98 protein-coding genes and 9 pseudogenes (1 of these 107 running past the window's edge) are annotated in these 114,487 nt (G+C 48.7%); 50 read left to right on the top strand and 57 right to left on the bottom strand.

The window, feature by feature from the left end; genetic code table 11:
* Both EZMO1_RS04995 and EZMO1_RS26540 read left to right on the top strand, forming a co-directional pair.
* Positions 1-167, top strand: the 3' portion of a protein-coding gene (locus EZMO1_RS04995) for a sulfatase-like hydrolase/transferase (RefSeq protein ID WP_034875027.1). 1,699 nt of this gene lie to the left of the window's left edge; only the last 167 of its 1,866 coding nucleotides appear in the window; its start codon lies off the left edge, out of view; it ends in the stop codon at positions 165-167.
* Between the two features lie 131 nt (positions 168-298).
* Positions 299-401: pseudogene (locus EZMO1_RS26540) on the top strand (pilin); the annotation flags it as partial.
* A gap of 406 nt (positions 402-807) precedes the next feature.
* Here the strand turns inward: EZMO1_RS26540 and EZMO1_RS05005 are convergent.
* From EZMO1_RS05005 to EZMO1_RS05030, 6 genes are all read right to left on the bottom strand, one after another.
* Entirely contained in the window at positions 808-2,553 is a 1,746-nt protein-coding gene (locus EZMO1_RS05005) for a helix-hairpin-helix domain-containing protein (RefSeq protein WP_082211945.1), read from the bottom strand.
* Positions 2,554-2,586: 33 nt separating this feature from the next.
* Positions 2,587-3,243 carry a hypothetical protein gene (locus tag EZMO1_RS05010; protein ID WP_034875023.1) on the bottom strand — a complete coding sequence of 219 codons (657 nt, stop codon included), beginning with the start codon at positions 3,241-3,243 and terminating at the stop codon, positions 2,587-2,589.
* 126 nt (positions 3,244-3,369) lie between these two features.
* Positions 3,370-4,386, bottom strand: a complete 1,017-nt coding sequence (gene galE, locus EZMO1_RS05015; RefSeq protein ID WP_034875021.1) for a UDP-glucose 4-epimerase GalE — start codon at positions 4,384-4,386, stop codon at positions 3,370-3,372.
* Between the two features lie 85 nt (positions 4,387-4,471).
* The gene (nadC, locus tag EZMO1_RS05020) at positions 4,472-5,332 is read right to left on the bottom strand and encodes a carboxylating nicotinate-nucleotide diphosphorylase (RefSeq protein ID WP_034875019.1); all 861 of its coding nucleotides are present in this window, start codon (positions 5,330-5,332) and stop codon (positions 4,472-4,474) included.
* A gap of 52 nt (positions 5,333-5,384) precedes the next feature.
* Positions 5,385-7,139: a HAMP domain-containing sensor histidine kinase gene (locus EZMO1_RS05025; RefSeq protein ID WP_051789824.1), complete on the bottom strand. Its 1,755-nt coding sequence runs from the start codon at positions 7,137-7,139 to the stop codon at positions 5,385-5,387.
* 69 nt (positions 7,140-7,208) lie between these two features.
* Positions 7,209-8,147, bottom strand: coding sequence for a ketopantoate reductase family protein (locus tag EZMO1_RS05030; RefSeq protein WP_082211942.1), 939 nt, complete (start codon positions 8,145-8,147; stop codon positions 7,209-7,211).
* 153 nt (positions 8,148-8,300) lie between these two features.
* On the opposite strand from EZMO1_RS05030, the gene EZMO1_RS05035 reads away from it, so the two are divergent.
* A complete protein-coding gene (locus tag EZMO1_RS05035; RefSeq protein ID WP_244886729.1) occupies positions 8,301-8,513 on the top strand; it encodes a dodecin in 213 nt (70 codons plus the stop codon).
* A gap of 103 nt (positions 8,514-8,616) precedes the next feature.
* Positions 8,617-9,102, top strand: coding sequence for a YajQ family cyclic di-GMP-binding protein (locus EZMO1_RS05040; RefSeq protein WP_034875013.1), 486 nt, complete (start codon positions 8,617-8,619; stop codon positions 9,100-9,102).
* A gap of 58 nt (positions 9,103-9,160) precedes the next feature.
* Here EZMO1_RS05040 and EZMO1_RS05045 read toward each other — a convergent pair whose 3' ends face one another.
* The 5 genes from EZMO1_RS05045 to EZMO1_RS05065 all read right to left on the bottom strand — a co-directional run bounded on the left by EZMO1_RS05045 (position 9,161) and on the right by EZMO1_RS05065 (position 13,752).
* Positions 9,161-9,937 (bottom strand): hypothetical protein, encoded by a 777-nt coding sequence (locus tag EZMO1_RS05045; protein ID WP_222842194.1) that lies wholly within the window; start codon positions 9,935-9,937, stop codon positions 9,161-9,163.
* 65 nt (positions 9,938-10,002) lie between these two features.
* Positions 10,003-11,379, bottom strand: a complete 1,377-nt coding sequence (locus EZMO1_RS05050; RefSeq protein WP_061509272.1) for an AmpG family muropeptide MFS transporter — start codon at positions 11,377-11,379, stop codon at positions 10,003-10,005.
* 430 nt (positions 11,380-11,809) lie between these two features.
* The gene (locus tag EZMO1_RS05055; protein WP_034875007.1) at positions 11,810-13,201 is read right to left on the bottom strand and encodes an AmpG family muropeptide MFS transporter; all 1,392 of its coding nucleotides are present in this window, start codon (positions 13,199-13,201) and stop codon (positions 11,810-11,812) included.
* A gap of 42 nt (positions 13,202-13,243) precedes the next feature.
* A complete protein-coding gene (locus tag EZMO1_RS05060) occupies positions 13,244-13,435 on the bottom strand; it encodes a DUF2496 domain-containing protein (protein WP_034875005.1) in 192 nt (63 codons plus the stop codon).
* A 2-nt stretch (positions 13,436-13,437) separates the two neighbouring features.
* Positions 13,438-13,752: an MGMT family protein gene (locus tag EZMO1_RS05065; protein WP_034875002.1), complete on the bottom strand. Its 315-nt coding sequence runs from the start codon at positions 13,750-13,752 to the stop codon at positions 13,438-13,440.
* 232 nt (positions 13,753-13,984) lie between these two features.
* On the opposite strand from EZMO1_RS05065, the gene EZMO1_RS05070 reads away from it, so the two are divergent.
* From EZMO1_RS05070 to EZMO1_RS05125, 12 genes are all read left to right on the top strand, one after another.
* A complete protein-coding gene (locus EZMO1_RS05070; RefSeq protein ID WP_145912475.1) occupies positions 13,985-15,061 on the top strand; it encodes a DUF481 domain-containing protein in 1,077 nt (358 codons plus the stop codon).
* Between the two features lie 80 nt (positions 15,062-15,141).
* The gene (locus tag EZMO1_RS05075) at positions 15,142-15,852 is read left to right on the top strand and encodes a HugZ family pyridoxamine 5'-phosphate oxidase (protein ID WP_034874998.1); all 711 of its coding nucleotides are present in this window, start codon (positions 15,142-15,144) and stop codon (positions 15,850-15,852) included.
* 91 nt (positions 15,853-15,943) lie between these two features.
* On the top strand, positions 15,944-16,888 hold the full coding sequence (locus EZMO1_RS05080) for an aldose epimerase family protein (protein WP_051789821.1): 945 nt from the start codon (positions 15,944-15,946) through the stop codon (positions 16,886-16,888).
* A 102-nt stretch (positions 16,889-16,990) separates the two neighbouring features.
* The gene (locus EZMO1_RS05085; RefSeq protein ID WP_034874996.1) at positions 16,991-17,242 is read left to right on the top strand and encodes a DUF2789 family protein; all 252 of its coding nucleotides are present in this window, start codon (positions 16,991-16,993) and stop codon (positions 17,240-17,242) included.
* Positions 17,243-17,368: 126 nt separating this feature from the next.
* Positions 17,369-17,839: an FxsA family protein gene (locus EZMO1_RS05090; protein ID WP_034874994.1), complete on the top strand. Its 471-nt coding sequence runs from the start codon at positions 17,369-17,371 to the stop codon at positions 17,837-17,839.
* 150 nt (positions 17,840-17,989) lie between these two features.
* Positions 17,990-18,283 carry a co-chaperone GroES gene (locus EZMO1_RS05095; RefSeq protein WP_034874992.1) on the top strand — a complete coding sequence of 98 codons (294 nt, stop codon included), beginning with the start codon at positions 17,990-17,992 and terminating at the stop codon, positions 18,281-18,283.
* A 62-nt stretch (positions 18,284-18,345) separates the two neighbouring features.
* Positions 18,346-19,992, top strand: coding sequence for a chaperonin GroEL (gene groL / locus EZMO1_RS05100; protein ID WP_034874990.1), 1,647 nt, complete (start codon positions 18,346-18,348; stop codon positions 19,990-19,992).
* 176 nt (positions 19,993-20,168) lie between these two features.
* The gene (locus tag EZMO1_RS05105; protein WP_034874988.1) at positions 20,169-21,149 is read left to right on the top strand and encodes a hypothetical protein; all 981 of its coding nucleotides are present in this window, start codon (positions 20,169-20,171) and stop codon (positions 21,147-21,149) included.
* Positions 21,115-21,870, top strand: a complete 756-nt coding sequence (locus EZMO1_RS05110) for a hypothetical protein (RefSeq protein WP_034874986.1) — start codon at positions 21,115-21,117, stop codon at positions 21,868-21,870. The genes EZMO1_RS05105 and EZMO1_RS05110 overlap by 35 nt, the downstream gene beginning before the upstream one ends.
* Positions 21,871-22,284: 414 nt before the next feature.
* A complete protein-coding gene (locus tag EZMO1_RS05115; protein ID WP_034874984.1) occupies positions 22,285-22,545 on the top strand; it encodes a hypothetical protein in 261 nt (86 codons plus the stop codon).
* Between the two features lie 143 nt (positions 22,546-22,688).
* Positions 22,689-23,222 (top strand): phosphatase PAP2 family protein, encoded by a 534-nt coding sequence (locus tag EZMO1_RS05120; protein WP_222842195.1) that lies wholly within the window; start codon positions 22,689-22,691, stop codon positions 23,220-23,222.
* 304 nt (positions 23,223-23,526) lie between these two features.
* Entirely contained in the window at positions 23,527-24,114 is a 588-nt protein-coding gene (locus EZMO1_RS05125) for a phosphatase PAP2 family protein (RefSeq protein WP_160174042.1), read from the top strand.
* A gap of 4 nt (positions 24,115-24,118) precedes the next feature.
* Here EZMO1_RS05125 and astB read toward each other — a convergent pair whose 3' ends face one another.
* From astB to EZMO1_RS27540, 10 genes and pseudogenes are all read right to left on the bottom strand, one after another.
* The gene (gene astB / locus EZMO1_RS05130; RefSeq protein ID WP_034874982.1) at positions 24,119-25,456 is read right to left on the bottom strand and encodes an N-succinylarginine dihydrolase; all 1,338 of its coding nucleotides are present in this window, start codon (positions 25,454-25,456) and stop codon (positions 24,119-24,121) included.
* A gap of 2 nt (positions 25,457-25,458) precedes the next feature.
* Positions 25,459-26,922, bottom strand: a complete 1,464-nt coding sequence (gene astD, locus EZMO1_RS05135; protein WP_034874979.1) for a succinylglutamate-semialdehyde dehydrogenase — start codon at positions 26,920-26,922, stop codon at positions 25,459-25,461.
* A 13-nt stretch (positions 26,923-26,935) separates the two neighbouring features.
* Positions 26,936-27,964: an arginine N-succinyltransferase gene (astA, locus tag EZMO1_RS05140; protein WP_034874977.1), complete on the bottom strand. Its 1,029-nt coding sequence runs from the start codon at positions 27,962-27,964 to the stop codon at positions 26,936-26,938.
* A gap of 19 nt (positions 27,965-27,983) precedes the next feature.
* Positions 27,984-28,793, bottom strand: a complete 810-nt coding sequence (locus EZMO1_RS05145) for a DUF1338 domain-containing protein (protein ID WP_034874975.1) — start codon at positions 28,791-28,793, stop codon at positions 27,984-27,986.
* Positions 28,794-28,905: 112 nt separating this feature from the next.
* Entirely contained in the window at positions 28,906-30,150 is a 1,245-nt protein-coding gene (locus EZMO1_RS05150) for a hydrolase (protein WP_034874973.1), read from the bottom strand.
* Positions 30,151-30,309: 159 nt separating this feature from the next.
* Complete coding sequence (locus EZMO1_RS05155; RefSeq protein WP_034874971.1) at positions 30,310-31,524, bottom strand: aspartate aminotransferase family protein; 1,215 nt, start codon at positions 31,522-31,524, stop codon at positions 30,310-30,312.
* Between the two features lie 307 nt (positions 31,525-31,831).
* Complete coding sequence (locus EZMO1_RS05160) at positions 31,832-33,034, bottom strand: IS91 family transposase (protein WP_145912476.1); 1,203 nt, start codon at positions 33,032-33,034, stop codon at positions 31,832-31,834.
* A 44-nt stretch (positions 33,035-33,078) separates the two neighbouring features.
* Complete coding sequence (locus EZMO1_RS05170; protein WP_061509275.1) at positions 33,079-34,509, bottom strand: C2H2-type zinc finger protein; 1,431 nt, start codon at positions 34,507-34,509, stop codon at positions 33,079-33,081.
* Between the two features lie 164 nt (positions 34,510-34,673).
* Positions 34,674-35,198 (bottom strand): IS630 family transposase, encoded by a 525-nt coding sequence (locus tag EZMO1_RS05175; RefSeq protein WP_420809938.1) that lies wholly within the window; start codon positions 35,196-35,198, stop codon positions 34,674-34,676.
* Positions 35,199-35,373: 175 nt separating this feature from the next.
* A pseudogene (locus EZMO1_RS27540) lies at positions 35,374-35,543 on the bottom strand (helix-turn-helix domain-containing protein); the annotation flags it as partial.
* A gap of 170 nt (positions 35,544-35,713) precedes the next feature.
* Here EZMO1_RS27540 and EZMO1_RS05185 point away from each other — a divergent pair.
* Complete coding sequence (locus EZMO1_RS05185; RefSeq protein WP_145912478.1) at positions 35,714-36,547, top strand: transposase; 834 nt, start codon at positions 35,714-35,716, stop codon at positions 36,545-36,547.
* 29 nt (positions 36,548-36,576) lie between these two features.
* Entirely contained in the window at positions 36,577-37,140 is a 564-nt protein-coding gene (locus EZMO1_RS05190) for a transposase (protein ID WP_051789638.1), read from the top strand.
* Here EZMO1_RS05190 and EZMO1_RS05195 read toward each other — a convergent pair.
* The 10 genes and pseudogenes from EZMO1_RS05195 to EZMO1_RS26545 form a co-directional block, all read right to left on the bottom strand.
* Entirely contained in the window at positions 37,137-37,541 is a 405-nt protein-coding gene (locus EZMO1_RS05195; RefSeq protein ID WP_061509279.1) for a helix-turn-helix domain-containing protein, read from the bottom strand. The two genes, EZMO1_RS05190 and EZMO1_RS05195, sit on opposite strands and share 4 nt — an antisense overlap.
* Before the next feature lie 93 nt (positions 37,542-37,634).
* Positions 37,635-38,837: pseudogene (locus EZMO1_RS27545) on the bottom strand (IS91 family transposase).
* A gap of 44 nt (positions 38,838-38,881) precedes the next feature.
* Positions 38,882-40,312 (bottom strand): C2H2-type zinc finger protein, encoded by a 1,431-nt coding sequence (locus tag EZMO1_RS05205; RefSeq protein WP_061509280.1) that lies wholly within the window; start codon positions 40,310-40,312, stop codon positions 38,882-38,884.
* 164 nt (positions 40,313-40,476) lie between these two features.
* A pseudogene (locus tag EZMO1_RS05210) lies at positions 40,477-41,407 on the bottom strand (IS630 family transposase).
* Between the two features lie 192 nt (positions 41,408-41,599).
* A pseudogene (locus EZMO1_RS05215) lies at positions 41,600-42,803 on the bottom strand (IS91 family transposase).
* A gap of 44 nt (positions 42,804-42,847) precedes the next feature.
* Entirely contained in the window at positions 42,848-44,278 is a 1,431-nt protein-coding gene (locus EZMO1_RS05220; RefSeq protein ID WP_061509282.1) for a C2H2-type zinc finger protein, read from the bottom strand.
* A gap of 164 nt (positions 44,279-44,442) precedes the next feature.
* A pseudogene (locus tag EZMO1_RS05225) lies at positions 44,443-45,473 on the bottom strand (IS630 family transposase).
* 93 nt (positions 45,474-45,566) lie between these two features.
* Positions 45,567-46,770 (bottom strand): annotated as a pseudogene (locus tag EZMO1_RS05230) (IS91 family transposase).
* Positions 46,771-46,859: 89 nt separating this feature from the next.
* Positions 46,860-48,260: a C2H2-type zinc finger protein gene (locus EZMO1_RS05240; protein WP_061509285.1), complete on the bottom strand. Its 1,401-nt coding sequence runs from the start codon at positions 48,258-48,260 to the stop codon at positions 46,860-46,862.
* 266 nt (positions 48,261-48,526) lie between these two features.
* Positions 48,527-48,697, bottom strand: a complete 171-nt coding sequence (locus EZMO1_RS26545; RefSeq protein ID WP_160174041.1) for a hypothetical protein — start codon at positions 48,695-48,697, stop codon at positions 48,527-48,529.
* A 486-nt stretch (positions 48,698-49,183) separates the two neighbouring features.
* Here EZMO1_RS26545 and EZMO1_RS05245 point away from each other — a divergent pair, with 486 nt between their 5' ends.
* The 3 genes from EZMO1_RS05245 (at position 49,184) to EZMO1_RS05255 (ending at position 51,705) form a co-directional block, all read left to right on the top strand.
* A complete protein-coding gene (locus EZMO1_RS05245; protein ID WP_034874966.1) occupies positions 49,184-50,218 on the top strand; it encodes a histone deacetylase family protein in 1,035 nt (344 codons plus the stop codon).
* Positions 50,219-50,375: 157 nt separating this feature from the next.
* A complete protein-coding gene (locus EZMO1_RS05250; protein WP_034874965.1) occupies positions 50,376-50,603 on the top strand; it encodes a hypothetical protein in 228 nt (75 codons plus the stop codon).
* 118 nt (positions 50,604-50,721) lie between these two features.
* Positions 50,722-51,705: a DUF6976 family protein gene (locus tag EZMO1_RS05255; RefSeq protein WP_034874963.1), complete on the top strand. Its 984-nt coding sequence runs from the start codon at positions 50,722-50,724 to the stop codon at positions 51,703-51,705.
* Between the two features lie 472 nt (positions 51,706-52,177).
* Here the strand turns inward: EZMO1_RS05255 and EZMO1_RS05265 are convergent, their stop codons facing one another.
* The gene (locus tag EZMO1_RS05265; RefSeq protein ID WP_034874959.1) at positions 52,178-55,219 is read right to left on the bottom strand and encodes an efflux RND transporter permease subunit; all 3,042 of its coding nucleotides are present in this window, start codon (positions 55,217-55,219) and stop codon (positions 52,178-52,180) included.
* 5 nt (positions 55,220-55,224) lie between these two features.
* Entirely contained in the window at positions 55,225-56,337 is a 1,113-nt protein-coding gene (locus EZMO1_RS05270; protein ID WP_051789811.1) for an efflux RND transporter periplasmic adaptor subunit, read from the bottom strand.
* Between the two features lie 132 nt (positions 56,338-56,469).
* Here EZMO1_RS05270 and EZMO1_RS05275 point away from each other — a divergent pair, with 132 nt between their 5' ends.
* From EZMO1_RS05275 to EZMO1_RS05295, 5 genes are all read left to right on the top strand, one after another.
* Positions 56,470-57,057, top strand: a complete 588-nt coding sequence (locus EZMO1_RS05275; RefSeq protein WP_051789810.1) for a TetR/AcrR family transcriptional regulator — start codon at positions 56,470-56,472, stop codon at positions 57,055-57,057.
* Positions 57,058-57,164: 107 nt separating this feature from the next.
* Positions 57,165-58,595 carry a di-heme oxidoreductase family protein gene (locus EZMO1_RS05280; RefSeq protein WP_034874957.1) on the top strand — a complete coding sequence of 477 codons (1,431 nt, stop codon included), beginning with the start codon at positions 57,165-57,167 and terminating at the stop codon, positions 58,593-58,595.
* Between the two features lie 112 nt (positions 58,596-58,707).
* On the top strand, positions 58,708-59,673 hold the full coding sequence (locus EZMO1_RS05285) for a YeiH family protein (protein ID WP_051789808.1): 966 nt from the start codon (positions 58,708-58,710) through the stop codon (positions 59,671-59,673).
* A gap of 254 nt (positions 59,674-59,927) precedes the next feature.
* On the top strand, positions 59,928-60,845 hold the full coding sequence (locus EZMO1_RS05290) for a TAXI family TRAP transporter solute-binding subunit (RefSeq protein WP_034874955.1): 918 nt from the start codon (positions 59,928-59,930) through the stop codon (positions 60,843-60,845).
* 45 nt (positions 60,846-60,890) lie between these two features.
* Positions 60,891-62,765, top strand: coding sequence for a TRAP transporter permease (locus tag EZMO1_RS05295; RefSeq protein WP_034874953.1), 1,875 nt, complete (start codon positions 60,891-60,893; stop codon positions 62,763-62,765).
* Positions 62,766-62,768: 3 nt separating this feature from the next.
* Here the strand turns inward: EZMO1_RS05295 and EZMO1_RS05300 are convergent, their stop codons facing one another.
* A complete protein-coding gene (locus tag EZMO1_RS05300; protein WP_034874951.1) occupies positions 62,769-63,632 on the bottom strand; it encodes a 6-pyruvoyl trahydropterin synthase family protein in 864 nt (287 codons plus the stop codon).
* 184 nt (positions 63,633-63,816) lie between these two features.
* On the opposite strand from EZMO1_RS05300, the gene bioA reads away from it, so the two are divergent.
* Both bioA and EZMO1_RS05310 read left to right on the top strand, forming a co-directional pair.
* A complete protein-coding gene (gene bioA / locus EZMO1_RS05305) occupies positions 63,817-65,100 on the top strand; it encodes an adenosylmethionine--8-amino-7-oxononanoate transaminase (RefSeq protein WP_034874949.1) in 1,284 nt (427 codons plus the stop codon).
* 113 nt (positions 65,101-65,213) lie between these two features.
* Positions 65,214-65,618 carry a CBS domain-containing protein gene (locus EZMO1_RS05310; RefSeq protein WP_034874947.1) on the top strand — a complete coding sequence of 135 codons (405 nt, stop codon included), beginning with the start codon at positions 65,214-65,216 and terminating at the stop codon, positions 65,616-65,618.
* A 57-nt stretch (positions 65,619-65,675) separates the two neighbouring features.
* On the opposite strand, the gene EZMO1_RS05315 is transcribed toward EZMO1_RS05310, so the two are convergent.
* A complete protein-coding gene (locus tag EZMO1_RS05315; protein WP_051789807.1) occupies positions 65,676-66,917 on the bottom strand; it encodes a dicarboxylate/amino acid:cation symporter in 1,242 nt (413 codons plus the stop codon).
* A 359-nt stretch (positions 66,918-67,276) separates the two neighbouring features.
* On the opposite strand from EZMO1_RS05315, the gene EZMO1_RS05320 reads away from it, so the two are divergent.
* The 4 genes from EZMO1_RS05320 (at position 67,277) to EZMO1_RS05335 (ending at position 69,571) form a co-directional block, all read left to right on the top strand.
* Positions 67,277-67,525 carry a hypothetical protein gene (locus EZMO1_RS05320; RefSeq protein WP_034874945.1) on the top strand — a complete coding sequence of 83 codons (249 nt, stop codon included), beginning with the start codon at positions 67,277-67,279 and terminating at the stop codon, positions 67,523-67,525.
* Positions 67,526-67,565: 40 nt separating this feature from the next.
* A complete protein-coding gene (locus EZMO1_RS05325) occupies positions 67,566-68,144 on the top strand; it encodes a histidine phosphatase family protein (protein WP_034874943.1) in 579 nt (192 codons plus the stop codon).
* An 87-nt stretch (positions 68,145-68,231) separates the two neighbouring features.
* Entirely contained in the window at positions 68,232-68,873 is a 642-nt protein-coding gene (locus EZMO1_RS05330) for an MBL fold metallo-hydrolase (RefSeq protein ID WP_034874941.1), read from the top strand.
* 35 nt (positions 68,874-68,908) lie between these two features.
* Entirely contained in the window at positions 68,909-69,571 is a 663-nt protein-coding gene (locus tag EZMO1_RS05335; protein WP_051789806.1) for a YiaD family glycine zipper/OmpA-like lipoprotein, read from the top strand.
* Positions 69,572-70,499: 928 nt separating this feature from the next.
* Here EZMO1_RS05335 and EZMO1_RS05345 read toward each other — a convergent pair.
* The 9 genes and pseudogenes from EZMO1_RS05345 to EZMO1_RS05385 all read right to left on the bottom strand — a co-directional run bounded on the left by EZMO1_RS05345 (position 70,500) and on the right by EZMO1_RS05385 (position 83,827).
* The gene (locus EZMO1_RS05345) at positions 70,500-73,826 is read right to left on the bottom strand and encodes a hypothetical protein (protein WP_145912479.1); all 3,327 of its coding nucleotides are present in this window, start codon (positions 73,824-73,826) and stop codon (positions 70,500-70,502) included.
* A 182-nt stretch (positions 73,827-74,008) separates the two neighbouring features.
* Positions 74,009-74,283, bottom strand: a pseudogene (locus tag EZMO1_RS28000) (IS1634 family transposase); the annotation flags it as partial.
* 61 nt (positions 74,284-74,344) lie between these two features.
* Complete coding sequence (locus EZMO1_RS05355; RefSeq protein WP_082211931.1) at positions 74,345-75,487, bottom strand: cupredoxin domain-containing protein; 1,143 nt, start codon at positions 75,485-75,487, stop codon at positions 74,345-74,347.
* 973 nt (positions 75,488-76,460) lie between these two features.
* Positions 76,461-76,733 carry a GDCCVxC domain-containing (seleno)protein gene (locus EZMO1_RS05360; RefSeq protein WP_236631998.1) on the bottom strand — a complete coding sequence of 91 codons (273 nt, stop codon included), beginning with the start codon at positions 76,731-76,733 and terminating at the stop codon, positions 76,461-76,463.
* Positions 76,734-76,947: 214 nt separating this feature from the next.
* A complete protein-coding gene (gene pta / locus EZMO1_RS05365; protein ID WP_034874933.1) occupies positions 76,948-79,044 on the bottom strand; it encodes a phosphate acetyltransferase in 2,097 nt (698 codons plus the stop codon).
* A gap of 118 nt (positions 79,045-79,162) precedes the next feature.
* Positions 79,163-80,350 (bottom strand): acetate kinase, encoded by a 1,188-nt coding sequence (locus EZMO1_RS05370; RefSeq protein WP_034874931.1) that lies wholly within the window; start codon positions 80,348-80,350, stop codon positions 79,163-79,165.
* A 398-nt stretch (positions 80,351-80,748) separates the two neighbouring features.
* A complete protein-coding gene (locus EZMO1_RS05375; RefSeq protein ID WP_160174040.1) occupies positions 80,749-81,615 on the bottom strand; it encodes a DUF805 domain-containing protein in 867 nt (288 codons plus the stop codon).
* A gap of 89 nt (positions 81,616-81,704) precedes the next feature.
* Positions 81,705-82,127: a protoporphyrinogen oxidase HemJ gene (gene hemJ, locus EZMO1_RS05380; protein WP_034874927.1), complete on the bottom strand. Its 423-nt coding sequence runs from the start codon at positions 82,125-82,127 to the stop codon at positions 81,705-81,707.
* Positions 82,128-82,264: 137 nt separating this feature from the next.
* Positions 82,265-83,827, bottom strand: a complete 1,563-nt coding sequence (locus EZMO1_RS05385; protein WP_051789803.1) for a chloride channel protein — start codon at positions 83,825-83,827, stop codon at positions 82,265-82,267.
* A gap of 157 nt (positions 83,828-83,984) precedes the next feature.
* Here EZMO1_RS05385 and EZMO1_RS05390 point away from each other — a divergent pair, with 157 nt between their 5' ends.
* The 4 genes from EZMO1_RS05390 to argC all read left to right on the top strand — a co-directional run bounded on the left by EZMO1_RS05390 (position 83,985) and on the right by argC (position 86,554).
* The gene (locus tag EZMO1_RS05390; RefSeq protein ID WP_034874926.1) at positions 83,985-84,335 is read left to right on the top strand and encodes a CidA/LrgA family protein; all 351 of its coding nucleotides are present in this window, start codon (positions 83,985-83,987) and stop codon (positions 84,333-84,335) included.
* A complete protein-coding gene (locus EZMO1_RS05395) occupies positions 84,332-85,048 on the top strand; it encodes an LrgB family protein (protein WP_034874923.1) in 717 nt (238 codons plus the stop codon). Before EZMO1_RS05390 ends, EZMO1_RS05395 begins: the two co-directional genes overlap by 4 nt.
* A 15-nt stretch (positions 85,049-85,063) precedes the next feature.
* Positions 85,064-85,279 (top strand): DUF3820 family protein, encoded by a 216-nt coding sequence (locus tag EZMO1_RS05400; protein WP_034874921.1) that lies wholly within the window; start codon positions 85,064-85,066, stop codon positions 85,277-85,279.
* Positions 85,280-85,522: 243 nt separating this feature from the next.
* Positions 85,523-86,554 (top strand): N-acetyl-gamma-glutamyl-phosphate reductase, encoded by a 1,032-nt coding sequence (argC, locus tag EZMO1_RS05405; RefSeq protein WP_034874918.1) that lies wholly within the window; start codon positions 85,523-85,525, stop codon positions 86,552-86,554.
* 58 nt (positions 86,555-86,612) lie between these two features.
* Here argC and EZMO1_RS05410 read toward each other — a convergent pair whose 3' ends face one another.
* Both EZMO1_RS05410 and EZMO1_RS26550 read right to left on the bottom strand, forming a co-directional pair.
* The gene (locus EZMO1_RS05410; protein ID WP_034874916.1) at positions 86,613-87,113 is read right to left on the bottom strand and encodes an SDR family NAD(P)-dependent oxidoreductase; all 501 of its coding nucleotides are present in this window, start codon (positions 87,111-87,113) and stop codon (positions 86,613-86,615) included.
* A 144-nt stretch (positions 87,114-87,257) separates the two neighbouring features.
* Positions 87,258-87,431, bottom strand: coding sequence for a hypothetical protein (locus tag EZMO1_RS26550; protein ID WP_169740816.1), 174 nt, complete (start codon positions 87,429-87,431; stop codon positions 87,258-87,260).
* A 117-nt stretch (positions 87,432-87,548) separates the two neighbouring features.
* On the opposite strand from EZMO1_RS26550, the gene EZMO1_RS05415 reads away from it, so the two are divergent.
* The 5 genes from EZMO1_RS05415 to EZMO1_RS05435 all read left to right on the top strand — a co-directional run bounded on the left by EZMO1_RS05415 (position 87,549) and on the right by EZMO1_RS05435 (position 91,379).
* On the top strand, positions 87,549-88,583 hold the full coding sequence (locus EZMO1_RS05415; RefSeq protein WP_034874914.1) for a hypothetical protein: 1,035 nt from the start codon (positions 87,549-87,551) through the stop codon (positions 88,581-88,583).
* Positions 88,584-88,722: 139 nt separating this feature from the next.
* The gene (locus EZMO1_RS05420) at positions 88,723-89,502 is read left to right on the top strand and encodes a DUF6776 family protein (RefSeq protein WP_034874912.1); all 780 of its coding nucleotides are present in this window, start codon (positions 88,723-88,725) and stop codon (positions 89,500-89,502) included.
* A complete protein-coding gene (locus tag EZMO1_RS05425) occupies positions 89,486-89,911 on the top strand; it encodes a bactofilin family protein (RefSeq protein WP_034874910.1) in 426 nt (141 codons plus the stop codon). Before EZMO1_RS05420 ends, EZMO1_RS05425 begins: the two co-directional genes overlap by 17 nt.
* Before the next feature lie 123 nt (positions 89,912-90,034).
* Positions 90,035-90,391, top strand: a complete 357-nt coding sequence (gene erpA, locus EZMO1_RS05430; RefSeq protein ID WP_034874908.1) for an iron-sulfur cluster insertion protein ErpA — start codon at positions 90,035-90,037, stop codon at positions 90,389-90,391.
* Between the two features lie 151 nt (positions 90,392-90,542).
* The gene (locus EZMO1_RS05435; RefSeq protein WP_461781985.1) at positions 90,543-91,379 is read left to right on the top strand and encodes a mechanosensitive ion channel family protein; all 837 of its coding nucleotides are present in this window, start codon (positions 90,543-90,545) and stop codon (positions 91,377-91,379) included.
* Position 91,380: 1 nt separating this feature from the next.
* Here EZMO1_RS05435 and EZMO1_RS05440 read toward each other — a convergent pair whose 3' ends face one another.
* From EZMO1_RS05440 to EZMO1_RS05450, 3 genes are all read right to left on the bottom strand, one after another.
* Complete coding sequence (locus tag EZMO1_RS05440; protein ID WP_086936392.1) at positions 91,381-92,331, bottom strand: L-lactate dehydrogenase; 951 nt, start codon at positions 92,329-92,331, stop codon at positions 91,381-91,383.
* Positions 92,332-92,590: 259 nt separating this feature from the next.
* Positions 92,591-93,685 (bottom strand): anhydro-N-acetylmuramic acid kinase, encoded by a 1,095-nt coding sequence (locus EZMO1_RS05445; RefSeq protein ID WP_034874906.1) that lies wholly within the window; start codon positions 93,683-93,685, stop codon positions 92,591-92,593.
* Between the two features lie 43 nt (positions 93,686-93,728).
* On the bottom strand, positions 93,729-95,189 hold the full coding sequence (locus EZMO1_RS05450) for an OapA family protein (protein WP_051789801.1): 1,461 nt from the start codon (positions 95,187-95,189) through the stop codon (positions 93,729-93,731).
* A 271-nt stretch (positions 95,190-95,460) separates the two neighbouring features.
* Between EZMO1_RS05450 and tyrS the strand changes: the two genes are divergently transcribed.
* Positions 95,461-96,768: a tyrosine--tRNA ligase gene (tyrS, locus tag EZMO1_RS05455; protein WP_034874904.1), complete on the top strand. Its 1,308-nt coding sequence runs from the start codon at positions 95,461-95,463 to the stop codon at positions 96,766-96,768.
* A gap of 98 nt (positions 96,769-96,866) precedes the next feature.
* Here tyrS and amrA read toward each other — a convergent pair whose 3' ends face one another.
* Positions 96,867-97,430 carry an AmmeMemoRadiSam system protein A gene (gene amrA, locus EZMO1_RS05460; RefSeq protein WP_034874902.1) on the bottom strand — a complete coding sequence of 188 codons (564 nt, stop codon included), beginning with the start codon at positions 97,428-97,430 and terminating at the stop codon, positions 96,867-96,869.
* A gap of 54 nt (positions 97,431-97,484) precedes the next feature.
* Positions 97,485-98,264, bottom strand: coding sequence for an AmmeMemoRadiSam system protein B (gene amrB / locus EZMO1_RS05465; protein WP_034875646.1), 780 nt, complete (start codon positions 98,262-98,264; stop codon positions 97,485-97,487).
* A gap of 439 nt (positions 98,265-98,703) precedes the next feature.
* On the opposite strand from amrB, the gene amrS reads away from it, so the two are divergent.
* On the top strand, positions 98,704-99,798 hold the full coding sequence (gene amrS / locus EZMO1_RS05470) for an AmmeMemoRadiSam system radical SAM enzyme (protein WP_034875644.1): 1,095 nt from the start codon (positions 98,704-98,706) through the stop codon (positions 99,796-99,798).
* 179 nt (positions 99,799-99,977) lie between these two features.
* Positions 99,978-101,396: an autotransporter outer membrane beta-barrel domain-containing protein gene (locus EZMO1_RS05475; protein WP_145912481.1), complete on the top strand. Its 1,419-nt coding sequence runs from the start codon at positions 99,978-99,980 to the stop codon at positions 101,394-101,396.
* 61 nt (positions 101,397-101,457) lie between these two features.
* Here the strand turns inward: EZMO1_RS05475 and EZMO1_RS05480 are convergent, their stop codons facing one another.
* Positions 101,458-103,836, bottom strand: coding sequence for a Lon protease family protein (locus EZMO1_RS05480; protein ID WP_034874897.1), 2,379 nt, complete (start codon positions 103,834-103,836; stop codon positions 101,458-101,460).
* Between the two features lie 394 nt (positions 103,837-104,230).
* On the opposite strand from EZMO1_RS05480, the gene dacB reads away from it, so the two are divergent.
* The 5 genes from dacB (at position 104,231) to EZMO1_RS05505 (ending at position 110,617) form a co-directional block, all read left to right on the top strand.
* On the top strand, positions 104,231-105,613 hold the full coding sequence (dacB, locus tag EZMO1_RS05485) for a D-alanyl-D-alanine carboxypeptidase/D-alanyl-D-alanine endopeptidase (protein ID WP_034874894.1): 1,383 nt from the start codon (positions 104,231-104,233) through the stop codon (positions 105,611-105,613).
* A 308-nt stretch (positions 105,614-105,921) separates the two neighbouring features.
* Positions 105,922-106,866: an ABC transporter ATP-binding protein gene (locus EZMO1_RS05490; protein ID WP_034874892.1), complete on the top strand. Its 945-nt coding sequence runs from the start codon at positions 105,922-105,924 to the stop codon at positions 106,864-106,866.
* Entirely contained in the window at positions 106,863-107,597 is a 735-nt protein-coding gene (locus EZMO1_RS05495) for an ABC transporter permease subunit (protein WP_034874890.1), read from the top strand. Before EZMO1_RS05490 ends, EZMO1_RS05495 begins: the two co-directional genes overlap by 4 nt.
* Positions 107,598-107,607: 10 nt before the next feature.
* On the top strand, positions 107,608-109,599 hold the full coding sequence (locus tag EZMO1_RS05500) for a GldG family protein (protein ID WP_051789799.1): 1,992 nt from the start codon (positions 107,608-107,610) through the stop codon (positions 109,597-109,599).
* Between the two features lie 61 nt (positions 109,600-109,660).
* On the top strand, positions 109,661-110,617 hold the full coding sequence (locus EZMO1_RS05505) for a hypothetical protein (protein WP_034874887.1): 957 nt from the start codon (positions 109,661-109,663) through the stop codon (positions 110,615-110,617).
* A 22-nt stretch (positions 110,618-110,639) separates the two neighbouring features.
* Here the strand turns inward: EZMO1_RS05505 and EZMO1_RS05510 are convergent, their stop codons facing one another.
* From EZMO1_RS05510 to EZMO1_RS26555, 5 genes and pseudogenes are all read right to left on the bottom strand, one after another.
* Complete coding sequence (locus EZMO1_RS05510) at positions 110,640-111,197, bottom strand: hypothetical protein (protein WP_034874886.1); 558 nt, start codon at positions 111,195-111,197, stop codon at positions 110,640-110,642.
* A gap of 109 nt (positions 111,198-111,306) precedes the next feature.
* A pseudogene (locus EZMO1_RS05515) lies at positions 111,307-111,492 on the bottom strand (IS1 family transposase); the annotation flags it as partial.
* Between the two features lie 83 nt (positions 111,493-111,575).
* Positions 111,576-112,683, bottom strand: a protein-coding gene (locus EZMO1_RS05520) for an IS3 family transposase (RefSeq protein WP_145912483.1) whose coding sequence is annotated in 2 segments (ribosomal slippage) — positions 111,576-112,416 and positions 112,415-112,683 — 1,110 coding nt in all. Because the reading frame shifts where the segments join, the coding sequence is not laid out codon by codon here.
* Positions 112,684-112,729: 46 nt separating this feature from the next.
* Positions 112,730-113,047 carry an IS1 family transposase gene (locus tag EZMO1_RS05530; protein WP_086936394.1) on the bottom strand — a complete coding sequence of 106 codons (318 nt, stop codon included), beginning with the start codon at positions 113,045-113,047 and terminating at the stop codon, positions 112,730-112,732.
* Complete coding sequence (locus EZMO1_RS26555; RefSeq protein ID WP_034872907.1) at positions 113,041-113,199, bottom strand: IS1-like element transposase; 159 nt, start codon at positions 113,197-113,199, stop codon at positions 113,041-113,043. The genes EZMO1_RS05530 and EZMO1_RS26555 overlap by 7 nt, the downstream gene beginning before the upstream one ends.
* Before the next feature lie 279 nt (positions 113,200-113,478).
* Here EZMO1_RS26555 and EZMO1_RS05540 point away from each other — a divergent pair, with 279 nt between their 5' ends.
* Positions 113,479-114,420 carry a sulfurtransferase gene (locus EZMO1_RS05540; RefSeq protein ID WP_034874884.1) on the top strand — a complete coding sequence of 314 codons (942 nt, stop codon included), beginning with the start codon at positions 113,479-113,481 and terminating at the stop codon, positions 114,418-114,420.
* Positions 114,421-114,487 lie beyond the last annotated feature (67 nt).

Here is a 114,487-nt window from a genome sequence, read left to right on the forward strand (position 1 = left end):
GCGGACGTTTGCAGGTTAGACCTGATTCCACCAGAAGCCTGATTCTGAACAAGTCTTTCGGGGTTTTGAAAGACGGTTTGTTAAAAGTGACCGGCGGTGTGCATGAAGTGGGAGACACCTTGAATATTGATACGGGCGAGGTGTTTTTCTCCAATCCGACTGAATAATGCAAAAACTAACTGGCTGTCTACCCTTAACTAAAGGTCGTGTTACTAACGCCGAAACATTCAACAGGCACTTGCTCACAGCAGCTGGCTGGTGATACTCAATGATCGAGGATGAGAACATGAAGACAAGGATGTCTGCTAACAAGGGTTTTACCCTTATCGAATTGATGATCGTTGTTGCGATCATCGGTATTCTGGCTGCTGTGGCGATTCCGCAATATCAGAACTACACCCGTAATGCGACAGTGAATGCTGCCATACAGGAAGCTAGTGCTTACAAAACAGCTATTTCAATTTGTTTGCAGTCGCGCTCGCTGGCAAACTGCGATCTTGGTGAAGGAGGAGTACCAGCGGCTCAAACTGCTCCAACAGGTTCAATCCAGAATCCGATTATTACAGACGGTGTCGATGGTGAAGCTTCATTCAGAATCACTCCCGGAGGCCCATTTGATAACCAGTCAATGTTGATGAAGCCAAACGCTACAGGAAATAGATGGGTTTTAAGTTGTGATCAAGGTAATGGCGCAGGTGATGGTACAGATTTATGTCAAAATGACTCAGTCGTATCTTTTCTGGCCCAGTTCAGCTCTTGATGACCTGACCCTGAAACCAATAAAAAAGGCTGGTTATCCAGCCTTTTTTATTGCCTGTGATTTAGCTGTTTCAGGGTTTTAATGAGTGCCTGATTTTCCGGAGTCTGTAAAAACTGCCTGAGTGGTAGAATGGTCCATTCCGCCACACCGGCGGATGCCTGAAGCTCTTTGTCTTTTGCCTGCAGCAGACTGTCCCAGTCAGAAAAAGCTTTGCCCAGTTTTGCCGACCGGGCTTTGCCAATGTAAGGAATACTCAGTGCCCGAATTTGTTGCCCCATAGGTTGTGAGCCGGTCAGTGCAATGGCCGACCGATAATAGCCCGCCTGTTCACGACTACTGCCCGCTTCCTGTAGTTGTTCTTTGCTGAGTGTTAACACGTCTTTAAGGCTTTGCAGCTGCCTGTTGCTGACCAGTTTGCGAATAATGGGTTCATCCAGCCCGAGCAGTTCCAGCCGCCTCACCAGCCAGAGAATTCGGGCAATAAACTGTTCTTCACAGCCCGGAGCGAGTGACAGGCAGGTGAACGAGTTGTATTGCTCTGGTTCAGGCTGTTTTGGATGCTTTCTTTGAGGGTTTCTGAAAACAACTTTGCTGAATACCGGATTTGCAGAGCCTTTAAGGGCAATGGCTACCTGATCACCTATGGCAATGTCTTTGCTTTTAAGATTGTCGAGGCTACCCAGAGAAACACTGGTGATGTTCTGTTTATTGAGTTCAACGGGCTTCAGAGCCAGAACCGGCGTGATGTTTCCGGTTCGTCCCACCTTGAAATCGATGTCCTGAACGCTGGTGACTGCGGTCTCGGGTGGGAACTTCCATGCCAGTGCCCAGTATGGGTATTGGATTGAAGTCCGCATCGCCAGTTGTTGGGCTGCACTGTTTACTTTCAGTACGATGCCGTCCATCAGAAAGGGCAAACGGTCGGCCTGTTTTTGCAGCAGGTCGCGTTTCTTTATGACGTCTTCAAGGCTGGTGACCGGCTCGGTAAACTGGGTGGGCAGGGGAAAGCCCAATGTGTAAAGTTCGTTGACGTTTTCGGACAACGATTTGGCTGGTGTCCCTGTCCAGAATGTCCAGGGGAAAAAATCCAGAACTTCCAGTGCGCTGATTTCCGGTGTTTTGCTATGAATAACACCTGCAACAAAGTGTCGGGCGCTGCTGTAATTATCTTTGATATTACCCTTGTTATCCCAGAGATCAAGGCGCACAAACAGTTCGCCATGCAGAACGATTTTTGAGTAGAGAGCGTTTATTTCGTGGGGAATGGTAGGGATAGCTTTTACTTTTGCCAGAATATTATTGCCTTTAATGCCATCGCCACGGGTTGAGGCAGTGGTCAGCTTGCCCTCTTCGTAAACAAGCTCGACGGCAATACCGTCTATTTTGGGCTGCAGCATTACGCCGGAATGGTAGCTGGCACTGAACACCTGTTTCAGAAACTCGCTGATATCCTGCTCTGATTCTGCTTTGCGAAGGCTGCTCATGTATAAAGCGTGCTGGATTTTCCGGTTGCCGTTGCTGTCGGGTTCTAGTCGTTGTGGCGTGCCTTCGCTGAGTTGAATCGTTGGGAAGCAGTCTGACAAAACCTGCAGCTGTTTGGCGAGGGCATCGTATTCGTGGTCAGAGAGTACGGGTTTTTGTTGCACAAAATAGAGCTGGTTATGATGCTGGATTTGCTGGTTGAGTTGTTCGAGCTGTTGCTGAGCCTCGTTGTCTGACCAATTCGGGCAACTGGCTTGTGCAGCCAGTTGTCCCATGAATGGAATGAGCAATAGTCCTGAAAATCGTTGCATTTTGGTGATATCTCCACCGAGGCTGCTGTTGTGTTATCCGCCTGCCATTAACTGCTTTAATTCTCGTTCAGCCTGCAGGTTTTCGGCTGCGTGAAGCCGATCAATAGCTATTTGCATGGTTTCCATGATCTTGTCGTGCATTGCAAGATTCAGTTTGGCGGTTTTCCCTTCATTGACCGCCCTGGCAAAATTGTTTTTTGCTCTGGCCAGTTTGGGTAACTTTAATGCCTGTTCCCGGGGCAAGCCTGTTTTTTTAATTGCTGCATTGAGCTGAATACCGAGTTCTTTCTTTTCAGTCGTTTTTTCTACAACTTTGCTATACAGGGTGTTCCAACGGTCTTGCATGTCCATCAGCTCCATCTGGGCTTCATGCATGGCTTCATGCAGGGGGTCGATTTCCAACAGTGGCAGCGTTAGTGTTTTTGCTGGCGAAGAGGTGCTGGGTGAGTCAGGCACTCGTATTGAAGGCAGTTCTGATGATCTGGTGTGTTGAACTTTTCTTTTCTGGACAGGGGTTGTTTCGGGTTTATTGGCGTTATCAAACCGAGCCACTTTTATATGGCTTTTACCTGAGGTTTTGCTGACTTTGCCAAAGTGTAAAAAGCCTTTCAGGGATTCTTTGGCTTTATTGTAAGTCTGTTTAAGCCAGTTTCCGGAGACGGGTCCATTACCATTGATGCTGTCAGTCATCGAAAGCTTCCTTTCAGTCGTAGAAATCTGCCGTATGACTTTTAGTTTAGGATGCGGATTGAAGCAATGAGGTGGAAAGGGAAAGACTTCAGTGACGAATGCACCGAAGCCTTTTTCAGACGTTAATCAGGAAGGGTAACCATCCGGATTTTGTGACTGCCAGCGCCAGGCGTCGCTGACCATGTCTTCCAGTACTTTTTCAGCCTGCCAGCCCAGCTCGTTCCGGGCTTTATCCGGATTGGCGTAACAGGCGGCAATATCACCGGAGCGACGCTCGGCAATAATATAAGGTACGTCTTTGCCGGAGGCTTTTTCAAACGCTGCCACCATATCCAGCACACTGTAGCCTTTGCCTACGCCCAGGTTCCAGGCATTGGCTCCCTTGGTGGTGCGCAGCTTTTCAATGGCCCGGACATGTCCGAGGGACAGATCCACCACATGAATGTAATCACGTACACCGGTGCCGTCGTGAGTCGGGTAATCGTTACCAAAGACTCTCAGCTTTTCCAGCTTGCCAATAGCGACCTGCGTTACGTAAGGCATCAGGTTATTGGGGATATCGTTGGGGTCTTCACCAATCATACCGGACGGATGGGCACCTACCGGATTGAAATAACGCAGCAGGGCAATGCTCCAGTCGTTATCTGACAGGTACAGGTCACGCAGAATGTCTTCCACCATGAGTTTCGAACGACCATAAGGGTTGGTGGCAGACAGTGGGAAGTCTTCCATAATCGGCAGGCTGGCGGGATCGCCATAAACCGTGGCGGAAGAACTGAAGACAATGCGTTTGACGCCAGCTGCTTTCATGGCTTCGCAGAGAACCACGGTGCCGTAAACGTTGTTGTCGTAATAATCCAGAGGAATTACGCAGGACTCGCCAACGGCTTTTAGTCCGGCAAAATGGATCACGGCTTCAAAGTCATGTTCGCTGAACAGTTGAGTCAGCAGGGTGCGGTCGCGGATGTCGCCCTGAACGAAGGTCAGGCTTTTGCCGGTGATGTCCTGAACGCGCCGCAGGGATTCTTCACTGCTGTTGCTGAGGTTGTCCAGCACGACGATGTCGTAGTTGTCGTTCAGCAGCTCAAGACAGGTGTGACTGCCGATATAGCCAGCCCCGCCTGTTACCAGAATTTTGCTCATTTATTTATCACTCCCGAAGGTGGTGGTCATGGCAAGCATTAAGTACTCAACCATTGTTCTGACATATCCCTGTCTATAAATGTAGTCAGTCAGCTGTTTCAGTCAGTCGCATGGACAGGTCAACGGCGCCACAATGCTTGGTCAGGGCACCAATGGATACATAATCGACGCCGGTCGCTGCAATATCCGGCAATGTTGTTTCAGTCACGTTGCCTGAAGCTTCCAGCTCCGGGCGATGACCCGGCAGGGTTTTGTTCAGCTCGACGGTTTCTTTCAGCAGGGTGAGAGAAAAGTTATCGAGCATAATGCGGTCAGCACCGGCATCCCGAGCCTGGTGGAACTCGTCGAGGCTTTCAACTTCTATTTCCACGGGTTTTCCGGGTGCCATGGCTTTGGCGGTTTCAACGGCCTGAAGAATGCCACCACAGGCGGCAATATGGTTTTCCTTAATCAGAAACGCATCAAACAGACCCACACGGTGGTTGTGGCAACCGCCTTGGGCAACGGCGTATTTTTGTGCCAGACGCAGACCGGGCAGGGTCTTTCGGGTGTCCAGCAGTTTAACGGATGTGCCTTTAACCAGATCCAGATACTGCTGGCAGCGGGTGGCTGTGCCGGACAGGGTTTGCAGGAAGTTCATGGCGGCACGTTCGCCAGTCAGCAGGCTTCGGGCAGAGCCTTTAAGGGTCACCAGCAGCTGATCAGGCTTAACCCGTTCGCCTTCTTCTATATGCCACTCAAGGGTGACCGTCGGGTCGATCTGCCTGAACACTTCATCAAACCATGGGCGACCACAGATGATAGCCTGCTCACGACAGATTAAACGGGCAATGGCCTGCTGCTGTTCGGGAATCAGTGCGGCGGTAATATCGCCGGAGCCTATGTCTTCACTCAGGGCGTGCTGGACATTGATGTTTATGGTGTCGTTCAGTTCAGGCGTTTTCATCTTGATCGCTTTTGGATCTTCCTAAAAAAGTGCGCAGCATTATAAGGCAATATTATCCAATGGACACCTCGTTCTTACTGACAGTTGAGGGTAATGCCTGCCGTTGCGGTGGTAAATGAATGATAAAACGACTCCCCTGTTCCGGCGTTGATTCAACCGTCATGGTGCCCTGATGGTGAGTGGTGATTATAAAATAAGAGACAGACAAGCCTAACCCTGTGCCGACGCCAATGTCTTTGGTGGTGTAAAAGGGTTCAAAGATGCGTTTTCTGACACGGTCGCTCATGCCGCAGCCATTGTCTGACAGTGAAATCATGACCTGCTCGTTTTCATACCGGGTTGTGATACGAATCCGGCCCAGTTCGGTTTTGTCCTGACGCTGGTTAATGGCATGTGCGGCGTTCTTCAGCAAATTAAGCAAAACCTGCTGCAACTCGCTGGCAATGCAGGGAACCTCGGTCAGATCCGGGTCGAGATCGTAATCCACCCGGATGCGCATAAAGTCAAACTCCGACTGCCAATTCAGGTCTGAGGCGGCGATATCAACGGTTTTTTTCAGGAGCTCATGCAGGTTGGCGGATGACAGAACAGGCTCTGAGTGACGGCTGAACTTCAGCATATTCCGGACGATTTCCGAAGCTCTTAGACCTGCGCTTTGAATGTTGTCCAGAAAACGGTTTATGCCCCGGTCTTCGAGGTAGGCATTCAGCTGTTGCAGATCAACATCATGCTGGTGGGCGGTGTGTTCGTTTGCGGGCAGGTCAACAGAAATTCTTCGTCGTATATTCTGAGTGCCCTGTATGATAGCCCCCAGCGGATTGTTGATTTCATGTGCCATGCCAGCAGCCAAGCCGCCGACAGTCATCATCTTTTCTGTTTGTACCATCACTTCTTCGAGCTTGAGTCGCTGGGTGATGTCGTCAATGCGGATAACCGCTTCCGGATGCTCTTCGCCCGACTTTTCGCTCGACTCTTCGCCTGACAATGGATAGATAATTAAATCCAGATAACTGTCGTTGCCATCAATAATGACAGGAAGTTTTTCTATTCTCTGGATACTCTGCTCCCGGAAGGTAGTTTCTATCCGGGTCTGGCAATGTTCAAGAAAGGGAAAGGCTCTGGTCATGGTCTGGCCAACCACTTTCTTGCAGATAATCTTCATGCCATCCGTGTCTGAGTGCTCTGTAGCAGCAAGACGTGCCGCTTCGGTGTTGCATTGCTGAATGGTTTGCTGATCATCAACCGTAATCAGCGCCGAAGGCATGGAGTTGATAATGTTGTTGAGGTATTCCTGAAACTGCTTCAGCTTTCGTTCGGCTTTCTGGCGCACCAGAATTTCATGTTCCAGCTCACGGTTGTTTTGCTGCATTCTGGTCAGCAGCTGTCGTTCATATTCTTTTTCTTCCTGAAGTTGCTGATCTCTTGTGGCAATGCGGGACAACATAACATTAAACGTCTGTGACAGAGTGCCTGTCTCGTCCTTGTGAAATACCCGGGCACGAATACGGTAGTCTTCCTGCTTTGACACCTTGCCTGCAATACGAATCAGGTGGAGGATGGGTCTGGTAATAAAATGCCGGACGTATTCAGCCGTTATCAACGTGATGGACAGCAAACTGGCGGCAACAATCAAGCCTGCTGTTGCCAGAACATGCGTTGGATCAAACTGGTGTTTTGAAATCAGCCAGGCGGACGCCATAAAGGTGCTGCTGGCAACCAGCCCTACAGAGAGGGCAATGCCGATTAACAGGTGCAACAGTTTGCTGCTGACGGTTAATTTTGAAAAATAGCGGTAGAGTGTTTGCATGGGCTTTGTCGTATTTTTGGTGGCCCGTGATAAGGTGCAAACTAACGTATTTGTACTTCCGTGACAAATTTACCAGCGTATGCCTTTATGCGAGAGTTTTTCCATCAGCTGCTGGTGAGCAGGTAACTCAAGCCCCTGCTGTGTAGCCATTTTGATCAGATAACCATTGATGTAGGCCAGCTCTGTTTTACGTTGCAGGCGTGCATCCATGCAGGTAGAGGAACGGTTGGCAGCCGTTAAACGGCAAACCTCGTATACCTTCTGATGCACAGATTCGGTTGCAGGGTGCCCCAGTACTTTACTGACCAGAATAAACTCGTTGATCAGTTCATCCATCAGTGGCTTTTTGTCAGCTTCCAGCAGTTGACCGTTCTGACAATCAAACAGTGCTGTTAAACCGTTAATAGCACAGTTAATTGCCAGCTTTTGCCATAAAAGCCGTTCAATATTGTCACAGACTTTGACGGTGAGGGAAAAACGATGAAACTGATCCAGCCATGAAGTGATGGGTTGCTGGTTAAATCGACCAATTGCAGTAACGCCCTGACCGGCATGACAAACATGCAACGGCTTTTTTGTCCACGCCCCGTCGGTGACAGAGCCAACCCAGACGTTCTGTTCCGGAAAGGCTTCGCTAATGAGCTGCTGACTGCCCATGCCGTTCTGTAGAAGCAGTATGTTGCATTGCCTTGCCAGTACCGGACTGACGGACTGCAGAGCGGCCAGTGTGTCGCCTGCCTTGGTGCAGACAATCAGCTGATGAACAGGAACGGTAATTTCATCGGCCGTGATGATCCGGACAGGGTGTTGTGATTCTGTTTTATCCAGATGAGTCAGTGTCAGCAGCGGCTTTTGACTGCTTTTATGATCAAAGCTTTCTCTATCAAAATAATGCTCCCGGTTACGGACAATCATAACAGGAGGCACTCCAAAGGCTTTATGGATATTGGCAGCCCATAGACAACCAATACTTCCGGCTCCGAGAATATACCAGGTGCGTGACGACATCGTTTACTTAATTAAATGATTAGCTGGCAGCAAGACCCTTTAGCCTAACACATTCTGCTTCTACATGGTCTTAAAGTGTTCATTCAAACCGGGGTGGCTGTCATTCCCTGTCTATACTTGCGTGACGTTTGTAATGCGTAAGGAATGAATACTGTGAGTCATGTTTATAAAATTCTTGAAGTGGTCGGCAGTTCAACCCTGAGCAGTGATGATGCGATTCGCAATGCCATCGCAACCGCCAGTGTCAGTGTGAAAAACCTGAACTGGTATGAAGTGGTAGAACATCGGGGGCATATCAATGATGGAGAAATAGGCCACTTTCAGGTGACAGTGCGTATCGGCTTTCGTTTAGATGACAAGGAATGAGTGCCTGCTTGTTAAAACCAGTCCCGGTGTTGCCGGGGCTTGCCTCTGACTAAGTGTTACCGGACAATATGGGGCATTAATTTTTCTTAATGTGGAATTCCTCATGCCTTCATTTGATATTGTTTCTGAAGTGGATCTGCACGAACTGAGCAACGCTGTAGACCAGGCAAATCGTGAACTGACCACCCGTTATGATTTTCGTGGTGTTGATGCCAGTTTTGAACAAAGTGGTGAAACCCAGATTGTTATGACCTCTGATGCAGATTTTCAGCTGGTGCAAATGCTGGAAATGCTGAAAACCAAAATGGTTAAGCGAGGCATCGACATCAAGTGTCTGGAAGCCAAGGATCACTATGGCTCTGGCAAGCAGGTTAAGCAGGAAGTAACTGTACGTCAGGGGCTGGATAAAGAACAGGCCAAAAAAATTGTAAAAATGATCAAGGACGCCAAGCTGAAGGTTCAGGCTGCTATTCAGGGTGAGCAGGTTCGTGTCACCGGCAAGAAGCGTGATGATCTGCAACAGGTGATCACTATGTTGCGGGAGGCGGATACTGAAATGCCGTTGCAATACAATAACTTCCGTGACTGATTCATAATTTTTCCTGCATGAAAAAGGGCTTTTTAAAGCCCTTTTTCATTACTGATCTTCAGAGTTCTGAGTTACTGTTTTTGTATTTACGGTCAATCTGGTGGTTTGTCCCAGTATGTCGATTGATAAATGTTCTGAATGGAGTCATGGGAGTAAAGTAAATAACTCCCATTGTCGTATTTTCAGGATTCTGTACATAACCTAAACCTGTGACCGAAAAACCCTGATCTAATAATACCGACCCCCTTTGGAAATCACGACTTAATACCATTCTTGAATCAGCTGGAATGGAACATATTTTCCAGTCGATCCCCCTGATAAATGGATGGCAGTCTGACTGATCTTTTATTTTAACCGGATTAAATAAAATATCGATTTTTGGGCGACTTAACAAAAAATGGCCTGATTGCTTCAGTCTATTCATGTAAAACACTTTCCATAACGGGTAGCGGTTTTCCAGAGCATCAAACCATGCCTGAGTTTTAAAAGACAAAGGTGCGAACGGTGGTTTCAGTTCAGATTCCAGTTTTAACAGGACGGGGTAAGAGGTATGCTCTGTGCTCGGGCGAATCACTTCGATGACTTTGACCTGATCATAGTTATGATTTGAACCTTCAGAGAAACGAAGCATAATTTCCTGATCTGGCTGCTCAGGGGGAAGCTTTGGAACACAATCGTTGGTGCTTAAAGCCCAGTTTGGGTGTATGACCACTGCATGGCAGCTTTTTGGGTTCTGGTTCCAGTCGCTGGTTTCCAGAAAAGCCAACCAGTGTGTGATGGTATCATCATCAGTGGGAACAGCTTCTGAAACAGAGCTGAGGGTAAGAGAGAGCAAAAACGCAATTATTGTCGCCTTCGCTTTTTTAGAGTTCAGCACAGCTACCTCTCGTGTTTGAAGAACTATTTTTCAGCAGGTGTCATGTTCAGCTTCCACGCCAGCAGAATTAACAACAGTGATGGAATGCCCATCAATGCAGTAGCAGTGAAAAACGAAGGATAGCCCATCGAGTCCACCATGACGCCTGAAAAGCCCGCCAGAAACTTCGGGAATAATGCCATCACCGAGCTGAACAATGCGTACTGTGTCGCCGAGTAACTGACGTTAGTCAGACTTGAGAGATAAGCGATAAAGGCTGCAGTGGCGACTCCGCCTGCCAGATTATCCAGCGAGATCACAACGGTGAGCCAGGTAAGGTCATGGCCGACGCCGGCCAGAAAGGCAAACAGCAGGTTACTCAGAGCCGCCAGCAGACCACCGGCGAACAGGATTTTCATAACACCAAAGCGAACCATCAGCCCGCCACCAATACCGGCACCCACCAGAGTCATAATCACGCCATAGACTTTTGTGATGGCGGCAACTTCCTGTTTGGTGTACCCCAGATCCACATAGAACGGGTTAGCCATGATGCCCATGACCACGTCACAGATACGGTAGGTACTGATTAAACCCAACACCAGAAGCGCGTGCCAGCGGTAACGAATAAGAAAGTCCAGAAACGGACAGATGACGGCGCCGTATACCCAACCCAGAGTGCGAACAATAAAACCGGGCAGGTGAGCGTTATTTGCCATCCACTGTTTGGCTCTTAGTTCCAGCTCCTGTCTGGGTGGCTCTGCCGGTTCGTTGATGACCAGTGTGGTGATAATGCCGACCGCCATGCAGCCCGCCATAATCAGGTAAGCCATTTGCCAGGGATATTGGTCGTAACTGCCTTCGTTCACGGTGAACCATGCCGCAATGGTTAGCACGCCTGCGGTGGCAAGAATCATTGCCAGACGATAGCCCACCATATAAGTCGCCACCAGAGCCGCCTGAAGGTCTTTATCAGCCGATTCAATACGGTAAGCGTCGATCACGATATCCTGAGTCGCAGAACCAAATGCGACCATGACGGCGAACATTGCCATGGTCCACAAATCCAGAGCCGGATCAGTGACCGCCATTCCCACAAGAGAACCGGCAATGAATATCTGGGACAGCAACAGCCATGCCCGACGGCGACCTAGCAGCTTACTCAGTAGAGGCAGAGGCAGTCGGTCAACCAGTGGTGACCAGACCCATTTAAACCCGTAGGCAAGCCCAACCCAGCTGAAAAAACCTATGGTTGAACGACTGACATCGGCTTCCCGCATCCAGAAAGACAGGCTGGAAAAGACCAGCAGAATGGGAAGCCCCGCTGAAAAGCCAAGGAAAAACAGCGTGATGGCCCGACGATGCAGATAGATCGTAAGCGTCTGCCGCCAGTTGCCGGAGAGGGTTTTCAGGTCTGTCATAAAGCGTTCCTGGGTTTCGAGGTTTTATACCAATTCCATCTTCTAGGAGCCTGTCGGACTTAGCCGACCGTAGCGAGAAAAAGACCGGTTTGAGACAGTTTTGACGATCATTTGAGGCGAATAGCGAGCTATTCAACGAAAAGGATCGTCAAAAATGGCCAAATCCGGCTTTTTCGCAGTAGGTCAGTGGTAAGTCCGACAGGCTCCTAGACATGAATTGATATTCTTTGGAAAGAACGTAACTATAGACACCTTTGAATAACCGTAGGTTCAATTATTATTGTTGAAGTATTCTGCTTAAAAAAGAAACTGCTTTTGAAAAATAAAGGGGCTTCTGCCCCTTTGTCGTGTCTGGATGAAAATGGCGTTTCAGGATGAGGAATTATACCAACGCAGAATAACCAGCTGAAAAGGCATACTCATGACGAAGCTAATTATTTTGATTGGTATTAGTTTCCAGAAACCGGTTCGCCATCCAGATCAGAACCAGAACGGGTGCGCCCAGCAAAGCACTGAAGATAAAGAAATAGTTGTAGCCTACCGCGTCCACCATCACGCCGGAAAAGCCTGCTACAAATTTGGGTAGCAGCAACATCATGGAGCTGAACAGTGCGTACTGAGTGGCAGAATACTGGACATTGGTCAGACTCGACATCCAGGCAATAAACGCCGATGTAGCAATACCGGCAGCCAGATTGTCTGCAGAAACCACCAGTGCCAGCCAGTAAACGTTATTACCCACCAGACTCATAATGGCAAACAGGGCATTGGTAATGGCAGCGGCAATGGCACCGGTAAACAGCATTTTCATCACACCAAAACGCATGGTCAGCGTACCACCAAGGGTAACGCCAATCAGTGTCATAATGACGCCAAAGATTTTTGTGACCGTGGCTACCTCGTTTTTGGTGAAACCCAGATCCACATAAAACGGGTTTGCCATAATGCCCATCACAATATCGGAGATACGGTAAGTGCTGATCAGAGCCAGAAGCAGCAGCGCATGCCAGCGGTAGCGGCGGAAAAAATCCGAAAAGGGACAAACGACAGCGCCATAAAACCAGCCTGCCAGTTTTACCAAAGGTGCTGGCAGGTGTGCTTTCTGCGCCATCCACTTAGTGACTCTCTGTTCCTGCTGTGGTGTTTCGAGTTTAACGTCCGGCTCGCTGGTCACTAGTGTGGTAATAATGCCCACTGCCATAAAGCCGCCCATAAACAGGTAGGCGGTCATCCAGGCAGACTGCTGATAGTCAAGTCTGTCACCTGCTGCCCAGGCTGCGATGGCCAGGGTTCCGGCACCTGCGACCATCATGGCGAGGCGGTAGCCAAACATATACGTTGCTGCCAAAGCGGCTTGCAGGCGTTCTTCTGCGGCTTCAATACGAAAGGCATCGATGACAATATCCTGTGTGGCAGAACTGAACGCGACCAGCACTGAAAACAGCGCCATTCTGGTCAGGTTTTGAGTAGGGTCGGTAAAGGCCATGCCCAGCAGGCCTGCGACAATGGTGAGCTGGCTGAGTAGCAGCCATGAACGACGTCGCCCCAGTAGACGACTGAGCAGGGGTAAAGGTAAGCGGTCAACCAGTGGTGACCAGATCCACTTCACACTGTAAGCCAGGCCGATCCAGCTGAAGAAACCAATGGTTGCACGGCTGACGTCGGCTTCCCTTAACCAGAATGACAGGCTGGAAAACAGCAGCATCAGTGGCAGGCCTGCGGAAAAGCCCATGAAAAAAAGCGTGAGCGCGCGGGGGTGGCGATAGACCTTCATGGCATCCCACCATGAAATCAGCCGGGTTCGGGAAGATACAACAGGCATAGAGGCTCGTTTAAACGGGTGATCTGGCTGCAGTGTTCCGGGTTATTGAGACTGATTAAAGCTCCCCAGCAGAAATTGCTGCCATTTTTTTCTGTCAGAGTCTGACAGTTTGTTCAGGGTATCCTGACAGATTATGGTCATCGCCTGAAGTATGGTTTCGGGTGGATAGTCCAGATTTTCCAGCTGACGTATGATTTCAATGGCCAGCGTCATTTCTTCAGGCAGGTTGTCCATGTTTATTCTCCGTTCCATGCATAGTGGGACAGGCTGACTTTGCCGGAGATAAAAATCACACCTTCCTGCTCCAGCAGCTCCTTCTGTTCATTATACTTCACGCTGTCTTCCGGAAAGGAAATACGTCCCTTGCCGTTAATGACACGGTGCCAGGGCAACCCTGAACCTTTTGGCAGCTGCTTCAGAATATTGCCAACCACTCTGGCATAACCCGGTGCTCCGGCCATTCTGGCGAGCTGGCCATAAGTCACCACTTTACCTTCGGGTACCTGACTGAGCACAAGCCAGATATCGGTACGACTGAACGGTGCTTGCAACAGACTTCTCCAATAAAAAGAGCAAAGAATACCCTAAATTGCCAGCGCTCCATAACGCTTATCGGGTAAAGATTAAGAGTTAGCCGCTGGTAAATTGTCTTGAGTATTACCGGGGCTTTATGGAATTCTTACAACGTTTTGAGACAGATAGTAAACAGCCAGAGTGATGGAACCGTAATCACGATAAAACAAAAGGCTGACTGATTCGATCGTTGTAGGGGTCTTGCTAAAGGTGTTCATTAAGCTCCAGCCGTTTCGGGGCTGCTATTCCATTGTCTTTTTCCGGTTTCTGAAGCGCTGCCTCAGGCATTGTGTTTTGCTGTTCCCTGTTCTTGCGAATATGGGCTGGGCAGATACTGTTTGGCTGGAGAATGGCGATGTGCTGTCGGGTGAAGTGGTTGGGCTGGATGCCGGAGTTCTGAAATTGAAGACAGTCTATGCCGGTGAGCTGAGTGTCAACTGGCGGCATGTCCGCTCCGTCAAAACGGATAATCCTTTATGGATCAACCTGATTGGTGAAGACAGGGCTCAGCTCAGAGAATTACACAGTAGCGGTGATGATCTGGTGATCGTTGATGAAGACGGTTATGAGCGACGGTTTTCAGCTGCCTGGCCGGTGGCCAGCATGGCTCAGTCCGAACCTGTGTTTGAAGACAACTGGGAATTTAAAGGGAATGTCGATCTTAACCTTGAAAGCAAAAGCGGTAACGATATTGAATCCCGCTACCGCATGAACGGGCAAATGCACCTGAATGACCAGTGGAATAAAAACCGGCTGAAGTGGCATGTGGATGTAGAGCGCAAGGATGAAGGGATTTGGAAAAAGAATATCTGGGAGATTGAATACGACTACAGTCGTTATTTCACCGAACACTGGTTTGCCAATGCCTCTTCCAAAAAACGCTACCACTCCCGTGAAAACTTGCGCAGTCGTGCGACTGCCGGTGGCTTTGTAGGATACAGGGCCCGTGAAACCTCTTCTGATGCGTTACTGAACAGTCTGGGTCTCAGCCAGATTTGGGAAAGCTATGACCGGGAAGGCCGGCAACAGAATCTGGCTGTGGGCTGGAAACTGTTCCACCGCCGGCAGTTGCTGAGTGATCTGGAGTACTTTTTTGATAGCGGCCTGTATTACCGTATTCAAAGCCAGAAACAATGGATCTGGGATGGTGAGCATGGGGTTCGTTATAAAATGACCGATAACCTGTCGTTCAATGTGACGCAGATGTTCGACTTTGACAGTCAGCCCGGTGAAGATGAGAAGAAGCTCGATACCCAGTTAAAATTTGGTATTGGTTACAACTGGTAGTTGTTGATAATGAATCTCATTTGTATATAATGGCCTGCATCGATAATAATGATAAAAAACAAACAGCTTGAGGTTGAATAATGGATAACAAAGCGGATGCTGCAGAGGCGGCCAGAACACTTCTTCTGAACGAGTATCACGGTATTCTTTCAACACACTCCCATGATGTGCCTGGCTATCCCTTTGGTTCAGTCATGCCGTATTGTCTGGATGAAACCGGACAGCCCGTTATTCTGATCAGTCGCATTGCCCAGCATACCCGCAATATTCAGGAAAACCCCAAGGTTTCCCTGATTATCAGCGAAACCGGTGTTAATGATGTACACAAGGGCGGTCGTCTGACATGGCTGGGAGATGCCGAAAAAGTTGAGAATTTCGAGCAGCTGGCCGAACGTTATTATGCCTTTTTTCCTCAGTCCAGAGATTACCACAAGACCCATGATTTTGATTTTTACCGCATCAATCTGGTGCGTGCCCGTTTCATCGGTGGTTTCGGTAAGATCTTCTGGGTGAAGAATGACCTGATGGTCAAAACCAATCCGTTTTATGGGCAGGCGGAAAGCGGCATGGTGAACCATATGAATGAAGACCATGTGGACGCCATGGTGAAGTACTGCATCAATGCAGGCATTGCTATTCCTGAAGGGGTTTCACCCAGAATGGCGGGTGTAGACAGTGAAGGTATGCACCTTTTGCTGGGTGATAAAGTGGTGCGTATCGCTTTTCCTGCCTCGGTTGAAGAACCTATGGCTGTCAGGAAAACGCTGGTTGAAATGGCGCGGGCAGCCTGATTAAACGATTCTATTGATCCGGGATAAGTCGTCTGATTCGATTTTTTGATAGGTTCCTTGCTGATGACATTAATCAGATCAAGGAAAAGGAATGAAAGTCTCCCGGTTGCTGTGTGGCTGTTTATCTGTAATGAGTATTACCGTATCGGCTGCCAGCTTCCCTGAAGCTCGTCTGGCAAACGATAAGGTTGAAATGGCAGTGTACCTGCCTGATGTTGAAAACGGCTCTTACCGTTCTACACGGTTTGACTGGTCCGGTCTGGTTCACTCCTTCCGGTTTGAGGGCGTTGAGTATTTTGGACGATGGCGTTCAGAGCCTGTGCATGATCCGGACATGCATTTCAGTGTGAATGGGCCAGCCCAGATTTTTGGTAATCTGGGCTATGGCGAATCCGACACTTTTGTCCGCATCGGCATTGGTGTTCTGGAAAAACCGGACAATGACAAACGTTTTGACTTTACCAGGCCCTACCGGATTGTTGACCATGGCGACTGGGAAGTCAGCTCGCAGGATGACCATGTAGAGTTTGTCCAGTCATTACAGGCTGATTCAGGCTATGGTTACCGCTATCGTAAAACCGTTACCCTTAATGAGCAGGGTTTTACCATGGCGCACGAATTGGAAAACACGGGTAAAAAGGCGATTGATACTACCGTGTTTAACCATCACTTTTTTGTCATTGATGACCGGATCGTTGATGAGCAGTATCAGGTCATTTTTCCTTTCACTCCTGCAAAGCGCAATAAAGAATCACGCATCGAGCTGAGTGATGACAGTCTTCAGTTGTTGTCTGCTATTGACGACGATGATCGAATGTTTGTTCCGTTAACAGGTTTCAGCGATACGTCTGACCATCACCAGTTCCGCGTTCATCATAATGAGCTGAACCGGGGTATTGATGTGCAGGTGGACCAGCCTCTCAGTCGTCTAGTGGTCTGGGCAAACGACAAATCACTGTCACCGGAAAACTTTATCGAAGTGAAGGTGCCGGTGGGTGAAAGCTTCAGCTGGACTGCTGATTATCGGGTTTATTGATGATGAGAAAAAGACAGGGCTGAAGCTGGTTTTCAGACTTGCCAACTCTTCAGGGGATATACTGATGTCAATTGATATTGATGCAGTAGTGCGGAGCGTACCATGGAAACCTTCCAGCATAACCTGAAGAGTTTGTTCAGCCAGCTGGGGCTGAACAATACACAGGAATATATTGAACAATTTATTGCCGAGCACAGGCTGACTGAAAAGCAATCCATTTTCGACGCAGACTTCTGGCACCCGGCGCAAAAACAGTTTCTCCGGGAAAGTCATGATCAGGACTCGGACTGGTGCGAAGTGGTCAATGAATTTGACGTGCTGCTCAGAGCGAGAACACTAAGCCCCAGTGAGTAGTCGTTAATGTTATTCCGGATGTTGTTGGTATCGCATGACCTGTCCAAAGCAAAGATTTTGTAATCTTCCCTTGTATTTCTACTATATGCCTCCAGATAGACAGTACTTATAAATCCGGAGTCATCCATGCGATTCCCAGTCTGGTTATTTTTACTGTTCCCCGTTATTGAAATGTTGGTGCTGATTGAAGTGGGCAGCGCCATCGGGGGACTGAATGCAGTTGCGCTTATTATTTTAGGGGCCATTCTCGGTATGGCGGTGTTACGCCAGCAGGGATTCAGTACTATGCTGAGAGCCCGGGAGCGAATGGCTCATGGCGAGATGCCGGCAACAGAAATGGTGGAAGGCTTTCTGATTGCCATTGGTGGCCTGTTTATGATGTTTCCCGGCTTTTTGTCCGACATTTTCGGTATTGCCCTGCTGATTCCACCCGTACGTAAATACCTCATGAAAAGAATGGCAGCCAGTGGTCGCTGGCAGGTACACCAGTCTTCTACCACGTTCGAAGGGCAGTACTATCGGGAAGATATTGACCCTGACCGAGGTCTGAACAACACCATCGACGGGGACTTCAAGCGGGAAGACGAAAAAAAATAGTTTGCCCCCCTTGAAAAAGATTAACCGCATCCCTACTTAGAGTAACACCGCATAACAGGTTCGGTTTGGGTGGGAAAACACTGACCCGTCCAGCCTTAATTGAAAGTTGACTGCTGAATGTTCGGCATAAACAGTTGGAGAGATATATCGATGAAAATCCGTCCGTTGCGTGACCGCGTGGCCGTTCGTCGTGAAGAAGAAGAAACTACCTCTGCTGGTGGCATCGTTCTGCCAGGTTCTGCTACTGAAAAGCCAAACCAGGGTGTTGTAGTAGCTGTAGGTAACGGAACTGTTCTGGACAACGGCGAAGTTCGTCCTCTGAGCGTAAAAATTGGCGATAAAGTGATCTTTGGCAAATACGCCGGTTCTGACACCGTCAAGATCGACGGTGAAGAGCTGATCATTCTGTCCGAAAGCGAAATCTACGCTGTTCTGGAAGACTGATTGTCCACGACTCCACAAGAGTCGATTACAACTGTTTTTACAATTCTTAAAGGATGTCAATCATGGCAGCAAAACAGGTTAAGTTCGGCGACGAAGCTCGCAAGCAAATGCTGGAAGGCGTTAACGTTCTGGCTGACGCCGTTAAAGCCACACTGGGCCCAAAGGGTCGTAACGTACTGCTGGAGAAGTCCTTTGGTGCGCCAACCATCACTAAAGATGGTGTTTCCGTCGCCAAGGAAATCGAGCTGGCTGACAAGTTCCAGAACATGGGTGCCCAGCTGGTTAAGGAAGTGGCTTCCCAGGCTAACGATCAGGCCGGTGACGGTACCACTACTGCAACCGTACTGGCTCAGTCCATTCTGAACGAAGGTCTGAAGTATGTTGCTGCTGGCATGAACCCAATGGATCTGAAGCGCGGCATCGACAAAGCCGTTATCGAAGTGGTTGCCAAGCTGAAAGGCATGGCAACGCCTTGTGAAGACAGCAAGTCCATCGCTCAGGTAGGTACCATCTCTGCCAACTCTGACGAGCTGGTGGGTCAGATCATCGCTGAAGCCATGGAAAAAGTGGGCAAAGAAGGCGTTATCACCGTTGAGGAAGGTTCCGGTCTGGAAAACGAACTGGACGTAGTAGAAGGTATGCAGTTCGACCGTGGCTACCTGTCTCCTTACTTCATCAACAATCAGGAACGCATGTCCTGCGAACTGGAGAACCCGTTCATCCTGCTGGTTGACAAGAAAATCTCCAACATCCGCGACCTGCTGCCCGTTCTGGAAAACGTAGCCAAAGCGGGTAAGCCACTGCTGATCATTGCTGAAGACGTTGAAGGCGAAGCCCTGGCGACTCTGGTTGTGAACAACATGCGCGGTATCGTCAAGGTATCTGCCGTTAAGGCGCCGGGCTTCGGTGATCGTCGTAAGGCTATGCTGCAGGACATCGCTACTCTGACTGGTGCGACCGTTATCTCCGAAGAAATCGGTCTATCTCTGGAAGGTGCTACTCTGGAAGATCTGGGTTCCGCCAAGCGCATCGCGATCACCAAGGAAGACACCACCGTTGTTGACGGTGCTGGCAACCAGGCTGACATCGTTGCCCGTGTTGAGCAGATCCGTGCCGAAATCGAAAACTCTTCTTCCGACTACGACAAAGAGAAGCTGCAAGAGCGCGTAGCCAAGCTGGCTGGCGGTGTTGCCGTGGTTAAGGTAGGCGCTGCTACCGAAGTCGAGATGAAAGAGAAGAAGGCTCGCGTAGAAGATGCTCTGCACGCTACCCGCGCTGCGGTTGAAGAAGGTGTTGTTGCCGGTGGTGGTGTTGCTCTGATCCGTGCTCTGTCTGCTATTGAAGTGGACGCGATCAATCCTGAACAGAAAGCCGGTGTTGAACTGGTTCTGCGTGCTCTGGAAGGCCCGATCCGCCAAATCGCTTCCAACTCCGGTGACGAAGCTTCTGTTGTGGTTGACAAGGTTCGTTCCGGTGAAGGTAACTTCGGTTACAACGCTGCGACTGGCGAATACGGCGACATGATCGAAATGGGTATTCTGGACCCGGCTAAAGTTACCCGTTCTGCTCTGCAGGCGGCTGCTTCTGTTGCTGGTCTGATGATCACTACCGAAGCTATGGTTGCTGACGAACCTGCTGATGCTGCTGCACCTGCCATGCCTGATATGGGCGGCATGGGTGGTATGGGTGGCATGGGCGGCATGATGTGATCAGCCTCCTGACTGTCTGAAGCCTCGCTTCAACCCGCATCCTACCCGATGCAAGCCGCAGCCATTGTGCTGCGGCTTTTTTTTGGCTGAACGATTTTGCTTGTATCGCAATGATATGAAGGGTTGTCGTAACCCGCCGATTAAATATCTGATAATAACCGGTCAGGTAAATATTTATGTCCAGTGGTATAACCCCTGGCTCTGGAGTGCAGCCACCCCCAATAACTTCAACAGGCGGTGCTGGCGCTGCCGGGTCTTTAGCTGCAACAGGGACACACAATGGAAACCTTGTTACTGAAGTTAAAAACCCTGAACGTCATATGGATGCGATTCAACCGAAACAGACTTCAGACCAGAACCTTCATGAACGTTCTGCCAGTTTGCCCAGCACGCCGCCTGCCAAAGAGTTATCAGGTGCTAAAAAAGCCGACCCTGAAGGTAAGACGGATAAGGCTGAAACCCCGAAAGAAAAACATAAACGGGAAGTTGAGGAAGCTCGTGCGGCAAGAGAAAACAGCTCGGTTGAAGAACTGGAAGCCGAGCAGGAAGCGTTAATCAAAGAAGCCGGTGAAAAGTATGAAAAGATTGAAGAGTATACGGTTCTTGGTAAGGCGATGGCAGCCCTGAGGCATCCTGAAGAAGCGGAAAAAGGGGTTAAGGTCATCCTGCATTTGCCCGGTGAGACTAAGCCCATTCGCCTGGTGCCCCCTGACAAGAAAGCACTCAAAGGTCGTGATGTTGAAGCTCTGATCAAACTGGCAGAAGATTTGCTTAAAGAGTACAACAACACGGTGTTTAGTGGTGGTTTTAACAAGGATGAATTTAACCAGCGCATAGACGTTATGCGTGACATGCTCAGCGATATTGTAAGCAAAATAGCTGAAAAGGATAAGAGTAAGTCAGGCAGTAACTGGCAGAAACGTCTGGAGGATATGCAGCAGAAGCGTTCAGTCATTCACGTCAAACAGCCTGAAGCGGTTGATGGTGAAGAGGCTGAGTTGAAGGTAGAAAGGCTGGACGAGAAACAGACTGAGCAGCTTTTGAAAGATTTAGAAATCATTGAGCCGGTTCCCGAGATGTTTTTCCAGAAAGCAGGTTGGGTCTTAAGAAAAGGGGTGATGGATGGATTACCATGGAGAGAGAAGCGCGCGCCCTAACGCTTCGGTAGGGTATGCAGCTCCGGCTGATAAGCCACCGGAGTCGGATTCACCGGCGCAGGCTGATGCCCAACCCAAAATGAAAGGTTTGCAGCCTGACAGGGTACCTAAAAAGCCGTTGAGTGAGAGGGTGGCAAAGTCGAAAGATGGCGTCACTTCAACGGATGGTCTGGGCAAAAAGAATTCCCCTGAAGCTTTGATGAGAAAGAAAGAGGAAGTGCTGTCGTCGATTAATGAGCTGGCTGTTATGAACGGCAAGTTGAAAATGCTGGTTGAAGCGCTGGATGCATTAAAAACGCCCGACACACCGCCAAAAGGTCTGGTCATTAAAGTGCAGATTGATGACCAGATGGTTTCTATTATCCCGCCCGATCAAGATGCTTTGCAGGGGCATGATATACAGCAGCTATTAAAGGATGTTGAAGAGGCTATTAAAGGTGGGTACAGCGAGTGTACACGGGCATTGGGGCCTACGCCTCTACCCACCCGGTTCGGGGCACTTGAACAACAATTTATCAAGATATCCAAAAAGCTTGGAAAAGAGCATGCCAAAGGTGAAGTAATGAGTGAACTCATGAATCAGGCAGTGATGGCGGTGCCTAAGTCTATGAAGGTGGACTATTCAGGAGGCACCGTGCTCCTTCAAAGAGTGGTCGAACAAAAAGAAAAGCCACCCGCCGCGGATCAACCTTCCCCTCCTCCTGCTCAGCATGAGGAATAATACCAATTCCGCTTTTTAAATATGACTATGAGCAAGTCATTCTGGGTTGCGGGACAAGGCGGAACGACGAGTAATACCAATCAAAATAAGTTAGCTTCGTGATGAGCATGCCTTTTCAGCCGGTTAGGCAAGGCGGCGTGAGGAGCCATAGCCATAGCTATGGCGACGAATGCCAACGCAGAATAACCGGCTGAAAAGGCAGCGCAATAGAATAGCTAATTATTGCGATTGGTATAATAGCGAGCTATTGCGAGGAGTTCCAACGCAGCTCCCGTGATTCAGAATGGCTGCACAATTCATGTTTAGAAAGGGGAATTGGTATAAATAGCCTTTTGCGCGGGTAGGGATAGGTGTCAGGCAAGCGAATCCAGAAAAGAGTGCTACATTTCTAGTGCCAACACAGGAGAATAATAGATGAACTGCAGGGGAATATGTCTGGCCGGATTTGTCACTCTGGTCACAGTAACAGGCTGCACACATGTCAATCAGGAAGCATTTAATCAACTGGATGCAGGAATGAGCATTGAAGATGTTGAGGGTATTCTGGGTAAACCTGAATCCTGTAACGATAAACTGGGACGTACGGAATGCATCTGGCGCGACAAAGATCGCGAAATCCGAGTCAGTTATATTGACCAGAAAGTAGTGGTATTCAGCTCGACCGGCCTGCAATAATCCCGCCCAGAACGACCTGACTTTTAGCGACAGGTATGTAGAACTGCTGATTTTATCATGGGCTCATTGGTATAAAATTCTTAACTTTTTACCATGCCATGTTTCAGCACTTAACAATTAATAAAATCGGCTTTCTGGCCCTTTTGCTGGGTCTTGTACTTTCTTCCGGTGCTCAGGCTACCACAACCCGTCAAATGGGGAGCTGGCTGTCGAACAACATGATGTGGATTGCCTCAGCCCACACTCTGTTTAATGAATACGATGCCGAAGAAGACTGGGCATGGGCGAACGGCCTGACCCAGCTTCATGCCGGTGCAGCAGTGAGTCGTGGCTTTGTTATTACCCGTCTAAAACGCAATATCGATAAGACAAGACCTGATGGTGGTGGCCAGTCTTTTCCATCCGGTCATGCGGCAAGATCCTATTACCCTGCGTGGTATATCTACCACCGATATGGTTTCAAGCAGGCTGCACCTTATTTGTTGGCTGCAACCTATTCCGGCTATACAAGGGTTGATGCAAAGCGTCACTACTGGTCGGATATTGCAGCCAGTGCTGCTATCACGTATGCCATCAGCCATTATATGACGTCATCGGCTGACGATCCGGCACAGCCAAAGTTTGGTGTTGGATTTGGTGGTGATGGCGTCTGGTTTAATTATGACTGGCGCTGGTAGATATCAGTCTTTGGACGTTTAAAAGGTGTTTCAGGCATAAGTAACTGACCACACGAAATCATATATTTCTGACTCTATGATGGACCCCATAAACTGGTCACATAGCTTGCTATGCTCCCGCCGTTGCGCCTTGCATAGCACTTGATCAATTAGCCAGCAATATTCGATTCCGAATGATCAGCTACTTACAGCATAATAGACAAAACATAATAGATTGTGTCTGAAACAGTAAATGTAAAGTCGCTGTCTTGGTGTTCTTTTTTTTAATTTATCCTTCTATGATGAAATATTCATGGAGGATATTATGAAAATAATAATCAGCAGCTTCCGACAATCGCCCCTGTTCTCTCTCCTTTTCTTTCTTTACCAGCCCGTTGTTATTGCCTCGGAAAGTGCCACGGAAAAACGTGGTGACTGGATGTCGTACAGTCTGTTATGGGCAGCTACGGTGCATACACTGTATAACGAATACGACTGGGATGATGAAGAGATGGGATGGGCAAACGGACTGGTACAATTACATGCGGGTTCTCTGCTAACCAAGTCTTTTATTGTGACAACAATGAAAGAAAATATAAAAGCCACCCGGCCAGATGGAGATGATAAATCTTTCCCATCCGCTCATGCGGCCAGAGCCTTCTATCCCGCCTGGTATATTCATAAGCGCTATGGTTTCTTGCAGTCGGTGCCTTATCTCGCAGTGGCTACTTACGTTGGTTACACCAGAGTGCATAGTAAACGACACTACTGGGGAGATATTGCGGCCAGTGCCGGTTTGACCTATGTGTTGAATCACTACCTGACTTCTTCGGTAGACGAACCAAACCAGCCGCAGATTGGCGTAGGGTTTGATAAAGGCGATGTCTGGTTTAATGTCAGCTTCAAATGGTAACGATTTACGTTTTCTGGAAAGCGTAAACAGAGCCTAGCCCAAGCATTTGTGTCAGCTGATCCAGAGCTTCTCTTGATTCTGTCAGAAGCGCCGGGTCAGCAAGGTCACAGTCTTTTAACTGATCCCGATAGTGTTTATTAATCCAGTGCGTTAATTGTGAGTAGCGTTCATCAGTCATAAGGCAGTTTTGATTGACCGCTTGCAGTTCCTGTTTGTTTAATACAACCCGCAATCTCAGACAGGCGGGACCGCCACCATTGTTCATGCTTTGGCGAAGATCAAAAGCCACAGTCTGTTCAATCGGATTATCTGCACTGATAAGGTCATTGAGATAGCTGGCAACAACCGAATTATTCTCACACTCTGACGGGACTATCATCAGCATTTTTCCATCGTTACGACAGATTAGCTGACTGTTAAAGAGGTAGGTTTGCACCGCCGTTTTCACAGAGATTCTGTTTTCGGGTACTTCAAGAATCTGCAATTGACCGGCAGTAGCATGTTGCAACTCTTCATAAACATTTGCCTGATTCAAGAATGCTTTTTCATGGCAGAGCAGAAGCTGCTGATTACCCACTGCAATCACATCATTGTGAAATACGCCGCTGTCGATCACATCCGGATTTTGCTGGGCATAAACGACAGATTTCTCGTTTAGCCGGTGCTGCCTTGCAATTGCTTTGGATGCTTCAATGGTTTGTCTTGCCGGAAAACGTTTTGGAGCTGGGCGAGAGGCGTCGAAACCATAGCGACCAAAAACAAAAAACGAAACGCCGGACTGATGGTATTCGCTGCAGAATCGCGTGTGGTTGGCAGCACCTTCGTCGCCCAGTACGCCGACGGCAGGGAGGGCTGGATGATGCTGGAAATAACGTTCATCCCTGAAGATGGCTTTCAGGATACGAGCTGTCGTATCTGGCTCAATGGAACGATGGAATTTACTGACCAGATTGGCTGGCGTGAAATGGACTTTACCGTTCTGAGTGTCAAAACCGGACGACACAGTTGCCGCGTTCGCTGTCCACATACCTGAAGCCGAACAGCAGGACGACAGTAATTCAGGCGCTTCGCTGGCAGCTGTTTTAAGTATTCTGGCATCCGTGCCAGAGAAGCCTAAACGACGCAACGTATCGATATCCGGTCGTAGCTGGGGAGGGATGATGCCCTGAACAAAACCCATGTCGTATAGGGATTTCATTTTTGCAAGTCCCTGCAGCGCCGCCTGTCTGGGGTTGGACGTCTGGTTTTTATGCTGTGTCGAGGCAATATTACCCGCCGACAACCCGGCATAATTATGTGTTGGTCCTACCAGTCCGTCGAAATTGGCTTCTGTTGATTTCATTTTTATTCCAGTGTTAACCCGGGAGCCAGTTTTTCGGGAACGATCAACGAATCTGCTTCAACACTGGCAACAGGGTAAGCGCAGTAATCGGCAGCAAAGTAAGCACTGGGGCGATGATTACCGCTGTCACCCACGCCACCAAACGGAGCAGTGCCTGCTGCACCCGTAATGGGGCGATTCCAGTTGACGATACCGGCTCTGATCTGGCTGAAAAACAATTCATAATCTTCCCGGCGATCGCTGAATAAACCGGCAGACAGGCCATAACGGGTATCATTGGCTTTTACAATGGCATCCTTTAAATACTGATAGCGAATAACTTGCAACAGCGGGCCAAAATACTCTTCATCCGGCAAGGCAGGAACGGCTGTGACATCAATAATTCCCGGGCTGACTAAACCGGTTCCCGGCTTTAGTTGTCTGGCTTCCAACAGAGTATGACCACCAAGGGACTGAAGGTGTTCTTGTGCCTGCACAATGGCTTCTGCGGTGGCTTCCGAGATGACAGCTCCCATAAACGGCTGTGGATCGCTGTTCCAGTCTCCGGCTTTGAGGTTGGCGGCGGTGTTGATCAGCTTTTGCATAAACTGATCGCCCCATTCGCCAGTAGGAACAAACAGGCGTCTGGCGCAGGTGCAGCGTTGCCCTGTGGTGATGAAAGCTGAATGGATGGTGTCGTGTACTGCGGCGGCTGTATCTGCCACTTCGCAGACAATTAATGGATTGTTGCCACCCATTTCAAGAGCCAGAATCTTCCCGGTTTGACCGCCAAACTGCTGGTGAATCAGTTTGCCGGTGCGGGAGCTGCCGGTGAAAAACAAGCCATCGAGTTTAGGGTGGTTGGCAAGATAAATACCGGTTTCCCTTTCACCCTGTATCAGGTTAATAACACCTTTTGGCAATCCGGCCTTTTCCCAGAACTTGACGGCCAGCTCTCCGGTGGCGGGTGTTAACTCACTGGGTTTAAAGACGACGGTGTTACCCGCAAGCAATGCGGGCACTATGTGACCATTAGGCAGATGTCCGGGGAAATTGTAAGGGCCGAATACGGCAACCACACCGTGGGGTTTATGACGAATAAACGTTTTTGCCCCCGCCAGACTGTTTTCTGTGGTGTCGGTTCGTTCGCTATAGGCTTTGATGGATATTTCTATTTTGCCTTTCATGGCTGCGGCTTCGGTGCGGCTTTCCCACAAAGGCTTGCCGGTCTCCCGGGCAATGGTTTCAGCAATGAGTTCGGCGTTGTCTTCAAGCTGAGTGGCAAATTTTCTGATAATGTCAATGCGCTGCTCCAGTGGCATTATCATCCAGCTGCTACCGGCTAACCGCGCTGCATGAATGGCCTCATTGACTTGCTGCTCACCGCTGTTACAGCCAGACCATACGACCTCATTGGTGGATGGGTTGGTCGATTGAAACTCGGAACCGGTGCCTTTCTGCCATTGACCATTAATAAAATCAGTCATTGCCTGTCTCCTGTTATGGACGTCTGCCGGTTAAGGGAACAACACGTAAGGTGTCGTTGGGTTGCAGCTGCAGGGCATTAGCCTGTTCCCGGGTGATATTGACGAACTCAAAGCCTTCAAAAGAGACCTGGCCCAGTATGCAGCGAAACTGGCGGAAGCCTGTGCTGGCCAGTAGCCACTGGGTTTCATCAGTGGTCGTGGATTCGTGAATCTGTACTTTATATTCCCTTGAATCCCTGACCGTTCGGATGTCTTTGACTCTGGCCTCCAGCAAGGGGCCGGCATCAAAAATGTCAATATAATGGGTGTAGTGAAAACCTTCACTTTCCAGTAGTTTGCGGGCGGGCAATGTGTCGTTGTGAGTTTCGCCGATGACGGCCTGAGCACTATCAGGCAACATGTTGGTATAGATAGGGTGCCTGGGCATCAGCTCGGCGATAAAGGTTTTTCCCTTGGCAATTTGCTGGTCGGCAGTCACAAAATCCACATTAAAAAAGTGCCTGCCGATGGCTTCCCAGAAAGGGGATTCTCCATTGTCATCGCAGTAGCCCCGCATTTCTGCAATCACATTTTCATGAAAGTGCGAGGGATGATTGGCCATGAACATCATTCGGGCTTTTGACAACAGTCGTCCATTATTGGAATAGCGGTATTCCGGCAGTAAAAACAAGGTACACAGCTCTGAATAATCAGTGTGGTCACTGCACAGTGTCATGGTGGTCAGGCGGTTATAGACATTGAGCTCTCTGGAAGTGTGTACCTGTGTATTGACTTTGAAGTTATACCACGGGTCTGTCTGGCCAATAGCGGACTCGATGCCGGACACACCGGCAATATTGCCGGTTTTCGCATCTTCCAGTACAAACAGGTACAGAAGATCGTCAAGCGTTGTGGAACCTGAAAACGATTCCAGCGCCCAGTCAAGCTTGTGTCGAACCATGTCCGGCTTTGGCTGCAGGGAAGAAAACCCGACACCGGTGTGTTGGGCAATATGCCAGAGCGCGTCATAGTCACTGCTTTCTATCGGGCGAAAGATCATCATAGGCAACCTTTGCGTCTCATTATTCGGCTTTGGTGTTGGTGCTGGTAAATATCTTATCGGCGGAAGCGGCAACAAATCCCTGATACAGGTTGCCATCGCCAGCAGGGTAGCGTTTGGCAAACTCGTAAAAGCAACCAGGTATCTCCCTCACGCCATCGGTGAAGTCAACGGTGACTTTTTTAGCCATAGTGGAAGACTGTTCCAGCAGAACATCCGGTGAGCCTTTTACCAGTCCACCAGTGTCGTTAAGCACATAACCATGCTTCTGCAACAGGCTGTTCAGGGCCGTAATATTATCGGGTTCGGATAAATGGTTAATGGAGACGGTAAAGTGATTGGCGCGATAGCCAAACGCGGCCACCCAGGCGGCGTATTCACTTTCAGCCAGCAGTTCGTCGTAGGTGTTTGTGTCCAGTTGCCAGGGGCGACCTGAGTAGCAAAACAACGGAGACTGAGTGGCTTCCGGTGGAATCTGGTCGATCAGTGATGATATCTGTTTTTGTGCCTGTTCAGACAGTTCTTCAACCAGCAGTTCACTGATGAAGACTTTGGGCAGTTTGGGGTCAGGGTGTTGAAAGTGTTTGGCAAACAATTTTCGGGCTGGAAACTCATAGTCACCGCCTTCAACATAGCCATAGTCGATGAAAGCGCTGGCGATAACCCCCAGATTAACCCGGGGCAGGTTGTAGGTTCTAAGGGCGATATGGTCATTAACGACCACGCCGTTATTGCTGGCGGCAAACAGGTCGTGAATGCTGCGAGCGTCTGGAGCCAGCTCCAGATAATCTTCCCACATGGCCTGCAGCAGAGTATGGATTGTGTTGTCCATGACAAGCCTCCTGTTCTTGGAAATAATAAAGCTCTGTTTATTTTGATCAAGCAATGCAAGGGTAGCAGTAAGTCAGCTGTCGTTTTTAACAAATGACGTTATGGTTGAGTACTTATCTTAGCCACTCGTTGCCTTTGCCCTGTGCTTCGTTTTTTGCCAGTGTCATCAGAAGGGCTGCACTGAGCTTGGTTCTGGGTACAAGGCTACTGATTTTCATGTATTCCTGATCGCTGTGAATATGACCGCCCTGTACTCCCAAGGTATCAATATTCGGTACACCATAGGAAGCCAGATTGTTGCCGTCACAGCAGCCTCCTGTGGCCTTAACATCAATGGGCATTCCCAATGCAGCACCGCATTCCTTGGCGAGTTGGAAGAATGCCTGATTGGCTGGAGACAGTACTTTGGGCTTACGGCCAAAGCCGCCATGCAATTCCAGTTTGATGCCGTCGCGGCAGCTGATTTCGTTCACCAGCATCTGCAATTGATTCAGGCACCACTGTTCGTCTTCCGGTTTTTCGATGCGAATATTAAAACGGCAAATACAGCGGTCAGGAACAATATTGGTAGGCCCTCCACCGTGCACAAAGCCCGGGTTGAAGGTAACGTTTTCACGCTGAACATTCAGGTCATCCATCGCTGAAACGAAGTCGCTGAGTGCTCGTATGGCATTGCGTCCCAGATGATGTTCTCGTCCCGCATGGGTGGCTTTGCCATAGCAGACGGCCGTAAAATTACCGCTGCCTTTTCGGGCACCCGCCAGTGAACCATCAGGAAAACTGGGTTCATACAGCATGCCTAAATGGGCCGTTTTTGCCGCATCTTCAAACAGATGGGCTGAGCTGAGTGAGCCAATCTCTTCATCCGGGTTAAAGATAACCTGCCAGCCGATATGTTCAGCCCAGGGTGATTGCTCAAGCAGTTGCAAGGCATGCAACATAACGACCAGACCGCCTTTCAGATCGGTAACGCCGGGCCCGTTAATATGATCATCATCAAGAAACTTGATGGTCTGGAATGGGTGATCTGCACCAAATACCGTATCCATATGGCCGCCCAGAACCACCTGTAAAGGAGCCTCTGGTCGCTTGGATAGGGTGAGTGCGTCGCCTAATGGGCTGCGAATGATGTTGCCATCGGTGTTTATGGACTGAAAATCGGCCAGAGGAATAATGCTCTGTTCTGCTTCCAGTGGCTGCGTCATTTTTTGCAGCTCGGACAAAACCCGGTTCACACCTTTCGCATTCAGACTGCCCGAGTTGATTTCTGCGAGGCTGATGGTCTGTTGCAACATGGCGTTTTGGCTGTTGTCCAGCTGACGGAGCAGAGGCAGAAAGGGGTCAATAATACCTGACATGGTACCCACTTTTTGTTGTTATAGACCCTATAAAGTATACGACTATGCAGCAAATAAGCAGGCAAAAAAAGAAATAAAAATGCCGACAACATGGTCGGCATTGTGTTTGGTAACAAGGTTCAGAAAAGAGTGTCTTAAAAAGTGGGTAAGAACAGTTGTTCAGTTCTGTACAATTTTAGCCACGGCTCTTTTCAGAGCAGCCATGCCCTGGCGAATATCATCATCAGGAATGATCAGTGAGGGTGCCATACGCAGAACATTGGGGCCTGCTACCAACATCATTAGTCCTTCTTCGGCAGCAGCAGCCAGAAACTCTTTCCCTTTGCCGTGCCACTCCGGGGTCAGTTCTGCGCCGATCAGCAAACCTTTACCACGAATTTCGGTGAAAACACCAAACTCATCATTGATGCTTTCCAGCTCGCGTCGGAACAGCTGATGTTTGCCCGATACGTTTGCCAGCAATTGATCATCATTGATTAAGGTAATGGCGGCCAGGGCCACCGAACAGGCCAGAGCGTTACCGCCATAGGTGCTGCCATGGCTGCCGAAGCCAAAACTGTTAGCCACTTCAGTGGTCGTCAACATGGCACCCACAGGAAAACCGCCGCCCAGAGATTTGGCGGTTGTCAGGATATCGGGTACAACGCCGGTATTCATGTAGGCATAAAACTCGCCGGTACGACCAACGCCGGTCTGTACTTCGTCGAATACCAGCAGGGCGTTGTGTTGGTCACAGAGCTCTCTGGCGGCTTGCAGGAATTCCGGAGTGGCTGGTATAACGCCGCCTTCCCCCTGAATGGGCTCCAGAACAATGGCACAGGTTTTGTCTGAAATTGCAGCCTTTAACGCCTCAACATCATTAAAAGGCAGGTGAGTCACCCCGGCTGGCACCGGAGCGTAACCTTCACAATATTTGGGTTGTCCGCCCACGGTGACCGCGAACAGGCTGCGCCCGTGAAAAGAACTGTTGAACGAAATGATTTCGTGTTTTTCTGGACCTGTGTGGTCGTAGGCATACTTTCGTACCAGCTTAAAGGCAGCTTCATTCGCCTCGGTGCCGGAATTGCAGAAGAAGACTTTTTCCGCAAAGCAGACTTCAGTGAGAGCCTGCGCCAGAGCCAGTGCAGGTTCGTTGGTGTAAACGTTACTGAGGTGCCAAAGCTTGTCGGCCTGACTTTTCAGGTTTTTAACCAGTTCAGGGTGGCAATGACCAAGGGCGTTAACCGCAATGCCTCCGGCAAAGTCAATGTATTCCTTACCCTCCTGATCCCAGATGCGCGACCCCTTGCCACGGACGGGAACAACTTTCTGGGGTGCATAGTTAGGCACCATTACATCGTCAAAAGTCGCTCTGCTGACAGAATACTCGGTCATAGGTAGCTCTCCCGGAAACTTGTTATCTTTCTTAGGCAGTTAATAAGTCTTATTCACTGGGCAGTTTACATCATCACCGGTTGTATTTGGGGATAAGGCAGGGTTTTATTTTGTCTTGATGCATAGGAATTTCAAAGCACAGATAGGATGCTAACTGTCGTATAGATTAGGTGAATTTATTGGTTAGTGACTTCTGGACATTTTTACCCATACTGCTAATTGGGAATAATGCAGGATAAAGATCAGGTTTTTCGTCTTTATATAGTAATATTAACCGCCACTATTTACTCCAGACGCACCTCTCCTGTTATTGCAAAATAATCGGTCTGTTTAGAGCAAGCCTTTCGTGACACTGGCGCAGTTCTGCCATTGTTTTACCGGTTACGATACCAGTCATCACCATACGCGATTTGCACAGGATACATTCCAGCGGATCAACTCCGAAGCTGCTCTTCATCAGCGCCGGGAAACGGATTGGGATCGCCTTTCTTTCTGGTTGATCCAGAAGGTCATATACCTTTGGCAGCAGCTTTGACCGAACCCGGGTGGCAAGGAAGCCGTAGTAACGAATCATTCGGAAGCCTTTGTCCGGAATGTGCTGTACCAGCCGCTTGATGAAGTCCTCAACGCCACTGGTGAATCGCAAATACTGTTTGGTGGCGTGATTCAGATAGCTGAAAATCACCTCCTTGCCGTCGTAATGCTTCAGTCGGCTCATGGAGAGGGCGGGACGCTTCAAATAGCGACCCAGATATTTGATGTTGCGGTGGTGATTTTTACTGGGCTTGGCAAAGTGGACGATCCACGATTTCTTATAGTGAGTATCGAGCCAGCGGTTAAAGGTCGTTTTGCTGGCACCGGCTTTTTTAAGGGATTTCGGTAATTCCAGCTCACCCCGGATGAATGCCTGTCGAAGCAGGTTGATGACTTCGTACCGCCACATGGGCATCAATACCTGCTTGCTGAAGAAGATTTCCTTCCATGTATTTTTGTCATCGGTTAACCCGCCACAGGTGATGGACAGATGGACGTGAACATTGCACTTCAGGTCACGCCCAAATGTGTGCAGTGCCGTGAAAATGCCGGGTAAAACCCTTTTCTTTCCGGAGAGCTTCATCATAACTTTCGCAGCCAGTGCGCTGGGCTTTCCCAATAAATGACGGTTATAACGGAACAGCTCCCAAAGCTCCGAAGGCATGGTGAAGGTGATGTGTTGCCATTGGGTATCCGGAAGAATGGCTTTCTGTTGCTCTATCCACTGATCCGTGAGCTTCTTGCCGCAGGTAGGGCAAAACCGGCTCTTGCAACTGAAGCAGATTTTCTTCTGGTGAGTGCATTTCGGGTTAATGCACTGGAACACCGCATAGTCGCGAACGGTCAGTCCGCAACTGTGCATTTTGATGACGTTATCGACGATGGCGGGGCGCATTCGATGTTTGTATTTCTGGTAAAAACGCCACCATGAAGCTTTTTTTTGGAACAGCTCCTTGAGGCGGGTTGGAAGTCTAATCGTTTTCTCCTTTCTGTATCACGACTGGCTGCAACCGATCGTCATTAATTCTTGCCATCGTTATCTTTTTCTCCATCAGTACGCTGTCGCTTGGCGGAGGGCTCCCAGGTGTGGGTGCGCCGGTGTCCTTTCAGGCCGCTTTCAAACTGGTATGCCCTGTCGCAGCCTTCGTAGTCGCACTTGAAGAGCTCCCCGGTGTGGATGCGCTGGTGTCCTTTCAGGCTGCCTTCATCCTGGTATGCCCTGTCGCAGCCTTCGTGGTCACACTTGAAGAGCTGCCCGGTGTGGGTGCGCTGGTGTCCTTTCAGGCCTTTTTCACTTTGGAATTGCCTGTCGCAGCCTTCGTAGTCGCACTTGAAGAACTCCCAGAAGTGTTGGATGCGCTGGTGTTTTTTCAGTTCTCTTTCATACTGGTATTCCTTGTCGCAGCCTTCGTAGTTGCACTTGAAGAGCTCCCCGGTGTGGGTGCGCAGGTGTCCTTCCAGGCCAAGTTTACTTCGGAATTGCTTGTCGCAGCCTTCGTGGCCGCATTTGTAACGATTTCGGGAGCCTGAGGTTGCAGGTGGGGATTTTTCTAGCGTTTGGGTCGTACTATCTGCTGCAGATAAAACGGTATCAAATCTGGCAGGGTGCATGTTGTTGAGTGGGTGTGGGTTAGATTTCTGTCCTTCTGTTTGTGGCTCGGCATTTACGCTACAAGCGAAAGAGCCATCCGGGTCAGGACGGCAGTGGGTCATTAAAAGTAAAGGTTGCTCTTGCGAATTGAGGTCATCCGGCGGGTTGACTCTAGGTCGTAGTTCACAAAGACCATTACAGGTCGGACAGCGGACAGTTTCACATCTGCTATGCCAGGGTTCATGGGGTTCATCCCCCTCGCCGTCATTTGTGCCATCTCTGACCCAGGTAGCGGCGGACTGATAATAAAATCCGCTGGGGTACTTCCGGCTGGTTAAGCCGCTACCTGTCACACCGGAAGTTACGCATGTCGTGTTTGAGTCTCCTCCTCCTGCCGGTAGTGTGATGATTTGCAATTCATGATTGGCATGAATCTCCTGTTGATCCAGTTGAGTGAACATTGGGGCTTCCAGGTTCCAGTAAGTTGTGGACAACCAGCCTACGACAATGGTTGCCACCACAGGTATCCATGAAAAGGGTTGGGGTTGATATGAGTCTTCCTGAAATGCCAGAAGCAGTTTGTAGCCTATGACTTCATTGGAGACATAGAGCAGCTCCCATGAAACCGACTTAACAACCTTTTTCGGCCTCTCCCAGTACCCCCTCGGACTATAGGGCTTATCATCAGGTGGCGTGTCTGGGACTGAATAGCTGTTTGTGCTGATAATTTCTGTCGGCTTGCTTTGCAACGACCCCATATCAATCATCTGCATTGCAGGCAGTGTATTCAGCTCAGGCTTTATAGAAAAGTTCTGGCTTGGTGAATCCGCATTCTGTTCAAGCTCAAGCTCAACGATCAAACTGTAAGTCTGCGAATCAGCCAGACAGACGAAAGATACGAAGAGCAGTACGTGGAAAAGTAGACTTTTAATGGCTCTATCCTCTGCTTTTCTGGATATGACAGGTGATAAGGATAGACAAATTGGAGTGTGAAGGATTTCTCAGGTGTTATACCCAAGTGAATTCAAGATGCAGGATTTAGCCTCTGAAAATTATCGTTAATTCTGCTGACTAACGAAGCACCAATTTCAGGTAACGTAACGTCCAGAAAATGATTAATCTTTTCTCGAAATTCTTTAGCCTTGGCAAAGTATTCATTATTCCGAGCATATTCATTCATCACCTTCCATAATCGCTCAATCGGGTTCAGATTTGGGCTGTAAGGTGGTAGGTAATGTAGTTTTATCCCCAATTTTTCCGCCTCCTCTACCACCTCTTTTGAACGATGATAACCAGCACCGTCAAGCACCATATGGATGACTGTCATGGATGCGTAGGATGCCCGAACTGTTCTGAAAAACTTGATAATCGCTTCGCCGTTGACGGTCTTGAACTGATCGAAAACAGCGGCAGATAGATTGTTCAGTTCAATGGCGCCAACAATGTTTAATCGGGTACGGCTCCCCGTCGTGTTGATGATCTTATCAACCCCTTTGCGAATCCATCCTGAGGTGATTTTGGTGGCCTGTGTTGGATGAACTGCATCCATGAACAGCAACACTTCATCCTCTGGTAATGAGCTATCTCTTTAACACAAATCCTGAAACCCTTGCGGCACAAGCTCTGTAGAAATAACGACAAAAGTCGTATAGCGAGTCGGTCGTGTTTTCATAGTCTTCATTTATCAAGGGTTTCAGGACGGTCGCCCCGTCATAAATTGTCAGAAGGTTAAATATTCAATATTTGTGTTAAAGAGATAGGGTAATGAGGCCTTCAGGGCATCATAGTGTTTGACAAATTCAGCTTGTTTGTCCGCATCAGCCTTGTGCGGAACGCCTTTTGGTTTTTTATAGGTAAAGCCTTTCTGATGCAGCCACTTGTTCAGACCTGATACTCGATGCTGCAGTTTTTGATATTTGAGGGAGAGCAGGAAATGGCAGGGTGGCATAAGAGCAGACTACTACTGCAGCTCCGAATTCAAGCCTTGCGAGATTCCATCATAGCCACAGCAGCAGGTTGGAGGTAAGATCTCATAGGAACTTAATAACCGTCAAGTGTCGTATCTTGCTAATTCGCCCATTACCCGTTGTCACTGCCTTTCTGGATGCTTTGAATGATTCGCTCAAGTCCATCAATTCCTCTGCGCAGTTGAGTAGATCCCAGAAAGTGGCACTGGGCGTTTTTATCATTGGAATCGTGGTAACTAAAACTATTAACTGGGCTGCTTTTGAGCGCAGAAGCTTAGGCAGATTCAAAGCGACCCGTCTGTGCTGGATGTTTTATCAAGCAGAAATTGCATGGCAAAGCCTGCTACAGGCCAGCGTCAGAAATATTCTTCTACGCTATGGAATACAAAGTGGAACCCTTGCTATCGACGATACAGGAAAAAAGCGCACTAAAAGGACTTCAAAAATCGACGGTGCCCATAAGATAAAAGACAAATCAACAGGTGGTTATTTTAATGGGCAGGAACTGGTGTTTATGGTGCTCGTTACTGAAGTAGCTACCTTTCCAGTAGGGTTTCGCTTTTATATTCCTGACCCTGAGTTATCTGCATGGAGGAAGAAAGACAAGGCGCTCAGGAAGCAAGGCATTCAGAAAAAAGAACGACCGAACCGTCCTGAGCCAGATCATGTTCGTTACCCCACCATGCAGTCGTTGACGCTGGTTATGCTGCAAGAATTTGTTGATTCGTTTCCCAACATTACGATCAAAGCAATTCTCGCTGATGCACTGTATGGCACAGGAGACTTTATGGATAAGGCTGCGGAAATAACAGGCGGAGCCCAGGTTGTCAGCCAACTGCGCTCGAATCAGAAAGTATCCAACCGAAACACTCGGAAGCGACTCTCAAAGCTTACTTTTCGCGCCAGAAAGGCGCTGAAACTCAACTCATAATACGCGGTGGCAAAGAAGAGCAGGTCACGATGCTGGCTGCTCGGCTGTATGTTAAGGCTCATGGGAAAAGACGTTTTGTTATTGCCCTGAAGTATGAGGGTGAAGAGGATTATCGCTATCTGGTGGCTTCAGATATGTCATGGCGGCATACCGACATAGCCAGGATTTACACCTTGAGGTGGTTGGTCGAGGTTTTCATTCAAGACTGGAAAGCTCATTGTGGCTGGAACAGGTTGAGCAAACAGCAAGGTGCTGACGGATCGCAGCGCGGCGTGATCCTGAGCCTGCTGTGCGAACACATGCTGTTACTGCACCCTGAGCAATTCGTCCTACTGAAAAACAAACAGGCCGGAATGCCCGCAGGCTGTCTGATCGAACGCCTCAATGCAGAAGCCTTGCTTGCTACGGTGAAATCAGTGGTTGAATCGGAAGATCCAGATACCGAGCTTAAGGCTCTGGCCTTAGCCTTAGAGCATACTTTGCCCAAGCGGGAGTCGAGCAGGCATATGGCTGGTAGAGACCTGGGAGAACAAAAGGCAACTGACTCACTCAAAGCACACGCCCGGAAGTTTAAACTTTTAGATGCAGCTTAGAATCGAGATAAATACGTTACTTGTTTAGGTAAAACTGCAGCATCGAGTGATACGGTGTATTTGATGTCCCAGCGATCAGAAATGTAGGCGACGATCTGATGCGTATGAGCATAGGTGTGTTCAGAAATATGCTCGATTAGCTGCCGGGTTTGTTCATCATTCAAATAGCTTTCGCTACCACCGTTGTCAGGCTTGAGTTTTTCCTTTTTCAGATAGTCATCAAGGTGGCGACAAATAGTGAATTCACTTTTTCTCAAGGCTTGTGCGATAGAAGACGGAGTCCAACCTTCAGATCTGAGCAAAACTGCTTTTATACGGTCACACTCTCGGGCATCCTGCGACTTTTTATGGCGGGATTCCAGAGCTGCTTTTTGCTGATCAGTCAGGATGATTTTGGGCATGAGCGAAGAATGTTAAAAAAGTACTGAAAAATCAAGCATCTTCAATGGTCACGGGTATAACCGCCACTATTTACTCCAGACGCACCTCTCCTGTTATTGCAAAATAATCGGTCTGTTTAGAGCAAGCCTTTCGTGACACTGGCGCAGTTCTGCCATCGTTTTACGGGTTACGATGCCAGTCATCACCATACGCGATTTGCACAGGATACATTCCAGCGGATCAACTCCGAAGCTGCTCTTCATCAGCGCCGGGAAACGGATTGGGATCGCCTTTCTTTCTGGTTGATCCAGAAGGTCATATACCTTTGGCAGCAGCTTTGACCGAACCCGGGTGGCAAGGAAGCCGTAGTAACGAATCATTCGGAAGCCTTTGTCCGGAATGTGCTGTACCAGCCGCTTGATGAAGTCCTCAACGCCACTGGTGAATCGCAAATACTGTTTGGTGGCGTGATTCAGATAGCTGAAAATCACCTCCTTGCCGTCGTAATGCTTCAGTCGGCTCATGGAGAGGGCGGGACGCTTCAAATAGCGACCCAGATATTTGATGTTGCGGTGGTGATTTTTACTGGGCTTGGCAAAGTGGACGATCCACGATTTCTTATAGTGAGTATCGAGCTAGCGGTTAAAGGTCGTTTTGCTGGCACCGGCTTTTTTAAGGGATTTCGGTAATTCCAGCTCACCCCGGATGAATGCCTGTCGAAGCAGGTTGATGACTTCGTACCGCCACATGGGCATCAATACCTGCTTGCTGAAGAAGATTTCCTTCCATGTATTTTTGTCATCGGTTAACCCGCCACAGGTGATGGACAGATGGACGTGAACATTCCACTTCAGGTCACGCCCAAATGTGTGCAGTGCCGTGAAAATGCCGGGTAAAACCCTTTTCTTTCCGGAGAGCTTCATCATAACTTTCGCAGCCAGTGCGCTGGGCTTTCCCAATAAATGACGGTTATAACGGAACAGCTCCCAAAGCTCCGAAGGCATGGTGAAGGTGATGTGTTGCCATTGGGTATCCGGAAGAATGGCTTTCTGTTGCTCTATCCACTGGTCCGTGAGCTTCTTGCCGCAGGTAGGGCAAAACCGGCTCTTGCAACTGAAGCAGATTTTCTTCTGGTGAGTGCATTTCGGGTTAATGCACTGGAACACCGCATAGTCGCGAACGGTCAGTCCGCAACTGTGCATTTTGATGACGTTATCGACGATGGCGGGGCACATGCGATGTTTGTATTTCTGGTAAAAACGCCACCATGAAGCTTTTTTTTGGAACAGCTCCTTGAGGCGGGTTGGAAGTCTAATCGTTTTCTCCTTTCTGTATCACGACTGGCTGCAACCGATCGTCATTAATTCTTGCCATCGTTATCTTTTTCTCCATCAGTACGCTGTCGCTTGGCGGAGGGCTCCCCGGTGTGGGTGCGCCGGTGTTCTTTCAGGCCGCTTTTATATTGGTATGCCTTGTCGCAGCCTTCGTGGTCGCACTTGAAGAGCTCCCCGGTGTGGGTGCGCTGGTGTCCTTTCAGGCCTTTTTCACTTTGGAATTGCCTGTTGCAGCCGTCGTGGTCGCACTTGACAAACTCCCCGTTGTGGATGATGCTCTGGTGTTTTTTCAGTTCTATTTCACTCTGGTATTCCTTGTCGCAGCCTTCGTGGTCGCACTTGAAGAGCTCCCCGGTGTGGGTGCGCAGGTGTCCTTTCAGGTCTTTTTCATACTGGTATTCCTTGTCGCAGCCTTCGTGGTCGCACTTGAAGAGCTCCCCGGTGTGGGTGCGCAGGTGTCCTTTCAGGCCAGGTTTACTTCGGAATTGCTTGTTGCAGCCTTCGTGGCCGCATTTGTAACGATTTCGGGAGCCTGAGGTTGCAGGTGGGGATTTTTCTAGCGTTTGGGTCGTACTATCTGCTGCAGATAAAACGGTATCAAATCTGGCAGGGTGCATGTTGTTGAGTGGGTGTGGGTTAGATTTCTGTCCTTCTGTTTGTGGCTCGGCATTTACGCTACAAGCGAAAGAGCCATCCGGGTCAGGACGGCAGTGGGTCATTAAAAGTAAAGGTTGCTCTTGCGAATTGAGGTCATCCGGCGGGTTGACTCTAGGTCGTAGTTCACAAAGACCATTACAGGTCGGACAGCGGACAGTTTCACATCTGCTATGCCAGGGTTCATGGGGTTCATCCCCCTCGCCGTCATTTGTGCCATCTCTGACCCAGGTAGCGGCGGACTGATAATAAAATCTGCTGGGGTACTTCTGGCTGGTTAAGCCGCTACCTGTCACACCGGAAGTTACGCATGTCGTGTTTGAGTCTCCTCCTCCTGCCGGTAGTGTGATGATTTGCAATTCATGATTGGCATGAATCTCCTGTTGATCCAGTTGAGTGAACATTGGGGCTTCCAGGTTCCAGTAAGTTGTGGACAACCAGCCTACGACAATGGTTGCCACCACAGGTATCCATGAAAAGGGTTGGGGTTGATATGAGTCTTCCTGAAATGCCAGAAGCAGTTTGTAGCCTATGACTTCATTGGAGACATAGAGCAGCTCCCATGAAACCGACTTAACAACCTTTTTCGGCCTCTCCCAGTACCCCCTCGGACTATAGGGCTTATCATCAGGTGGCGTGTCTGGGACTGAATAGCTGTTTGTGCTGATAATTTCTGTCGGCTTGCTTTGCAACGACCCCATATCAATCATCTGCATTGCAGGCAGTGTATTCAGCTCAGGCTTTATAGAAAAGTTCTGGCTTGGTGAATCCGCATTCTGTTCAAGCTCAAGCTCAACGATCAAACTGTAAGTCTGCGAATCAGCCAGACAGACGAAAGATACGAAGAGCAGTACGTGGAAAAGTAGACTTTTAATGGCTCTATCCTCTGCTTTTCTGGATATGACAGGTGATAAGGATAGACAAATTGGAGTGTGAAGGATTTCTCAGGTGTTATACCCAAGTGAATTCAAGATGCAGGATTTAGCCTCTGAAAATTATCGTTAATTCTGCTGACTAACGAAGCACCAATTTCAGGTAACGTAACGTCCAGAAAATGATTAATCTTTTCTCGAAATTCTTTAGCCTTGGCAAAGTATTCATTATTCCGAGCATATTCATTCATCACCTTCCATAATCGCTCAATCGGGTTCAGATTTGGGCTGTAAGGTGGTAGGTAATGTAGTTTTATCCCCCAATTTTTCCGCCTCCTCTACCACCTCTTTTGAACGATGATAACCAGCACCGTCAAGCACTATATGGATGACTGTCATGGATGCGTAGGATGCCCGAACTGTTCTGAAAAACTTGATAATCGCTTCGCCGTTGACGGTCTTGAACTGATCGAAAACAGCGGCAGATAGATTGTTCAGTTCAATGGCGCCAACAATGTTTAATCGGGTACGGCTCCCCGTCGTGTTGATGATCTTATCAACCCCTTTGCGAATCCATCCTGAAGTGATTTTGGTGGCCTGTGTTGGATGAACTGCATCCATGAACAGCAACACTTCATCCTCTGGTAATGAGGCCTTCAGGGCATCATAGTGTTTGACAAATTCAGCTTGTTTGTCAGCATCAGCCTTGTGCGGAACGCCTTTTGGTTTTTTATAGGTAAAGCCTTTCTGATGCAGCCACTTGTTCAGACCTGATACGGTGTATTTGATGTCCCAGCGATCAGAAATGTAGGCGACGATCTGATGCGTATGAGCATAGGTGTGTTCAGAAATATGCTCGATTAGCTGCCGGGTTTGTTCATCATTCAAATAGCTTTCGCTACCACCGTTGTCAGGCTTGAGTTTTTCCTTTTTCAGATAGTCATCAAGGTGGCGACAAATAGTGAATTCACTTTTTCTCAAGGCTTGTGCGATAGAAGACGGAGTCCAACCTTCAGATCTGAGCAAAACTGCTTTTATACGGTCACACTCTCGGGCATCCTGCGACTTTTTATGGCGGGATTCCAGAGCTGCTTTTTGCTGATCAGTCAGGATGATTTTGGGCATGAGCGAAGAATGTTAAAAAAGTACTGAAAAATCAAGCATCTTCAATGGTCACGGGTATAACCGCCACTATTTACTCCAGACGCACCTCTCGTGTTATTGCAAAATAATCGGTCTGTTTAGAGCAAGCCTTTCGTGACACTGGCGCAGTTCTGCCATCGTTTTACGGGTTACGATGCCAGTCATCACCATACGCGATTTGCACAGGATACATTCCAGCGGATCAACTCCGAAGCTGCTCTTCATCAGCGCCGGGAAACGGATTGGGATCGCCTTTCTTTCTGGTTGATCCAGAAGGTCATATACCTTTGGCAGCAGCTTTGACCGAACCCGGGTGGCAAGGAAGCCGTAGTAACGAATCATTCGGAAGCCTTTGTCCGGAATGTGCTGTACCAGCCGCTTGATGAAGTCCTCAACGCCACTGGTGAACCGCAAATACTGTTTGGTGGCGTGATTCAGATAGCTGAAAATCACCTCCTTGCCGTCGTAATGCTTCAGTCGGCTCATGGAGAGGGCGGGACGCTTCAAATAGCGACCCAGATATTTGATGTTGCGGTGGTGATTTTTACTGGGCTTGGCAAAGTGGACGATCCACGATTTCTTATAGTGAGTATCGAGCCAGCGGTTAAAGGTCGTTTTGCTGGCACCGGCTTTTTTAAGGGATTTCGGTAATTCCAGCTCACCCCGGATGAATGCCTGTCGAAGCAGGTTGATGACTTCGTACCGCCACATGGGCATCAATACCTGCTTGCTGAAGAAGATTTCCTTCCATGTATTTTTGTCATCGGTTAACCCGCCACAGGTGATGGACAGATGGACGTGAACATTCCACTTCAGGTCACGCCCAAATGTGTGCAGTGCCGTGAAAATGCCGGGTAAAACCCTTTTCTTTCCGGAGAGCTTCATCATAACTTTCGCAGCCAGTGCGCTGGGCTTTCCCAATAAATGACGGTTATAACGGAACAGCTCCCAAAGCTCCGAAGGCATGGTGAAGGTGATGTGTTGCCATTGGGTATCCGGAAGAATGGCTTTCTGTTGCTCTATCCACTGGTCCGTGAGCTTCTTGCCGCAGGTAGGGCAAAACCGGCTCTTGCAACTGAAGCAGATTTTCTTCTGGTGAGTGCATTTCGGGTTAATGCACTGGAACACCGCATAGTCGCGAACGGGTCAGTCCGCAACTGTGCATTTTGATGACGTTATCGACGATGGCGGGGCGCATTCGATGTTTGTATTTCTGGTAAAAACGCCACCATGAAGCTTTTTTTTGGAACAGCTCCTTGAGGCGGGTTGGAAGTCTAATCGTTTTCTCCTTTCTGTATCACGACTGGCTGCAACCGATCGTCATTAATTCTTGCCATCGTTATCTTTTTCTCCATCAGTACGCTGTCGCTTGGCGGAGGGCTCCCCGGTGTGGGTGCGCCGGTGTCCTCTCAGGCCGTTTTCATCCTGGTATGCCTTGTCGCAGCCGTCGTGGTCGCACTTGAAGAGCTGCCCGGTGTGGGTGCGCTGGTGTCCTTTCAGGCCTTTTTCACTTTGGAATTGCCTGTTGCAGCCGTCGTGGTCGCACTTGAAAAACTCCCCGTTGTGGATGATGCTCTGGTGTTTTTTCAGGCCTCTTTCATCCTGGTATGCCTTGTCGCAGCCTTCGTGGTCGCACTTGAAGAGCTCCCCGGTGTGGATGCGCTGGTGTTTTTTCAGGTCTTTTTCATACTGGTATACCTTGTTGCAGCCTTCGTGGTCGCACTTGAAGAGCTCCCCGGTGTGGGTGCGCAGGTGTCCTTCCAGGCCAAGTTTACTTCGGAATTGCTTGTCGCAGCCTTCGTGGCCGCATTTGTAACGATTTCGGGAGCCTGAGGTTGCAGGTGGGGATTTTTCTAGCGTTTGGGTCGTACTATCTGCTGCAGATAAAACGGTATCAAATCTGGCAGGGTGCATGTTGTTGAGTGGGTGTGGGTTAGATTTCTGTCCTTCTGTTTGTGGCTCGGCATTTACGCTACAAGCGAAAGAGCCATCCGGGTCAGGACGGCAGTGGGTCATTAAAAGTAAAGGTTGCTCTTGCGAATTGAGGTCATCCGGCGGGTTGACTCTAGGTCGTAGTTCACAAAGACCATTACAGGTCGGACAGCGGACAGTTTCACATCTGCTATGCCAGGGTTCATGGGGTTCATCCCCCTCGCCGTCATTTGTGCCATCTCTGACCCAGGTAGCGGCGGACTGATAATAAAATCCGCTGGGGTACTTCCGGCTGGTTAAGCCGCTACCTGTCACACCGGAAGTTACGCATGTCGTGTTTGAGTCTCCTCCTCCTGCCGGTAGTGTGATGATTTGCAATTCATGATTGGCATGAATCTCCTGTTGATCCAGTTGAGTGAACATTGGGGCTTCCAGGTTCCAGTAAGTTGTGGACAACCAGCCTACGACAATGGTTGCCACCACAGGTATCCATGAAAAGGGTTGGGGTTGATATGAGTCTTCCTGAAATGCCAGAAGTAGTTTGTAGCCTATGACTTCATTGGAGACATAGAGCAGCTCCCATGAAACCGACTTAACAACCTTTTTCGGCCTCTCCCAGTACCCCCTCGGACTATAGGGCTTATCATCAGGTGGCGTGTCTGGGACTGAATAGCTGTTTGTGCTGATAATTTCTGTCGGCTTGCTTTGCAACGACCCCATATCAATCATCTGCATTGCAGGCAGTGTATTCAGCTCAGGCTTTATAGAAAAGTTCTGGCTTGGTGAATCCGCATTCTGTTCAAGCTCAAGCTCAACGATCAAACTGTAAGTCTGCGAATCAGCCAGACAGACGAAAGATACGAAGAGCAGTACGTGGAAAAGTAGACTTTTAATGGCTCTATCCTCTGCTTTTCTGGATATGACAGGTGATAAGGATAGACAAATTGGAGTGTGAAGGATTTCTCAGGTGTTATACCCAAGTGAATTCAAGATGCAGGATTTAGCCTCTGAAAATTATCGTTAATTCTGCTGACTAACGAAGCACCAATTTCAGGTAAACGTAACGTCCAGAAAATGATTAATCTTTTCTCGAAATTCTTTAGCCTTGGCAAAGTATTCATTATTCCGAGCATATTCATTCATCACCTTCCATAATCGCTCAATCGGGTTCAGATTTGGGCTGTAAGGTGGTAGGTAATGTAGTTTTATCCCCAATTTTTCCGCCTCCTCTACCACCTCTTTTGAACGATGATAACCAGCACCGTCAAGCACCATATGGATGACTGTCATGGATGCGTAGGATGCCCGAACTGTTCTGAAAAACTTGATAATCGCTTCGCCGTTGACGGTCTTGAAACTGATCGAAAACAGCGGCAGATAGATTGTTCAGTTCAATGGCGCCAACAATGTTTAATCGGGTACGGCTCCCCGTCGTGTTGATGATCTTATCAACCCCTTTGCGAATCCATCCTGAAGTGATTTTGGTGGCCTGTGTTGGATGAACTGCATCCATGAACAGCAACACTTCATCCTCTGGTAATGAGGCCTTCAGGGCATCATAGTGTTTGACAAATTCAGCTTGTTTGTCCGCATCAGCCTTGTGCGGAACGCCTTTTGGTTTTTTATAGGTAAAGCCTTTCTGATGCAGCCACTTGTTCAGACCTGATACGGTGTATTTGATGTCCCAGCGATCAGAAATGTAGGCGACGATCTGATGCGTATGAGCATAGGTGTGTTCAGAAATATGCTCGATTAGCTGCCGGGTTTGTTCATCATTCAAATAGCTTTCGCTACCACCGTTGTCAGGCTTGAGTTTTTCCTTTTTCAGATAGTCATCAAGGTGGCGACAAATAGTGAATTCACTTTTTCTCAAGGCTTGTGCGATAGAAGACGGAGTCCAACCTTCAGATCTGAGCAAAACTGCTTTTATACGGTCACACTCTCGGGCATCCTGCGACTTTTTATGGCGGGATTCCAGAGCTGCTTTTTGCTGATCAGTCAGGATGATTTTGGGCATGAGCGAAGAATGTTAAAAAAGTACTGAAAAATCAAGCATCTTCAATGGTCACGGGTATAACCGCCACTATTTACTCCAGACGCACCTCTCCTGTTATTGCAAAATAATCGGTCTGTTTAGAGCAAGCCTTTCGTGACACTGGCGCAGTTCTGCCATCGTTTTACGGGTTACGATGCCAGTCATCACCATACGCGATTTGCACAGGATACATTCCAGCGGATCAACTCCGAAGCTGCTCTTCATCAGCGCCGGGAAACGGATTGGGATCGCCTTTCTTTCTGGTTGATCCAGAAGGTCATATACCTTTGGCAGCAGCTTTGACCGAACCCGGGTGGCAAGGAAGTCGTAGTAACGAATCATTCGGAAGCCTTTGTCCGGAATGTGCTGTACCAGCCGCTTGATGAAGTCCTCAACGCCACTGGTGAATCGCAAATACTGTTTGGTGGCGTGATTCAGATAGCTGAAAATCACCTCCTTGCCGTCGTAATGCTTCAGTCGGCTCATGGAGAGGGCGGGACGCTTCAAATAGCGACCCAGATATTTGATGTTGCGGTGGTGATTTTTACTGGGCTTGGCAAAGTGGACGATCCACGATTTCTTATAGTGAGTATCGAGCTAGCGGTTAAAGGTCGTTTTGCTGGCACCGGCTTTTTTAAGGGATTTCGGTAATTCCAGCTCACCCCGGATGAATGCCTGTCGAAGCAGATTGATGACTTCGTACCGCCACATGGGCATCAATACCTGCTTGCTGAAGAAGATTTCCTTCCATGTATTTTTGTCATCGGTTAACCCGCCACAGGTGATGGACAGATGGACGTGAACATTCCACTTCAGGTCACGCCCAAATGTGTGCAGTGCCGTGAAAATGCCGGGTAAAACCCTTTTTATTTCCGGAGAGCTTCATCATAACTTTCGCAGCCAGTGCGCTGGGCTTTCCCAATAAATGACGGTTATAACGGAACAGCTCCCAAAGCTCCGAAGGCATGGTGAAGGTGATGTGTTGCCATTGGGTATCCGGAAGAATGGCTTTCTGTTGCTCTATCCACTGGTCCGTGAGCTTCTTGCCGCAGGTAGGGCAAAACCGGCTCTTGCAACTGAAGCAGATTTTCTTCTGGTGAGTGCATTTCGGGTTAATGCACTGGAACACCGCATAGTCGCGAACGGTCAGTCCGCAACTGTGCATTTTGATGACGTTATCGACGATGGCGGGGCACATGCGATGTTTGTATTTCTGGTAAAAACGCCACCATGAAGCTTTTTTTTGGAACAGCTCCTTGAGGCGGGTTGGAAGTCTAATCGTTTTCTCCTTTCTGTATCACGACTGGCTGCAACCGATCGTCATTAATTCTTGCCATCGTTATCTTTTTCTCCATCGTTATCTTTTTCTCAATCAGTACGCTGTCGCTTGGCGGAGGGCTCCCCGGTGTGGGTGCGCCGGTGTCCTTTCAGGTCTCTTTCATACTGGTATGCCTTGTCGCAGCCTTCGTGGTCGCACTTGAAGAGCTCCCCGGTGTGGATGCGCTGGTGTCCTATCAGGCCATTTTTACTTCGGAATTCCTTGTCGCAGTCTTCGTAGTCGCACTTGAAGAGCTCCCCGGTGTGGGTGCGCTGGTGTTCTTTCAGGTCTTTTTCATCCTGGTATGCCTTGTAGCAGTCTTCGTGGTCGCACTCGAAGAGATCCCCGGTGTGGATGCGCTGGTGTGCTTTCAGGCCTTTTTTATACTGGTATACCTTGTCGCAGCCTTCGTGGTCGCACTCGAAGAGATCCCCGGTGTGGATGCGCTGGTGTCCTTTCAGGCCATTTATACTTTGGAATTGTTTGTTGCAGCCTTCGTGGCCGCATTTGTAACGATTTCGGGAGCCTGAGGTTGCAGGTGGGGATTTTTCTAGCGTTTGGGTCGTACTATCTGCTGCAGATAAAACGGTATCAAATCTGGCAGGGTGCATGTTGTTGAGTGGGTGTGGGTTAGATTTCTGTCCTTCTGTTTGTGGCTCGGCATTTACGCTACAAGCGAAAGAGCCATCCGGGTCAGGACGGCAGTGGGTCATTAAAAGTAAAGGTTGCTCTTGCGAATTGAGGTCATCCGGCGGGTTGACTCTAGGTCGTAGTTCACAAAGACCATTACAGGTCGGACAGCGGACAGTTTCACATCTGCTATGCCAGGGTTCATGGGGTTCATCCCCCTCGCCGTCATTTGTGCCATCTCTGACCCAGGTAGCGGCGGACTGATAATAAAATCTGCTGGGGTACTTCTGGCTGGTTAAGCCGCTACCTGTCACACCGGAAGTTACGCATGTCGTGTTTGAGTCTCCTCCTCCTGCCGGTAGTGTGATGATTTGCAATTCATGATTGGCATGAATCTCCTGTTGATCCAGTTGAGTGAACATTGGGGCTTCCAGGTTCCAGTAAGTTGTGGACAACCAGCCTACGACAATGGTTGCCACCACAGGTATCCATGAAAAGGGTTGGGGTTGATATGAGTCTTCCTGAAATGCCAGAAGCAGTTTGTAGCCTATGACTTCATTGGAGACATAGAGCAGCTCCCATGAAACCGACTTAACAACCTTTTTCGGCCTCTCCCAGTACCCCCTCGGACTATAGGGCTTATCATCAGGTGGCGTGTCTGGGACTGAATAGCTGTTTGTGCTGATAATTTCTGTCGGCTTGCTTTGCAACGACCCCATATCAATCATCTGCATTGCAGGCAGTGTATTCAGCTCAGGCTTTATAGAAAAGTTCTGGCTTGGTGAATCCGCATTCTGTTCAAGCTCAAGCTCAACGATCAAACTGTAAGTCTGCGAATCAGCCAGACAGACGAAAGATACGAAGAGCAGTACGTGGAAAAGTAGACTTTTAATGGCTCTATCCTCTGCTTTTCTGGATATGACAGGTGATAAGGATAGACAAATTGGAGTGTGAAGGATTTCTCAGGTGTTAGAGTGCTGTACAGGGCAAAAAGTCGCCGCAAAGCGGCCTCCTTGTGAAAGGCGTTTTGCAGGAGCACCGGGTGAAAGGAATGAGGCCTGCTTTACAGGCCCCCTTCAGAAGTAAATTATTTGCTCTTGAACTTCTTGATAACCGGCTTCACTTTTGATGAGCAGGCGTTGGTCTGATGGATAGCTGCCAGAAGAACCGGGTCAATCGCTTCAGGTATAACACCGCGAGGCTGATAGGTTTCTTTTGGCATGCGCACCGTTCGATGGTCGTCTGTTACAAATATCATTATTTTATCCCTCCCCTGTCCTGCTATAGAGTTTTAGCAGTAGACAAGATAGTAATTAATACGTACTAACCGCTAAAAAGCTTTACAGTTGATTTAAGTCAATTTTTGTCGCTAAAAACGAGTTGCGCAGAGCGGTTTAATCTATTTGACGGGTTGTTTTGTTGTCCGCTGTCAAGGTTTGTGTCGCTACTGTTTTTATTTGAACTTCTGGAGTTGTTTTAATCCTGAGAGCGATTTTCCTGTGAGCACGCTTTTCAGCAACGTTCCCGAATATAAACAATTAACGTCGTTTATTCAGGTGTTATTTTTAAACGGTCGTATGAATTGTGGCTTTTATGCCTGCTGCTTCAGCTCATCATTTCATAGAGATTCATGCTATGACTCGGGGTGAGTCAGTATGTTTTATAATTTGCGTTGCTTGACGTATTTTACCATGCGCTCATCATTTCGATGTCAGTGACATGCCAATGGTTCAGGAGAACGTCGATGCTGACCATTTACAGTGAACAGCAAAAGCTGCACAACCCGGCCAGGGAATTTCTTGGGGGCGATCTGGTACCTTATCTGGAATCTCCCAAGCGAATGGACTATGTGCTGGAAGCGCTTCAGCGCAACAACACGGGAAGAATTGAACGACCGGAAGGCTTTTCAACCGAACCCATAGCCAGAGTGCATCGACCGGATTACATTGCGTTTCTGGAAACGGCCTGGGAACGCTGGCATCAGACTTACCCTGAAGCGGATCAGGCTTCACCTTACTGCTTTCCCCATCGGGGACTCAGACATGTGATTCCGGAACAGATTGAGGGTGCTCTGGGGTATTATTCGATGGATTTGACGGCTCCGGTGGTAGAAGGTACCTGGAAGGCGATCAGGGCTTCGGTGGACTGTGCTCTGACTGCCGCAAAGCGAGTGCGGGAAGGAGAACCCGTTGCTTTCGCGCTCTGTCGTCCTCCCGGTCACCATGCTTCTGTTGACCTGATGGCGGGCTATTGCTTTTTCAACAATGCAGCTGTTGCTGCTCAGGCTTTGCTGGATAAGGGCGCTGATAAGGTAGCCATACTGGATGTTGATTATCACCATGGTCATGGTACCCAGTCGATCTTTTATTCGCGCAACGATGTCCTTTTTGCCTCCCTTCATGCCGATCCACGGCAGGACTACCCTCACTATCTTGGTCATGAAGATGAAACCGGCGAGGGTGACGGGCAGGGATTCAATCTTAACCTGCCGTTAGCATTGCATGTGACGGGCTGGGCGGAATATCGCAGGGCGCTGGAAGTGGCTCTGGGTCGAATTGACGAGTTCCAGCCGGATTACCTGGTGGTGTCGCTGGGAATGGATACTTATGAACGTGACCCGATCTCTTTCTTTTCTATCAAAACCCCTGATTTTGTGGAGCTGGGTCATTGTCTGGCAGCTCTGAAGACGCCTACTTTATTTGTGTTTGAAGGCGGGTACGAGCTGGAAGCTCTGGGAAATAACACGGTGTCTGTGCTGGAAGGATTCTCTTCTTTCTGACTTTTTCCGGTAGGTCAGTGGTAAGTCCGACAGACTCCTGTAACTGCCTTCACGGAGTTCGGGTATCTGTTCTCACTTACCACTTTTGTCTATACAGAAAAGCCCTGCAACTGTCGATAGAAAACCATGCAATTCTCCTAATTCACTGGAACACGCTATGAAACAGGATATACCACCGAAAGACAGGGCTGAGTGGACTGAGTTGGTCAGCGGTCAGCACAAAATGGAAAAATTTGTTCTTCAGTTACAGGTCGATAAGGTCAACAAAGGGGTAAAGTCTGGTGATATGACAGTGGAAGAAGCTGTCGATTATTTGTACGAGTATTTTGCCAAATACCCCAAAGGTTTTACCAATGATCTGAGAGCGGTGTTCAAAACATGGTGAGCAGTTTTTTTCCGCCTTACCTGAAACCTTATTCCAAACCTTATTCCAAGCGTTTTTACAAGTGTTTTTAGAAACAATGGATCAAGCCAGACGGAACTGAAGAATAAAAGGATTTATCATGAAAAAGTTACAAAGTGTCAATGAGGTCATACAGTTGATAGAGGCGGGCAAAGTGCTCTCTCTGGCTGGTGACGAGCGAGTGCTGTCACAGCTTCCCAAGGGGAACTGGGTTGCTGGAACGACGCCTTATTTTATGGGACGCAGTCAAGGCGAGTTCTCTCAGGAAAAAGTCTATGTTGATGAAATTGCCGAAGGTCTGACGCAACACAAGATCATGACCTACGATAAGCAAACGCTACCCTCCTTTACCGGGGATCGTTTTGATAATGGTTACTCCATACTGGTGATACCGGCTTTCTCACAGGTGCATTCCGATTTTGCCCTGTACGCTGATGGCTACGATCACCTTTACGACAATCCTGTGCTGGGCTGGGTGTCCGGCATTGATCTTGATTCCGGTGATACGCCAAAAGTTTATGACGGTTCCACTGGCACTGAGCTGACCGATAAAGTGGTGGCACTGCATGTTGAGTTGCCTTCAAATAAAATGCCGCAGTTGGAAATCATCAACATTCACAAGCCTGACCCTGATAGTCCTGTGATCGAGTTTGACACCGATGCGTTTGAGGCCGGGGATTGCCTGATTGACGGGCAGAAGGTGAATTTTGCCGAATATGTCTCGGAACATGGCATTGATACGCAGGTGCCGCTGACCAGTGATTACTCTGGAGCCATCATCAATACCTGCATCAAGGAAGTGAATGCCGATGATGGAAAAGTGCACTTCTATGCACCGGTATTTAAGGGGCGTGAATATCGCTTTGCCCGTCCATTGGCGGATTACGCCGCAGAGTTTGCCAGCAGTTTGCCACAGAATAAGAGAGAGGCTCAGTTTTCCTGTAACTGTATTCTCAACTTCCTGTACGGTGAGCTGAAGGGTAAACAAGCGGGACTGCCAGGACCGATAACCTTTGGCGAGATTGGATACCGCTTGTTAAACCAGACCATGACGTATCTTGAAGTGGTTGATCTGGACGATTGATAGCTGGTGCGATACTGGTCAGGAAGGAGAGCTCAGGCTCTCCTTTCTTATTTCATGCTTCAGAATACCTAACGCAGCCAATCCAAACCGCTGGTTCTGCGTCAGAACTCCTCGCAATAGCCAGCTATTACTCGTCGTTCTTCCTTGCCCAGCGATTTGGATTGGCTTGCTCATGGTCATATTTAGAAAACGGAATTGGTATTACAGTGTTTCAACTGGCTGTCACATGCTATTTGGCATGCCTGAAAGAGTCAGAGGCAGACGTGTGGTACGTGAATAAAAAACAGCAGTCGCATGTCGAACAGCGGTCTCCCTCCAGCCGTTATGGCAACAATGAGGAAGAACGCATTGCGTGGTTATAGCCTCTGGCTGATAGCGATCCGGATTTTTTACACGCTGGCAGGCAGATAGGATCAGGAGGAGCCTTTGCCCCTCTTTTTTCATTCAGACATTTTCATTCAGACAATTTCTCTCAATCCAGTGCTCTTTTTCCCAGAAGCGAATACAGCACAGGCACAACAAAGAGAGTCAGCAGCGTTGATACCAGCAGTCCACCAATAATGCTGGCTCCCATCGGTGCCCACATCACCGAACCGGATAAGGTAAGAGGCAGCAGTCCGCCAATAGTGGTCAGCGTAGTCAGTAAAATGGGCAGCAGCCGCACCTGGCCGGCTTCAAGAATGGCTTCCCTGAGTTCCATACCGTTCTTGCGCAACTGATTACTGTAATCCACCAGTATGATTGAATTGTTGACGACAATACCGACCAGCGAGGTCAGGCCAATAAAGGCAGTAAAAGAGAAGGTAAAACCGGCAAACCACAGCGCCAGAATCATCCCTGTTACTGCAAAAGGAATCGCAGTGAAGATGACCAGCGGCTGACTGAATGAATTAAACTGCAACACGAGCACCGCAAAGATGCCCAGCAGGGCGATCAGGAGCACTTTGGTCATTCCGTCAAAGGACTCTTCCCGTTGTTCCTGCTCGCCACCCACCTGATAGGAAACACCTTTTGGCCATTCGTACTGATCCAGTTCTGCCCGGATCGCATTGGTGACGGTTTCAGCCTGATAGCCAGCTTTCAGGTCGGCGGTAATGCGTGCCATACGTTCCGTCAAATGATGCTGGAAGCGGGGCAGGGCGTCCTGCATTTCCAGTTTAACCAGCTGTTTAACCGGAACCAGTTGTCCGCTGGCAGACTTCACCATCATACGATCAAAGTCTTCTATTTGTGGATCGCGACCCGATGACTGTCCTTTCACGATGATCGGATAATCTTCGCCGGAATGGTCCCGGAACTGGCTGACCGGTACGCCCACCAGACTGGCGCGAATTACCTGATCAATCGAGCTGATGGCAACCCCGTACATGGCGGCTTTATCGCGATTAATGGTGATGTTCAGGTCAACCTTGGGGTTGTCGAGAGGGTTATCAACATTCACCGTTCCCGGAGTACGGGCAATAATCTGCTCAATATCCCTTGAAACGGTCAGAACCCGATTCAGGTCATCACCCATAATTCGAAACGCTATCGGGGCTTCGTATGGAGGGCCCTGCAACAACTCTTTCACGACCACTCTGGCCCCGACAATACGATTGAACTCTTCTCTGAGGGTTTCGACAAATGGCTCCACCTCGCTCAGCTGACCGGAGTTCAGGTTGATAACCAGCTGCGCGTAGTTGGGCACCTGACGTTTAGGGAAAATGTTGTAGTAAATTCGAGGGTTATCTTTACCGATATTGCTGACCACGGAGCGTACCAGCGGGAAGTCTTTAACAATATCCTCAACCTGTCGTACTGCATCATCTGTTTGCTGAAAACTGGAACCTTCGGGCAACTCGACATTGACCAGCAGCATGGGCTTTTCAGCTTTGGGGAACATGCTGACTCCCAGTGTCCCTGCCAGCATGATAGAACCTGCCAGAGTGGCAACAGCAATCATCAGAATCAGTACCGGGTAGCGAAGCGCACCACTGAGCATGGCTTTATAGGGACCATGGGTAAAAGCCTGCAAACCTCTTAACAGTAAAGGCGGTTTGCTGTCGTGACCTTTCAGCATCACACTGGCGAGTAACGGCGACAGGCTCAGGGCAATAATCAGTGAAGCCAACAGGGTAAGAATGACCGTGACCGGCATGGAACGCAGGAAAATACCGGCTCCGGTCTGTAGCAGCATGATGGGCAGGAAAGCCAGAATGGTGGTCAGGGTTCCACTGATAACTGCCCAGCCCACCTGACTGGCTCCTTTCGCTGCAGCTTCCATGCGCGGATAGCCTTTTCGCAGAAAGCGGTGAACGTTTTCTGTGACGACAATGGCATTGTCAACCAGCAACCCCAGTGCAATCACCAGTCCGGCAATAGACATCTGTTGCAGCCCATAGCCTGCGAGATCAACCCAGCCCAGACCAATAAATACGGACAGTGGAATAGCAAGAATAATCACAATGGCAGATCGGGCACCGAGAAACAGAATGATCAGCAACCCTACCAGCACCAGACCCTGAATCAGGCTGTTAAAAAACTGTGAAACCCGTTCGTGTACGGATTCGCTCTGGTCATGGGCGATACCGATGTTGATATCGGCGGGTAGCTCCTGCTCAAACTGATCCAGTGTTTCTTTGATGCCGTCCATTACGGTGAAAATGTTGCTGCCTTTACGCTGCACAACAGTGATAAAAATGGAACGGGTTCCCTGAAACCGTGCCTGATAGGTGGGCAGGGCATCCGCAAAAGCGATATCAGCAATATCTTTTACAAACACCACCCGTCCCGGAGTGGAGACGACGGCGGTGCGTTCAACCGCTTCAATATCCTTAAAATCGCCACTGGTTCTTACGGTAAAGCGGCGTGACCCCGCCAGTACATGACCACCGGGAAGGTTAACGCCGGATGCCTGAATGGCAGAAATCAGATCTTCAACACCGATACCCAGTTCCTGCATTCGGGCAAGGTCGGCCCGAACCTGCAGTTGTTGTTCCGGAAACGCTTCGGTCGTGGCCTTTTTAATGCCGGGGATGCGCTCAAGGCGTTTCTCGAGCTTTTCACCGGTCAGGCGCAGGGTGTTATAACTTTGCGATTCCGACATCAGCGCAATCTGGATGATGCTGACATCGATCGGGGAAATTCGATCAATGGCCAGTACCGGAATGTCGTCGGGTAACTGGTCGCGGATTTTGGAAATCTCTGCAACCACATCGTCGTATTGATCCTGAGGGTCGGTACCGTAGAGGAATTCAACCCGTATGACAGCAAGGCCGTCTTCGATATCGCTTTTCAGAACTCTGATGTCGTCTAACTCATTGATGGCTTCCTCGATAGGGTCAACAATCAGTTTCTCCATATCCAAAGGGTTGGTTCCGGGATAGACGACACGAACCATAGTTGCAGGAAATGTAAACTGTGGATCTTCTGAGCGGGGCATGGTCATCAGCGACACAATACCCAGTGTCACCAGCAGCAACATGACTACCAGAGTAAAGCGGCGGTTTTGAATGGCGATAGCCGGGAGTTTCATGGCGCTTACTCCTGAAGGTCGGCAGTCTGTTCAGAAACTGTGTCAGCCACGCTTTCAACGACTTTTTCAGCCAGGATGACGGTATCGCCATCCAGGAGAAAGCCGGCTCCGGAGCTAATGACCCGTTCACCTTCTGCCAGACCGGATTCGCTGGCTATGAAGCCCGACTCTATAAAATTGAGGTGGATGTTCCTCAGGGTGACCGACTGTTTGTCGGGGTTATAGACAAAAACGTCTGCACGGGTGCGACTGGCATTCACCACCGACTCAATGGGAATCAGTGCCAGCAGTTGCTGGCTGGAGGGAATAAGCGTCACTTTACCCACAAAGCCTGAACGTAATTTGCTGGTGGTTTCAGGGAAGGTGATTTCCACCTGAAAAGTGCCGGTTCGCTCATCGGCCAGGGCGGCCAGACGGGTAACCTGTCCGGTGAATGTCTGGTCAGGCCAGGCATCAAACTGAATCTGTGCCCTGTCGTTTTTTTTGACCCGTACAATCTCTTCATCGGTCAGACCGGTTTTTAACACCCAGCCCCTCGACGTATCGGCGACGACCAGTACTGGCTGGTTGGGTGTTACCAGTTCGTTTTCTTCCACATGACGTCTTAGCACCAGCCCCGGGGAAGGCGCATCAATGCGAGAATAGCGTTGATTAAACAAGGTGATTCGTAAACGGCTCTGGGCAACGGCCAGTTCGGTTTCTGCCGACTGCAGCTGATCCAGAGAGACCACATTATTCTTGTGCAGCTTACTGATTCGTTCCAGATTACGTTTTGCCAGATCCAGCCTTGCCTTTGCTTCGTCAACCTGTGCATTGATCTCTTCCATGGTCAGGCTTGCCAGTAATTGCCCTGCCAGCACCCGGTCACCTTCGTCAACCAATAGCTGTGCAACCGGCCCTGCTGTTTTAAACGACAGTGTTTGTTGAGACTTATAGGCAAGAATGCCACTGGTTCTGATAGGGCGGGAATGTTGCTGGTATTGAACGGTTTCAGTTGCGACGCTGACGGAGGGCTTTCCCTGTGCTGAACTGGCCACTGCGGGTAATGACAGTGTGAAATAAAATGTGCAGGAAAGGGTCAGGGCAACAAACCATGTGTAATGATGCAAAGCAGGCATGGAGGTCTGTCCGAATTTGTGTTTATTGTTGACTTAATGCTAAAAGAGTAATGTGTTCGATGTCAACAATGTTGACGATGAATACATTGATAAGCGATGCTTTAAACGGTTTGAGTGGTTATCAGGTCAATTATGTCTAGCTATCATCATGGAAATCTCCGTCAGGTGTTGCTGATGGAAGCCCGGCAACAGCTGCATAAATCGGGCGCTGAGAAACTGAGTCTGCGTGCTTTAGCCAGAGCGGTTGGCGTTTCCCAGACGGCGCCTTACCGACATTTTTCCGATAAGGAAACCTTACTGGTGTCTTTGATGACAGAGGGTTTTGCAGAACTGGATCAATGCGTTGCCAGTGCAGAGCAGTCATCGGAAAGTATTGATGATGAATTGGTGCATGCCGGGCTGGCTTTTGTGGCCTTTGCTTCAGCAAATCCTGAACTGTACAAACTGATGTTCGGGCCGCTGCTGGCAAAAAAAGAAGACTATCCGCAGTTAAAAGAAAAAGCACTGGGCAGTCTGGGGCGTCTACAGGGCATCATCAGTCGTAAACTGCAAAGCACTGATCAGGAGCTGATCTGGCAAACCACCATCAATGCAACAGCTCTGGTTCATGGTCATGCCAGCATGAGCATTGACGGTATGCCGGCCTGTAACCGCCAGACTGGAGAACCCATTGATCTGCACAAGGCATTGAAAGCCTTTGCCGATGGAATTAATGCCTGAACAAACCCCGGCACAACTCTGAAATCCTCGACTTTGGTATTGTCCAGCCTTGCCGATAGCTGAAACTAGCACGTAGTTTCAATCACCGCTTTCTCTGGATTTTTTCAATGGTTAAAGGACTGACCACATCAATACTGACTATGTCAGTCACCATTATTATCCTGTTTAGCCTGCAAGGCTGTTCTCAGGTTGAACCTGCAGCTTATGAAGAGGGTGAAAAGTGGCCGGGAGGAAAGACATCGGTGACTGTTTCCGGTAAAAGCTCGTTTACCCGTGCTTCAGCCAATATGGCAGCGAATCGCAGACTGGATTTCAGTGTGGGGGACAGTTTCTTTAAAAGTGACTGGGTACCGGCTCCGCAGCCGGATTCTGTTCGCGACGGACTTGGACCTTTATTTAATACCCGCTCCTGTGAAGGTTGCCATATTCTTGATGGGCGAGGGCATGCACCAGAGGATGGAGAGCTGAATGAAGGTGGTCTGCTCATAAGAATCAGCGTGCCGGCGGAAACCCTGAAAGAAAAAGATCAACTGACCCGCAGTGGCGTGATTCCTCATCCGATCTATGGTGACCAGATTCAGGACTTTTCATTGAACAGCGTAAAACACGAAGCCAAAGTAAGGGTTCGTTATGAATATTCGAATATTCGTTTTCCAGATGGTGATAGCGTTCAGATTCGTAAACCAGTCATTCAGCTCGAAGATTTGAATTATGGCCCGCTGCCTGACAATGTGATGATTTCTCCCCGTATTGCGTCGCCCATGATTGGTCTCGGTCTTTTGGAAGCCATATCCGACTCCCAGATTCTGGCTAATGAAGATCCTGAAGATCGGGATGGCGATGGTATATCCGGTCGTGGTAATCGTGTCTGGGATATTAAAAATAAAAAGACGGTACTGGGGCGGTTTGGCTGGAAAGCCGGACAGCCGAACATGACACAGCAAAGTGCCGGTGCTTTTAATGGTGATATGGGCATTACCTCCAGCCTGTTTCCGGATGATAACTGTATGGAAAGTCAGACCGCCTGTAAGGAAGCTGCGCCGCAGGATCATTTGGATATTTCCGATTCCACCCTTGAAAAAGTGGTGTTCTATAGTCGTAATCTGGCTGTTCCCATGAGGCTGGATTCCAAGGAACCACAGGTACTGCTGGGAAAAGCACTGTTTGGCAAAGCAAACTGCAGCGGATGCCATATTCCAAATTACACGACATTAAAAGTTAAAAACTACCCGGAACAGTCACAGCAGAATATCTGGCCTTATACCGATTTATTGCTGCACGATATGGGTGAAGAGCTGTCAGACAACCGCCCCGAGTTTCTGGCATCTGGCAGAGAGTGGCGAACCCCGCCTTTATGGGGCATTGGGAAAACGAAAATGGTCAACCCCAAAGCCACCTTCCTCCATGACGGGCGGGCTCGCACGATTATGGAAGCGATTCTCTGGCATGGAGGCGAGGCCGAAGCGTCAAAGCAGGCGGTGATGGAAATGAGCAAAGATCAGCGTACGGCTCTGGTGAGATTCGTGAATTCATTATAATAAGCACCCATAAGTTCTTATTACGATTTGCTTAAATAATATTTATTTTCCTTATTAGCGATTTAGACCCATACTCTCGCCTTTTGATGCCTTATTGAGAATTTGGAAAGTTATGGGTTACCTCCCTGAACGCTTTCCGGCGCTGCGCGGAAGAACCCGCTGGTTAGCCCGAAGCCTGTTTGTCCTGATGTGTTTGATATGCCTGCTAACCGGTGTTTCATCTCCAGTGGCTCTGATGTTGGGTATTCTTCTGGCACTGTTGCTGGGTAATCCATTTTTACAACTGACTCAGGCTGCGACGGGTATTCTCCTCAAACTCTCTGTGGTGGGGCTCGGTTTCGGTATGAGCATTCATCAGGCTGTGGCTGCCAGTCAGGATGGTTTTTTATTGACCGTCATTTCAATTGCCTCGACGCTTGGGTTAGGCGCTTTACTGGCGCTAAGAATGGGGATTAACCGGCATGCGGGTCAGTTGATTGCCAGTGGTACTGCTATTTGTGGTGGCAGTGCCATTGCGGCGGTGGCACCGGTGATCAAAGCCAGTCATCGTGATATGTCAGTGGCTTTGGGCGTGGTGTTTATCCTCAATTCAATAGCTTTGTTGGTGTTTCCCGTGGTGGGGAACTGGTTGTTGATGACCCAGGAACAGTTCGGACTCTGGGCAGCCATTGCCATTCACGATACCAGTTCGGTGGTGGGTGCCAGTGTCAGCTATGGAGAAGAAGCGCTGGCGATTGCAACAACGGTCAAACTTGGACGGGCGCTGTGGATTATTCCCCTGTCTCTGCTTCTGGCGGTGGTGTCCGGTGGTAGTCTGAGGCGCATCAGTATTCCCTGGTTTATCGGCCTGTTTATTGTTGCCATGCTGATCAACAGCTTTGTTCCGGCCGTTCAGGGGATTAGTGCCGATATCGTTGAGTGGTCGAAAAGAGGGTTGGTGCTGACACTGTTTCTGATTGGTTCCACCATGACCCGCGACCTGTTAACAAGCGTTGGCCTTAGACCCATGCTTTACGGTTTTTCTCTTTGGATGGTTATTGCGCTGGTATCGCTGGGTTTGATTCTGTCTAATTTCTGAAACGGATTCAGGCTCTATACATCAAGATTGTTTTAAGAATAAGCAGCCTGCATCCCTGCATCAGAGGAGAGGGTACTGAACTGCCTTCTCGTCCCTTCCTGTTTAAGTTAGACTCTCGTACACGTATGGTGATCAGACTCTCGGAAAGCCTGACACCATACGGCTGTCTGGTCGGTCATCGCACATTGTGCGAGTTACTATCACAGTCATAAAAAGCCCTTTAAAGGGTAAAACAATAAAAATGTGGGGGACCTATGCGCAAACTACTTCTTTCTCTGGCGGTTTTGATTCTGCCGGTACTGTCGGTTTCGGTCAGTGCCGATAATTATTCCATTGGCACCGGCGGGCAGAGTGGAATTTATTATCCCTTTGGGGGCGCCCTGGCCAAAGTCTGGTCAGACCAGATTGATGGCGTGAATGTTAAGGCTGAAGTCACAGCGGCATCGGTTGAAAACACCATCAAAGTGGTGCGCGGTGACATGATTGCCGGTCTGGCGATGGGTAATGTGGTGCTGGATGCCTACAAGGGCGAAGGCAAATTCCCGGCTAAAATGCCGGTGAATGTTCTGTTTGCCCTTTATCCTAATCTGGTTCATGCCGTTACAACGGCGAAGTCTGATATCAAATCTTTGGCGGATCTCAACGGTCAGCGAGTGTCTCTGGGCGCACCTGGCTCCGGTACTGCGGTGACTTCAGCAGCTCTGCTGGAGTCTCTGGGCGTAGACGTTAATGCTGTGTACCTGAACTTTTCCGAAACCACGAATGCGCTTGCCAATGGTCAGATCGATGCCGGATTCATAGTGGGTGGGCAGGGTGTGGGTGCCGTGACTCAGCTGGCATTAACCCATGATATCCGTATTCTGGATGTTTCTGCGCAGCAGCAGGCTACTTTCAAGTCAAAGTATCCGGCTTACAGCAGCTACACCATTCCGGAAGGCATTTATAACAAGGTGGGATCTGTGGATACCCTGAGTGTCTGGAATGTCATTGTTGTGAAAGCTGACCTTTCCGAAGATATGGCTTACGAACTGACCCGCACAGCCTTTGAAAACATTGATCAGGTGCGCAAGGTGGTTAAGGCAGCCGATGCTACCACGCTGGCCAATGCAGACAGTTTGAACGGTGTGCCACTGCACCCCGGTGCTCTTAAATACCTGAAAACAGTGCAATAACAAGGCGCAGAAAGCTCGACAGAAGACTCGTGGAAGGAGGATGTTATGACGAAGTCGATTATTAAACGGTCAGGCTATCTGGTGCTGGTTCTGGCGGTTTTGCTGTCGGGCTTTCAGATATGGCAGGGTATTACATCCACCCTATCAGCCACGTATTTTCGTCCTGCTCATCTGAGCTGGGTGATGGTTCTCATTTTTCTGCACATTCCTTTTATCAGGAATGAACAACACCGGTTGTATGTTCCCGGGCGTATAATGGATCTGGGGTTAGCGATTGCCGCAGTCGTGTCGGGTTATTTTATAGTCAGCTTTGATTACAACGATATTAACTATCTGTTGTATGGGCTGGGGACTCCTGATCTTATTGCCGGTGTCGTTTGTCTAGCTCTGTTACTGGAAGCCTGTCGTCGTACGGTTGGCTGGGTCATGGTGATCATTGCCGGTGTGTTTCTGGCTTACAGTGCGTTTGGTAATTTTCTGCCGGGTACTCTGGCCACCAAGGCTTACAGCTTGCAGGAGCTGATACAGTTTCAGGTGTATTCCAGTAATGGTGTATTTGGTTCTGCCCTGGGAATAGCAGCGACTACCGTTTTTATTTTTGTACTGTTTGGCGCTTTTCTCGAAGTGACAGGAGCCGGTAAGTTCTTTATCGATCTGGCCTTTGCCATTGCAGGCAAGTATCGCGGGGGGCCGGCAAAAGCGGCTGTGATTGCCTCTGCCGGACTGGGTTCGATTTCCGGCTCAGCCATTGCCAATACGGTGACCACCGGTTCGATCACCATTCCCATGATGAAAAAGCTGGGCTACAAGCCGGAGCAGGCGGCAGGCATTGAAGCAGCCGCTTCCACTGGCGGGCAGATCATGCCACCGATTATGGGTGCCGGTGCTTTTGTTATGGCGCAGTTCACCGGTGTGCCCTATAGCGACATTATGATTGCTTCCATTGCGCCTGCGTGCCTGTACTTTTTCTGCACCCTGTTATACGTGCATATCATGGCGTGCAAACTGGGGCTCAGTTCAGCAGAAAGAACCGAAGCGGTCTGGGACGTTATGAAACACGGGGCACACTTCCTGTTACCCCTGTTATTAATCACGGTTCTATTACTGATGGCCTTTTCACCTCTGCTGGTGGGCGTGATGGGCTGTGGTGCGATTTTGGTGACGGCTGCTTTACGAAACCATAGTCGTATAGGTTTGCAGAAGATTATTCAGGGCATGAAAAACGGTGCCTTGCTGGCATTACCCATATCAGCAGCCTGTGGTGCCGCAGGCATTATTGTGGGCGTGGTTGGTCAAACCGGTATTGGTTTGCAGTTTACCCAGTTTGTGATGACGTTGTCCGGCGGTTTCATGTTTACCGCCCTGCTGTTAATCAGTCTGGTGGCACTGGTGCTGGGTATGGGGCTGCCGGTAACGGCGGCTTATATCGTTCTGGCGGTGATGGCTGTACCGTTGCTGGGTGATTTTGGCCTGCCGGTATTAACGGCGCACTTGTTGGTGTTCTGGTTATCCCAGACTTCCAATGTGACCCCTCCTATTGCTTTGGCGGCGTTTGCCGGTGCCGGTGTGGCAGATGCCAACCCGATCAAGGCATCGATTGAAGCCTTTAAGCTGGCAGCCGGTCTGTTTGTGATTCCGATTATGATGGCTTATTCCGGTCTTATTAATACGGACGGCAATGCTTTTGGTTTTGTGGTGGGTGTTATTCAGACACTGGCGGTCATTATCGCCATGGCAATGGCCGTTGAAGGGTATTTATTGAGGCCGTTAACTCTGGTTGAGCGAATACTCTGCGCTATCAGCCTGCCGTTATTGTTGTTTAATCCGGCAGGCTTTGGGCTTTTGGGACTGTTGATGACCGTTGCCGTGGTTATCCTGCAGTGGCATCGTCGGGCTGCGTTTCCGGCAAAGGAAGTCTGACCTTTAATAGCTATTTATTCTGGCTATGGAGCCTTTATTGAAGCCTTCATAGGCAGTGACTTCAAGGTCTGAGTCTGCGGGCAATGATTGATACATCTCGGCAGCCATATGCTGTGCCAGCAGCTCGACCGTGGAGTCAGTGTCGATCAGGTAGCAGAGCTCACTGGCGAGGGTTAGCTCGAAATACCCCTGATCCGCGGTATAGCCAAAACGGTTATACTGACGTCCGTTTTCTTCAAAACAGTCAAGCCGGTCTTCTCTGGTAGCAATGTATATATCGCTCCACTTCTCTGCCCAGTCTTTTTCAAGCTGGGGGCTGTCTTCCCCATTCACCTGAACGTTGATGGCCGAACGATGACCATGGGCAATTCGCTGGCAGTCACCAAGGTGTTTTTTCAGACCGTGACTGTAATGGTAATAAGCGCCTTTAATGAACTCGTTGTAAAGTTTCAGCTTGACGTCTTTCACATTGTCGGGCAGTTCGGACATCAATGCCTTCTCAAGAATGGGTGTTAACGTTTCTGTGGCAATTTCCTCTGCATCAACCAGTAACATAGCCTGTGCGGGCGCTTTGCAGTTAATGGTTCCGGTGACTGGCGAGTCGAGCGTCACATCCAGACGATCCTTTTCAGCCTCAACTTTAATGGATGGGTGGGCAACCGGAACCAGCAAACGGTGATCCGCCATAAAGTCCAGAGATGCTTTCACCTGCTTTTTGACATGGCCGAAGTCAAACACCATGCCCTGTTCATCAAGGTCACCGTATAAGACCACATCCACTAACCAGGTTTCTCCCACAACACCCCGATCAGGGGAGAGAAAACTGAAGTCGAGAGTGGTGAGCTGGTTTACAAACAGGGCGGTCATAATGGATTTCTTTTTTTATCAGACGTGATCAATAAATGAGACTGAAGTTTAAACCATCTTTCTGATTCTTTCAGGAAGAAGGAAAAATTTCACATGTTAGCCAATTTCTCATTATTATTGCCCCATTCAATGATTAATAAGCGATATCTGGTGTCCTGCAGGCCAACCAGTTCAGGAGTTCACTTTGCACAACCTTCTTAGTACCGGGGATCTTGAGTTTGAATCCAGACATATCTGGCACCCTTACAATTCAACCAATAGCAAGGTGCCCGTTTTCCCGGTGACCGCGGCGAATGGTGTAAAGCTCACGCTCAATGACGGTCGTGAGATTATCGATGGTATGTCGTCCTGGTGGTGTATGGCTCACGGCTACAACCATCCGCAGATGAATCAGGCCATGAAAGCCCAGATTGATACGTTCTCCCATGTGATGTTTGGCGGTCTGACTCATAAACCGGCTATTGACCTTGCGCGCAAGCTGGTGGAAATGACACCGGAACCGATTCAGACCGTTTTCTTTGCGGATTCAGGCTCTGTCGCTGTGGAAGTGGCGATAAAAATGGCCATGCAGTACTGGGTGGTTCAGGGAAATACCCGAAAAACAAAAATGCTGACCTTCCGTGGCGGTTATTATGGTGATACCACCGGAGCCATGTCGGTGTGTGATCCGGTGGGCGGGATGCATTCCATGTTTACCGGCCTTTTGCCGGAGCATCACTTTGTCCCACGTCCTGCCTGTAAGTTTGACGAACCTTTTGACGAGTCGCATATCAGCGAGTTCAAAAATGCGCTGGAATCCATGCATGAAAATGTAGCCGCCGTGATTATTGAACCAGTGGTTCAGGGTGCAGGAGGCATGTACTTCTATTCGCCGGACTTTCTGAAGCGGGTGCGTGAACTGTGTGATGAATACAATGTTCTGCTGATTCATGACGAAATCGCCACCGGTTTCGGCAGAACCGGCAAGCTGTTTGCTTGTGAACATGCCAATACGGTTCCGGACATTATGACCGTGGGCAAAGCCCTGACAGGGGGCTACATGACACTGGCAGCCACCCTTTGTACTGAAAAGGTCAGTGGTACTATCTCGGAAAACGGCGCGATTATGCATGGCCCGACATTTATGGCTAACCCTCTGGCCTGTGCCGCAGCCTGTGCCAGTCTGGATATTTTTGCCACGGGCGAATGGAAGGCTCAGGTAGCCAATATCGAACAGAAACTGCGGGACGGCCTGATGCCCTGTGCCGGGTTCGATACCGTGGCTGAAGTCAGGATTCTGGGCGCTATTGGTGTGATAGAAATGAAAGAACCGGTTGTCATGGAAGAAATCCAACCGATGTTTGTGGACGAAGGTATCTGGGTACGCCCGTTTGGCAAACTGGTGTATATCATGCCGCCTTACATTATCAGCGATGACGATCTGGCGTTTTTGTGCCAGCAGCTCTGCAAGGTGATCAGTCGCATTTAAAATCGGCTTTCATAGAAGATTTCAATCAATGCAACAGGCTCTTTTTGCTTGGTCTGCAGCCCTGAATCGGTTCATACTGACATCATGGGCAACGACTTACGAGGGAGCCAAACATGAAAGTGGTTAAAGATATCGTTCGCAAAAATATCGTTCCTCTTTCATCAGACCTGATGCTGGCGGATGCGGTGGAACGTATTCTGGCATCAGGCCTGACGGGACTGCCAGTAGTAAACGATGACAGAAAACTGGTGGGCTTTTTATCGGAGCAGGATTGCATTGCACAGATGATTTCGGGCACTTACCACTCAGACAGTCGCAAGGTGGTATCGGATCTGATGCATAAGGAACCATTGTCTGTTTCGCCTGAAGAATCGGTGATTGATATTGCCCAGAGAATGCAGGGTAACAAGCCCAAGGTTTACCCTGTGATTCAGGACTATGAGCTGGTGGGCGTTATCAGTCGTAAGGATGTGTTGCAGGCGTTGAGTGAAATGATCAAAAGCGTATCGTATGCCTGAATCTGCCAACTCTTTCACTGACTCAGGGCATATTGGATACGCCCTGAGTCACTCCCTTCAGCTTTCCAACTGTTCGGGTGATAGCTCGCCTGCCTGTTCCAGTTCCTGATTGACCATGGCGGTAACACAGGAGTCGGACCAGACGTTGATGGCGCTTTCCAGCATATCGATGAAACTGTAAAACGGCAGAATCAGCAGCATCAGCTGCAAGTCCACATTCATGGCAGCCAGAAACGCACTGGACAGCATATAGCAGCCCATGGGCACACCCGCATTGCCAATGGCGGCAATGGAGGCAATCAGAACCCACGATAACAGTTCCAGCATTGAAAACTCTACCCCGTTGCTCTGGGAAACGAACAGGACAGTAATCAGAATAAAAGCTGCACAAGCATTCATATTGACACTGATGCACAGTGGCATGCTGAACCGGGCGACTTTGCCATTCACGCCCATGCGATGTTCTGCGCATTCCACCGCAGACGGCAGAGCCGCACTGGATGACTTGGAGAAAAAGGCAATGGTCAGAGCTGGCCACATGGCTTTCAGGGTTTTCAAAGGCGGAATGCCTTTGCTCTTAAGGAACAGCGGTAAAATGACTCCGGCCTGAATCACGTTTGCCAGCAGTACGCACACCAGATAAACCGCCAGCCCCTGCAGCATGTCCTGATTCTGGAAGTCCCGGACAAACAGGGTGACGAATGCCCAGACAGCCAGCGGCATCAGCTTGAGCACAAAGCTGGTCATTTTCATAACCGCTGCAAACAGACTGTCGAACAGTTTGTGCAGGGTTTCCTTGTGATCCTGCCGCAGGGACAGAATGGCGGCGCTCATCAGCAGAGCCAGGAACAGGGCTCCCATGACATTGCCGTTGTAAAAAGGCTCGACAAAGCTCGAAGGAATGATGCTCAGCAGATAATTCCAGTAGCTGACCACTTCTACTCCCTGTTCTGACTGGCTGGCAGCCAGACCCTGATGCGCAGGATCAAGGGTGGTATAGAGAGCCAGAGCCATGGCAGCGGCTACGACTGTCGTCAGGAGGGTGAACTTGAGAACTTTGCCTCCCATGGCTTTGACATCGCCCATACCACTCATGCCTGACAGCGTTGCGATCAGGGAAAAGAAAATGATGGGCAGGCTGACCAGCTTCAGCAGCCGGATGAATATATCGGTAATGACTTCACAGGCGTCATTAATGATTGAAACATCAAGCCAGCCGGTGAATATTCCAAGACCTGCTGCCAGCAGCAACAAGGCAGTCGAGCTGATTTTGTGGTGTTTGTTGCATCGGTCACACATGGTTAATCTCCTTACATCCTTAATCGTCTGGAAAGCGGTTCAATCAGACTGTGTGGAAACAACAACGAGAGTAAGGCTTTTCCGTGTCAGGCCTTTTGATGGTGTTCTTTAACGGGCTCTGCCTGCCGGAAGCGGCTATCTGGACGCGTATTTCAGTATTCATAGACAGATAGATTAGCTTCAGGTTCCGATTTCTCTAATGCGAATTTGATATTTGCTTATGTGGGTTAAAAGCTTGACTACACTATGAGCCGGTGACAATGCTGAAGCCTTAATGGCTTCTGATGCACGCCGGGTTCTTGTTAGACGTTAATTTTGTACGAATGTTTTATTTTTCGATCAGCGTCTGGAGGTGAAGCATGACAATTCGTTTTGATCTGCCTGAGTCACTGGAAGAGTTCGACGAGCAGGAAGACGGGCCAGAGCAGCCCTGTTTTCCCTATCCGGGTTATGATGATCGACATAGAGGCATTGATTTCTGGGCTTCGGCAACAGAGCGTCACCCGGTCCGCCTTCAGTTGAAGGGGGCTTCCGGTAATTTCCGACAGCCTGTAAGCAAGCGCTTGTGCTCTAAAGGTCGGAAAGTTCTGTTAAAGGTTATCTGTTAGTGCCAAAGTCCGTATCGGCAGACTTCTCGGGAGGGATGATTTGGAACTGATTATCTGCCGACATGGTGAAGCGGAGCAGAATGCCGGAGGGTGGTATAACTCAAACCCTGACCACCCCGGGTACATAGAAGCTCATCTGACGTCGAAAGGCGTCTGTCAGGTGCGTCAGCTGGGTTGGCTCCTTCAGTCAATAGGAGTGGCGGCAGACAGCGTCTGTCAGGTGTTTGCATCGCCACTGCCCAGAACCTGTGAATCGGCACAAAATGTGATGGACGTACTGAAGGTTCCAGAACAAAAGCTAACGACGGAGCGGAAACTGATCGAGTCGCAGGTGGGCGACAGGGAGAGCCAGCTGGTTGATCGTTACAATGACATAGATTTCTGGTTTCCGGACAGTCCGGAGTCATTTAATGGTGAAACCAGAGGCACTATAAAATCGAGAATGGTTGATGCCTGTGTTGATATTTATCAGCACTATCGTACTTGTGATGGCTATGTATTGTTATTCAGCCACGGTGCTCCCATCTACTTGCTTCTGGAAGCCTTGACCGGAACAGGTGAGCGTCTGGATACCGCTGGATACAGACAATTGAAAATTACACCGGAAATGTTTTTCTAAACAGATCTCTGCTTTAAAATGCCTGACAACCTTTGCCCCCACTGACCTGATGGCCGGGCACTTTTTTGATTTCAGGATGAATGAAGCATGACAAAGCAGACTGACTTTATCAGGGTCACCTTTCCGGTGGGCCCTTTGCAGTGCAACTGCACGATCATTGGTGACAAAGCGACCGGCAAAGCCATTGTTGTTGATCCGGGCGGCAATGCCGACACCATTCTTGTCAAACTGAATGAGTTGGGGTTAAAGGCTGCAGCCTTGATTCATACTCATGCTCATCTGGATCATTTTCTGGCCAGTGGCGAACTGAAAAAACTGACGGGTGCACCGATTCATCTCCATGAGGAAGATAAATTTCTGTGGGATAACCTTGAGGGTCAGTGTCGTATGTTTGGCGTGCCGTATGCACCAGTACCAGACCCTGACTACTGGCTTAAAGATGATGAAGAGCTGCCCTGTGGTTGTGGTGTAGCCCTGCACACACCGGGCCATACGCCCGGCTCAATGAGTTTTTACTTTGAATCACACAAACTATTGATTGCTGGTGATACACTGTTTCGTCGCTCCATTGGCCGAACCGACCTCTGGGGTGGAGACTTCAGAACCATAGAAAAATCCATTAAAGAACGTTTATATGTTCTGGATGAAGAAGCCTGTGTAGTTACAGGACACGGACCAGATACTACCATTGGTGAGGAGATTCGAGAGAACAGTATTGTCAGGGGCTGATTCCTTACGGCTGCTTTTCTCCAAGGAGTACATACATGATCAGATCTTTCAGAAATGCACTACCGTTGTTGTTTGTTGCTGCTTTTATGGCAGGTTGTCAGACGACAGATCCTTATACTGGTGAGCAACAGACTCAGAAAACAGCTAAATACGGTGGCATTGGCGCCCTGGCAGGTGCTGTCATCGGCGGCATAGCGGATGGTGGTGAAGGTGCTTTGAAAGGCGCTGCGATTGGTGGTGCTGCGGGTGCGGGTTATGGTTACTACACAGACCGTCAGGAATCAAAACTGCGTCAGGAACTGCAGGGAACCGGTGTTCAGGTGTCCAGACAGGGCGATAACCTGAAGTTGATCATGCCTTCCAATATTACTTTTGACAGCAGTCAGGCAGAGATTAAATCAAGTTTTTATCCGGTACTGGGTTCTGTTGCCAAGGTGATGAAAGAATTCGATAAAAACCTTATACAGATTCGCGGTTATACCGACAGTACCGGTGGCCCTTCAATTAATAACCCTCTGTCTCAATCCCGTGCGGAATCTGTTGCCAGATATCTGGTGGCTCAGGGTGTACCAGCGACTCGTATGAGCATTTATGGTATGGGTGCATCTAACCCTATAGGCGACAATTCAACTCAATCCGGTCGGGCATTGAATCGTCGGGTTGAAATTGATCTGGTGCCTAATACTGGTCAGAGATAAGCGACGATGTAATTTAAAAATTGCCGTCTCCAAAGCGGCAATTTTTTTGTTTGCCCAGCGAAGCGGGCAAACCCGTCAGGCTGAAAGAAGCCTGAACCGCCCCGACTGAGGGGAAGGTAATCCGAATGGCAAGGGCGTTGCTGGCCAACGGCAGGGTCTGAAGGAAGCCATAGGAAGTCAGAGGTACACAGCGCAAGCGAACCTGATTCGGCAGGTTGGGTGCGGTAAGCGTGCAAAATAGCGCAAAGCCCGATACTCAGTCAGTCCCAACTCTGTGTTTGAGGGTGGCATCTCTGGCAGGAAACCGTTTAGTAACCGGGGAAGCCTGGCATCTATCCCTGGTCGCTCAGGGGCTTTTATCACAAGAGGAAACTCAAGGATAAAAGTGGTGTGAGGTGGCAGATGATCCCTTAGTAGTGTCGAAGCTCCGGCCTGTGATAGCGGGCAACCGTCTGGAGGGCAAAACCGGAGTGACTGCAACCTTCTGAGTAACTCACTCCACAAGCCTTGTTATCACTGGATTTATATTTTTGATTATAAAGTACAAGAAAGGGCTTATTGGAACGTTAGTTACTCATAGATGTTTGGCCGCGTTCGGCCTGGGGCGCTTCTAAACATGAATTGCGTAGCCATTCTGAATCACGGGAGCTGCGTTGGAACTCCTCGCAATAGCTCGCTATTACTCGTTGTTCCGCCTTTATGCCCTTCAGGGTATTGTCCCGCGACCCAGAATGGCTTGCTCATGGTCATATTTAGAAGACGGAATTGGTATTAACTGACCGAAACGCCCAGTACAGACCTGTACGCTGGGTGTTGTGGGAGGAGCGTAGCCGTGAGGCTACGCCCTATCCCGATTGGGTTGGCATCGTAGCAAAAGATCCGCACACTGATCATTTCAGGCTGAGGTTTAGTTCGGAAGGGCGTGGATTTATTTGGCGTTTACAGCGTTTTGTGTTTTCAAGGCAATCAGATCGTTTTTTGTCTTATACCATTGTTCGGCCAGTACCTTCAGTTTTCTGTTTCGGGGTGAAGCCATTGCGGCCAGGCTGAAAGAGTGGGCAACCGAGCTGGAAAGGCAGCGAAACCGATGAATCAATTCATTTTTCTGGTCATCCGAGTCAAACTCTTCCTCTCTCAGGATGTCGCGAACAGCCTGAGAGAGAACATCAGGGCTGAGGTTGCTATTCATTTCATCCAGCCCAAGAAGCAGGGCGATGGCTGGTAAAAAATAGTGGTCTTTGGCCTTAAAAGTGATTTTCAGAACCTCTTTTCTCAAGTTTTCCGGTATCGCCTGCGTGGCAAAGGAGCCATCATATTGGTGCAACAACAGCCAGCCCATTTCTTCCCAGATTCGCTCGATACCCACTATACTTTTTGAGTTACCTTTCAACTGTTTTTCATAAAGGTTGTACTCTTCTCTAGGTTTTCCCTTCTCTCTGGATGTTCTTACTTTTTTTAGAGTGTCATAGATTTGCCTATTCCAGTTTTTTCTATAGATCCTTTCAAATGGGCGGATAATTTTTGTTGCCGCCTGAACCTGCCACTGTTCACCGTCCTGACTACTGTCCTGAACATTACGTCGTGTTCTATCAACTTTTATAGTAGCTCCGGGCAATGTGGCTAAATCTGTGGGCGACAATGTTTCTGGAAGTTTATCCGCTTTAGAATTCTCCCCTCTGGCTAATTCTTCCTGAGCAGAAGTTGATACGGGTATTGATAAGAGCTGATATGGTTTTTTTTGCAATGTCTGTCTGGTCTTTCTGTTTTTTTTGCCTGTTGCCGTTGCTTTACCTTGACTTTGCGCAGGGAGATCCGGGAGCAAGAGTGGGGTGGTGGATTGCTCGGCAGGCTCTGGAACTGGGGCAACAGTCTCCGCGAGTTGGGAGCTGAGTGAATCAAAACGTTCCTGCCAATAGTCTGCCAGAAGTAGATTTCGTTCCTGCCAGAAATAGTTCAGTTGCCGTGCAGCCTCTCTGGCTTCAGAGGTCATCCCAATGTCAATGGCATCCTGAAAAACACGATGCCATAGTTCGGGGAAGTGATCGGCAGCTTTTTGGTGAAATTCCAATACTTCTCTCTTGAGAGTCTTGATAATTTTGGTACTTTTATTGAAACATTTAATTTTTACGCGCACCAGAACGGCAAGAGACTGGTAATGGAGGCTTTTTAAGATTCGGAGCCCTTCAGTCAAGTCAGGGACTTTATTGATTTTCTCTATTCGATTTTTATGTTCATTAAGGTCCGAGCAAATCGCTTCATAGGCTCTATCATCATCATAAATCCAGTTCTCTTTAATCGCTTTAATCCCTCTACTGGTGGTGTAAATCATGTTAAAAAAGCGATCATAACTTTGCGGATTTTTAGCCAGATCACTGCTTTTAATAAAGTCATTGTCAGTGCATTCAGCCATATAGCGCAAAAGGATATAATAGGAGATACGTTGCAATAAGTGCATGGAGGCAAGTTCGACAGACTTGTAGGTTGTATCACCCATTGGAGCCCATCGAATACGGTCAAGAGTAGTGAAGCTGACAGGAAAAAAATAATGCGAATCATAATCGGTAATGCAATCCTCAAATTTCAGCAGCAGTTCCAGATAGATTTCAAAATTAACAGGACAGTTAATGCCCGGCAGAGCACCCGCATAATACATAATCAGTAGTGGCAGAACTTCAGGATTAGCTCTCTCTATGGATCTGAAAAAATAGCTATGCAATTCCAGGGCATCGGCTTCTGGATCTTCGCTGGTGGCATCCAGCAGTTTCTTGTATTTGTGGATCATCAGCCAGGCCAGAATCTGGTCGTCCGGATCAAACGGATGGGCGGACGCTTGCTGGCCTGGGGAAGTAGCAAACAGGCTCATCCCAGTGCCATCCCCGAGAGAGAGGGGATACACTGTTGGTGATGGATTCCCAACTACGTGGGAATGACGGTAAGCCGGTATATTCTGTCTTGCCACTTCGCTTAACTCGTAAGCCTGCATAAACTCTTTTCGGGCTTCGTCCTTGTTACGATTTTTCAGCCATTTAAAGACTGCCATTGCCATGGTCTTTTTTGCACGGTTGATCTGGTTTGACGGGCTGTTACTGGTTTTGAACAGCTCCAGCTTCAGTTGACGGTCTAACCTGAGGAAATCTTCTTCAGGAATAGCAAGAAAGGCTTCTACTTTCTGGCTGTAACTCATATCAACAGTCTGCACTGCAGACACACTGTCATCTTCAGGAGGATCATTTTTATCATCCCCGAAGTCACCCTTATTATCTGAATTATCTGAATTATCTGACAGTTGTTGGCCACTTTGTTCATTCTGTTGTTGACTTGGGGTATCTTCGGGGGACTGTGATGAATGTTTCTGTTGAGCCATTGGGTCTTCGGTTAAATCCCCCACGCTTCCGGGCAGCTTATTGAACAGAATGGACTGAGCATCGGCAAAATAGTCAAAGTAATAAGTCAGCAGTTGATCAAGCTCTGCATAAGACGATGGTGTCCAACTCTCTGGATCACTGGCGTAAAGTGGTACTTTTGTCTGCCACTCTGATATCAGGTCATTGTAATCAGCCTGAATAACCATAATTCTGTCTTGATAGATTTTTTTAAGGTTTTCATCGTCAGTGTTTTTTAACTTTCTTCGAATGATGGCTAGTAGTTTCAGCTTGTGCTGCAACCGAATGGATTTTATGTCCTGCTCAGTAATGCGCAAGACTGGGCGGCGCTTCTCCGGGTAGATGAACAATAAAAAATCGGGAAACTGGAAATGTTTCCTGAAATGCTCATTATTATCGCCATCGTCTCCGCCATCGCCACCACCCGGGCTGGCAACAGAGGCAACAGGGGGCTGGTACAGGAGTGTTATCAGTTGTTCCACGCTTGATACAGACAGCAGTTGCAACAGCTCATGATCGAGTATTATTTCTATGATTTTCGGTGTAATGGACAGGGGCGCGATGTCGGTTCTGGGCAGAACTATCCGATACTGTTCCGATATCATTGATGAATACAGGGTCACTGATTTTGATGTGTTTCCAGTCGGGTCAGAGGCTGAGAGCCCACTGATTGTATTCGTCAGTTCAATTTGCAGGCGTAGTTTGTCATAGCTCTCAGCAGGGACTGAATCAGGGATCAGGTTCGACTGCAAAAAGTTTTTAAACAGCCATAGCTCTTTCTGGTGGGAGGTATTTGGGGAGAGCCCGAACGACAAGGTCATCAAAGGCAGATAGAACAGCTGACTGTCGTGTTGCCTGAAGGAAAGATCCAAAGCGGATGCGTTAAGGGCTAGCGCCGAAATGAATGAGAAAAGAAACAGAGGGGTGTTACGGCAGATTGCCATGAAATAGCTATATAAATAGCTATATAAATAGCTACACAATATGTCAGGCCACACCGCTCTGGAAAAAAAGTTCATATCATTTTGTTTTCAGCCGTCATTCAACACCCCAATCAGGAATAAATTGATTGGTATGTTGGCTCCAATATATAAACAGGATTGTCTCCTGACTTTCCGATACGCAAATTACGTGCCTCTTCGTGTTAACGGGCGTCAAGAGATAAATGCCTTCAAAGCAGAGGAAAACACATCTACCCGTCGGGTTTTGGGCTAGTTTTTTCTTCATGTTCGGGAACGTTCGACTCTTTTTCTTCAGTTCGTAGCAGATTCGATGTTGAATAGCAGCATAGGCCATCAGGCAGAGAGTCACCACCATTAACAGTGCCTGGTGAGCGCTCAGACAATAATACCAATTCCACCTCTTAGGCAACAAAGCCAGAACTGGCCGTTTAAAAGGTATTCACAAAAAGATACATTGAGATCAAAAAAGCAAAAGAAGACCCATCATTAAAACGGTTAGCTTCATTTACAAAATTTTTGAATTTATCTACCTTTATAGTGAAACTTGAATTCAGGGTATTTGATTCCCGTACCAGCAGATTATTGTCAAACAGTACTTCGAAATAAGTGTCGTCAACATTCAAATTGTTTGTTTTTGACTTTGGTTCAAGAATAACGAAACGCTGGCCTGGTTTCTGACATGTCCAGCTACTGACAAACCCTCCTTCATGGTCCAGCCGGGTAATCGTACTGTTGGGTGCTTTGCAAACTGCAACGACCCGATAATGATCGGATTTTTCAGATAAATACCAGGCTAGAGTCTGGTTGTAGTCAATATACCACACTAACTCAACTGGCAGTGAATGAGGAAGTTCATACTCAGCCGGGTCAGTGGCAGAAGCGACCCGGTCAAGGTCAGTGGCATAAGTGACAGGGTCAGTGGCATAAGTGGCAGAAGCGACCAGGTCAGTGGCATAAGTGGCAGGGTCAGTGGCAGAAGCGACCAGTTCAGTGGCAGAAGTGATTGAAGCAGGCTTACAGTGCGTTCCAAGATGGCATTTGCCATGTCTATGTTTTCTACATTTAATCCCTTTTCTGCAGACATAAACCTTCATGCGCATGTTTCGTTTACGGCAATTACCATTTTCAGTATTATTGAGACCAGATTCAGTGCCATCGGATGTGGCTATAAAGTAATAATGTTTACCCCCTTCAAATTGTAGGCCATCGTCTTCAGCAACAAATTGGGCAAAAATAACCGAAGTAAATTTCAATTGTGTAGGCGTGTCGCACGTCAACAACTTCCGACTTCCAGCCGTGACGTTGACGCTACAGGTGTCATAGGCAGCTTTATTGACCAGCCACAAATTCTCATACATAGCTGATGTTTGTATCGCAGTTGGATCATCTTTTAAAACGGTCGCTATATTAGGGCAAATAAAACTAACTTTTGAATTAAGATCTACGAACATGGTTCTATTCTTACGTGTCGAAAATCTAATGGGATCCCAATGTTCTGAAACATAAATATCACTTGCCTGAACCACCGTCATTAAGAGTAACAGGGTGAATCCGAATAAACTGTATTTCATGTCCTCTCTCCAGTCAGCAGACTACACTCTTTAATACGTCTTACACGTCGAAGTGCGTATAAATGTTAATTTTCAGTTGCCTCATATGCCTTGGCAAGCAAGCAATAATCTTGTTTAGATATACGACAGTGAAAGCTACTGATAGCTACTGATAGCAAGGGGGTGCTGAAGATTTAATATACTCGTGCACACTTTTTTCAGATACTCAGATATAAGGTAGTCATTTTAGTTAGGCTCTTTTTTAGTTAGGCTCTCTATGTGTTTCAGGGGTGTTTCAGGGGGCTACTATCGAAGACTGAATTTTTTCTGAAAAAAATGCTTTCTAGGTCAGAGAATTTAGCAGCTACCAGCGAGCTTTTTGATATTTTTCTACCAACTTTCCGGAATCCATAAAGAGCCTTTAGTTATATTACTCTGCAACCCTTGGTATTAATGATCAATTTTTACCTTCATGCCAAGTCTTACGACTTAAGGCGTATATTTAACGGGACGAGCTGCTCTCCAGTACTCAGGTATAGAGAATTAAATGCACTATAGCTCTGGCAAAAATGATCAAAATCATCTGAAAAGGAACCGTTTCCATACCAACACAAAGAGTATCTACTCAAAAAAGCCGTACGTGAACCACACGGTAGCAGTCGTGCAGCATGCTCGATTTCCTGACTCAGCCTTGGAAATATCCCGCTACCTGTCAGTCGGTCTGTCAAGTAATGCCAGAATGAAAGGCCATACTGCCGACATGTTTTCTTCAGGCTTGCGAAGGTATCTTTGCTCTGTATGGTGGACCCCTGAACATTGACCATGATATTTCCTCCATGAATTCAGTCAGCTATTCAGGTCATTAAAGTTCATGTATCAGTAAAAGTTCAGATGTTTTCTGGCCGCTATGAAAGGCGGCTATGAATAGAACAGCTACGCACCCGCCTGCCTGTGCTCAGGCGCGTAGAGTTTCTGTAGTGTTAAAGGTTGGAGATCAGCTGGCTTGTGCGGTGTTTACAGTGCTGTCAGTAAGAAGGGAAGCGGAAGGCATGACCCGGTAAGCCCGGCTTTCCCGTTGGCTGGTTGGGCATGGATGGCTGCCCCGGGAACAGAAAATGCAGCAGTCGCCGGAATCCGGTGTCATCAGCTTCTGGCAGCTTTTGCATTCATACAGGTAAACACAGGCATCAAGGGGCATGGTTTCATCAGAAGTGTGGCCGCAGTCTGAACAGGTGATACTGGATTTGGTATGGAGATGATGCTTCATGAACTGATCCTTTTCTTGCTTTTCTCAGGTACGTAATAAACGGTTATCGACATTGACACCTCTTTCTTAACGTTCATGAAAAAGTATTTTAGAAAGGATTTGTGACGGTTTTATGTTGCAGTATTGATTACGTCTTCAGAAGAAAGGAGATCGTGTTGAAAGCAGAGGCAACTGCTTTCAACACGCGAAGCTACTAGTTACCGCGAAGCTAAAGTTACTTGTCAGCTTCTGCCTGAATCGCGGTCAGGGCGATGGTGTAAACGATGTCGTCTATCAGTGCACCACGGGACAGGTCGTTTACAGGCTTGTTCAGACCCTGCAGCATTGGGCCAACAGAGATGACGTCAGCACTGCGCTGAACGGCCTTGTAAGTGGTGTTACCGGTGTTCAGATCCGGGAAGACAAATACTGTCGCACGACCGGCAACGTCGGAGTCCGGCGCTTTACTGCGGGCTACCGATTCAACAGTCGCAGCGTCGTACTGCATAGGACCGTCAACGATCAGGTCAGGACGCTTCTGACGAACCAGCTCGGTAGCTTCACGAACACGCTCAACGTCGGCACCCATACCGGAAGCACCGGTGGAGTAACTGATCATGGCAATGCGTGGGTCAATGCCGAAAGCGACAGCAGAGTCAGCACTCTGGATAGCAATGTTAGACAGCGCTTCAGCATCCGGATTCGGGTTAACTGCACAGTCACCGTAAACCAGCACCTGGTCAGGCAGCAGCATGAAGAATACGGAAGAGACCAGACCACCGGACTCACGGCTTGGCTTGATCAGCTGGAAAGCAGGACGGATAGTGTTTGCAGTGGTGTGAACGGCGCCGGAAACCAGACCGTCTACTTCACCCTGAGCCAGCATCATGGTACCCAGTACCACAGTGTCTTCCAACTGGGCTTCAGCCATAGGCGCGTTCAGACCCTTGTGCTTACGCAGTTCAACCATAGGCTCAACATAGCGGCCACGTACGTGTTCCGGATCCATGATGATCAGGCTTTCCGGCAGAGTAATGCCGTTATCGCGAGCCACCTGTTCGATGGCTTCACGGTTACCCAGCAGGATGCACTCGGCAATGCCGCGCTCCTGACAGATGACGGCAGCCTGAATGGTACGAGGCTCATCACCTTCTGGCAGCACAACACGTTTTTTAGCCGCAATGGCGCGCTGAACCAGATTGTAACGGAAGGCAGGTGGAGACAGACGACGCTCGGAGATTTCTCCACAGTGGCCTTTGAACCAGTCGGTGTTCAGGTGTTCGGCCAGAGTGTTCATGACGGTTTCAACACGGATGCTGTCGTCAATCGGCAGTTCGTTGTTCATACGATCCAGCTTGCTGGCGGTATTGTATGAATCGTGCTCGGTCAGCAGAACCGGCAGGCCGGTTGAAATGGCTTTCTGGCACAGTTCCATCACTGGCTCGGACGGGCGCAGGTCGCTGGTCAGCAGCAGGCCAGCCAGAGGAACACCGTTCAGTGCGGCCATAGCGGTTGCCAGAATGATGTCATCACGATCACCCGGAGCAATCACCAGATTGCCAGGCTTCAGGTGGTGAATCATATTGGTCGGGGTGCGGGCGCTCAGTGTGTAGGAAGTTACACGACGGGAGGCCATTTCACCTTCATTGATAATGCGGGTGCCCAGGTGATTGCTGATGTCCAGTGTGCGTGGGGAGGACAGGGAGCTGTTCCATGGAATGTAACCCAGTGGCAGGAACGCTTTGCGGGCAAATTCCGGCAGTGGTTTGAAAGCACCGTCTTCACCTTTCAGCGAGTTCATGGTCTGCTCATCCAGTTTGTTCAGGATGTAACCAATCATGTTCGGGTTCTTGATGCCACCAAAGCTGTCGGCAGCAATTTCAAGCTTGTCGGCTTCGTCTTCCAGAGTGTTCTCACCCGGTTCGGAAACCAGAATGATGTCTGCGTTCAGGGTACGGGCCATGTCGTTGTTCAGACGGTTGGCATACGGCATGCTGCGGGTAGGTACCAGACCTTCCACAACCATCACTTCGGCGCCCTTGGAAGCGTCGTCGAACAGAGCGACGATCTCTTCCATCAGTTCATCACCCTTGTTGTCGCCCAGCAGGTCTTCAACACGGTTAGACGAAATAGGTGCCGGTGGCTCATGGTCCATGATGCGCTGTACCAGCTTGGTGGAGCGCTCAGGGCCGGTGTCCGACACGTGCAGCTGGGCAATCGGTTTGAAAAATTTAACGCGCAGACCCAGTTTGTCCAGGGCGCGCACCAGACCCAGAGTGACGGATGTCAGACCGACACCGTAGCGGGTTGGAGCAAGGAAGAATGTACGCATACGACTATCCCGGAAAATACTTCAGACATACACAACAGGAGGCATACGCCTCCTGTTGGAAAAAACAGCAAATGCCGCCCCGCCGTAGGGCTAAGCCGGCATTTACACGATCCTCAGATCAGGCAGTCAGAGCCTGAGTGTCACGAGCGATCATCAGTTCTTCGTTGGTAGCAACTACCATGGCAACAGTAGAACCTTCTTCGGTGATGACACCGCTCTTGCCACGGAAGGTTTCGTCGTTCTTCTGCTCGTGCAGTTTGAAGCCGAAGATGCTCAGGCGCTCGATCACATTCTTGCGGATGATGCTGGAGTTTTCACCGATACCACCGGTGAATACCAGTGCATCAACGCTACCCATAGCTGCAGCGAAACCAGCCAGTTTTTCGGCCAGAACGTGGCAGAATACGTCCAGAGTCAGCTGAGCACGCTTGTTGCCTTCCTGTGCAGCGTCTTCGATTACGCGGCAGTCACTGTCCATGCCGGACAGACCCAGCAGGCCGGATTCTTTGTTCAGCATTTCAGTGGTGCGCTCCAGGGAATAGCCGAGAGACTTGTTCAGGAAGTTGAACAGGTTCGGGTCGATATCGCCGGAACGGGTACCCATCACCAGACCTTCCAGTGGGGTCAGACCCATGGTGGTGTCAATGGACTTGCCATTCTTGATAGCACAGGCAGAAGCACCGTTACCCAGGTGAGCCACCATGATGCTGCTGTTGTTGATGTCCAGACCCAGCATGTCGGCAGCTGCCTGACCTACGTAGCGGTAGGAAGTGCCGTGAGCACCGTAACGACGAACGCCGTGCTTCTCGTAAAGCTCGTATGGAATAGCGTACAGGTAGGTTTCAGCTGCCATGGTCTGATGGAAAGCGGTGTCAAATACTACAGCGTTTGGCAGACCCGGGAAGAACTTCTGGGCAGCCTTGATGCCCAGCAGGTGAGCAGGGTTGTGCAGAGGTGCCAGAGGAATGCAGTCTTCGATAGCGGCGATAACTTCGTCGGTCACCAGAGCGGACTGGGTGAACTTTTCGCCACCGTGTACCACACGATGACCAATAGCGGCGATGCGGTCGATCAGACCTTCTTCGCGCAGCAGACCCATCAGGCCTTCGATAGCCTGATCGTGAGCAGCCTGACCCAGAGCCTGGCTGCCTTTCTCGCCGTTGATCTTCCAACGCAGTACAGCTTCGCTGCTACCCATGCGCTCTGCCAGGCCGTTAATGCTTTCTTCTTCGGTAGCCGGGTTGATGACAGAGAACTTCAGGGAAGAACTGCCGCAGTTAATAACGAGAATGCTATCTTTGCTCATAAAAACTATACCTAACTGAATCAGGACAATCAGTCCGTTATCAGAACTTCGTGATGCCTGTTAGTCTGGCATCACGACGATCCTTGAACTTCTGGTCTGGCGATGAAGTGCTCCGGATGCAAACCATCTGTGATGAAATAATCAAACTTATTGTGCTTGCGATCTGACTGGGGAGCAGGTGCCGTAAAGCCCGTGATTATAACCATTGATCTGGATCAATGGACTGCGTATTGATGCGTATATTGGTGGTTGAATGTTAGCCAGTGTGAACTGTTGAGTGGTGTTTATTGATCGTGTTTCGATTGATGTTTCTCTTAAATTTTTAACGGTTTCAGTCTCGGCATTCGGGCATACCTGACAACAAATGTAGTCACTTATGACAGATACTCAAGTACGGCTTATGTTGACAGAAACGGCAGGGATGACAGGAAGGGCAGATGACTCTCAATTCCCTCTGGTATCTGCTTGGACCATTCAGCAGGCAGATGCTGGATTTGTTTCAGCAATTCATCCTGATAGAAATAAGCTCCGCCAGAAGTAACCAGTAGAAGAATCACTGGAATATAGAGCCCCAGTAATCGGGCAAATTGTCCGGGTGATTCGGGTGGGTTGCCATAGTCATTATCCCCTTTTGAGCCTCTTCCTAAAGCCAGCCAGCCCATAAACAGCAGGTTAACAATGGGAATGATCATGAACAGCCACAGCGAGCCATTACGGTTCATATCATGCAGACGTGAAGCCATGGCATAAACAGCAACCAGAATGCCCAGAGCGTGCATACCCAGACCTATAGCGGTGATCTGCTGAATAGTGAGCATTCCCACTGCCAGTTTGGGGAGATAGACGGGCATCAGTAAAGCGGCAGCTTCTATTGCCAGAACCAGCCAGCACAGACTGATGTAATGACACCGGCCAATGCGTCGCATAAGGCGCAAAGGTTTTTTTGATCCGGAACGGATTCGGCTACTGATGTCAGCCGTAAGGGAAGGTTCTTTTATGCTCCGGTCGGCCGGCTTTAGCTCGCTGCCGTCGTCCATGTTGACAATCCGGCACAGACCTCCGGCCTGCATGATGCCTTTTTCGTATTTTCGGGCATCTTCCTTTGAAAGATTTTTACCAAGAGCGTAGGACTTGCCGGAAAACAGACGGTTGATGCGGGCATCATCGGCCTTAAATAGTTTTTGCAGGCGTTCTTTGACGTTTTCTTCGTCGTTCTCGTCGAAAACTTGTCCTTCGAAGAGCACTTTATAGTGTTTGGCAGCCATGCCGGAGTCCATTGGTGATTTCAGGCTATTTAATGGTTATAGCATTTGCACCAGCGGGGTGCCTGAATCACCAAAGACTCGGATTATTTTCAGAATGGTTTGACCACGGCCAGTATGATGATGCCGATCAGAAACAGCACGGGCACTTCATTGAACCATCGATAAAAGGTGTGGGAACGGGTATTGGCATCTCTGGCAAACTTCTTCACAAAAGCACCGCAGACGTGGTGGTAACCAATTAACAGGAATACCAGCGTCAGTTTGGCATGCATCCAGCCACTGCTCATGTAGTAGGATGTGTTATAGCTCAGCAGCCAGAAGCCCAGAATCAGGGTGGCGAGCATGGATGGCAGGGCAATACCTTTGTACAGCTTGCGCTCCATCACCTTGAACCGTTCATTACTGATGCTGTCGTCACTCATAGCGTGATAAACAAACAGCCTGGGCAAATAGAACAGGGCAGCAAACCAGCAAACCATGGCAATCAGATGAAAAGCTTTAACCCAGAGCATGGACGTGTACCCCTGTTCGACAGATTGTTGTGATAGTTATTGTTCGATCAATAGTGTTGGATAGCTATTGTTGGATAGCTATTGTTGAATAGTTATTGTCTGAACAGGGTAGCCGGAACTTTCGCAGGGTAAAAGGACTAACGGTAGAAATTGTCGATAGCTTCTCTGGTCACGACGCCACAAAGCACACTCTGTCGTCTGCCTGACGTGTAAACGCCCAGCACTTCAACCGAGTGTGTTTCCATGATTTCCAGCGCATCCTGCAACGATGCATGAACGGGTACCGGAACAATCTCTTTGTTGTCGAGAAGCTCAAAGTGCCTGCTCATGACCGTTGCGACCCCTTTCTGGCTGAGTAGTTGTTTCAGTAACGAATGTTGGTGGCTGTAACCTTTGGCGAGTAATTGCATTTCAATCAGGCCGCCCCGTGAGGTTAGGCGCCCTGCAATCAGGCAGGCAATCACAATGGTGAACATGGCGGGCATGATAATATGCGGGTTACGGGTCAGTTCGAGAACAGTGACCAGCGCTGCCATGGGAGCCTGTAACACGGCAGCCATCATGGCCACCATACCGAGCAGGGCGTGAAAGGCACTGCTGACGTCGGGAAGGTTGAGTAAAAAATCCCCCATGTGACCAAAGGCCGCACCGGCTAAAGCGCCCATCATGAGTGACGGGCCAATAATTCCGCCGGGAATGCCCAGCCCGGTGACAACAGCTGTTGTGACCAGCTTGGCAACCATCAGTATGAGCAGAAAGGTAATATTCATCAGTTCGCCATTCAGAATTAACTCAATGGTGTCATAGCCGATGCCCATAACGGCTGGCAGAAAATAGCCGACAGTGCCCATAAACAGGCCTGCCAGTATGATCGGGTTGATAAAGAGCTGTTGTCGTTTACTGGCTGTCCATAACTGAAGTCTGATAAACCCTGCCGCCAGAATGCCTATCAGGCAGGCAGAGGCGGCAGCAATACCTAACTCGGTTAAAGAGGCCATAGGAATAACTGGCACAACGAAGGCCGGGTCGGGGCCGTACATAATCTGCGACAGAACGGCCGCCATGACTGCGGCGGCCATCACCGGAATAAAACTGTTCAGTGCGTACTGTCGAACAACCACTTCCATGGCGAAAATGACACCTGCCATCGGTGTATTAAACGACGCTGAAATGGCAGCAGCACCACCACAGGCTGCCAGTATCCTCAGTGTGTTCTGAGGGAGTTTCAGCTTCTGCCCCAGCAGACTGCCTGTGGCCGCGCCGACGTGAACGGCGGGGCCTTCCCTGCCAACAGAAAAACCACCAATCAGCGCCATGATGGCACCGAAAAACTGCAATACCATACTGGTGAATGACATTTTTCCCTTGTGAAACTGAAGTCGTTCCACAACGTGCAGAATACCAACAGAGCGTCGTTTGGCAGAGGCACATGAAAACAGCAGAAGAATGAAGACTGAGCCAATAACAGGAATGATAAATCGTGCAAGGTCAGGCAGCGTTTCAAAGTGTTCGTCGCCCATTGGCAGCCAGAAGCTGGTGGAGTAATGGATGATTTCGCGAAACAGAATCAGCAAACCGCCAGCCAGCAGTCCGATCAGCATGCCAATACACGTCAGCTGTGGCAGGGCGTCGGTACTGGAAAGCTTGATGCGCAATTGATGCAATGAATGATGATGTTCCGGCGGCAGGTGGTCGGGCAAGGTGGCTCCTGATGTTGAATGGCGTTTCACCGACAGATTCTATCTGATCAGCACCGAGTAGTTAATGAATTAAGTGCTGTGAATCAGTGACTCTCTTATCGGTCAGGAGCCTTTGTGGTAAAAATAGGCTTTTTCAGCGGTCAGGCGAAAAAGCATCATGCTCTCAGGCTTTGTCATTTTACTGTTGTTCACCGTTGTCGGTGAGGCCATCAGTGCCATTTTCAACCTTCCCATTCCCGGGGCCGTGGCAGGGCTTATCCTGCTTGTGATCTGGCTGCAAATAAAGGGTGGTGCATCTGAGGATCTGCAGAAGGTCAGTCAGTTTTGTATTCATTACATGGCGATCCTGTTTATTCCGGCGTCTGTTGCTGTCTTTTTTATGACCGACCTTTTGTCCCGCCAATGGTTGCCGTTGGTATTAGCCACTTTTGTTGCCACACCGTTGGGGATTGTCATCAGTGGGCACTTTATGCAGTGGTTATTGCGTCGCAGGGAGAAGCAGTCATGAATGACCTGTTGCTGCGTCTGGAAATGTTTATGTCAAATCCGGTGACCGTTTTGCTGCTTACACTGGGCGCTTATCTGGTGGGTGAGCGCTTATTTATCCGCAGTGGGCGCAAAGGTTGGTTTCACCCGGTGATAGTGGGCAGTGTGCTGGTATTTCTGGTGATTCGTTTGTCTTCCATGAGCATTGAAACTTATGCCGAGCACAGCTCTATTCTAAAAACACTGCTGGCGCCGTTTACTGTCGCACTGGCTATTCCTCTGTCTCAGCAGTTACACCATGTTCGTCAACATGCGGGCCCGATTATCTTTACTTTGTTGCTCGGTGCCGTTCTGGTTGTGTTGTTAGGGTTGGGATTTGCCTGGGTCAGCGGTGCCGAGAATGATGTGCTTCTGTCAGTATCTACCAAAGGGGTGACCACGGCTGTTGCTTTGGCGTTGTCGGAAAAAATGGGCGGCATTGTGCCTGTTGCAGTGGCGGTGGTCTGTATTTCCGGAATTTATGGCGGGCTTGTCGGGCCATGGGTATGCCGTAAAACCGGAGTAACAGATATTCGCGCTACCGGCTTTGCTCTGGGCATTCATGCTCATGCCGGAGGCACCGCCATGGCATTTGGTATAAATCCGACCATGGGCGTATATTCGAGTCTGGCAATGTGTCTGAATGCCATTCTGACAGCCATGGTATTACCTTATGTGGTGGCTTATTTGTTTTAATCCGAGGCTTTTGGGATGTTTGAGAAACAGGATCTGTTGAAGCTGGCACGAATGACCATGCCATTTGGGAAATACAGTGGACGTGTGCTGATTGATCTGCCAGAAGAGTATTTGCTCTGGTTTGCTAAAAAAGGATTTCCGGAAGGCGAGCTGGGGCGTTTGCTTCAGCTCGCTCTGGAAATCCATATTAATGGTCTCACAGGGATTATTCAGCCATTAAAAGACCGGTAGTTTTTTAAGAAGCTGTTCACGATCTTATTGAGGGCTGCAAATGTCGATAAATTGCCCCTGCTTTTTGATCTCATTCGTTGCGTAGCACCACTACGCGCCTCATGAGATCAAAAAACAGCAACAATTTCTCAGCATTTTCGCTTTCCTCAAAAGATCATGAACATCTTCTAAGCCCATTCTTGCAAAAACAAGTCTGAATAAATATGCTCACTTTGTAGATAAATATACCAATAGGAAAGAGCGATAATGAAAATCGGAATCGTAGGTGGTACAGGGTATACCGGTGCCGAGTTACTGCGTTTGCTGGCGACTCACCCGGAAGCTGATGTGCAGGTTATCACCTCACGCTCGGAGAATGGCAAGGCGGTCAGTGAGTTGTATCCTGGCTTGCGCGGGAAGATGGATATTGCCTTTACGGAACCCGATGATGAGGTGTTATCCCGCTGTGATCTGGTGTTTTTTGCCACACCTAACGGTATTGCCATGCAGTCAGTGCCCGCTTTGTTGGACAAAGGGGTCAAGGTGATTGATCTGGCGGCTGATTTTCGTTTGAGTAACCCGGCTGACTGGAAACAATGGTACGGTGTTGATCATGCCTGCCCCGAGTTGTTGGATGAAGCAGTGTATGGTTTGCCGGAAATGAATCGTGAAGCCATACGTCAGGCGCGACTAGTGGCTAATCCAGGCTGTTATCCGACGGCGACACAGTTAGGACTGTTGCCTTTGGTTCGTAATGATCTGGTTGAAGGCCATGTCATTGTGGATGCCAAATCGGGTGTCAGTGGTGCCGGGCGTGGTGCCAAAGTCGCCAGCCTGATGTGTGAAGTGTCCGAGTCGTTTAAGGCTTATGGTGTTGCCGGTCATCGTCACTTGCCTGAAATTCGGCAGGGGCTGTCGAGAATGTCAGCCCGTTTTAACGGTGAGCTGGTGTTCGTTCCTCATCTGACCCCCATGATTCGTGGTATCCATGCTACTACCTATGCAACGGTAAAAGACCGCTCGGTTGATGTGCAGGGACTGTTTGAAGAGACCTTTGCCAATGAACCTTTTGTAGATGTCATGCCTGCTGGCAGTCTGCCTGAAACCCGTTCGGTCAAAGCCTGTAACCAGTGCCGTATCGCCGTGTATCGTCCTCAGGGTGGGGATACTGTTGTCATTCTTTCTGTGATTGATAACCTGGTAAAAGGTGCGGCAGGGCAGGCGATTCAGAATATGAATATTATGTTTGGTCTGGATGAAAAAGCAGGGCTGGATGTTTCGGCTATGATGCCTTAACCATTTAAGTGAGAGGCTTATGAGCGGCCAGCAATGGTCGCTCATGGTTTATATGTCTTCAGGCAGAGGGGACTTCTGCCAATACCTGCTCAATGGACTGGCTGCGGACGATCTCAATGGTCTGATGCTGGCTATCAACGGTTTCTTTCAGACTGTCAAACAACGTTTCTTCCAGCTCTCTTTGTAGTGTATTTATGTCGGAACTGACCAGAACGACCTTGGTCTTTTTGAAATAAGGGCTTAGTTGCTGTGTAAGGTTAAGAGTGGACAAGGGCGAGGGTTTGTTGATTCCTGTCGTATTTCTATGGGTGTTGCTGTGAATCAGACAGGACACCGAAGCCTCTTCGTTGTCCAGACATTCTTGAAGCGCCTGACGGCCTTGATCGCTGGAGAGGTCGGCCACCAGTGGAATGATATTTGTATTGAATGAATAAAGGCGTCTTAACAACTTTTCTCTGGGGGCAATGGCGATTAAGGTGTAACCCCTGTTTGCCAGTTCTTCGGCGACTTCACTGCCAATGCCTGAGCTGGCGCCGGTCACGATTACGACGTCCTGCATGACTGCCTTCCTGTTTTTGATGTTATTTTTTGTTTGTTTTTGTTGTTCTATGATGCCATTTTTTTGTAATCAGGTGTAGGCAGAAATGTGAAAAATAAGTGTGTTCAAGGCTACTAATTCCAGAGTTCTTTCTATCCTGCTGTTTCAGAACAGTTCTTTCAGTATCCTGATCAGAATAAGAGCAAACACAAGCACCATAATGATCTTCGACCACTTTGCCTGCTTTTCATTGTCCATGGGTTTGCCGTACTTTTCGGTGACCATAACAATCACCGCCAGTGTGGCAAACAGAAGCATAAGAATTGTGAGCAGATTCATTCCCTGTCCCCGTTGGTTTGGAGCAACACTCTGCCCATAGTATCGGTATGTCTCTGTGCTAGCCAGTTATGTTGATAGCGTCTATTTTTTCTTGCAGGAATAGGAGAGCGATCAATAATGAAACGATGCTGGCTTCTGCTGCTGGGTCTGGTGGCATCTTTATCAGGCGCTGCCAGCTGCAGAAGTACCGATGGATATTTGCTGGAGCCGGTGTATCAGAAGCGGTTCAGGCTGGAGTCCCGATATTTAACCCTGACTTTAAAGTCAGTCGCCGGGACTCACCGTTTTGCGGTTATGGAAAGTCTGAATGAAAATCTGGCTATCGACAGTCTGTTTACAGAGTGGGGTTATTCAGCAAACGGTGAAAACGTCTCACACAGTCGGCTTCAGCCTATGAGTTTTGGCTCTTTGGTGTTACCCGAAGACCTGAGAACAACCTTTAATAAAGTCAGTGATGAAGACATCATTCATCAGCATCTTGGCAATGAGCATGCCAAGGTCAGTGGTATATTGGGCAGGCCTTTTCTGGATCGGTTTCAATGGCAGTTCCGTCAAAATGAGCTGAGGGTGTTTAAAGATTGTGACCCGCACTTTCCGGGAGGACTGGACACCTTCGTATTTGATGTGGATCGTTATGACCTGCTGCATAATCAGAAAAAACTGGCGGGCGAAATTATGCATGCCCATATCAACAGCGACAATCATCGCTATGATTTAGCGGTCAAGCTGACTTTTTCGCCTGATACGTCGCTGTATATGGTGGGTAATATTTCACCTGGAACATTTCGCAAGCTCATACCAAATGTTCGGTTGATGTTTCTGGAACGAGTCTTTATCAGTGACTCTGCCATTCATGGTGGCAATGAGCTTCATAAACTGGTTCTGACTGCAGAAAAGGAGCTGCCAGGGAAACACCAGCCCGGTTCGACCCGGATGCCGGTGATGAAAAAAGCAGAGGCTCTCTTGCGTCCGGGCAATGATGATGTGCCTTCTCATCTGGAATTGTCCCTGTTTGGCTTATCCCGGAGGCTAAAAGGGGAGATTCTCTGGTTTCGCACAGACGGACAGACATGTGTCAGGTTTTCTGACCTGAAAACGTCGAATATTGGTGAGCCTTCTTCCGATTTTGGTGTAACAAGGCGGGTGTTTTAGGCGTTATTGTTAACCGATAAGTGCTTGTGTATAGTTCCTTAGCTACTTTGTACTAATATTCCACTTCCGGATGTATTCCCTCGTAATTGCAGTCGGTCAGCACCCCTGTTTTCTGTCTGTATGATTTGGATTTCTGCCAATGGCTTTTGACCCTGACCAAGACTCTTTAAATCCCGCTGGAGGCATGCGGGTAGTTCGACACGATCCGGTTCGTGAACGACGGCTGCAGTGGCTGCTGGTGGCTCTGTTTATCAGCTTTGGTGTAGTGGCTTACTGGTTTGGTGCCAGCCGGGTGGTTGATGAGAGTGAAGGATTAAAACAAGACAACAGGCAGCTGACAACCAATGTGGCCCGTCTTGAGAGCCAGAACGAAAAGCTGGCTTCGCGAGTGGCAGTGCTTGAACGTTCCAGCAGGATTGACCGGCAGGCGGCTGAAAATGTCAGGGTGCAGGTGCGTGAGCTGGAACAGGAAAAGGCTGAAATGTCGAAAACCATGACATTTTACCAGAGTGTTATTGCGCCTGAAGATCTGAACGAAGGCGTTCGGCTGAATGCGTTTGATCTGATGCCGGGCGATAAGCCCAATCAGTATCGTTTACGAGTGGTGGTGTCTCAGGTGTCACGTAGCAATAACTTCCTTCGGGGGGGGCTGCGGGTCAGAGTCACAGGTAAACAGGATGATAAGCCTGCAAGTTTCTCTTTGCTTGAACTGGCAGGAGTAGGGGATAATCCGGCACTGGGCTTTCGATATTTTCAGTCTTTTCCTGATGATCGGGGTCTGATGGACTTCGAGCTTCCGGAGAATTTCAAGCCTGAAAGCATCACCGTTAATGTTAATATTCGCAGTGGTGGTGCCCGAAATCTGGAAGAATCATTCGACTGGCACGAGGAACTGGCAGCAGATGTGGGGCAAAAATAGAGCACCTGTTCACAGTAATGGTGATAGCAATATGACCCTGATTTCAGCAGGTACCGAGGTGGAAGGTAATGTGATGTTTACCGGTACGTTGCTGATTGAAGGCAAGGTACGCGGCAATTTGTATTCGGACGATGGTCACCTGACCCTCACCGACAGCGGTTTGGTAGAAGGGGACATCAAAGCCTCTAAAATGGTTCTCAATGGTGCTGTCCGTGGTAATGTGTTCGCCACAGAGCATCTTGAACTGGCGGCTGACGCCGAAATAAGTGGCAATGTCCATTACAATGTTATTGAGATGGTCAAGGGGTCGCAGGTGAACGGTAGCCTTGAGCATCACCCCGACGGGATGGCAGATATCAAGCCATTAATTGCAAAAGTGACTGCAGATACGGTTATTGAGCACGGGTAAGTACCTGTAATTCAGGGAATAACAACAGGATCAAATAGTTGACTGAAACGCTGGGTTACTTGGATAATGCCCTGAAATGGTATTAACGGGTTGCACGTCGTTGCGGGTAACACGGGAGGATGAATGAGCGCAGTGGTTGAAACGGTTACTCCGGACCCAATTATTTTTACAGACAATGCTGCCAGCAAAGTCAATGAACTGATGGAAGACGAGGAAAACAAATCCCAGCGTCTTCGTGTGTATGTGACCGGTGGTGGATGCTCCGGTTTTCAGTATGGCTTTACGTTTGACGACAAGCTGGCTGATGATGACACTCTGGTTCGCAAAGATGGCGCGGAAATGGTTGTGGACTCCCTGAGCTATCAGTATCTTGTTGGTGCAGAAGTGGATTATGAAAGCGGTCTTCAGGGTTCCCGTTTTCTGGTCAGAAACCCGAATGCCAAATCGACCTGCGGCTGTGGTTCTTCTTTCTCTATCTGAAGCAGCCTTTTAAAAACGTCAGTTCTCAGGTAGTTCAACGTGGCTTGAACTACCTTTTTCCTCCTCCCTCTTGCCGACATCTGGCGCACTTTCTCATTGAAACTGGTATATTTCCTGTCGTCAGGATTTTATCAAATGCGGGGTGCTGACAGTGAAAGAAACAATAATGAACTGGCTGACCCATACCGGCTGGACGAATAACTTCACGAATTTTGGCATTAATTTGCTGATTGCTATTGCCATCTATCTTGCCGGTAAATGGCTGGCACGACGCATAGTAAAACTAATTGATAAGCTGATGCTTAAACGACAGCTTGATGAGGTGCTGAGGCAGTTTATCTGCAGTATTCTTAGTGTTCTGCTGTCGTTTGTTGTCGTACTGATTGCTCTTGAGCAGGTTGGTGTTGATACCACTTCGCTGTTAGCGCTTCTCGGTGCTGCCGGTTTAGCGGTAGGTCTGGCTCTGAAAGATTCTTTGTCGAACTTCGCCTCCGGTGTCATGCTGATTCTCTTTAAGCCGTTTAAAGCAGGCGATTTTGTTGAAGCGGGTGGCAGTAAAGGGGTTGTTGAAAACGTGGGCATGTTCACGACCCAGATGCGTACCGCTGATAACAAGGAAATTAATGTTCCCAATGCCAATATTTATGGCTCGACCATTGTTAATTATTCAGCTAAGCCAACCCGCCGTATTGATCTGGTGATTGGTGTCGGTTACGACGATGACCTGAAAAAAGCCAAAACCATTCTGGAACGTATCGTTCAATCAGAACCCCGAATTCTTGATGAACCTTCAGCGGTGATTGCAGTGTCAGAGCTGGCTGATTCCAGCGTTAATTTTGTGGTGCGTCCATGGGTTAAAACGGCCGACTATTGGGAAGTAAAATGGTTTTTGACGGAAGAAATCAAGCTGGCTTTTGATGCTGAAGGCATTTCTATCCCGTACCCTCAGCAGGATGTCCATATGCACCCGGTGCAGAGCGCTGCCTGATTCAATGAGTCAAGTTGAGTGCTTCCAGAGGTTCCAGAAGTGTTTGAGCTGAAAGTCTTAAGCCTTTCAGCTCATCTTCATTGAGATCGGGCAGGATGTGGTTCTCAATGCCCTGACTGCCAACGATGGTGGGTATGCTCAGGCATACGTTTTCGATTCCGTACTCTCCTTCCAGCCGCACGCTGACCGGAAGTATGCGTCTTTGGTCGTCTCTTATGGTGCGCAGGATTCCCGCGATGACCAGTCCTATCGCCCAGTTGGTGTGGCCTTTGCTGGCAATGATATCGTAGGCGGCATTCTTGACCCGACAGAACAGGGTATCCATTTTTTCAACATCAAACTCGCGACCATTAATGGTGTTTTCCTGCACAGGCAAGCCGCCAATGGCTGCAGAGCTCCACACTGCAATTTCAGAATCTCCGTGTTCGCCGAGAATGTAGGCGTGAACAGAATTGGGAGAAACGTCGTAGTATTGTGCCAGAAGTGTCCGGAACCTTGATGTGTCCAGATAGGTTCCCGTTCCAATAATAAGTTGCCTTGGTCGTGCACTGAGACATTGCATTGCCTGAGTCAGAATATCCACCGGATTGCTGGCAATTAGTAGCAGGGCATTGGGTGCATAGCGATCAAGCTCCCGTGCAATCATTTCAAAGACTGAAATATTACGCTTCAGCAGATCAAGGCGGTTTTCGTCAGGGCTGGACTGGCTGACTCCGGCGCAGATAATCACCAGTCCCGCTCCTTCCAGATCTTCAAAGTCGCCTGCCCTGACAGTACAGCGCCCTACGAGCGGCTGACCATGCATAAGGTCCAGTGCTTCGCCTTCTGCCCGCGAGACGTTTTTATCGATGAGCACAAGCTCTGTCGCCAGCTGTTGCTGGAAGATGGCAAAGGCGGCAGCCATTCCTACGTAACCGGTGCCGATGATTCCGATTTTCTGAATATCCATCATGCAGGGTTCCCAAGCAGTAAGGAATTGTTCGGAATCTAGGAGGCTGTCCGAGAATAGTCTGCCCTACTGCGATGGCAGCAAATTGGTCTGAAAAATCGCTTTTGTTCGTCAAATAGCTCGCTATTCTCCTTACAAAACCGCTTTTTCATCCTCAATTTTCTGCCATCCTCGCTACGGGCGCTATTCTCGGACAGCCTCCTAGTCTATGTGAATGATTCCGAGTAGAAAAGAGCAGAGAGATAAAGCCTGACGAAATCCTTTACGCAGGGTAGATGCCACCCAGTATTCTGCAATGACTGGCTCCTGTTACCTCTGGCAGGTTACCTGGCTGGTTTTCAAGCGCCTGCCGTGCCAGCCAGGCGAATGCCGCAGCTTCTACCCAGTCAGGATGTATTCCCAATGCTTCTGTCGTTGACAGGGAGTGATCGGGCAGTAACTGTTGTATACGCTTGATCAGGGTGAGGTTATGGGCGCCACCACCACACAGGTACAAGGCCTGACAGTCGGGTGCATAGCGTTGAATATCATGGGCAATAGTGCTTGCCGTCAGCTGGCACAGTGTAGATTGCACGACAGCAGGCGAAAGATGCCGGAATGGTTCCAGCCTGTTGTTCAGCCAGTCCATATTAAACCGTTCACGACCCGTGCTTTTGGGTGGTGTCAGTTGAAAGTAAGGCTCTTTGAGGAAGTGATCCAGTAGTTTTTGATCAAAACGGGCGGAATCTGCCCACTGACCCTTTTCATCATAAGGCTGGTCGAGATGGTAAAGACACCACTGATCCATCAGAATATTGCCCGGACCTGTGTCAAAGCCCCTGACAGGCTGGTTGTCCAGAATGGTCAGGTTTGCCATACCACCAACATTGATAATGACGCTGTGCTGGTCAGTCTGACGAAAGACCGACTGGTGGAAGGCCGGAACCAGTGGAGCCCCCTGGCCACCTGCCGCCATATCACGGCGCCGGAAATCAGCGACAACCGTTGTATGAGTCAATTCGGCGATCAGACTGGGGTCGCCAATCTGCAGGGTGAAGTTTTTTTCAGGCCGGTGCCGGATCGTTTGTCCATGGCTACCTATGGCAATAATACTGTCTGGTTTATGCTGACTGACTTTCAGGAGTGACTGAACGGCGTTGGCGCTTTCCCTGGCAAAAGCTGGCTCGGCTTCCGCTAACCTCTCGATCTCGTTCTCACCGGGTAAAGTCAGCTCAACCAGAGCTTGTCTCAGTTTGTCTGGTAATGGGTGAGAATGGGATGCCAGCAGGCGGCAGGATGAGTGATTAAATTCAACCAGTACCGCATCTATGGCATCCAGACTGGTGCCAGACATCAAACCAATAAACAGTTGTTTCATAATGAAAACCCGGTTGTAGCGTGGCGACGGGCAGAAGCTTGTATCACTGAGCAGCTGCCAGCATGGTCTTCTGGTGTGCTTTCTGATGGTGATCAAGCTGCGCCAGAATGCCGGTTTTATGTTGTTTAAAGCGAGCCATTTCAGATTTGGGAACCGGCTTGGCATCAGGCAATTTAACCGTTACCGGATTTCTGTGTACGCCGTTGACACGGAATTCGTAATGCAAATGGGGGCCGGTGGCCCAGCCGGTAGAACCCACATAGCCTATAACATCGCCCTGATTAACCCGCGAACCTTTTCGCAATCGCTTATTCAACCGGCTTTGATGAGCGTAGACCGTAACGATGTTGTTGGGGTGCTCAATAAATACGACGTTACCAAAACCGTTTTGCCAGCCTGCAAATGAGATTCTGCCATCGCCTGCTGCTTTTATCGGAGTGCCTGTTGGAGCTGCGTAATCAACACCGCGATGGGGGCGTTTGGTTTTAAAGACCGGGTGTAAGCGATCAGGATTAAAGTTTGAGCTGATACGGGTAAAGTCTACCGGCGTGCGCAGAAAGGCTTTTCTCATGCTTTTGCCATCCGGTGTGTAATAGCTGCTGTTGCCGTTTTTGTCTGTGTATCGAATGGCTGTGTAGTCTTTGCCGTTATTAACAAAGGTTGCTGCGAGGATATTACCATTGCCCAGTTTTTGATCGCCGTTGTCATCCGCGAGGTAACGTTCTTCATACACGACGCTGAAACTGTCACCGGAGCGAATATCCAGAGCAAAGTCGATGTCCCAGCCAAAAATGCCTGCAAGCTCCATGGTCAGGCCATCGGTCAAACCGGCTCTCTGGCTGGCAAGGAACAGTGAGTTCGTGATTTCGCCTTCTGCATAGGCAGTGCGAATCTGGGGCTCCAGAATGACTTCCTCAGCGCTATACCCGTCGGCTGTCTGCTGAAAAAGGATGCTGCTCAGGCGGTCACGGACATAGCGGAACTGGGTTAATTCACCATTATGATTAACCCGGAATTCCAGTGTTTGTCCGGGGCGTATGTTGGCAAGTTGTTTGCCGAAGTCAGGTGTCTGACTGATGTTATAGACGACCCTGGCTCCCAGCCCCTGCTGGGCAAACAGGCTGGACAGGTTGTCGCCACTGGCTATGACAATGCTTTGCCATCGACCCAAAGCTGCCCGCTCTTTTGCCTGACGCTCAGCCTCTTTCCTGGCGAGCCTGATGGCTTCTGAGTCAGGTTCCGGTGCTTCATTAAGCTCTTTACTTAGAAAGGGGCGGGTTCTTCTGGAGATATCATTTTCCGGAGGTTCTTCCTTAAATGCGTCAATTTCCAGAGTGATGCGAGTTCTGTTAGCTTCGACGTCAGTTGACGGCACAAGCCCGATTAACAGCAACAACAGAATAGAAACACCTGTAACCAGCATCAGGTGTCGTCTGGGGAAATAGGGCAGGCGACCGTCTTTACTGCATACACGGGTTGCACCTGTTGAGACAACCTTAGTCATTTTAATCTGGGAGAATAGTCATTTTATTGCAATATAAACAAATTATAACGTTAAAAACTACCAATTGAATTGATATATAGTGATAAACGATTTGAAAAAAGGTCAGGGAGAACTACCTTTGCCGTTTTATCGCTGGCTTTCAGAAGTTTTAATCACTGCCCTCTGAACGCTTTTTGTATGGAAAAATACTATACGGCTTTGTTCTTGAGTGCTTTTTCATGTATTTTGTGCGATCCGATTTTTACAAGAGCCGCATGTGCAGGAAACATAAATGTCTGAGAATCAAAACCAACTGCTGAAAGATCTGCAGGCCCGCCAGCTCATCGCGCAGACTACTGCCGTCGAGGAACTGGACGCTCATCTGAGCGAACAGCCTCGGGTTCTTTATTGCGGCTTTGATCCGACAGCAGACAGCCTGCATCTGGGGCATCTGGTGCCTTTGCTGGTACTGAAGCGTTTTCAGATGGCTGGCCATAAGCCTGTTGCGCTGGTCGGTGGTGCAACGGGTCTGATTGGTGATCCCAGTTTCAAGGCTGCCGAACGTCAGCTGAATACGCCTGATATCGTTGCAGGCTGGGTAGACAAGATTAAAGGTCAGGTGAGTCAGTTTATTGACTTTGACTGCGGTGAAAACTCCGCAATGGTCGTGAACAATCTGGACTGGACCGGTGAAATAAGTGCTTTGGATTTCCTGCGTGAAATCGGCAAGCACTTTTCTGTCAATGCCATGATTAACAAAGAGTCTGTTCAGCAGCGTATTAACCGCGAAGGTGCCGGTATTTCCTTTACCGAGTTCTCCTATGCCCTGCTGCAGGGTATGGACTTTGCCGAGCTGAACAAGCGCTATGACTGCACGCTGCAGGTGGGCGGCAGCGATCAGTGGGGCAACATTGTCGGTGGTATCGACCTTTCCCGTCGAATGAACCAGTCTCGCACCTTTGGTCTGACCGTCCCTCTGATCACCAAGTCTGACGGTACCAAGTTTGGTAAGACTGAAGGCGGAGCGGTGTGGCTGGATCCATCCAAAACCTCTCAGTATGCGTTTTACCAGTTCTGGATGAATACGGCTGATGCGGACGTTTACCGCTTTATGAGCTTCTTTACCTTCCTGAGTCAGGAGGAGATTGATGGTATCAAGAAAGCCGACGAAGAGCGTGAAGGTCGCCCTGAAGCCCAGCGCATTCTGGCACAGGAAGTGACTCGTCTGGTGCATGGTGAAGAAGGCCTGCAGGCAGCAGAGCGCATTACCGAATCTCTGTTCTCCGGTGACATTTCCAACCTGTCCGAGACTGATCTGGAACAGCTGAAGCAGGATGGTCTGCCTAGTGCAACCATCAAGCTGGACGAGCTGGAAGGTCAGGCCATGACCCAGCTGTTTGCTGAAGTAGGCATGGTTAAATCAGGTAAGCAGGTAAAAGACGCTCTGGGTCGTAATGCTGTCTTCTTCAATGGAGAAGCCCGTGGCGCTGCTGATAATATGAACCTGACGGAGTGTTTTGCAAAAAACAACGCCCTGTTTGGTCGCTTCTTCCTGGTGAAACTGGGTAAGAAAAATCACTTCCTGTTTGAAGTGGTTTAAGACTGAATAGTCTGTCTGGTTAGCCGTTAGACTCGAAAACGCCGCTTTGCATGATAATCAAAGCGGCGCTTTTATTGGGTCATTAAAAATGACTGACATCACTTCTCTTTAAATTTAAAACAAGAATAACGAAAACACTTCATATCGTCCGGCCATTCATTCACTGGCATACCAGCTTTCTGTTTTAAGTGCTGTAAAAACTGTTTTGGTTGAGGTAGTTGCTCCCAGACCTGAGGCAAAAACGTTGCTGAGTAATGAGCATTTTCTATCACCAGACCGTCCTGACCGGGAATCAGTTGTTGGAGCAGGTCGTCCTCAGAACTTATGTTCATTCCCGACAATGGACTGAGAATGGAAATTTCGATGTCTATCTCGTTCAGCTCTGCTTCAGCCACCGGATGAAAGCGCGGGTCGCGAAAGGCCGCCGCAAAAGCGTTGTGGATGATGTCTTCAATCAGGGGGCGCCTGACTTGCAATGACCCGATACAACCGCGCAGGTTGCCCTGTTTTTGCAGGGTGACAAAGGTTGCTCGGGGTTCGTAGAACAGTGCAGGAAGGTCATCGGCAGGTGCTTCCGGAGGAAGCCCTTGCCGACAGCTGTCAGCTATGGCTTTTCGGGCAAAGCGGAGCAGTTCTTTTTGTTGAGGTAAGCTCAGTTCCATCGCGGTGAATCCCAATCGTTCTACCACACATTCTTTCTTCCAAAAGACAGACTATCACTGAATGGCAAAGGCGCCATAACCCACCACACGCTTCTTGTCCCCAGCGGTATCACCAGAGTTGCGGACATCCAGTGTTTGTACTTCCATGCCCCGTCTCTGGGCTACTTTCAGCATGCCATTAATAGGGCTGCAACCACAAGCCTGCCCACCGGTCAGGTCTGTTGTCAGCTGTTCGATGGCTTTTACCGTCAGGTTATCCCGACGCTGAGCTTCTTCGTAACTATGGTAATGGCTGAGATCGGAGCTGATGATAATTAATGTATCGTCCTGACCCCAGAGAAAATCAATCACTTCTGCTACTGCCAGAGCGGAAGCCTGACCCACTACAAGCGGAACAAGACTGAACTGGTCGAGGCAGGACTGTAGAAATGGCAGCTGTACTTCCAGACTGTGCTCCATGGAATGAGCCAGTGGGAGTACCTGAACCTGACTGAACCGGCCAAGAGCTGCCATGGCCGGTCTGTCCAGATGAACACTGCCCAGCGGCGTCATGAAATGATCTGCATCCGGAAGTGCAAGCCCTTCAAAAGCCACCTGATGTGAAGGGCCGAGCAATACCACCCGACGAATATTGTCACGGTAGGGTTCCAGTAATTGATAAGCACTGGCAGCAACCGGGCCGGAATAAATATAACCGGCATGGGGAACAATCAGTGCTTTGGGAGACAGGTCGCGCTGGTCGGCTTCCTGAAGCATATTGAAAACGACTTTCTGAAGTATGTTTGGGTCGTCAGGGTAGAAAGCCCCGGCCACAGCAGGTTGGCGAACGGTCATTGAGTCATCCCCCACAGAAGTAAGCTCTATAATTATAGCCAGCGTTTTCTGCATTTCTTTTACAGAATAGGCGGTTTGTTGTCGAGTTACATAAAAGGCAGGTTATCTCTATTTTCTGAAATGCACGAGACCTTTTTCAGTAAACAGGCCAACTGTTGAGTTGGATCAAACTGCTTCGGTTCAGTGTTTATCAGGGCAGTATTTCTCAGTATGGTTTTCAGTGACAGAATTTAAGATTTCCTGAGTCTGGACGCGGATAAGTACTCGGCCATACGGAATCGAATATTTCTGGCTTATTGGGCAGGTGCTCTGCAAGGCGCAACGGCGGGAGCATAGCAAGCTATGTGACCAGAGTTGCAACGCAGTCAGAGTGCCTGAGCAATGAGTCAGAAAATATGATTTCGTATGGTTGAGTACTTAAATGAAAGGAGAGCTTATTATGAGTGAGAATACGATCCGGCATCCTCCTGAGTTCTGGCCAACGCAATGGTGGCACACGCTGGATGACAGTCGTATTCAGTGTGACGTCTGTCCACGTGCCTGTAAGCTAAGGGAAGGGCAGCAGGGACTTTGTTTTGTCAGGGCAAGGCACAATGATCAGATTGTTTTGGCCAGCTATGGTCGTTCCAGTGGCTTTTGTATTGACCCCATTGAAAAAAAACCTTTAAACCATTTTCTGCCAGGAACGCCTGTGCTCTCCTTTGGCACTGCAGGTTGTAACCTTGCCTGCAAATTCTGTCAGAACTGGGATATGAGTAAATCAAGGCAGATGGATACGCTGGCTGATCAGGCCATGCCGGAATCTCTTGCCCGGGCAGCGTTGCAATCGGGTTGTCGCAGTATGGCGTTTACCTACAATGATCCCATCATTTTTATGGAGTATGCGACAGATGTTGCACAGGCAGGGCATGAACTGGGTATTAAATCTGTGGCGGTCAGTGCGGGGTATATTTGTGATGGACCCCGTGAACAATTTTTCAGGCACATTGATGCAGCCAATATTGATTTGAAAGCTTTTACTGAATCGTTTTATAAAAAGATCTGCGGCGGATCATTGCAGCCGGTTCTGGACACGCTTCTCTACTTAAAACAGGAGACAGGTGTCTGGTTTGAAATCACAACGTTACTGATTCCCGGTGAAAATGATTCAGATCCGGAGCTTCATGCCATGTCTACCTGGCTGGCAGAAAACCTTGGGCCTGATGTCCCTCTGCATTTCACCGCTTTTCACCCTGACTGGAAAATGAGGCGTCATGCCTATACTCCGGGCAGCACTCTGTCAAGGGCTCGAAAGATTGCCCTGTCTTATGGATTACATTATGTCTATACCGGTAATGTGCATGACAATCAGGGAGGAAGTACCTGGTGTCACCAGTGCGGCGAGTTATTGATTGAGCGTGACTGGTATGAGCTGGGTGTGTGGAATCTTCATCAGGGTACCTGTAAGGCGTGTGGCACAACGGTGGCTGGCGTTTTTGAGCGGACACATGGTGACTGGGGGAGAAAACGAATCCCTGTAAAAATGAAGTCCTGATTTCTTCTCAGTGTACCTGTTGTGCCTTCCCGGCTGAATTCTGACTATCGGAATAAAAAACCTTCGACTACTTTTTCTTCGACTACTTTTGCATGTGTTGCAGCTGTTTATCAATAAACAGCTGTTCACTAACGCTATTCACTAACCCTATTCACAAATAAAAGTATTCGGGAGTTGTCGTGAGTTCCAGAGCATTATTACCGTTCTCTGCCAGATTAATGATTTCCGGTAGTCTTATCGGTTTGACAGGAGCAGGGCTTCAGGCCGCTGAACCTGAAATTCAATATGACCAAAAGAATAAGGCTGCCTATATTACTTTCACCGAGACGAAAACCGAAACGCTAAAAATAAAAGCGGATACATCCAAACTATGGAAAACACCCGAGCAGGATGCGTATTACCTCAAGGCTCTGGATGTTGATGGTGATATAGCCAGTGGACGATTTCTTCCCATTGAAGAAATTCCGGCTTCACAGCTGATTAGCAAGAACAAGCTTGGTGCCGTTATCTCACAGCCTGCCGTTGCCGACCGGATGATGCATGATGCAGCGCTGCATGCCTACGACAGTTTTACCCGCCTTACAGGGAGTATTCTCAGTGGCAGGATTCCTCCCGCAGCGCTAATGGGCAATCCTGAAGTAAGGCTGAATGATCGGCCGTCATCTCATTGGCTGGCTTATCAGGACACGGATGATGAAGCGGCCGTTGATTACCTTGGACAGGAGGATATTGGTCAGAGCGATGCAGCGACCGGGCACGATACCTTTAACCGGTATTCACAGGCTGTCACCAACGGAGCCAGGGCTTTTGTGTACGGTGAATGGTTTGGATTGATGCAAGTCTATGGTCACTTTCTGGATCAGAAAAAGGTCAATGGCATGGCTGGGTTTAAGTCCAATGGCTATGGCATTCAACTGTCCATGCTGCGCCCGGTGGGTAGTGAGTGGTTGATCGGTGTTTATGGTGCCTGGCAGAAGTTAACCGCTGATCTCAAAGACTTCAATGGTGAAGTAGAATCCGGAACCTGGCGTTTGGGGCCGACCATTGCCTGGCGGCATGGGCCAGTGCATGCTGAAGGACTGGTGACGTATAACTGGAATTCGATTGACAGTAAAAGTCATGGTTATAAGGCAGATTATAAAAGTAAGCAGTGGGACGTCTACGGTCGTGTTGGCTATGATCTGGATTTAAGCCATATGTCCAGTGGCTTAACCCTGACACCTGAAGCCCAGATTATGTACGTTAACCAGAACCGGGATGATTTTAACTGGTTTACCAATATGGTCAAAAAAGGCAAAAGCAGTGGCTGGGTGTCACGATTGGGTGCGATGCTGACCTATCAGCAAGAACAGTTCAGCCAACCCTTTGAGCTCAAGCTGTCATTGGGCTGGCAACATTCTGATTTGAAAACCGATGACTTGAAAGTGCAGGGGCAAAGGTACAAGTACGATCATTACGATCAGAACGGTGCCTACTATTCCATTGGGCTGGATACGTTTCTCAATAAGCAGCTGAATCTGAGTCTTGCCTATGGTGGTGTCTGGATGAAGGAATCATTGTCTCATCATATTCTGGCCGGATTGGAATTTCGTTTTTGATAAGCCAGACAGAAAATCTGCCGGTCAAGGTGTCTAAGCCCTTGGTCGGCAGATTTTCTGCTTAACTGCCTTCTTTGGAAAGCTCTGAAATTTCTTTCAGGCGATTAACCACTTTGTAGTTGAGTGAACCTTTGGTGTACTCATTCTTACTATTCAGGTTTCCTGGCTTGCAGCCTGTCAGCAGCTCCAGCGCTTCTTCTGCATGACTGACTGCATACACGCTGAACTGTTTGGCGCGAACCGCATCAACCACTTTCTGGTGCAACATCAAATTGCGGACATTGGCTGCCGGTATGATTACGCCCTGATCACCGGTCAGCCCTCTGGCGGCGCAGAGATCGAAGAAACCTTCAATTTTTTCGTTAACGCCGCCAATCGCCTGAACTTCACCGTACTGGTTCATGGAGCCGGTGACCGCAAAGCTTTGTTTGATCGGCGTGTCGGTCAGAGCAGAAATGAGGCAGCAAAGCTCTGCCAGAGAAGCGCTGTCACCGTCTATATAGCCGTAGGACTGCTCCATTGCCAGGCTGGCAGAAATCGCCAGCGGGAATTTCTGGGCGTATTTATTCCCCAGGTAACCGGAGATGATCATAACGCCTTTGGAGTGAATGGCCTGACCCAGTTGCACTTCACGCTCAATGTCCACAATGCCCTGAGAGCCCGGGTAAACAGCAGCAGTGATTCTAGCCGGAGAACCAAAACTGGTGTCGCCTATTGTCAACACGGTCAGACCATTAATCTTGCCAACTTTCTCGCCTTCTGAATCGATCAGGATGCTGCCTTCAAGCATTTCATCCAGAATCTGCTTACTGACTCTGCCGGTACGCTCGGCTTTGGCGGCAATGGCGCGGTCAACATGCTCATGGTTGATTTTACGGCCTCGACCCATTCGGCGAATGAAGTCTGCTTCTGCCAGCAAGTCGAACAGGTCACCGATTTTGGCTGACATTTCCCGTTGATGTTCTGCCATACGTGAACTTTGTTCCACCATGCGGGAGACTGCCGAAGCCGTGAGCGGAGGGTAACCTTCGTCGTCTGCCCGGTTTTTCAACAGCTGTGAAAATGCCTGAACGGAGTCGGGATCACGAACAATACGGTCATCAAAATCAACCAGCACCCGGAACATTTCATGGAAGTCCGGATCAAGCTGCTGAAGAACGTAATAAATGTCCCTTGAACCCACCAGAATGATTTTGACATTCAGCGGGATTTCTTCCGGATTCAGAGTGATGGTGTTCAGCATCCCCAGTTCGGCATAAGGGGATTCTATTTTCAGCTGCTTTTCTTTGAGGGCACGCTTCAGTGCTTCCCAGACAAAGGGCTCTTCCAGCAGTTTGTTGGCATCCAGCAGCAAATAGCCACCATTGGCCTGATGCAGTGAACCGGGGCAAATCTGGCGGTAGTTAGTAACCAGTGCGCCCATTTCACTGGCGTATTCGATGCGTCCAAACAGGTTTTTATAGCTTGGGTGTGATTCGTAGATAACCGGCGCAGCTCCGTTGTCTTCCAGAGCAACCACCAGGTTCGGAGAGTAAAGTTCAATCAGTGCCGCCCGTTTGGTTGAATCTTCTTTGGACTCCATGGCACGATCGTCGGCCAGCAGGTCAATCACTGACCGGTGCAAATGTTGCTTGACCGCTTCAAGGTACTCCAGAACACTTTTCTGATTGTTGTATTCTTTACGAAGCGGTTTCAGCAGAGGTTCCAGCGCCTGATCAATGGTGTTTTGATTCAGTTTCTGAAGCTTTTCGTTGGATTCACGCTTCCACTGGGGCAATTCGACCAGAGACTCGTTGAGCATTGTCTCCAGTTCACTGATGTCATTATTAAATTTGATGCGTTTTTTATCCGGCAGCTGGGCGAACTCGGTTTCATCCATGGCTTTACCCTTTTGCATAGGGGTAAAGCTGAGGGAACCCTGATCTCTGTAAAGGGCGATATCCCGCTTCAGTGCTTCCTGCTCGATTTCGTCAATGGTCTGGTCGTAGCGCTTGTTAAACTCTCTTTCGATCAGGCTTTTTCGTTGTTGATAGGTCGGATTTTCAAAGGCCGCCGGGAAGGTCAGCAGCAGGTTATCAACAAACCCTTCAAAATCCTTTTGTAGTTTGTTGCCGTGACCAGCCGGAAGGCGCACAGCTTTCGGCTCGCGGCTGTTATCAAAATTGTTGATATAAGCCCAGTCGTCCGGAGGACTTTGGCGCTTGGCTTCGGTTTCCAGGTACTTGCGTAAATAGGACATTCGTCCTGTACCGGATTCGCCCATGACATAAATGTTATAACCGGTCCGGTGCATCGCTACACCAAACTGTATGGCACTGGTCGCACGCTCCTGCCCCAGAATGCCAACATAGTTTTCTAACTCATCGGTCGATTTAAAACCGAGCTCTTTGACTGGCTGTTTTGCAATAAGTTGATTGGTTGATAGTTTGAGTTTTTTCACTAAAGCCTGCCACTTACCTTTCTATGATTCCGGGTGATGATGAACATTTCTGTGGGAAAAACGTCCACATCTCAGGTGCTGCAAGAGCTACCAGTCGAATCGTTCAATATCATGTGTGAATAGGATAATGCTTTTTAACAATAGATGTTACGGCTGGCCGAAAAAAACTACCGACTTTTACAGTAGATACCGATAAAGTAATCAATGCGGGTGCATGAAATGGAACATCTGTGCTCTTTTGCATTATTTCTGTTGACATATTTTCAACTTGTAGCTGTTTTGTCGGTAGCGCTTTGTTTGACTGGCTTGCGTAATCAAGAGATGTATCAGGGACTGGAGGTGACGGGTGAGACGTGTGATCAGGCTTTTAACCTATCTTGGCTTTTTGTGTTCCATGACTGCTGCGGCAGCCGATTCAGTAGTGAACAGGCTTGAGAGTCTGATCTCTGAATTACCTGAAGGCAGTGTTTATTCGATACAGGTCAGGGACCCGATAAAAGGCAATGTGCTTTTTGAACAGGGAGCGCATCTCAACCTGATTCCTGCCAGCACCCTGAAAGTACTGACTGCCACTCTGGCCTATGATGCTTTGGGGCAGGAATTCCGTTACAACACCTCCATTGCCTCAGAGAACAAGGTCACCAGAAAAGGCGTAGTGAAAGGTGCCGTTATGCTGTCGTTCAGTGGTGATCCATCACTGAAACGTGAGCATCTGAATGATCTTGTGGCTCAATTAAAAGAGAAAAAGATTACAACGATTGCCGGAGACCTCTGGCTGGATGGTGCAGTTTACTCTGGGTACGATCGTGCTGGTGGTGTGAGCTGGGATGATTTGAACATCTGTTTTGCGGCCCCGGCAGCTGCCATGATTCTGGATCGAAACTGCTTTTATGGCTGGTTAAAGCCGGGTAAAAAAGAAGGTGATCCGGCGATCATGGAGTACGACAGACCAGAATGGAATCTGGAAGTGGACAATCAGGTGGTGACAGAGAGTTTGCCCGAAGGTGAACGCTGTACCCAGAAGGTTCGTCCGTCTGCTGATTTTGAATACGCTTTACAGGGCTGTATCTCGCCTAAATCAAGACCGCTGAGAATGGCTTTCTCTGTCAGTAATGTTGAACGGGCTGTTGAGCGATTTATGTATGACCTGCTGGAACAGCATGACATTCAGCTCAAGGGACGCATCATTGCCGGGCGGCCTGAACTGAATATGCCGTATATTCTTGCGGAACATCACTCCGAAGCGCTACCCGAACTGCTTCGCCCCGTGCTTGAAGATTCTGACAATCTCTATTCTGACAGTATTTTGAAAACCGTTGGCCATCAGACATCAGGTAAAACCGGATCTTATGCCAGTGGCATTGAATCAGCCAGAACGCTTCTGGGTAATAAAGGTGTTGGTTTTGGTTCCAGTCGTCTTGTGGACGGTTCGGGTCTTTCCCGTTATAACTTTATCAGCGCTGCAACGCTGGTAGACATTTTGATGCTGGGTTGGAAGCAGTGGGGGGAAGAAAGCCCCTGGCTTACTCAGCGCAAACGTAAGGAGCAATGGTTTAAAACCGGCTATATGAGTGGCGTGCGCAGTATGGCGGGTTATGTTTTCCCTGATAACGGCAGGCCGCTGGTGTTTGCGGTGATTCTGAATGGTTTGATGCCGCCCTTGCCAGCCACTGATCAGGAGATGCGAGCCTTCAAGCAGGATATCAGGGCATTCCATCGTTCTTTTTTGAAAGTGTTGGGTGATTCCGGTAAAACATTAGACATAAGTGCTAAGTAATAAAGCTTGTTAATTTTCTACATTTGAAATTAACCGGAGAGGTTCTATATTCCTTGACGGTCAATACAGAAAGAGATCAACAGACTGGACATTCATTAATGCCGGTCTGTTTAAATTCGAATGCAGAGTGACAGAGAATTAGAGCGACAGACAAAAAAAATGCATTTCTCAAAGATTCAGTGCAACAGCGTTCAAACAGCAATGCGCAGTCATAGCAATGCGATATCAACAATAACAGTCAATTGCTCTATTCGCAGAAGCATGACAACGTTTTAAACAAAAACAATGGGAAACTGAACGGGGCGACGATGATCAGGATCGATAACCTTAAAAAGTCCTTTGGCGATTTCTGTGCGGTTGATGGCATTACTTTTTCCGTAGAACCCGGAGAAGTGCTTGGTTTTCTGGGTCCTAATGGAGCCGGTAAGTCCACGACCATGAAAATGCTGACAGGATTTATCAAACCTTCAGGCGGTACGGTATCTGTTTTTGGTCATGATATTGAACAGGCACCCTTACAGGCCAAAAAAATCATCGGCTATCTGCCAGAAGGCGCACCAGCCTATGGCGACATGACGGTTCATCAGTATCTGGGATTCATTGCCCGGGTTCGTGGTTTTTCAGGTGATGAGCAGCAAAGCCGAATAAACAGAGTGGTCGAACAATTAGCCTTGCAGGCGGTTTTGCATCGTCCGATTGATAATCTGTCCAAGGGTTTCAAGCGCCGTGTTGGCATTGCTCAGGCGATTATTCACGATCCACAGGTGTTGATTCTGGATGAGCCGACCGATGGACTCGACCCTAACCAGAAGCATCAGGTGCGGGAATTAATCCGAAGTCTCTCAAAAGACAAGATTGTTATTATCTCTACTCATATTCTTGAAGAAGTCAGTGCGGTCTGTTCGCGGGCAATGATTATTGCCAATGGCAGAGTGCTTGCTGATGCCACGCCTTCAGAACTGGAAGCGCGTTCCCGATATCATCACGCTGTCACCGTTGAGCTGGATACGGATGACAATGTGCAGTCAGCCATTGAGGCTTTGCCCGGCGTTAAAGCCGTAGAAATTTCTGGTTCTATACCGGGACGCTTTACCCTGATTCCGAATGATGACAGTTCCGTCTTCAATGCGTTAACCGGTCTCGTGGCTGCCAATGGCTGGGAAGTTAAAGAGCTGTATGTTGAAAGTGGTCGTCTGGATGATGTGTTCAGGGATCTGACCACCACGGGTGATAACCGGGAGGTGGCTGAATGAACGGTACCGGCATTATTTTCAGGCGTGAGCTGGGTAGCTACTTTGCGACACCTCTCGCTTATGTGTTTATTGTGATTTTTCTGATGCTGACAGGTGCCTTTACCTTTTATCTGGGGCGTTTCTATGAAATGCGTCAGGCAGACCTTTCAGCATTTTTTAATTTCCATCCATGGCTCTATCTGTTTCTGATTCCTGCCATCAGCATGAGATTATGGGCAGAAGAGCGCAAAACCGGTACTCTGGAACTGCTTTTGACATTGCCCATCAGCCTGAATCAGGCTGTGCTGGGTAAGTTTCTTGCCGCCTGGGTGTTCAGTGGCATTGCTTTGGCACTTACCTTCCCTATCTGGATTACGGTCAATTACCTTGGGCAACCCGATAACGGTGTGATTCTGGCGGGTTATATTGGAAGCTGGCTGATGGCCGGTGGCTTTCTGGCCATTGGCTCGTGCCTCTCGGCCATGACCCAGAATCAGGTCATTGCCTTCATTATGACGGTAGTCGTCTGTTTTCTGTTCGTGCTGGCGGGTTTTCCTCTCGTTCTGGATGCATTCCGGGGCTGGGCACCTCAGTGGCTGGTGGATGGCATTGCAGCTCTGAGTTTTATGACGCATTTTGATGCCATCAGCAAAGGCGTGCTCGATTTGAGAGACGTATTGTATTTCATCGTTATGATGCTGGCCTGGCTGATTGCGACTGCAATAACTATTGATATGAAAAAAGCAGATTAAGGAGCTGTCCATGTCACCGACCCTGACGAAACGACTGTTTTCAAAGGCCGGCTTATTGGTGCTGGCTCTGGTTACTTTGTTGCTGACGATTGGTGTCAGTCAACTGTTTAAAGGCGCGCGTGTCGATCTTACCCAGGATCGTTTATACACACTGTCCGAGGGTACGCACAACCTGCTGAATAATCTGGATGGCAAAGCAACATTGCAATTCTTCTATTCAGAGAGCCAGACCCGTGAGCTGCCTTTTCTACGAAACTATGCCAAGCGCGTTACCGAGCTTCTGGATGAGTATGTACTGGCGTCTGATGGCAAGCTGAAACTGGAAGTGATTGACCCGGAACCGTTTTCCGAAAATGAAGATAAAGCCGCTGAATATGGCTTACAGGCGGTGCCTCTGGGAGGTACTGGTCAGGAAGCTTATATGGGGCTGGTGATTTCCAATGATGAAGACGACAGTAAACGTGAAGTGATTGGTTTTCTCCATCCGGATAAAGAACGCTTTCTGGAGTACGACATCAGTAAGCTGGTGTATTCAGTGGTGCAGCAAGCACGTCCAAAAATCGGGCTGGTCAGCACCCTGCAGGTTAACGGTGGTTACGACATGATGAGTCGCCAGCCCTCCGGTCCATGGATGAGTATTTCTCAACTGCGACAGATGTACGAAGTGGATGATCTGGGTACTGTTTTTGATGTGGTACCCGAAGACATTAACCTGTTGCTGGTCGTACACCCAAAAGAGCTGACTGATCGAACTCGCTACGCCATCGATCAATACGTTGTGGGTGGTGGTCATGCCCTGATCTTTGTTGATCCCAATGCTGAATCCGATCAATCCGGTGGCGGAATGATGGGTGGCATGATGATGGGAATGGGGGGAGATAAGTCTTCCTCATTGCCAGACCTGTTCAAAGCCTGGGGCATAGAGATGGATAAAAATAAAGTGCTTGCTGATGCAACATTGGCGTTATCCGTTGGCTCGCCTTCGGGTCGCCCTGTGCGACATCTGGGCATTCTTGGGCTGAATGAGCAAAGCTTTAACCATGATGACGTTATCACGTCCTTATTAAACAATGTGAATGTGGCTACAGCTGGTGCAGTGCTTCAGCCGGAAAACGCTCAAACCACTATGGAAGTGCTGCTTCATTCAACGACAAATGCCATGTTGATGGACGCTTCGCTTTTCACCATGTTGTTTGATCCATCTTCTCTTTATAAGGACTTTAAGGCGACAGGTATTGAATACACTCTGGCTGCCAGAGTGACTGGTATGGTCAATACTGCTTTCCCTGATGGCAGACCTCCCGAGCCCCAGCCTGAACAGGCAGAAAGTGCTGAGGACGCCTTGATTGTTGAGGAGGAAGAGGAAGAAGAGTCAGAAACTCAGGCGAAAATGACAAAAGAAGAGGAAAAACCTGTAAAAGAGCTGCCTTCACACATTGCAGAATCCACAAAGCCAATCAATGTCATTGTGGTGGCTGATACCGATCTGCTAACTGACCGACTTTGGGTACAGAAGAACAACTTTTTTGGTCAGGAGATTGTTCAGCCTTTTGCCAATAATGGTGACTTGTTGATCAATATGGTGGATAACCTGACGGGTAATGCCGACCTGATCAGTATCCGCAGTCGTGGTCAGTTTTCTCGTCCATTTGATAAGGTCAACGAGCTGGAAAGACAAGCTGAAGCGCGCTTTTATCAAAAAGAAGAAGAGTTGAAACAGCAGCTTGCCGACACTGACTCAAAACTACGCCAGCTTCAGGCCGCTAAAGAGGGGGACGAAGCGCTGGTTCTCAGCCCTGAACAACAGGCTGAAATTGAGCGCTTTGTTCAGGAAAAGCTGAAGATTCGCAAACAGCTTCGAGATGTCCAGCATCAGCTCAGCAAGGATATAGAAAAACTGGGTACCCAGCTGAAGTTGATCAACATCCTGGCTGTACCATTACTCATTACGTTAATTGCTCTTGGGTACCGTATTGCAAGACGACGTAAGCGGTTTGGCTGAATAAACGTGTTGTCAGCGGGTTAGATGCCTGCTGACGATTTTTACTTTTAGAATCGTTACTATGGATAAACTTCAACCTTCCGATATTGACGGGAAATTCAAAGATCTTCCTGATGTCCCATACTATCGGGAGGTCGGTAGTTGTGAAGCTGCGATTGATCGTTTGTTTGAAGGTGAGGCCGAAAATCTTTGTGAACACGATGCCAAAGGCGGGGAGCTTTATATAAGTTATACCGCTTTGTACAAAGGCAAAAAGTGCTTTATCAAGATTATCCGTGAGGATAACCCTTACAGTAAAAACATTTTTTACAGTTACGAATGGAAATTAAAAGAGAACCTGAGTCAATATGGCTGGCTCGACTCTGTGGGTGCCGAGCTGGTAGTGCCAGATAAAGGCGCTGTTTTTAAACTTCAGGGGCAGTTGTACTATTTAACCAGTTACGAATACGTTCATGGGGCGACGCTGGTTGAGTTATATCGGGATTACATTATTGCTTCCCGTTACTTTCAGGCCGACAGTAAAAGAAAAAAACTGCTACAAAGTTTCAGACGTTGCGGACAAGTTCTTGCAGCCATTAACCATAATCCGGATGCGATCAATGGCGATACTGAGATGCTTTTCAAACAGCCTGTCAGATTACTGTTGTCTGATCGAAATGGTACTAACGAAATCTATGATGCAGCGAGTGATCGCTTTTATCTGATCGATCTTTCGGAAGAAGAGTGTGAAGGTAATAAAGGTGATGTGTACTCAAGCTTGAAATGCTGGCTCGACAACCTGACAGACCTGAATATACATGCCCAAAAAAAGTATGGCTCAGGCAAACGTAGCTTTAGCCATCTTTTTGTAGACTTGCTTGAAGCGTTTATTGAAGGTTACACAGACACTTTCCCTATACATGATCATGAGAAACTCTCGCTGATGATTAAGTCTATGGTTCGTGATGATCTGAAAGAGATCTGTCAGGATGAATCATGGCTTGAAAGCTTTGCGAATCTGATTGGTTCAAGGCTCTAGATCCAGACGTTCTCCTGCGTATTTATGCACCCTGCATGACGATAAAAGCATAAAACAACAGGTTCATTGACCCCTCTGACTTCGAAGCTGTGACTGGAATGGTATAGGACTTTTCAGTATCAGGCTGGCCGTTTGAACGGTAAGCCCTGAGTCGAAACCCTACATTAAAGTGTTCATTGTCCAGAAATGGATTTGGGATCGGGCTTTCAAACCGGTAATACGCATTAATAAAATCGTCCGTTTGCAGCTCCAGATTGATCACCCCGTCAGGGTATGGCCAGCTGCCAGATGGGTAGCTGAGTTGAACATTATCAAGTTTTATCAGGGAGTAGGTGTTGTCGCAGCCAGTGAGTGAAATAGAGAATTTAAAAGGGCGTCCTTTTTCTTCGTGTATATAAAGTAGGGGAATGTAGAGGCTGCTCTGATCGTCATAGGTTTCACGGAACCAGACCGAAACGCTGCATGTATCCGGACCTTCAATGAGTGTGTTGCTGTAGACGATTTCCGTTTTATAAGAGTAGCGCCCGACAATGATGATCAGGGCAAGAGTCGTTGCAAATACTTTAATGTATCGAAACATAATTGGTTGAATGAATCCGTTCCTGTTTATCAATATATACAGGGCTTGGAGGAGTCAGAGCAACCAGTGAAAAAAATGCCATAAAATTTTGGGTAGTGGGCCAGAACTGTTATATCGCGTGAATATTGACCCCAAACTCAACTTTATTAATCAATAATCCAATAACAATATCGTGCATCTTTTCGAGCTTTGAAAAACAAATTGTCTTTCTGGCCAACCGTTTAATCCAAGTCCGAAAATTAAGGTTTTTACGCTCTATCTTCTGAGTGTTTGCTTTACCAATAATATGCATGTTTTCATCAAGGTGTATGGTGGACCCCACTGTCAAGACAGTAAACCAACAAATTTAAGTTAAGTCCTGGCAGTGGTCCAAAGCCCTCATGCAAAGTGAATTGCCTTAGGCGTTTTATAACTCAACGACTGGTGTAATCGTTCAGTGTTGTAAAACTCAAAGTATTCATCCAGCCCAGTATAAAGCTCTGGAACAGTCTGAAATTCATGCGTGTACAGCCATTCATGTTTGACGGAGCGCCACAGCCTCTCGACAAAAATGTTATCCAGTGCTCGCCCTTTCCCGTCCATGCTGATACGTATTTCCCGTTCCTGAAGAGGTGCCAGAAAATCATTACTGGTAAACTGACACCCTTGGTCAGTGTTGAATATATCAGGTTCACCTTGTTCCAAAGCTCGACCCAGCGCATGAATACAGAAGTCTGCATCCAGTGTGTTCGACAGCTCCCAGCTGACCACGTAACGGCTGTACCAGTCAATAATGGCAACCAGATACATAAACCCCTGAGGCATCGGGCAGTACGTAATATCAGTACTCCAGACCTGATTGGGTCTCACAATATCAACGCCGTTCAACAAGTACGGGTAAACCTTATGCTCTTTGTTTCTCAGGCTTGTGCCCGGTTTTGGTCCGACAGCCTGTATGCCCATCAGCCTCATAAGTCGCTGTATACGCTTCCTGTTGACCGGAAAGCCCTGCTCATTCAGCCATGCAGTTATCTTACGACTGCCGTAAAACGGTGTACGTGTATACTGCTCATCAATGAGCCTCATCAGATTCAGATTCTCAGGGCTTTCCAAAGCTGGAGAAGCTTGGTAATACCAGCTTGACCTGCTTAACCCAACCAGTTCACATTGGCGCTGAATGCTGATCTTCGAGTGATCCGGGTCTATGCATCTCCGTTTGTCATCAATGGACATTGCCAGATTTTTTTTTCAACCAGTCCAGCTCCATTTTAAGCCGTCCGATCTCCTGATACAGGGGGGCAGTGAGCACATCTGGATCTACCTCTGGCCGTGCCCTGCCGAAGACTTCTGGAACCCCCTGGAGTAGCTGTCGCTTCCACTGGCTAACCTGAACGGCTGCAACTTCGTGTTCGCTTGCCAGCTGGTTTATGGTCTTTTCGCCCTTGTAGGCTTCGAGTGCTACCTGTGCCTTAAATTCGGGCTTATGTCGTTTTCTTTTTGCTGTCATGATTCCCTCCTGCAGGGTCATCTTACAGCCAGAAAACTTAACTTAGCTACCTGTCCAGTTTATGGGGTCCATCATAGTGTCGCTCATAGGCTCCCCAATCATCGGTGTAAAATTTATTAATACCAAATGGCTTCAGAAGTGTTTTGAGTTCTTTAAAAACTTCATCTTTCCGTTTTCCGAAAACATAAGCAAGCACGGTATTTGTAGCGTGATCAACAGCATACCAAAGCCAGCGTTGGTTCGATTTATCATGAACATACGACCACTGCTCATCTAGCTCAGCCTCTTGGCAGACAAGCCCTACATGAATAATTGCATCTGACTTGAGATCAATAGTTTGAATATTTGGGTTGACCTTTACCAGACCGCTTTCTTTTTTTTTAGAGTCTTTATTACTGTTGTCTTGCTTATTCCGAGTACTTTACTTGTATCCCTGATTCCGCTGCCATTTATTGCCATATCGATGATTTTTTCTTTAACGCCAGGCTCACAGGCCTTGTAGCGATATTCAAGCATGAAGGTTTTGATTTCACATTTGTCATTACAGCAATAGTATCGTGGAACATCATGAGTGCTGTATCCGAAAGGCCGAACTTGGTTACTGCCACATGTTGTACAGAGGACTTGCGTAAGGCACATTTTTAAACCGCATTTTTCAAAGTTGCCGAATGTCGTATTTTAGCAGACAGGGCTAGAATCACAGAACTGTGCCACTACCAAATTTTGCATCCTTTTTATCGTTTAAGCGTCTTTATAGTCAGAAACACGATTTACTGATTTCAAAAGGCACTAAACATGAAAAAGACTCTGGTTGCTGCAGCAATGGCAGCACTAATGGCAACGCCTGCATTTTCTGATTCAGCAGAATCTGAAACTTTATTGGAAACTTCTATGTCTGCAAAGCTTGCTGAATACGCTCAGGCTCAAAGCTTTGTCTCTGCAAGCATGCTCTATCAGTTACTTGAAACAAATGAGAATACCGTTGTCATTGGTGTTCTAGATCCGGGTAAAGGCGCAGAGCCTATTTCAGGTTCTCATACTTTATGGCGGTACGATTACTCTTCCCCGAGTAAACGCTTTCAGGACAGTAGCAAGACAATGCAAATCGACACTGAAGCTATGACTTCTATTCTTGGTCAGTTTGGTGCATCTGAAGACTCAACCATTGTTGTTTATGCTCAGGGTGATTTGCACGATGCATTCAGACTGTACTGGCAAATCAAAATGCTTGGTCATAGTGATGTCAGGTATTTGGATGGCGGTCTGGATGCGTGGGTGGCAGCAGGTTATCCCACTGGAGATAGAAATGTTGCCTCTGACGCTGCGGAGTACAAAGCACAAAATGTGAACACAATCCAGCTGGCGACCTATGAAATGGTCAGGAATGCGGTTGATAATCCTGACTGGGTGATTCTGGATGTGCGAACAGCTGAAGAGTATGCAGGAACATCCAGCTATTTTCCCGGTGCAACCCGGGCAGGTGTAATTCCGAGCAGCCAATGGGTTGAGTGGACGAATGCGCAAAATGAAGATGGTAGCCTGAAATCTCTAAAAGAGCTGGAAGATACTTACGGTAAAATAGTTCGCGGTAAAAAGGTTATTGTTTACTGCCACACCGGAGTTAGGGCAGCGCATACCGCTATGATGCTATCTGAAGCTTTAGGCGCGGATGACGTCCATGTTTACGATGGCTCATGGACTGAATGGAGTCATCTGGATTCAGCTCAGGATCATTAAGTAAGCGGTTGTCTCTGGCTGGCATCCACAAGGCTGTCAGTCAGTACTCCATTCCTGAAACCTGCTA

Source organism: Endozoicomonas montiporae CL-33 (assembly GCF_001583435.1).
GTDB classification, from domain to species: domain Bacteria; phylum Pseudomonadota; class Gammaproteobacteria; order Pseudomonadales; family Endozoicomonadaceae; genus Endozoicomonas_A; species Endozoicomonas_A montiporae.

Excerpts from the sequence above, each read along its gene's own strand:
- EZMO1_RS05300 (WP_034874951.1), bottom strand. The coding sequence starts at position 63,632 with ATGACCGCCCTGTTTGTAAACCAGCTCACCACTCTCGACTTCAGTTTT.
- EZMO1_RS05280 (WP_034874957.1), top strand. The coding sequence starts at position 57,165 with ATGGTTAAAGGACTGACCACATCAATACTGACTATGTCAGTCACCATT.
- EZMO1_RS05425 (WP_034874910.1), top strand. The coding sequence starts at position 89,486 with ATGTGGGGCAAAAATAGAGCACCTGTTCACAGTAATGGTGATAGCAAT.
- EZMO1_RS05085 (WP_034874996.1), top strand. The coding sequence starts at position 16,991 with ATGGAAACCTTCCAGCATAACCTGAAGAGTTTGTTCAGCCAGCTGGGG.
- groL (WP_034874990.1), top strand. The coding sequence starts at position 18,346 with ATGGCAGCAAAACAGGTTAAGTTCGGCGACGAAGCTCGCAAGCAAATG.
- EZMO1_RS05450 (WP_051789801.1), bottom strand. The coding sequence starts at position 95,189 with ATGACTAAGGTTGTCTCAACAGGTGCAACCCGTGTATGCAGTAAAGAC.
- pta (WP_034874933.1), bottom strand. The coding sequence starts at position 79,044 with ATGCGTACATTCTTCCTTGCTCCAACCCGCTACGGTGTCGGTCTGACA.
- EZMO1_RS05110 (WP_034874986.1), top strand. The coding sequence starts at position 21,115 with ATGGATTACCATGGAGAGAGAAGCGCGCGCCCTAACGCTTCGGTAGGG.
- EZMO1_RS05375 (WP_160174040.1), bottom strand. The coding sequence starts at position 81,615 with ATGGCTGCCAAACACTATAAAGTGCTCTTCGAAGGACAAGTTTTCGAC.
- amrS (WP_034875644.1), top strand. The coding sequence starts at position 98,704 with ATGAGTGAGAATACGATCCGGCATCCTCCTGAGTTCTGGCCAACGCAA.
- EZMO1_RS05415 (WP_034874914.1), top strand. The coding sequence starts at position 87,549 with ATGAAACGATGCTGGCTTCTGCTGCTGGGTCTGGTGGCATCTTTATCA.
- astD (WP_034874979.1), bottom strand. The coding sequence starts at position 26,922 with ATGACTGATTTTATTAATGGTCAATGGCAGAAAGGCACCGGTTCCGAG.
- EZMO1_RS05315 (WP_051789807.1), bottom strand. The coding sequence starts at position 66,917 with ATGTGTGACCGATGCAACAAACACCACAAAATCAGCTCGACTGCCTTG.
- EZMO1_RS05320 (WP_034874945.1), top strand. The coding sequence starts at position 67,277 with ATGACAATTCGTTTTGATCTGCCTGAGTCACTGGAAGAGTTCGACGAG.
- EZMO1_RS26550 (WP_169740816.1), bottom strand. The coding sequence starts at position 87,431 with ATGAATCTGCTCACAATTCTTATGCTTCTGTTTGCCACACTGGCGGTG.
- galE (WP_034875021.1), bottom strand. The coding sequence starts at position 4,386 with ATGAGCAAAATTCTGGTAACAGGCGGGGCTGGCTATATCGGCAGTCAC.
- EZMO1_RS05440 (WP_086936392.1), bottom strand. The coding sequence starts at position 92,331 with ATGATGGATATTCAGAAAATCGGAATCATCGGCACCGGTTACGTAGGA.
- EZMO1_RS05420 (WP_034874912.1), top strand. The coding sequence starts at position 88,723 with ATGGCTTTTGACCCTGACCAAGACTCTTTAAATCCCGCTGGAGGCATG.
- EZMO1_RS05080 (WP_051789821.1), top strand. The coding sequence starts at position 15,944 with ATGAAAGTCTCCCGGTTGCTGTGTGGCTGTTTATCTGTAATGAGTATT.
- EZMO1_RS05330 (WP_034874941.1), top strand. The coding sequence starts at position 68,232 with ATGACAAAGCAGACTGACTTTATCAGGGTCACCTTTCCGGTGGGCCCT.
- EZMO1_RS05190 (WP_051789638.1), top strand. The coding sequence starts at position 36,577 with ATGCTGGCTGCTCGGCTGTATGTTAAGGCTCATGGGAAAAGACGTTTT.
- EZMO1_RS05075 (WP_034874998.1), top strand. The coding sequence starts at position 15,142 with ATGGATAACAAAGCGGATGCTGCAGAGGCGGCCAGAACACTTCTTCTG.
- EZMO1_RS26545 (WP_160174041.1), bottom strand. The coding sequence starts at position 48,697 with ATGATATTTGTAACAGACGACCATCGAACGGTGCGCATGCCAAAAGAA.
- EZMO1_RS05510 (WP_034874886.1), bottom strand. The coding sequence starts at position 111,197 with ATGTTTCGATACATTAAAGTATTTGCAACGACTCTTGCCCTGATCATC.
- EZMO1_RS05060 (WP_034875005.1), bottom strand. The coding sequence starts at position 13,435 with ATGGACAACCTGCCTGAAGAAATGACGCTGGCCATTGAAATCATACGT.
- EZMO1_RS05250 (WP_034874965.1), top strand. The coding sequence starts at position 50,376 with ATGAAACAGGATATACCACCGAAAGACAGGGCTGAGTGGACTGAGTTG.
- EZMO1_RS05390 (WP_034874926.1), top strand. The coding sequence starts at position 83,985 with ATGCTCTCAGGCTTTGTCATTTTACTGTTGTTCACCGTTGTCGGTGAG.
- EZMO1_RS05370 (WP_034874931.1), bottom strand. The coding sequence starts at position 80,350 with ATGAGCAAAGATAGCATTCTCGTTATTAACTGCGGCAGTTCTTCCCTG.
- EZMO1_RS05150 (WP_034874973.1), bottom strand. The coding sequence starts at position 30,150 with ATGTCAGGTATTATTGACCCCTTTCTGCCTCTGCTCCGTCAGCTGGAC.
- EZMO1_RS05115 (WP_034874984.1), top strand. The coding sequence starts at position 22,285 with ATGAACTGCAGGGGAATATGTCTGGCCGGATTTGTCACTCTGGTCACA.
- EZMO1_RS05490 (WP_034874892.1), top strand. The coding sequence starts at position 105,922 with ATGATCAGGATCGATAACCTTAAAAAGTCCTTTGGCGATTTCTGTGCG.
- EZMO1_RS05010 (WP_034875023.1), bottom strand. The coding sequence starts at position 3,243 with ATGACTGACAGCATCAATGGTAATGGACCCGTCTCCGGAAACTGGCTT.
- EZMO1_RS05025 (WP_051789824.1), bottom strand. The coding sequence starts at position 7,139 with ATGCAAACACTCTACCGCTATTTTTCAAAATTAACCGTCAGCAGCAAA.
- EZMO1_RS05285 (WP_051789808.1), top strand. The coding sequence starts at position 58,708 with ATGGGTTACCTCCCTGAACGCTTTCCGGCGCTGCGCGGAAGAACCCGC.
- EZMO1_RS05145 (WP_034874975.1), bottom strand. The coding sequence starts at position 28,793 with ATGGACAACACAATCCATACTCTGCTGCAGGCCATGTGGGAAGATTAT.
- EZMO1_RS05445 (WP_034874906.1), bottom strand. The coding sequence starts at position 93,685 with ATGAAACAACTGTTTATTGGTTTGATGTCTGGCACCAGTCTGGATGCC.
- EZMO1_RS05195 (WP_061509279.1), bottom strand. The coding sequence starts at position 37,541 with ATGCCCAAAATCATCCTGACTGATCAGCAAAAAGCAGCTCTGGAATCC.
- EZMO1_RS05500 (WP_051789799.1), top strand. The coding sequence starts at position 107,608 with ATGTCACCGACCCTGACGAAACGACTGTTTTCAAAGGCCGGCTTATTG.
- EZMO1_RS05270 (WP_051789811.1), bottom strand. The coding sequence starts at position 56,337 with ATGCCTGCTTTGCATCATTACACATGGTTTGTTGCCCTGACCCTTTCC.
- EZMO1_RS05335 (WP_051789806.1), top strand. The coding sequence starts at position 68,909 with ATGATCAGATCTTTCAGAAATGCACTACCGTTGTTGTTTGTTGCTGCT.
- EZMO1_RS05005 (WP_082211945.1), bottom strand. The coding sequence starts at position 2,553 with ATGCAACGATTTTCAGGACTATTGCTCATTCCATTCATGGGACAACTG.
- tyrS (WP_034874904.1), top strand. The coding sequence starts at position 95,461 with ATGTCTGAGAATCAAAACCAACTGCTGAAAGATCTGCAGGCCCGCCAG.
- EZMO1_RS05265 (WP_034874959.1), bottom strand. The coding sequence starts at position 55,219 with ATGAAACTCCCGGCTATCGCCATTCAAAACCGCCGCTTTACTCTGGTA.
- EZMO1_RS26555 (WP_034872907.1), bottom strand. The coding sequence starts at position 113,199 with ATGCTTGAATATCGCTACAAGGCCTGTGAGCCTGGCGTTAAAGAAAAA.
- EZMO1_RS05495 (WP_034874890.1), top strand. The coding sequence starts at position 106,863 with ATGAACGGTACCGGCATTATTTTCAGGCGTGAGCTGGGTAGCTACTTT.
- astB (WP_034874982.1), bottom strand. The coding sequence starts at position 25,456 with ATGAAATCAACAGAAGCCAATTTCGACGGACTGGTAGGACCAACACAT.
- EZMO1_RS05245 (WP_034874966.1), top strand. The coding sequence starts at position 49,184 with ATGCTGACCATTTACAGTGAACAGCAAAAGCTGCACAACCCGGCCAGG.
- dacB (WP_034874894.1), top strand. The coding sequence starts at position 104,231 with ATGACTGCTGCGGCAGCCGATTCAGTAGTGAACAGGCTTGAGAGTCTG.
- EZMO1_RS05410 (WP_034874916.1), bottom strand. The coding sequence starts at position 87,113 with ATGCAGGACGTCGTAATCGTGACCGGCGCCAGCTCAGGCATTGGCAGT.
- astA (WP_034874977.1), bottom strand. The coding sequence starts at position 27,964 with ATGATGATCTTTCGCCCGATAGAAAGCAGTGACTATGACGCGCTCTGG.
- EZMO1_RS05095 (WP_034874992.1), top strand. The coding sequence starts at position 17,990 with ATGAAAATCCGTCCGTTGCGTGACCGCGTGGCCGTTCGTCGTGAAGAA.
- EZMO1_RS05125 (WP_160174042.1), top strand. The coding sequence starts at position 23,527 with ATGAAAATAATAATCAGCAGCTTCCGACAATCGCCCCTGTTCTCTCTC.
- EZMO1_RS05290 (WP_034874955.1), top strand. The coding sequence starts at position 59,928 with ATGCGCAAACTACTTCTTTCTCTGGCGGTTTTGATTCTGCCGGTACTG.
- EZMO1_RS05040 (WP_034875013.1), top strand. The coding sequence starts at position 8,617 with ATGCCTTCATTTGATATTGTTTCTGAAGTGGATCTGCACGAACTGAGC.
- EZMO1_RS05275 (WP_051789810.1), top strand. The coding sequence starts at position 56,470 with ATGTCTAGCTATCATCATGGAAATCTCCGTCAGGTGTTGCTGATGGAA.
- EZMO1_RS05030 (WP_082211942.1), bottom strand. The coding sequence starts at position 8,147 with ATGTCGTCACGCACCTGGTATATTCTCGGAGCCGGAAGTATTGGTTGT.
- EZMO1_RS05090 (WP_034874994.1), top strand. The coding sequence starts at position 17,369 with ATGCGATTCCCAGTCTGGTTATTTTTACTGTTCCCCGTTATTGAAATG.
- EZMO1_RS05105 (WP_034874988.1), top strand. The coding sequence starts at position 20,169 with ATGTCCAGTGGTATAACCCCTGGCTCTGGAGTGCAGCCACCCCCAATA.
- EZMO1_RS05400 (WP_034874921.1), top strand. The coding sequence starts at position 85,064 with ATGTTTGAGAAACAGGATCTGTTGAAGCTGGCACGAATGACCATGCCA.
- EZMO1_RS05055 (WP_034875007.1), bottom strand. The coding sequence starts at position 13,201 with ATGCCTGTTGTATCTTCCCGAACCCGGCTGATTTCATGGTGGGATGCC.
- nadC (WP_034875019.1), bottom strand. The coding sequence starts at position 5,332 with ATGAAAACGCCTGAACTGAACGACACCATAAACATCAATGTCCAGCAC.
- EZMO1_RS05155 (WP_034874971.1), bottom strand. The coding sequence starts at position 31,524 with ATGACCGAGTATTCTGTCAGCAGAGCGACTTTTGACGATGTAATGGTG.
- EZMO1_RS05255 (WP_034874963.1), top strand. The coding sequence starts at position 50,722 with ATGAAAAAGTTACAAAGTGTCAATGAGGTCATACAGTTGATAGAGGCG.
- EZMO1_RS05310 (WP_034874947.1), top strand. The coding sequence starts at position 65,214 with ATGAAAGTGGTTAAAGATATCGTTCGCAAAAATATCGTTCCTCTTTCA.
- EZMO1_RS05395 (WP_034874923.1), top strand. The coding sequence starts at position 84,332 with ATGAATGACCTGTTGCTGCGTCTGGAAATGTTTATGTCAAATCCGGTG.
- EZMO1_RS05540 (WP_034874884.1), top strand. The coding sequence starts at position 113,479 with ATGAAAAAGACTCTGGTTGCTGCAGCAATGGCAGCACTAATGGCAACG.
- EZMO1_RS05295 (WP_034874953.1), top strand. The coding sequence starts at position 60,891 with ATGACGAAGTCGATTATTAAACGGTCAGGCTATCTGGTGCTGGTTCTG.
- EZMO1_RS05050 (WP_061509272.1), bottom strand. The coding sequence starts at position 11,379 with ATGACAGACCTGAAAACCCTCTCCGGCAACTGGCGGCAGACGCTTACG.
- amrB (WP_034875646.1), bottom strand. The coding sequence starts at position 98,264 with ATGACCGTTCGCCAACCTGCTGTGGCCGGGGCTTTCTACCCTGACGAC.
- erpA (WP_034874908.1), top strand. The coding sequence starts at position 90,035 with ATGAGCGCAGTGGTTGAAACGGTTACTCCGGACCCAATTATTTTTACA.
- EZMO1_RS05505 (WP_034874887.1), top strand. The coding sequence starts at position 109,661 with ATGGATAAACTTCAACCTTCCGATATTGACGGGAAATTCAAAGATCTT.
- EZMO1_RS05360 (WP_236631998.1), bottom strand. The coding sequence starts at position 76,733 with ATGAAGCATCATCTCCATACCAAATCCAGTATCACCTGTTCAGACTGC.
- EZMO1_RS05175 (WP_420809938.1), bottom strand. The coding sequence starts at position 35,198 with ATGGATGCAGTTCATCCAACACAGGCCACCAAAATCACCTCAGGATGG.
- amrA (WP_034874902.1), bottom strand. The coding sequence starts at position 97,430 with ATGGAACTGAGCTTACCTCAACAAAAAGAACTGCTCCGCTTTGCCCGA.
- hemJ (WP_034874927.1), bottom strand. The coding sequence starts at position 82,127 with ATGCTCTGGGTTAAAGCTTTTCATCTGATTGCCATGGTTTGCTGGTTT.
- EZMO1_RS05355 (WP_082211931.1), bottom strand. The coding sequence starts at position 75,487 with ATGAAATACAGTTTATTCGGATTCACCCTGTTACTCTTAATGACGGTG.